Raw genomic sequence first — 113,957 nt, forward strand, 5'->3', positions numbered from 1 at the left:
CAGCATATAGGCGCTGGCTGCTGTCGTTGCCGCCACCACCAGCATCGACAGAATGGCCGCAGCGTAGCCAAATCTATGTGCGTGAAAGGATTCCCGCAAAAGCCTTGCGATAAGGCGCTGGTTTTCCGTCGAACGGAAGAAGCGAAACAAATGGCCGATCCCATGCCTGACTGACGAATTTCGGATTCGCCACCGGGGCGAAAGGCGGCTTATAGAGCGAGTTGTGGCCGGATGGAACCTTTCGCTGTCGCGGAGACAATCGGCTGCGGCACGGTGTCTTTTGCGCCACGATTGCGGCGACTGATCTGCGGGGAGATGACGACAGATGGATTTCGACCTTGTTGTGCGCGGCGGAACGCTGCCCGACGGCACCGTCGCCGACCTGGGCATCATCGGCGAGACGATCGTCGCCATCGAGTCCGAACTGCATGTCAGCGCCGGCACGGCGATCGACGCCCGTGGCAATCTGATCTCGCCGCCCTTCGTCGATCCGCATTTCCATATGGACGCCACGCTGTCCTACGGCATTCCACGCATCAACGCTTCGGGCACGCTGCTGGAAGGCATTTCGCTGTGGGGCGAACTGAAGCCGCTCTTCACCCATGACGCGGTGCGCGAGCGGGCGCTCGCCTATTGCGACTGGGCGGTCTCGATGGGCCTGCTCGCCATCCGCACCCATGTCGATGTCTGCGACGACCGGTTGCTCGCGGTCGAGGCGCTGCTCGACGTCAAGAAGATTGTCGCGCCCTATATCGATCTGCAACTGGTCGCTTTCCCGCAGGATGGCTTCTACCGTTCGCCGACGGCGCGCCAGAACACGCTGCGCGCGCTCGACATGGGCGTCGACATCGTCGGCGGCATCCCGCATTTCGAACGCACCATGGCCGACGGCACGCGCTCGGTCACCGAACTTTGCGAAATCGCGGCAGATCGCGGGCTGATGGTCGACCTGCATTGCGACGAGACCGACGATCCGTTGTCGCGCCACATCGAGCAGCTTGCCTATGAGACGCAGCGCCTTGGCCTGCAGGGCAAGGTGGCCGGCTCGCACCTCACCTCGATGCACTCGATGGACAATTATTACGTCTCCAAGCTGCTGCCGCTGATCGCCGAGGCCGGTGTCTCGGCGATCCCCAATCCGCTGATCAACATCATGCTGCAGGGCCGCCACGACACGTTTCCCAAACGCCGCGGCATGACCCGGGTGAAGGAGATGCAGGCGCTCGGCATCCGCGTCGGCTGGGGCCAGGATTGCGTTCTCGACCCCTGGTATTCGCTCGGCACCGCCGACATGCTCGACGTCGCCTTCATGGGCCTCCACGTCGCTCAGATGTCGAGCCCTGCCGACATGGCGCGCTGCTTCGACATGGTCACCAATGTCAACGCCGCCATCATGGGCCTCGATCATCTCGGCCTTGCCGTGGGCAAGCGCGCCAGCTTCGTCATTCTCGATGCCGGCAACCCGATCGAGGCCTTGAGGCTGCGTGCCGAACGGCTGTGCGTCGTCGCCAGGGGCAAGGTGGTGGCCGAGCGCACGAAGCAGGAGACACGGCTGTCGATCGCCGGCCGTCCCGGACAGGTGAACCGGCGGCACAAAACTGCGTAGAAACAGCCGATTTCCGCCGCTGGTCTTGCCGATTTGCCTCGTCAAAGCGGCCGCTTGCAGCTAGGGAGCCGCATGGCCCAGTCGCTCGTCCGCACCTTTACCATCAGGAACGCGCTTCTGGCCGGCATCCTCTTGATGCTGGCCGGCGACTTCATGTTCGCGCTGAACGACGCGATGGGCAAATGGCTGGTCGCCAGCTTCTCGGTCGGCCAGGTGGTGCTGATCCGATCGATCGGGGCCTTCATCGTGCTCGGCCCGATGATCGCCAACCAGGGCGCCGGCAGACTGTTCCAGATGGAGCGGCCGGTCCTCCAGATTCTGCGCGTGCTGGCGACCACGGTGGATACAGCCTTGTTTTACGCGGCCGTCGTCTATCTGCCGCTGGCCGATGTGATGAGCTTCTACATGGCCGGGCCGATCTATGTGGCGGCGCTGTCGCATTTCCTGCTCGGTGAAAAGGTCGGCTGGCGCCGCTGGGCCGCCATCATGGTCGGCTTCTGCGGCGTGCTGATCATCTTGAAGCCGTCTTCGGCGGCGTTCTCGCAGTCCTCGCTGTTCGCACTGGTCGGCAGCATTGCCTTCGCCTTCGCCATCATCCTCAGCCGCCGCCTGCGCGGCACCAGCGACACAACGCTGGTCACCTGGCAGACTATCGGCACGCTGCTGGTCGGCGGCGTGATGACCATCGGCGCCTGGCAGACGCCCTCGGCACTCGATTTCGGCGCCATGCTCCTGCTCGGCATCGTCTCCTGCAGCGCGCATCTGATGATTACCAGGGCGCTGAAACTGGCCCCTGCCTCGACGCTGGCGCCGCTGCACTACAGCCTGCTTCTATGGGCGGTGATCTTCGGCCTGGCCTTCTTCGGCGACGTGCCGGGACCGCGCATCCTGATCGGCGCGGCCATCGTCGTGCTCGCCGGCCTGTTCATCTTCCACCGCCAGAAGGTGGTCGAAATAGTCGTGCCGCCGGAGAACGTGCCGAAAGGCGTGAATTGACCTAACCTTGGCGCACCGCCGCCAGATGCCGTGAAAACTCAGGCGTTTCCATCAGCGCCTTGCAACGGGCGAAGCGGCCGTCGGCATAGGCGCGGAAATCCTCGACCGGGTTGTTGTTGGCAAGCTGGATAAGGCCCCAGAGCGTCCACAACAGGTCGCACATCGCCTTGTAGGTGACGACGCGGCCGCGCTCGGCCGGTTTTGCCTCGCCGCCGAAATAGGCGCGCATCATCTCTTCCTCCTGCGCGGTGTCGAACCGGCCTTCGACCGAGAGGTCGCCGAGGTCCCAGAGCGGGTCGTTCATCCCCGAATATTCCCAGTCGACGATCCACATCCGCTCGCCCGTATCGAGAAAATTCTCGCACAGTGGATCGCAATGGCAGGCGGCAATCGGCAGTCTATGCGCGGCAAGGGACGCACGCACGGTGTCGGATTCGCGCACCACGTCATGGTAGCCCGGCGGCAAGGCGACTTCCTTGGTCGATAAGACCTTGAGATAGTCGTCGATCATCGCAAACAGCTCGAAGCGGAACGGAAATACCGCACCGGACGTGTGCAGCTTGCGGAAGGCTTCGCCGGCGCGGGCCGGGCTGCCGGCGCGCAGCTTGAACTTTTCCGGCGACATCGTCACGGCGCCGGCAACGAAGCGGCTCGCCAGCACGCCTGTCGCGGGGTCGACATGCAGCACTTCGGGGCTGACGCCCGCTTTGGCCGCCTCACGCGCCGCCACCGCTTCATTGGCGCGGTTGATATACTCCTCGGTGCCTTTGCCGGGGATACGCAGGCAGATATCGCCGGCCCGAAAGACGAGATTGGTCATCCCGCCCAGCCGCTCAAGCGGTCCGTCATAGCCCGCAAATGCCGGAATTGCCGCAAGTGTTGCGCGTGCCTCGTCCGTCCCCATGCCTGTTGCCCTTGGCCGTGTATTTCTTGCGACAACGGTTCCACAGTTTTCGCCGTTTGGCTATCATCCGATCGAGGGTGAGCAGCGAGCTGGCGGAGAAACAGCCATGGCGGGCAACAAGGATCATGGCGGGCTTGGCGCCGCCTATGCGGCGCAACGGCCCGAGGACGTCGCCGCGATCTATGACAGTTGGTCGGAAACCTACGATGCCGACATGTCGGCCGCCGGCTACCGCCATCCGACGATCTGCCTGGCCCTGCTGGCCCGCCATCTGCCGCGCGGCGCCGCACCGCTTCTCGACGCCGGCGCCGGCACCGGGCTGATCGGCGAGTGGCTGGCCATCACCGGCTATCCCCAGGTCGAAGCGCTCGATATTTCGCAAGGCATGCTGTCTAAAGCGGCGGCAAAGGGCGTCTATTCGGCGCTGCATTGCCTGGCGCTCGGCGGGCCACTGCCCTTTGCCGACAATGCCTATGCCGGCATCGTCTCGGCCGGCGTTTTCACCTCCGGCCATGTCGGCGCCGAGGGGCTGGACGAACTGATCCGCGTCTGCCGTCCCGGTGGCGTCATCGTGCTGACCATCAAGAACACGCTGTGGAACGCCGGCTTCGCCGAACGCATCGCTGTACTCGAAGCTGAGGGCAGGGTTGTCCGCGCCGAGGAGACTGCGCCTTATGTTTCGATGCCGGGCGAGGCTGACACCGTGCCCAGCCGCGGCCTTGTGCTCCGTGTGAGCTAATCCAGGTTTCGTCTACGCCTTGATCCTGCTCATTGTAGGATCATACATCGGTTCGAGATGGATTTTGGCCGGCGTCCGCTCCATGGCGACCACCAGCTCATAGTCGCCAAAGCCGAGGAAATCGTCGCCGACGCCATCGGCATTGCGGACATAACCGTAACCGATGTTCTTGGCCAGCGTGTAGCCATAGCCGCCGCTGGTGAGATAGCCGACCGGTTCGCCATTGCGCAAAATCGTCTCGCGCCCGACCAGCACGATATCGGAATCGTCGACCGTGAAGCCGGCAAAGCGTTTCTTCAGATCGGCGCCGCTGATCTTTTCGAGCGCCCGCCGGCCGACGAAATCGGTGTTCTTCCTCAGCTTCACCGCCCAGCCGAGGCCGGCCTCCTGAGGCGTGTCGTTGGGGGTGATGTCGGAGCCCCAGGCGCGGTAGCCTTTCTCCAGCCGAAGTGATTCCAGCGCCCGATAGCCTATCGGCCGGATGCCGTGCGGCTTGCCGGCGGCCATCAATGCGTCGAAGATTTCGCCGGTGGCGGCGATCGGCACATGCAATTCCCAGCCGAGCTCGCCGACATAGGTGACGCGCAGCGCCCGAACCGTATGACCGGCAATGGCGATCTCGCTGACATGGCCGAACGGGAAGGCGGCATTCGAGACATCCGCGTCGGTGACGGCCGAAAGCACATCGCGGGCGCGCGGCCCCATCAGCGACAGCGTGCCGAAATCCTCGGTGACATCTTTCAACGTCACGTCGAGGCCCTTGCCGACATGGTCGCCGATCCAGGAGAGATCATGCGAGCGGAAGCCGGTGCCGGTGACGATGTAGAATTTCTCCTCGGCGAGCCTGCCCACAGTCAGGTCGGCCTCGATGCCGCCGCGCGTGTTGAGCAGCTGCGTGTACGTCAGCCGTCCCACCGGCTTGGCGACATCGTTGGCGCAGATCCAGTCCAGCGCCTTGGCCGCATCCGAACCCGTCATTTCGTATTTGGCGAAGGACGACTGGTCGAAGATGCCGACTTTCTCGCGCACATGGCGATGCTCCTCGCCGACCGGGCCAAACCAGTTCTGCCGGCCCATGGAATAAATGTCTTCGGATGTGGCGCCCTGCGGCGCGAACCAGTTCGGCCGTTCCCAGCCGAGCTTGGAGCCGAACACCGCGCGGTGCGCTTTCAGCCGCTCGTAGAGCGGCGAGACGATGCGCGGCCGGCCCGACAAATACTCCTCATGCGGAAAGCCGATCGTGTAATGCTTGCCATAGGCCTCCTGCGTGCGGTCGCTGACCCATTGCCGGTCGCGGTGCAGGCCGGAAAAGCGCCTGATGTCGACCACCCAAAGGTCGAGCGGCGCCTCGCCGTCGACAACCCATTGCGCCAGCACCCAGCCGGCGCCGCCGCCGGAGGCGATGCCGAAGGCGTTGAAGCCGGCGCCGACGAACATGTTGGCGCATTCGGGCGCGACACCGAGGATGAAATTGCCGTCCGGCGTAAAACTCTCCGGCCCGTTGATCATCTGCTTGACGCCGACCGTCTCCAGCGCCGGCACGCGCGCGATCGCCTGGCTCATATGCTGTTCGAAATGATCGTAGTCGTCGTCGAACAGGCGGAACTCCCAGTCATCGGGGACATCGCCGCCGGGCAGGCCGGTCGCCCAGGCCTGCGGGTTCGGCTCATAGCCGCCCATCACCAGCCCGCCGACCTCTTCCTTGAAATAGGTGCGGCGGTCGGGATCGCGGATTGTCGGCGCGTCGGTCGCCAGCCCGTCGATCTTCTCGGTGATGATGTACTGGTGCTTGACCGGTTGCAGCGGCACGCAAATGCCGGCCATCGCGCCGACCTGGCGTGCCCATTGCCCGGCGCAGTTCACCACCTTGTCGCAAGCAATGTCGCCCTTGTTGGTCTTCACCGCGGTGATGTGCCCGTCCGTCATGTCAAAGCCGGTAACGCGGACGTCCTCGAACAGCTTGGCGCCATGCATGCGCGCGCCCTTGGCCAGCGACTGCGTGATGTCGGAGGGGCTGGCCTGCCCATCGGTCGGCAGCCAGGAGGCGCCGACGAGGTCGCTGGTCTCCAGCAGCGGCCACATCTTTTTGACCTCCCCCGGCGACAGCAACTGCATGTCCATGCCGAAGCTCCTGGCCGTCGTCGCCAGCCGTTTATATTCGGTCCAGCGGTCGGCATTGGTCGCAAGCCTGAGGCACCCGGTCATCTTCCAGCCGGTAGCGAGCCCGGTCTCAGTCTCCAGTCCCTTGTAGAGCTCGACCGAATATTTGAGCACGCGGGTGATCGAGGCCGACGAGCGCAACTGGCCGACCAGCCCGGCCGCATGCCAGGTCGAGCCCGAGGTCAGCTTGCCCTGTTCCAGCAGCACGACATCGGCCTTGTGGTCGCGCGCCAGGTGGTAGGCCGTCGAACAGCCGATAATGCCGCCGCCGATGACGACGATATCGGCATGCGTGGGCAAGCTCATGACTGTGTCCCGTATTTCGTGCGGTAATTGTCCAGCGCCGCGTCAAGCCGCGTCAGGTTCTCCGCGGTGTAGGCGACGTAGTCGATGCCGGGCGCGTCGAGGTAAAGTTCGGAAACCATGCTCCACATCGCCTCGCGCAGCAGCGAGGCGCATTGCATGGCGGCGTGCGAGCGGCGGATCGCCTCATCCGGCTCGCGCATGAAATACGCCGTGAGGAAAGTGAAGGACTCCGCGTCGCTCATCTCGGCGTTGGAGGCAACGCCGGCAAGATCGAACATCGCGGTGTTGAAACCTGCATATTCGAAATCGATGAGCCACAACCTGTCGCCATCGTCGAGGATATTTGCCGGCAGAAGATCGTTGTGGCCGAATACGATCGGCAGCAGCTTCTGCGCCCGCTCCAGTTCGTCGGCCAGCGCCAGCAGCCTGGGCAGGTCGTCGCGCTTGCGGCTGCCGCCTTCGCTCAGCGTTCGCGCATAGTCGCGGATGACGTGGAAGACCCAGAACATGAAGCCGGCGCCGGAGATGTGATTGGGCATCTCGCGATGGAATCCGCGCATAAGGGCTGCGACGCGACCAATATTGGCGCGCACGTCCTCGGCAACATAGGTTTTCGCGCCGAGAAATTCCGTGACCATGATGCCGGGTTCGGAATGGTGGACCGCCGGCGCGAAGCCAGCGGCGTGCGCCGCGCGGGCCGTCATCACTTCACGGTCGCGAAAGACATGGTGGAACGGATAGTCCTGGCCGAAGCGCACGACATGCCGCCCGGCCGCGTCCTTGACCAGATAGTTGGCGTTGCTGAGGCCGCCCGGCAGCGGCGCAATGTCGATGCTGCCATTCCAGCAAGGCAAGGCCCGGATGCGGTCTTCAGCAGTCACGGGGCCATCCCTGACTTTTGCGGAGCTTTCTTGGGCGCCATGCGCCGCGCAACGAGCGTTGGGAAACGCAAAAAATCTCGTCGGTGCGGGACGCAGGAACTCCTATCCCGCGCCGCACCGACGAGCCCCTCTGGCCAGGTTTTGATACCCGGTCTCCGCCCCCGCGGATTTGAGAAACTTTTGTGCCAGTTCAAACCCAGACGGTCTGGCCAAACGGTCCGGTCCGTGAATTGCGGCTCTGCCATCACCCTCCCGTGGCAGTTCCGAAGCTGTCACGCCGTCAATGTCACGCCAGTGCTGCCTAGCTGTCAATGAAATGTTGTGACTTTTTTTGGGTGTTTTGCCCGAAACCACGAGCAATTCCTTTAAAAACGGCGGCATTGCCCTAAAACCGGGCAGGCCGCAAATTGAGGAAGCCAGATGATCCATTCGAAACGGCATGGCGAAATCCTCCGCCTCCTCAAGGAAGAGGGCACCGTCACCATTGCCAGCCTCGCCGACCGGCTGGGGGTTTCGCTTGAAACGGTGCGCCGGGATGTCAAGCCACTGACCGGCAATGGCTCGGTGCTCAAGATGCATGGCGCCATCGGCCTGCCGTCGATGGCCGGCGAAGCGCCCTTCGAGCGGCGCATGCGCGACAATGCGGAGGCCAAGCGGCTGATCGCCCGCATGGTCGCTGCCACCATTCGCGACGGTGAATCGGTCATGCTGGACACCGGCACCACGACCTCGTTCCTGGCCCGCGAACTGCTCGGCCACCGGCGGCTGACCGTGGTCACCAATTCATCCGACATCGCCCGCACGCTGGCCACCGTCAACGGCAACAAGGTCTATATGGCCGGCGGCGAATTGCGCAGCGATTCCGGAGCCGCCTTCGGCGCCTCGGCGATCGATTTCGTCAGCCGCTTCTCGGTCAGCCATGCGGTGATTTCGATCGGCGCCGTCGATGCCGCCGCAGGCCTTGCCGACTACGATCTGGAAGAGGCGGAGTTCGCCCGCATGGTGCTGTCGCGCGGCCAGCGCTCGCTGGTCATCACCGACCACACCAAGTTCGGTCGCCAGGGTCTGGTCCAGGTCTGCGGCTTCGACGGTTTTTCCGAACTCGCCACCGACCAGCCGCCGCCGCGCGACATTGCCTCGGCACTTGCCGAGGCTGGAGCGCGCCTCAGCATCGCTGCGGCCTAGCCAAACACCAGCGACTGGCGCGCCGCGATCCCGGCCCATGCCGCTACCCGATACCACGAAGGCGATGTTGTGCATCATGCGTCCGCGTCGCCGGCCGCATAAGATGTCGTTCTGGTGAAAAATTGTTTTTTAATCATCCGGCTCTTCGCAATGTCCATGCAACTTGGCAGCCGCAAACAGCGCCTCGTCGAAATGCGGGCCGGGCGAATTGCCCGCATCAGCAATGAGGTCACCATGCTGCAAACGATGCCTTGTCTTTCCTCATGGCCTGGACGCTTGCGCGCTCCGACCTGGAAGCGGACCCGGCTTGGCCGGACATTCCGCAACTTTCCGCCGGCGACGGTGTATGACGGTGTATAAGGTGTCCAGGATCAAGAACCTCAAAACCTATGACTGGCGCTTCGCATGACTGATCCACTGTCGGCGATCCTGGGCTTCGGCCTGCTCGGCGTCGCCTGCCTCGCCTTCACAGAAAAGATCCTGCCGCTGCCGCCCTCGCATGTGCTGCTGCTGTTCCTCGGCATGACGGCAGCCTCCGATCTCCTGGCGCTGGCGATTCTGCTCCTGGTGACGACGCTGTCCGCCATCACAGGCTGCCTTGTCTGGTATAGTGTGGGCCGTAGGATTGGATTGGATCGTGCCGACAGGCTGGTCGAGCGTTTCGGCAAATATGTCTGCTTGCGCTATGCGACCTACAGCAAGCTTGGTCAGGCCTATCGCCGCCATCATGTCCGGGTCTCCTTGCTGGCGCAGTTCATCCCGACGGTTCGCAACTATCTGCCGATCGCGGCCGGCGCGCTCCGTCTGCCACTCTTGCCCTTCGCGGCGGCGACGCTGCTCGGCGCCACGCTATGGAACACCGGCTTCCTCGTCACCGGCTACCTTATGCGCGGCAGCGGCCGGGATTCCTATGCCATCGGCTTTCGCATCATCGTCATCGTTTTGGCGCTGGAGACGGCTTTTATGCTCGCGCTTCGCTACGGTCCTGCCTGCCGGCGGCGCCTCGGCTTCGGCTGACAGGAGGCGCCTCAAGCCCTACGGGTAAAAGGCCCGCCTTCGGCTTTCCTTCTCCGTCGCGCCGGTGTTTAGTCCGGCCATGGCTTTCACCATCCGTCAGCTGCAGTTCTTCATTGCCGTCGCCGAGCAAGGCACGGTGTCGGGCGCCGCACAAAACCTCTCCATCTCGCAATCCTCGGTCACCGAGGCGATCAAGGAGCTGGAGAGCGATCTCGGCGTCGAATTGTTCGAGCGCCACCCACGTGGCCTCAACATTACTCACAAAGGCCACCAGTTCCTGCGCCATGCGACCAAGATCCTGGCCGACGTCTCCGATGCGCGCCGCGCTTTCTCCGACGACCAGGTGGTGGCCGGCGGGCGCCTGCAGCTCGGCGTCACCTCGCTGGTCGCGGGCTATGTGCTGTCCGATCTGCTGGCGCGCTACCGCCGCGCCTATCCCGGCGTCGATGTCTCGGCCATCGAGGACAATGGCGACTATCTCGAACATCTGCTGATCGGCGGCAAGCTCGACATTGCCGTCATGGTCACCTCCAATTTGCGCGACCGCACCGCGCTGCAGTCGGAAATCCTCGAGGTCTCGGCCTACCGGCTGTGGGTCCCGCTCGGCCACAAGCTGGCCAGCGCCGACATTATCGGCATAGGCGACATTGCCGGCGAGCCGCTGATCATGCTGACCGTCGACGAGATCGAGGAGAACACCGGCAAGCTTCTGGCGGCGATCGGCGCCAGGCCGCATGTCGCCTTTCGCACCCGCTCGGTCGAAGCCGTTCGCAGCCTCGTCGCCACAGGTGCGGGCGTGGCGTTGCTGCCCGACCTAGTCTACCGGCCGTGGTCGCTGGAAGGCGACCGCATCGAATCGCGCGACATTTCGGGTTCCCTGCCGGTCGTCCAGGTCGGCATGGTCTGGCGCCGCGGCTCCGGTCTGCCGCAGGCGTCGCGCGACTTCATCGGCCTTGCCCAGTCGCAGCGTATGGTACGCCAGCAGCGTTGATAGGGTGCGTGGTTATCTATCGGAAAAACCGATATCGCGTTTCTGATAAATGAATTTGCGAAACCGGAATTTTCCGAGCACTTTTCATGTCAGGGACGAAAGCCGCCATCAGAGCGGCAACGTGCCATCGGATGAACTGACGCTTTTCAGCCTGCGGCTGACCGCGGCGGCGACTCGCTTCGCAGTCAGGCGCCAAAATGGGAGATTGACGATGAATTCATTCCTGAAGACGTGCACCGCCTTGACGGTCGCGCTGACCTTTTCCGGTCAGGCCGTCGCCCAGGTCAAGGAACTTGGCAAGGGCGAAGGGGAGGTCAGCATCGTTGCCTGGCCGGGGTACATCGAGCGCGGCGAAACCGACAAGGGCTATGACTGGGTGACCTCCTTCGAGAAGGAGAGCGGCTGCAAGGTCAACGTCAAGACCGCGAACACCTCCGACGAGATGGTCTCGCTGATGAATGAGGGTGGGTTCGATCTAGTCACCGCTTCGGGTGACGCATCGCTGCGCCTCGTTGCCGGCAAGCGCGTGCAGCCGATCAACACCGATCTCATCCCGAGCTGGAAGGCGGTAGACGACCGTCTGAAGGATGCGCCCTGGTTCACCGTCGACAAGGTGCATTACGGCGTTCCCTATCAGTGGGGCCCGAACATCCTGATGTACAACACCGATGTCTTCAAGGAAGCGCCCAAGAGCTGGAACGTCGTCTTCGAGGAAATGAACCTGCCGGACGGCAAGTCCAACAAGGGCCGCGTCCAGGCCTATGACGGGCCGATCCACATCGCCGACGCCGCCAACTATTTGATGTTCCACAAGCCGGAACTCGGCATCAAGGACCCGTACGAACTGAACGAAGACCAGTACAAGGCAGCGCTCGAGCTGCTGCGTGTTCAGCGGACGCTGGTCGGCCGCTACTGGCATGACGCCGCCATCCAGGTCGACGACTTCCAGAACGAAGGCGTCGTCGCTTCCGGTTCGTGGCCTTACCAGGTCAACACGCTGGTTGCCGCCAAGAAGCCGGTCGCCTCGACCGTGCCGGAAGAAGGCGTCACCGGCTGGGCCGACACCACCATGATGGAGGCCGACGCCGCGCATCCCAACTGCGCCTATATGTGGCTTGAGCATTCGCTGTCGCCCAAGGTCCAGGGCGACGTCTCGGCCTGGTTCGGCTCGCTCCCGGTCGTGCCCGCTGCCTGCAAGGGCAACGAGCTGCTCGGCGAGGAAGGCTGCAAGACCAACGGCTACGAGAACTTCGACAAGATCAAGTTCTGGAAGACGCCGGTCTCGAAGTGCGCCACCCAGAACGACCAGTGCGTGCCTTACTACCGCTGGGTGTCCGACTATATCGGCGTCATCGGCGGGCGGTGAGCTCCCTTAACCCTCCCCCCTTGTGGGGAGGGTCGAGCGCAGCGTCGGGGTGGGGGCAGCGCTGACGTCCGGTGCTAGTCACCCCCACCCGCGGCTTCGCCGCGACCTCCCCCATCGAGGGGGAGGTGAAGTGCCGTGCCCGCTGGCCTGATTGGTGGCGGCAAGAGCTATTTCGACGAACCACAAACCGGCAACAGACGGACAGCCCATGACATCGGCCGTTTCCTTCCAGAAAGTCTCTCGCCATTTCGGCAGCGTGCGCGCCGTCGATGCGGTCGATCTCGACATCGTGCCCGGCGAGTTCTTCGCCATGCTCGGTCCGTCGGGGTCAGGCAAGACGACCTGCCTGCGCCTCATCGCCGGCTTCGAGCAGCCGACATCGGGCTCGATCTCGATCTTCGGCGAACGCGCCGAGGGCGTGCCGCCCTATCGCCGCAACGTCAACACCGTGTTCCAGGACTACGCGCTGTTTCCGCATTTGAACGTGCTCGACAATGTCGGCTACGGGCTGATGGTCAAGGGCATCGCCAAGCCGCAACGACAGAAGGCGGCGGAAGAAGCGCTGTCGCTGGTGCGCCTGCCGGGCTATGGCGCCCGCCGTCCCGGCCAGCTCTCCGGCGGCCAACGCCAGCGCGTCGCGCTGGCCCGTGCGCTGGTCAACCAGCCCAAGGTGCTTTTGCTCGACGAGCCGCTCGGCGCGCTCGACCTCAAGCTGCGCGAGAACATGCAGGAAGAGCTGAAGTCGCTGCAGAAGGCGCTCGGCATCACCTTCGTCTTCGTCACCCATGATCAGGGCGAAGCGCTGTCGATGGCCGACCGCGTTGCCGTCTTCAATGACGGCAAGATCATGCAGATCGGCACGCCGGAAGACATCTACCAGCGGCCGAAGACCCGCTTCGTCGCCGATTTCGTCGGCTCCTCCAACGTACTGCCGCCGGACTTCGTCCAGCGCTATTCCGGCCAGCACCGCTGGGGCAGCCTGCGTCCCGAATCCATCCGCATCGGCCGCGCCGCCAAAGGCGAGGGCGTCGCCGCGCGCCTGGTCGGAACCAACTATCTCGGCGCTACGACCAAGCTGGCGCTCGACGCCGACGGGTTGAGGCTGCACGCCATCGTGCCGGCCGGGACAAAGCTGCCGGCGGAAGGCGAAGCGGTGGTGCTGATGTTCAACCGCGAGCATTTGCATTTGATGGACGAGCCGGCATGATTGAGGTTTGCGCCAAGCACCCCCCTCTGTCCTGCCGGACATCTCCCCCTCAAGCGGGGAGATTGGCTGTTCTTCCCGGTTTCGCCAATCTTCAACGTTGGGGATTTGGCGAGGCAGCGAAACTGCTGATCTCCCCCCTTGAGGGGGAGATGTCCGGCAGGACAGAGGGGGGTGTGAAGGAACGCGGCTTCTCAGGGTTCCTTCAGCACGCGGTCGCCCCATGACCATCGCCGCGCTCAACTCAACCTCCGCCCCCGCCATCCTGCCCGGCAGCGGTGGCATGCGCGGCGCACTGTCGGACCTTTTCTGGCGCAAGCCGCAACTGCTGCTGTTCCTCATGCTGCTGCCGCCGGTTCTATGGCTCGGCGTTGTCTATATCGGCTCGTTGTTCGCACTTCTGGCGCAGAGCTTTTTTTCGATCGACGAGTTCTCCGGCCTCATCAACCACGAATTCACGCTGAAGACCTATGGCGACCTGTTCCAGCCCGCCAATCTCGACATCATACTGCGCACGGTGACGATGGCGGTTCTGGTCACGCTGGCCTCCGCCGTCATCGCCTTCCCCATTGCCTATTACGCGGCGCGCTATGCCCGCGGCCGGTGGAAGGCGCTGTTTTATCTCGGAATCATGCTGCCGCTATGGTCGAGTTACCTCGTCAAGATCTACGCCTGGAAGCTGATCCTCGCCAAGGAAGGCATTTTGACCTGGCTGCTCGCCAAATTGCATCTGCTCTGGGTGCTCGATGGCTGGCTGTCGCTGCCGGTCGTCGGCGGCAACTCTTTGTCGGTCTCCGCCACCGGCACCTTCATCGCTTTCGTCTATGTCTGGCTGCCGTTCATGATCCTGCCGGTGCAGGCGGCATTGGAGCGCGTGCCCGGCAATCTGGTCGAGGCGTCCTCCGATCTCGGCGCATCGCCGGGCCAGACCTTCCGCAACGTGCTGTTCCCGCTGGCGCTGCCCGGCATCGTCGCCGGCTCGATCTTCACCTTCTCGCTGACGCTGGGCGACTACATCATCCCACAGATCATCGGCACATCGCGGCTGTTCATCGGGCAGGCCGTCTATTCGCAGCAAGGCACAGCCGGCAACATCCCGCTCGCCGCAGCCTTCACCGTCGTGCCCATCGTCATCATGGGTTTCTATCTCTGGGGCGCCAAGCGCATGGGGGCCTTCGATGCGCTCTGACGGTTCGCAATCCGCTCCGCTCGGCCTCAAGATCGCTGCCGCCTGCGGCCTGCTGTTCCTGCATCTGCCGATCTTGTTGATCTTCGTCTACGCCTTCACCACGGAAGAGAAGAGCTTCGTCTGGCCGCCGCCGGGGCTGACCACACAATGGTTCGCCGTCACCTGGAACCGGCCGGATGTCTGGCAGGCGCTGTCGCTTTCGGTCCGTGTCGCCGCCATCTCGACCGCGATTGCCTTGATACTGGGCACGCTGTGCGCCGCCGCCGTGTCACGGACGAAATTCTTCGGCCGCGAGACGATCTCGCTGCTCGTCATCCTGCCGATCGCGCTGCCCGGCATCATCACCGGCATCGCGTTGCGCTCGGCCTTCTCGCTAGCCGACATCCCGTTCTCGTTCTGGACGATCGTGCTCGGCCACGCCACCTTCTGCGTTGTCGTCGTCTACAACAATGCGGTCGCCCGTTTCCGCCGCACTTCCGGCTCAATGATCGAGGCCTCGATGGATCTCGGCGCCGACGGCTTCCAGACCTTCCGGCACGTCGTGCTGCCCAACATCGCCACCGCTCTGCTTGCCGGGGGGATGCTCGCCTTCGCGCTCTCCTTCGACGAGGTCATCGTCACCACCTTCACCGCCGGCCAGCAGCAGACCGTGCCGATCTGGATGCTGGAAGAGCTGATCCGCCCACGCCAGCGTCCGGTCACCAATGTCGTCGCCATGGTCGTGGTGCTGGTGACGCTGCTGCCCATCCTTGCCGCCTATTACCTGACCCGCGACGGCGACCAGATCGCCGGTTCGGGCAAATGAAGAACAGCGAATAGGGAGTAGCGAATAGCGAATAGGGAGATTGCACGACCAGCCCTATTCGCTACTCGCTATTCGCTACTCGCTCCTGACCAAGGAGAACCCGCATGGACACCCAGATGCTGATCGGCTCGAAGTTCGAGAACGGCACCGACACCGAGGAGCCGATTCTGAATCCAAAGACCGGGGCGACCATTCTCAACCTGCCTGAAGCCAGCCAGGCGCAGATCGAGGCGGCTGTTACTGCCGCCGGGCGAGCGTTCGTCTTGTGGTCACGCACAACGCCGGCGCAGCGCTCCGGCTATCTCCTCAAGATCGCCGACCGCATCGAGGCCAACGCGCGGGAGTTCGCGGCGCTCGAGGCGCTGAATTGCGGCAAGCCGATCAACGCCGTGCTCAATGACGAAATCCCGGCGATCGTCGACTGCTATCGCTTCTTTGCCGGCGCGGTACGTTCGATGCCGGGCGTGGTCGCCGGCGAATATCTGCCCGGCCACACCTCGATGGTGCGGCGCGACCCGATCGGCATCGTCGCTTCCATCGCGCCGTGGAACTATCCACTGATGATGATGGCCTGGAAGCTGGCGCCGGCCATTGCCGGCGGCAACACCGTCGTCTTCAAGCCGTCGGAGCAGACGCCGCTGACGGCGCTGAAGCTGGCCAGGATCCTGGCCGAGGTTCTGCCCGAGGGCGTCGTCAATGTCGTGCTCGGCCGCGGCGACAGCGTCGGCAACACGCTGATCAATCACGCCAAGGTCAACATGATTTCGATCACCGGCGACGTCGCCACAGGCAAGAAGGTGCTGCAGGCCGCCGCCAAGTCGGTCAAGCGCACGCATCTGGAACTCGGCGGCAAGGCGCCGGTCATCGTTTTCGACGACGCCGACCTCGGCGCCGTGGTAAACGGCCTGCGCGCTTTCGGCTACTACAATGCCGGGCAGGATTGTACAGCCGCCTGCCGCATCTATGCCGGCAAGAAGATCTACGACAAGCTCGTCGCCGATCTCTCATCTGCCGTCTCGACCATCAAATACAACCAGCCCGATGACACCAAAAACGAGATCGGGCCGCTGATCTCGCGCCGCCAGCGCGATCGCGTCTCGAGCTTCGTCGAGCGCGCTTCGGAACTGAAGCACGTCGAGATCACCACCGGCGGCAAGCCCGGCGAAGGCTCCGGCTTCTATTACCAGCCGACGGTGGTTGCCGGCGCGCTGCAGGAAGACGAGATCGTGCGCCGCGAAGTGTTCGGTCCGGTCGTCTCCATCACCCGCTTCTCCGAAGTCGATGAAGCCGTGAACTGGGCCAATGACAGCGACTACGGCCTGGCATCCTCGGTGTGGACCAAGAACGTCTCGCGCGCCATGGCGACGGCCGCCCGTCTGCAATATGGCTGCACCTGGATCAACACCCATTTCATGCTGACCAACGAGATGCCGCATGGCGGGCTGAAGCAGTCCGGCTACGGCAAGGACATGTCTCTCTATGCGCTGGAGGATTATACCGCCGTTCGTCATGTGATGGTGGCGCATGGGTAGAGGCCGCCACTATCTCTAAAATATTCGCCACCGCGTTTTCTGTATATTAAGCGTGAGTTACCTTTGCGGTACGGCGGGAGTTCACGATTTACTGAATATTCAACCTGAACGAGCAGCCTCTTGCCGGGAAACCGCGCGGCGAGGGGTTTGCGCATGAACACGACCAAGATCAAGCTGGTACTCATTGGCGGCTTCTGTCTGCTGATCGCTGTGTTCGGCGGCAAGGACATGATCAAGAAGAGCGGCTGGCCCGAGGCGCCTGCTGAAATCCTCGCGGTCAATGTCGAATGCGACATGGAATCGACCGCCCACAAGATTGTCTACAAGACCGTCAGCACCGCCACGATCCCGTGCGAACTGGTTGATGCGTTCAAGACGGTTCATGCTGACAAAGAGTGGAAGGTGACCCAGAAATTCACCGGCACCTTGCGCGTCGGCACCGACGCCGATGCCGTCGAGGCCACGATGGAGCTGAACAAGAACGGTGCCCGCGAACCGCAGGTCGGCGACAAGCTCACCGTCGTCCAGAACCCCGCCAACCCCACCCAGATCGAACGCACCGGCATGACCGGCACGCGTTTGACGATCGTCATTGGGGCTGGACTGCTCGGCGCGTTGCTTCTCTATCTTGCTTTCAAACCCCGCCGGCGGATGTCGACCTCCGCCGTGGCGGGCAACCCTGCCGGAAATGCCGGCGCGGACCAGCGCGCGCGCCAGGCCGACGCCTTGATAGCGGCGGCCCTGGCCAAGCAGGCCACATTGCCCAATCACCCGGCACGTGTCGCGGCTGCCGGATCGGCCAGGGAAGGGCGGTTTTCCGGGCAGCGGACGAGTTTCGGCCGCCGCAACTGATGGCCGAAAACTGCTGCACCTGCCACGGCTACTCCACGATGCGGTAGATGTTCCAAAGGCTGGTGCCTGAAACGACGTAGGGCTCCATCTCCTTGCCCCATTTGGCGTGCGCGTCGATCTTGCCAATCCTGGCGAAGAATCCCTCCAGCTGGGCAAGGCTTTCGACCTGATGATGCGATTCGACCGTCGCTTCCCGAGCTCCGACCGAACCGGTCATGATCTGGAACTCGAGATCGGCAATGCCGACCTGAGAGCCGATCTCGCGTTCCCATTTCTTCAACAGGTCGAGCACGGTCTGCTTGTGCCCGAACTTGGCGTCGATCTGCCATCTGGCGCTGAACATTTTTGTCTCCTCCAGTTTTGCGGCCCAAACCGCGGTTGATCTTTCCGCGGTGGAACTACTCGTCCCAGGCCTGCACGACGGTCTGTCGTGCAATCCGCCCATTCTTCAGCTCCAGCATCGCCGCGCAGAACACTTTCGTTCCGTCCGGATAGGCGCAGGCCTGGGTGAAGGCGAGATTGTCGCCATCGGCGATGGTGGTGTCGACCTTGTGGGTCATCGCCCGGCTGCAGATGTCGTCCCAGAAGGTGCTGATCGCCGCCCGGCCGCGGATCTCGCGCGGCTTGCTCGGTGGATTGTTGCGGTCGATCACCCGCACCAGTGCGTCGTCGGCATAGAAGCTAGCGAGCATCCTGCCGTCCCGTCCTTCGATCGCTTTCTTGATCGCCGCGCCGTCCACGCTCTGCGTCTTGGTCAGCATCTTCTCCTCCATGGCCCGTTGATCGGGCGGTTGAATGATCACAAGCAATGCCCGGCGCACCGCCCGGCATTTTCTTTCACTGCGACTTGGCTTTGACGGCTGCGAACACGCCGTCGGTCTGTTGTTTGAAGGTCGCGAAATCGACCTGGCTGCCGTTGAGCATCGTCGACCAGTGGCGCACGATCGCCGCCATCGCGATCGCCTCCTTGATCTCCTCATCGGTCGCGCCATTGAGCTTGGCGGCCTCGGTGTGGAAATAGATGCAGTACTGGCAGGGGATCTGCGAGGCGACGGCCAGCCCCAGCAGTTCCTTGGTCTTGCCGTCGAGCGCGGTCTTGGGGTTGAGCTGCACGCCCTTGATCTCGGCCCAGGCGCCGGCAACCGCGACATCGGGCAGCGTCTTGAACATGTCCGGCACTGAGCCGAGCGTCGCCTCGATGTCCTTGTAGGCGGCGGCCGCCGAGGCATCCTCGGCTCTGGCGGGAGCGATCGTGAACAACGCGCCAACGCCTGCCGCTATCACCAGCGATTTGATCGACCTGTTTGACTTCAGCATTGCATCCTCCATCCGCAGTGCCTTTCCCGGCGACATCCGCCTGGCCTGCATGGAGAGAATTGGTACGCCTCGACCCCACCTGGCCGCTTCGCCCGAAAGCGCCATGGTCCCTATGGCCCGTCCGGGCCAGCCTGCCTGGCGGAAAATGCCGCTGCCGCCGCCCGTGACGGCAAATCGAGCTTCAGCAATATGTTGGCGACATGACGCTTGACCGTATGCTCGCTGAGCCTCAGCTCGGCGGCGATCGCGGCATTGCTCTTGCCGTCGGCGATCAGGATCACCACCTCGCTTTCGCGCGCCGTCAGTTGAGCCGGCTCGGCGGGTTTCGCCTTGGGGCGGCAGGCCGGCTCCAGGTGCTGTTCCGACGTTGCCTGGACCAGCGCCAGCGGCTCGTCCAGCTCATCCACCGTGACACGCCCGGCATCGATGAAATGCAGGCCGGACCCCGCCGCCAGATCGGCGGCCAGCCGCGACGCCAGAATATCGCCGCGCCCGGCATGGGCGGCGATCTGCATCGTCACCCGTGCCATCAGCCCCACCGGCGGCCCGCGCATTTCGACCTCACCGACATGGGCGCCCTGGGCGCTTGCAATGCCCATATGTTGCGCCGCATCGCGCAGTGCCGCCGCGCAGCGTATGGCCCGCGCCGGCCCGTCGAAGCGCGAGATCATCAATTCGCCATGGATGCCGGCGACGCGTCCGCCATGACGGCCGACCAGCTGCTGCCAGCTCTCCTGGAAGCGCTCGCTACGTTCGCTCCACATGCGGTCGCCAACCCGCGCCGTGTCGTAGATGCGTGTCGCCAGAAGAGCGGCAAGCACGCGCTCCGCTTCGACCACGGCACGCTCGCCGGTCAGGAATTCCTCGATCAGGTCGGCCACCCGGTCGACATCGCCGGTCCAGATCGGGTGGTCGCGCCCGGGGACCTCGACCAATCGCGCATTGGCGATCTCTTTCGCCAGGAAGCGGCTGGCGTCCGGGTCGACCCGCGCGTCGTTGCGGCGATGAATGAGCAGTGTCGGTGCGCCGATCGCCGAAAGCACGCCGCGCACATCGATTCCGGCATTCATCCGGGCAAGGGCTGCCGCTGCCGTCGGACTGGCCGACAGCCGCTCGAAGCGGGCCCACCACTGGGTGAAATGCGCATCATCTACCCGGCCGGGAGCGAAGTTGGGCAGTGTGGCGCCCGTGCCCCATTCCGTGCCGGCCGTCGCGATGAAGGCCTCGAGGCGCTCCGGCGACATCACCCATTTGTGGAAATGCGCATAACCGCCATAGAGCGCCAGCGCTCGTGTCCGTTCCGGATAGGTGGCGGCAAACAACATTGCCATCGGCGCGCCTTCCGAAGCGCCGAGCAAGGCCGCGCGGCCGCTGCCGGTGGCATCCATCACCGCGCGCACATCGTCCATGCGGGTTTCGAGGCTGGGCAGGTGGCGTGGGTCGACGCGGTCGGACAGGCCGGTGCCGCGCTTGTCGAACAGGATAAGCCGCGAGAACGCCGAGAGCCGTTTCAAGAGCCTGGCGTAGCCCTCGTCTTCCCAATGCAGGTCGAGATTGGAGATGAAGCCGGGCACGAAAACCAGGTCGAACGATCCCTGGCCGACCACCTGATAGGCGATCCGCACGTCGCCGCTGAGGGCATATCGCGTCTCGATCGGCCTCACGTTGCTATCCCGCCCGGCCAGACGATTTCTGATCGCCGACCATAGCAGACGCCCGGCGGATGCGGCAGCCAAACTTTAGAAGACAGGAATATAGCCCGCGGCGAGCCGTGTTCGCCCGCCATTTCTGGGGGAGGCTATTTCTGGGGAGCGGCGCTCTCTGCACCCGTGGGTTGGACGTAGCCGATGCTCACATCGGCCTGCTCCTCGGTCTTCGGCCGCTTGATCCTGGCCGAGGCCACGACGACGAGTTCGTCAAAACCTTCGCCGCCGCTGTCCAGCATCTCGAAGAACTGCCGGCGCATCCTGGGCTCCCAGAACTTGTTGATGTGCTCGGCCACGCCCGCCACACCTTCCTCGCGGGGCCTTGAATGGAAGAAGGCGGCGATCTGGTTGGCCATGCGCACCAGCTTTTCCCCGGTGCTCGTGATGTGTTCTTCGTTATGCGACATGCTGGGCAACTCCCAAGACCACCCGTTCCGGGTGGGTGAAAACATCGAAATCATCGCCGCGCACCAGCGCTACCAGTGTCATGCCGGCCTCATCAGCGGTGCGGATGGCGAGCGCTGTCGGCGCCGACACGGCGATGATGAAGGCGGAGCCGATCGTCGCCGTTTTCTGCACCATCTCCACCGAGACGCGTGATGTCACCACCACCGCGCCCGATGCACCGTCAATGCCGGCCTTGGCCAGCGCGCCGGCCAGTTTGTCCAGCGCATTGTGCCGGCCGACATCCTCGCGCGCCATGACGATGCCTTTGCCGGGAATGTAGAAGCCCGCTGCATGCACGGCGCCGGTTTCTGAATGCAGAGGCTGCACCTTGGACAAAAGCTTTACCGAACGGGTGATATCGTCGGCTTCAAGCGTAAGCTTGGACGCACCAACCTTGTCGACCGAGCGCATCGCTTCCTCGATCGATTCGATGCCGCATAGCCCACAGCCGACCGGACCGGCCAATCGCCTGCGTCGCGCCTCGAAGCGCGTATTGGCCTGGTCCTTCAACCGGATCTGGATATCGATCCCGGCGCCATGGTCCTCGACCTCGATCGCCTCTATCTCGTCAGGCAACGCGATGATGCCTTCGGTCAGCGAGAAGCCGAGCGCGAAATCCTCGAAATCGGCCGGGCTCGCCATCATCACCGCATGGGTGGTGCCGGCAAAGGAGAACGCCACCGGCGTCTCCTCCGGCACCATGCGGTTGGCCGATGTCGTGCCGCTGGCGCGGTGGGCAAGGCGAGAGATTTGGGTGGTGGCTTGGCGTTTGCGGGTCACGAGGCGCGCCCCTCTGCCCTGTTCGTCCTTAGCAGTAGCTGTGGAGGCTCGCGCCTTTCCTCTCCCCCGTCGACCGGGGGAGAGGTGTCAAGCGAAGCTTGACGGAGTGGGGGTCGACTGCTCGCCAGATAGGCCGGTTTGCCTGCTCTTTGGGTTGTGCGCGACTTTCGACGGCTGCGTGTTGCGGGGCCGGCTTCCCCCACTCCGTCGCCGCTTCGCGGCGCCACCTCTCCCCCCTCCGGAGGGAGAAGAAAGGCGCCAGGCGGCATAAGCTCGCGTCCTTCCTGACGGAGTAGGGGTCGACCAACCGTCAAGATTGAAGCTCTTATTGTCGAACGCCGTGGCAAGACTACTCCGCCGCTTCCAGCTTTGCGATGCGGCGGCTCTGCTCGGCCTGCTCGTTATAATCGCGCTGCCAGTCCGAAGGCCCGTTGGAGGCGCCGACCTGCACCGCGGTCACCTTGTACTCCGGGCAGTTGGTCGCCCAGTCCGAGAAGTCGGTGGTGATGACGTTGGCCTGCGTGTCGGGATGGTGGAACGTTGTGTAGACCACACCTGGCGACACCCGGTCGGTGATCAGCGCACGCAGCGTCGTCTCACCCGAACGGCTGGTCAGCCGCACCCAGTCGCCATCGCGCAGGCCGCGGTTCTCGGCATCGTGCGGATGGATCTCCAGCCGGTCCTCCGAGTGCCACATGACGTTTTCGGTGCGCCTTGTCTGTGCACCGACATTGTACTGGCTGAGGATGCGACCGGTGGTCAGCAGCAACGGGAAACGCGGCCCGGTCCGCTCGTCGGTCGCCACATATTCTGTGCGGATGAACTTGCCCTTGCCGCGCACGAAGCCGTCGATATGCATGATCGGCGTGCCGAGCGGCGCCTTCTCGTTGCAGGGCCATTGCACCGATCCGACACGGTCGAGCAGATCGAAAGAGACGCCGGCGAAGCTTGGCGTCGTTTTGGCGATCTCGTCCATGATTTCGGAGGGATGCTGGTAGTTCCAATCCAGCCCGATCGCGCGGGCAAGCTCCTGTGTCGCTTCCCAGTCGGCATAGCGCGCCTTCGGCTCCAGCACCTTGCGCACCATGTTGATGCGGCGCTCGGCATTGGTGAAGGTGCCGTCCTTTTCCAGGAAGGTCGAGCCCGGCAGGAAGACATGCGCGTAGTTAGCTGTCTCGTTGAGGAACAGGTCGTGCACGACGACGCATTCCATCGCCGCCAGGCCGGCCGCGACATGCTTGGTATCAGGGTCGGATTGCAGGATGTCCTCGCCCTGGATGTAGATGCCCTTGAAGGATCCGTCGACGGCGGCATCCAGCATGTTGGGGATGCGCAGGCCCGGTTCGTCGTCGAGCTTCACCCCCCACAACGTCTCATAGATGTCGCGCACCGCCTCGCCGGAGATGTGGCGGTAGCCCGGCAGTTCATGCGGGAACGAGCCCATGTCGCAGGAACCCTGCACGTTGTTCTGGCCGCGCAGCGGATTCACCCCGACGCCCGGGCGGCCGATATTGCCGGTCGCCATGGCAAGGTTGGCGATAGCCATAACCGTGGTCGAACCCTGGCTGTGTTCGGTCACGCCGAGGCCGTAATAAATCGCGCCATTGCCGCCCTTGGCATAGAGCCGTGCAGCACCTCGGATCAGTTCGGGATCGACGCCGGACAGCTTGCCCACGATTTCGGGGCTGTTTTCCGGCAAGGCGACGAAAGAAGCCCAATCCTGGAACTCCGCCCAGTCGCAGCGATCGCGGATGAAGGCTTCGTCGAAAAGCCCTTCGGTAACGATGACATGCGCCAGCGCCGTCAGCACCGCCACGTTGGTGCCGGGCTTCAGCGGCAGGTGATAGTCGGCCTCGATATGCGCCGACTTGACCATTTCGGTGCGGCGCGGATCGAGCACGATCAGCTTGGCGCCCTGGCGCAGCCGCTTTTTCAGCCGCGAGGCGAACACCGGGTGCGCGGAAGCCGGATTGGCGCCGATGATGACGGCGACATCGGTGAAATCGACGGAATCGAAATCCTGCGTGCCGGCCGAGGTGCCATAGGTCTGGCCGAGGCCGTAGCCGGTCGGCGAGTGGCAGACGCGCGCGCAAGTGTCGACATTGTTGTTGCGGAAGCCTTGGCGCACCAGCTTCTGGACGAGATAGGTCTCTTCATTCGTGCAGCGCGAGGACGTGATACCGCCGATCGAGGTGCGGCCGTATTGATACTGGATACGGCGGAATTCCTTGGCCGTATGGGCGATGGCCTCTTCCCAACTCACCTCGCGCCAGGGATCGCTGACCTTTTCCCGGATCATAGGCGACAGGATGCGGTCCTTGTGGGTGGCATAGCCATAGGCGAAACGGCCCTTCACGCAGGAGTGGCCGTGGTTCGCCTTGCCGTCCTTGTAGGGCATCATGCGAATGACTTCGTCGTCCTTCACTTCGGCCTTGAACGAGCAGCCGACGCCGCAATAGGCGCAGGTGGTGACAGCGGAACGCTCGGGCATGCCTTTCTCAAGCACGGTCTTTTCACGCAGCGCATCGGTCGGACAGGCCTGCACGCAGGCGCCGCAGGACACGCATTCGGAGGCGATGAAATCCTCGTGCATGCCGGCGACCATGCGCGATTCGAAACCGCGGCCCTCGATCGTCAGCGCGAAGGTGCCCTGCACCTCCTCGCAGGCCCGCACGCAGCGCGAGCAGACGATACATTGCGCCGGATCATAGGTGAAATAGGGGTTGGACTCGTCGCGGGCGATGTAGTCGACCGCCAGCGAGCCATGGCCGGGCGCGACGCCGTTTTCCTGCTTGACGTGGTTGCGGCCCTCAATGCCGAAGCGGTTCTCGGTCAGGCCGACCGATTTCGCCACAACGTCGAACTCGCTGGCGCCGGTGCCGGCCTTCTCGTTCCAGCCGGTCGGGTGGTCGGAGACGTAAAGCTCCATGACACCGCGGCGGATGGCGTCGAGCCGCTCGGATTGCGTGCGCACCACCATGCCTTCGCCGACGGGGGTCGTGCAGGATGCCGGCGTGCCGCCGCGCCCGTCGATCTCGACCAGGCAGACGCGGCAGGAGCCGAACGAGTCCAGCATGTCCGTGGCGCAGAGTTTTGGGATCTCGACCCCGCCTTCCATCGCCGCGCGCATGATCGACGTACCCTCCGGCACGCTGATGCTGCGGCCGTCGACGATCAGCGTAACCTGCTTTTGCGCCTTCGATTCCGGGGTTCCGTAATCGAGTTCTTCGATGAGTGTCGGGAAGTCGGCCTTGATATTCATCTGCCAGCTCCTATTCAGCAGCCACGCGCGCCGGCGCGGGCTTGAAATCTTCGGGGAAATGGGTGATCGAGCTCATCACCGGATAGGGCGTGAAGCCGCCCAGCGCGCAGAGCGATCCGAACTTCATCGTGTTGCAGAGATCGGTGACCAGTGCCAGGTTCTTCTCCGGCTCGATGCCGGCGGCAAGCCGGTCGATGGTCTCCACCCCGCGTATCGAGCCGATGCGGCAGGGCGTGCACTTGCCGCAGCTTTCGATGGCGCAGAACTCCATGGCAAAGCGCGCCTGCTTCAGCATGTCGGCCGTGTCGTCGAACACGGTGATGCCGGCATGGCCGATCAGTCCGTCGCGCTTCGCGAACTCTTCGTAGTCGAACGGCGTGTCGAACAGGCCGCGCGGGAAATAGGCGCCGAGCGGGCCGCCGACCTGCACCGCCTTCACCGGGCGACCAGTGGCCGTACCGCCGCCGATATCGTCGACGATCTCGCCCAGCGTCATGCCGAACGCCGCCTCGAACAGGCCGCCGAACTTGACGTTGCCGGCGATCTGTATCGGGATCGTGCCGCGCGAGCGGCCCATGCCGAAATCCTTGTAGAAGGCAGCACCCTTGTCCATGATGATGGGCACGGAGGCCAGGCTGATGACGTTGTTGATCACCGTCGGCTTGCCGAACAGACCCTGGATTGCCGGCAGCGGTGGCTTGGCTCGCACCACGCCGCGCTTGCCTTCAAGGCTGTTCAGCAGCGAAGTTTCCTCGCCGCAGACATAGGCGCCGGCGCCGACGCGGATTTCCATGTCGAAGGCGTTGGGCGAACCCAGCACGCTGACGCCGAGCACGCCTGCCTTGCGGGCGACCTCGACAGCCTTGTTCATGACAGCCACCGCATGCGGATATTCCGAGCGGATATAGACGAACCCCTTGGTCGCGCCGGTGGCGATGCCGGCAATCGTCATGCCTTCGATGAGCACGAAGGGGTCGCCCTCCATAATCATGCGGTCGGCAAAGGTGGCGCTGTCGCCCTCGTCGGCATTGCAGACGATGTATTTGCGGTCAGATGTCGTATCGAGCACCGTCTTCCACTTGATGCCGGTCGGGAAGCCGGCGCCGCCTCGGCCGCGCAAGCCCGATTCCGTGACCTGTTTGACGATGTCGAGCGGCGCCATGGCCACCGCGTTCTGCAGGCCCTTGAGCCCGCCCAGTGACTTGTAGGCATCGAGCGATAGCGGGTCGTTGATGCCGCAACGCGCAAAGGTCAGGCGCGTCTGCTTGGCCAGGAACGGGATTTTGTCGGGCGCGCCCAGCCAGCGCTTGTGATGCCCGCCGGTGAGAAAGCCGCTGTCGAACAGGCTCTTGACGTCCGATGGCTTGACCGGCCCGTAAGCGACGCGGCCCTTTTCGGTCGCGACCTCGACCATCGGTTCGAGGAAATAGGCGCCGCGCGAGCCGTTGCGGACGATCTTGGCCTCGACACCCCGTTCGGCCAGTTCCGCACGAACAGCCTTGGCGACTTTTTCGGCGCCGAGCGCCAGCGCGCCGGAGTCACCTGGAATGTAGATGCGCGGGATCATGAGCGTACCTCCGCGACGATCTCTTCGATCTTCTCGTCATCGAGCCGCCCGATCACCTCACCATCCAGCATCGCCGACGGTGAACAGGCGCACAGCCCGAGGCAATAGACAGGCTCAAGCGTAACCGATCCGTCGCGGGTGGTCTCATGGAAATCGATGCCGAGCAACTGCTTGACCTTTGCGGCGATCGCATCCGAACCCATCGACTGGCAGGCTTCCGCCTGGCAAAGCTTGAGCACATGCCGGCCAGCCGGCCGGGCACGGAAATCATGATAGAAGGTCACGACGCCATGCACTTCGGCCCTCGACAGGTTCAGCCCATCGGCGATGACGGGCACGGCGTCCTGCGGCACGTGGCCAAATTCTTCCTGGATCTCGTGCAGGATCGGCAGCAGGGGGCCTTCGAGGCCCTTCAACTCCTGGATGATCGCCGCCGTGCGCGACTGTATCTCGGTACTTGCAGGCTGCATCGTCACGCAGCGCCCTCCCTATCGTAGCGATCGATGCATATAATCGTCCAAAAGCATGAAGCAGTTTTGGAACAACGACATGCCTATGCCGCTTAATCGCTAAGTGCTTAAGAAATCAAAGAAAACCTCTGAAATCAATAAAGCGGTTTCGTTGCACGATAGAAAATTTCTATCGCGCTGATTGACCAGTTATGACTAGCTCAGCGATTGGCGCGGAAATCGTCTGCCAGCGCCATCGCCTCGTCCAGCAGCGCCTGCACCAGCGGCGTGTGCGGTTCGCGCGGCGCGGCGACCAGCCCGACAGTGTGGCTGGCATCCGGTTCGACGATCGGAATGGCCCGGATCGGTTCGGAAAAACCGAATGTTTCCGCCAGGTTGAGCGGCATGATCGACGACCATTTGCCTGTCCGTATGTGGGAGAACAGCACGATCATCGAGTTGGATTCCAGTGTCGGCCGCACCTGCACGCCGGCCTCGGCCAGATGCTGGTCGATGATGCGGCGGTTCTGCATGTCCGGCGTCAACAAGCAGAGCGGCAGCTGGCTGATTTCGGCCCATGTCACTTTGTCGCGATCCGAATAGGGATTTCCGACCGCCGTGATCAGCTGGTAGCGCTCGTCATAGAGCGGCACGCTCGTCACCCGTCCGAGAGGCTCGTTGTCGAGATAGGTGATGCCGGCATCGACGTCGAAATTGCCGAGCAGCGACAACACCTCGATCGAGGTGCGCGACAGGATAGAGAAGGTGACGCCCGGGTGCTTCTCGCGAAATGGCGTCGTCAGCCGCGCCACCATGGCGAGGGCGGTTGGGATGGCGGCAATACGGATACGCCCGGACAGGCCATGTCGCGCCGCCCGCATCTCTTCGCGCATGGTCCTGGAGTCGCCGACGATGCGACGCGCCCACACCAGCACCTGCTTGCCTTCCGGCGTCAGCCCCTGAAAGCGCGAACCGCGATTGACCAGCATGACGCCGAGCTGGCCCTCCAGCTGCTTGATCCCGGCCGACAAGGTCGGCTGCGTGACGCCGCACGCTTCCGCCGCCCGGCCGAAATGCTCCTCCTTGGCCAGCGTGATGAAGAATTCGAGCTTGTCGATCATACCATCCGTCCATTCGTTGCGCGCAAGGTCGGAGAAATTGCCTTTCGCCGCAAGCTCTACCCGCAATTGGCCATGCATCCACATCTTTGGGCCGGCTGGCTGTTTCCCCCGGCCGAACACGGCGCTATGTGGTTGGATGGAATACGAGGAGATCGGACATGCTGGGCTGGTTCCGCAAGCTTTTGCCGCGCGAAGATCGCTTCTTCGACCTCTTTGAACGGCATTCCCGCACCGTGGTCGGCGGCGCCGAGGCGCTGGAGCAGCTTCTGCAGGGCAAGGACATCGATCGCTGGTGCCAGAAGATCATCGATCTCGAGGACGAGGCCGATCATATCACGGCCGAAGTCCTGCTGGCGGTGCGGCGTTCCTTCATCACGCCTTTCGATCGCGGCGACATCAAGGACCTGATCCAGTCAATGGATGACGCCATCGACATGATGCACAAGACCGTCAAGACGGTGAAGCTGTTCGAAAAGAAGGAATTCGACCCGCTGATGCAGGAGATGGGCGGCGTCATCGTTGCCGCCTCCAGGCTGGTTGCCGAAGCGATCCCGCTGCTCAGCAAGGTCGGCACGCACACGGTACGCCTCAACGCCATCGCCGAAGAGGTCATGCGCGTCGAAAGCCGCGCCGACGATCTGCATGAGCAGGGATTGAAGGACCTGTTCAAGCGGCATGGCCGCAGCGATCCGATGGCCTACCTGATCGGCTCGGAGATCTACGGCCAGCTGGAGAAGGTGGTCGACCGCTTTGAGGACGTCGCCAACGAGATCAGCGGCATCGTCATCGAGAACGTTTAGGCAATGGAAGCCACCATCGCCTTTCCCGTGCTGATCGGCCTTGTCGCCGTCGCGCTGTTTTTCGATTTTCTCAACGGCCTGCACGATGCGGCGAACTCCATCGCCACCATCGTCTCCACCCGCGTGCTGAGACCACAATATGCGGTCCTGTGGGCGGCTTTCTTCAATTTCATCGCCTTCATGTTCTTCGGCCTTCACGTGGCTGAAACCGTGGGAAAAGGTATCGTCGACGTCAGCATCGTCACGCCGGCGGTGATCTTCTCGGCGCTCGTCGGCGCCATCGTCTGGAACATCGTCACCTGGATTGCCGGCATCCCGTCCAGCAGTTCGCATGCCCTGATCGGCGGGCTCGTCGGCGCCGGCGTTGCAAAGGCTGGGTCCGGCGCCATCGTCTGGACCGGGCTTGGCAAGACGGTCGCCGCAATCGTCGTGTCGCCGGCGACAGGGTTTGTTCTGGCGCTGGTCCTGATCCTGGCCGTTTCCTGGCTGTTCGTGCGCCAGACACCGTTCGCCGTCGACAGCACCTTCCGCGTCATGCAGTTCTTTTCGGCCTCGCTTTATTCGCTAGGGCACGGCGGCAACGACGCCCAGAAAACCATGGGCATCATCGCCGTGCTGCTCTATTCGCAAGGTATGCTCGGCGGGACGTTCTACGTGCCGCTGTGGGTCGTCCTCACCTGTCAGACAGCACTGGCGCTCGGCACTTTGTTCGGCGGCTGGCGCATCGTCCACACAATGGGCTCGAAGATCACCCGGTTGAACCCGATGCAGGGCTTCTGCGCCGAGACCGGCGGCGCCATCACCCTGTTTGCCGCCACCTGGCTTGGCGTCCCCGTGTCGACCACCCATACGATCACCGGGGCCATCATCGGTGTCGGCGCCGCCCGCCGCGTCTCGGCCGTGCGCTGGGGCATTGCCGGCAACATCGTCATCGCCTGGATCGTCACCTTGCCGGCCACGGCTGCAATTTCGGCGCTCACCTACCTTGCGGTTGGCCTGGCAAGGTGAGGCGGACACCGTGGTGCTTGGAGTCGCTGCCAATCTGCACTATCTGAGCCGCAGCCAAACGCCTTAGGGAATAATGCATGTCCGTCACCAAGGAAATCGTCACCGAGCGTCTAAAGACGGTCAACGGGCCGGACTTCACCGGCAACATCGTCGACCTCGGCATGGTTTCGGAGATTTTCATCGCCGATTCGAAAGTGTTTTTCTCGATCACCGTTCCCGCCGCCCGCGCACAGGAGATGGAGCCGCTGCGCGCTGCAGCCGAGCGTGTCGTCAAGGCGATCCCTGGTGTCGCCGGCGCCGTCGTCGCGCTGACGGCGGAGAAGAAGGGCGGCGGCATGGAGGCTCCGGTTGCGTCGCGCCCCGCGCCCAGGCCGGCACCGACCGCGCCCGCCGCGCCCCGCCCAGCTCCACACTCCCCAGCCCCGCACGCCCCGGCCTCGCAAAGCTCGGGCAAGCGCGGCGTGCCCGGCATCGAGGCGATCATCGCGGTGGCGTCCGGCAAGGGCGGCGTCGGCAAGTCGACCACCGCTGTCAACATCGCGCTTGGCCTCGCCGCCAACGGTTTGCGTGTCGGCGTGCTCGATGCCGATATTTATGGCCCGTCCATGCCCAGGCTGCTCAACATCCATGGCCGGCCGCAGACCGTCGACGGCAAGATCCTGAAACCGATGGAGAATTACGGCCTTAAGGTGATGTCGATGGGCTTCCTCGTCGACGAGGAGACGCCGATGATCTGGCGCGGTCCGATGGTGATGTCGGCGCTGACGCAGATGCTGCGCGAGGTCGAATGGGGCCGCCTCGACGTGCTCGTCGTCGACATGCCGCCCGGCACCGGCGACGCCCAGCTGACCATGGCCCAGCAGGTGCCGCTGGCCGGCGCCGTCATCGTCTCGACGCCGCAGGACCTGGCGCTGATCGACGCCCGCAAAGGATTGAATATGTTCAAGAAGGTCGACGTGCCGCTGCTCGGCATCGTGGAGAACATGAGCTATTTCATAGCCCCCGATACCGGCAAGCGCTACGACATCTTTGGCCATGGCGGGGCGCGGCGCGAGGCCGAGCGACTCGGCGTGACCTTCCTCGGCGAAGTGCCGCTGGAAATGGGCATTCGCGAAAGTTCTGATGAAGGTGCTCCGGTGGTGGCGTCGAAGCCAGACAGCGCCGAGGCGAAGATCTATCGCGGCATTGCTTCGAAGGTCTGGGACCGGGTCAACGAAGAACGCGGCGCGGCCGAAGCGGCGGTGCCGAACATCGTGTTCGAGTAGCTCGGATATCCCTTCCCCTTGAGGGGAGGGTGGCCCGAAGGGCCGGGTGGGGTCCGCGGTGACACGCTCGACGCTATTTCTTTACAAGTCGAGGCAGCTCAACTCACGTTGAGGCAGTTGAGGCGACCCCACCCGCCTCGCTTCACGAGGCACCCTCCCCTAAAGGGGGAGGGGAGCCCACCTTCTCGCCAAAGCTTGAAAAGAACTGCAAGGCCAGCTTCTTCGAAGTCGATTCGATCAGCCGGCTGCCGAGTTGGGCGATCTTGCCGCCGACTTCGGCCTTGGCCGCGTATTTGAGGACCGTCGCATCCGGCCCGTCCGCCGTCAGCGTCACGTCGGCGCCACCCTTCGCGAAGCCGGCAATACCGCCCTTGCCCTCGCCCTGGATGGTGTAGGAGTGCGGCGGCTTCAGGTTCTTCAACGTCACCTCGCCGTTGAATGTCGCCTTGATCGGTCCGATCTTCAACACCACCGTCGCCGCCATTTCGGTCGGCGATTTCATCTCCAGGTGCTGGCAGCCGGGAATGGTCGCCTGCAAAACCTTCGGATCGTTCAGCGCGTCCCACACTTTCTGCAGGGGGGCGGCAATGCGTTCCTCGCCTTCGATCACCAAAGCCATCGACACCTCCCGGACAGACTTCGAAGGCCTAACGCACGGTCTGGTCTGTGTCTATCGCACCAAAGTCCGGTTGCGACGGTGCGCCCTCTTGCCTGCTTCCGCGCGTTGCCATATCGATTTGTCTTACAAATACGGAGACCATGATGGCAGGCGCCCCCACCGGAAAGAAGAAATTTCGCTCGCAGGAGTGGTTCGACAATCCCGACAATCCAGGCATGACCGCGCTCTACCTCGAGCGCTACCTGAACTACGGCCTGACGCGGGCCGAGTTGATGTCGGGCAAGCCGCTGATCGGCATCGCCCAGACCGGCTCGGATCTGTCGCCGTGCAACCGCCACCATATCGAACTGGCCAAGCGCGTGCGCGAAGGCATCGTCTCGATGGGCGGCATCCCCTTCGAATTCCCGTGCCATCCGATCCAGGAGACCGGCAAGCGCCCGACCGCGGCACTCGACCGCAACCTTGCCTATCTCGGCCTGGTCGAAGTGCTTTACGGCTATCCGCTCGACGGCGTCGTGCTGACCATCGGCTGCGACAAAACCACGCCGGCGCTGCTGATGGCGGCGGCCACCGTCAATATTCCGGCCATAGCACTTTCGGTCGGACCGATGCTCAATGGCTGGCACAAAGGCAAGCGCACGGGATCCGGCACCATCGTCTGGGAATCGCGCCAGCGCCTCTCGGCCGGCGAGATCGACTATGACGAGTTCATGGACATCGTCGCCTCATCGGCGCCGTCGACCGGCTATTGCAACACCATGGGCACCGCCACCACGATGAACTCGCTGGCCGAGGCGCTCGGCATGCAATTGCCGGGCTCGGCTGCCATTCCGGCACCCTACCGCGAGCGCGGCCAGATCTCCTATGAGACGGGCAAGCGCATCGTCGAGATGGTGCATGAGGATCTGAAGCCATCCGACATCATGACGCGCAAGGCGTTCGAGAACGCCATTGTCGTCAATTCGGCGATTGGCGGCTCGACCAACGCGCCGATCCACCTCAACGCGATTGCCCGCCATCTCGGCGTGCCGCTCACCAATGACGACTGGCAGACGGTCGGCCTCCATGTGCCGCTCATCGTTAATCTGCAGCCATCGGGCGAATATCTCGGCGAAGACTATCACCATGCCGGCGGCGTGCCGGCTGTGGTGGCCGAGTTGATGAAGGCCAAGCTGCTGCCTTATCCCGAAGCGATGACCGTCAATGGCAAGACTATCGGTGACAATTGCAAGGGTGTCGCCAACGAGAACACCGACGTCATCCGCGCCGTCGCCGAGCCGCTGAAGGCCAATGCCGGCTTCATCAATCTCAGCGGCAATCTGTTCGATTCCGCAATCATGAAGATGAGCGGCATCTCGCCGGAATTCCGCGAGCGCTATCTCTCCAACCCGAACGACCCGGAAGCCTTCGAAGGCAACGCCATGGTCTTTGACGGTCCGGAGGACTACCACGCCCGCATCGACGATCCGGCGCAAGGCATCGACGAGCACACCATCCTGTTCATGCGCGGGGCCGGCCCGATCGGCTATCCCGGCGGCGCCGAGGTGGTCAACATGCAGCCGCCCGCCTATCTCATCAAGAAGGGCATTCACGCGCTGGCCTGCATCGGCGATGGCCGCCAGTCGGGCACATCGGGCTCGCCCTCTATCCTCAACGCTTCGCCGGAAGCCGCCATTGGCGGCGGCCTGGCGCTGCTCAAGACCGGCGACCGTGTGCGCATCGATTTACGGAAAGGCACTGCCAACATCCTCGTCACCGACGAGGAAATCACGCGCCGCCGTGCCGAACTGCAGGTCGATGGCGGCTATCATTATCCCAAGCATCAGACGCCATGGCAGGAGATCCAGCGCTCCATGGTCGACCAGTTCTCGGAGGGCATGGTGCTGAAGCCGGCGGTGAAATACCAGGATGTCGCCCATACCAGCGGCGTGCCGAGGGACAACCACTGAGCACCCGCTTGATATGAAAATGCCGGCCTGATCGGGCCGGCATGAAAGCCTTGGCGTAAGCTTGTTTGGATGGCGGCCTCAGGGTGGAGGCGGGCCGGACGAAGCGGCGATGGCTGTGATGCCGGAGAGTCGTCCTGCCTTGCGGATGACTGGTGTGTGATACTGTTTCTTCATAGGACCCGTTGCCCGTTTTAGATCACTGCTCGCACGCCAACTGATCCCACCTGTCAGTATGACATTGCAGTCCTCGTCAGTTTCGGGTTTTTTGACACGAAATCAAGAGGGGTCCAGAGCGTCGTCCATGATGATGGTTTTCCGCCACGGGCGTATCCTTGCCGCCTAGCCCGATCGACATTGCCCCGGTCGACATTGCTATTGTCGGCGCGGGCATGGCCGGTCTCTTCCTGGCGTGGCGCTTGTCCCAAAGTGAAAAGCCCGCAAGGATCGCAGTTTTCGAATCCGCCGGTCGCGTCGGCGGTCGGGCCTCCACGGTCTCATTTCCCGGAGAGCCGAACTTCGGCATCGATCTCGGCGCGATGATGCTGATGCCACAACATCGGCTGCTCAAAAAACTCATGGCGACGCTGGATGTAAAGCTGTCGGGTATGGACGTCGTCACCGGCGCCAACCGGCTCCATCTGCGCGGTAGGAGCCTGCCCTACGCCGCTATATCGCGCTTTGCGCCGCGCCGCCTGTTTGCCTATGACGTGACGCGTCGGCTGCAGGAAAAAGGCCCGTCCCGCCTGCTGCGAAAGGCGGCAGCACTGATCCTGCCGGGTTCGGAGGCCTTCGGCAGCGCCGAATGGAACGGCGCCGCAGGCTTCGTTTATCGCGGCCGCAAGCTGGCGGATTGGGCGACTTGGGATGTGCTGGCGACGGTCTTGACCCCGGAGGAAATGGCTTTTGCCGAGGACGCGGTGGGCTATTCGTTGCTCCTGCGCGGACCCAACGCCGCCGAGACGTTCAGGCTTGCGCTCGGCGAGCTGAGCGGCGGCCGCTCCTATTGTTCCCCCGATGGTGGGTTCCAGCCGGTTGCGGAGCGAATGGCCGGGCGGATCGCTGTCAGCGGCGGCGCCGTCCATCTCGATCACACCGTGACCGCCATCGCCCGCTCGGCGCAAGGGATGGTCTTGTCTGTCGAGGGGCAGGGCGGGACGGTCGAGGCGCGCAAGGTCGTGCTGGCGTTACCGGTCCGCCCCCTGCGGACCCTGCTGGAAAAGTCCGGCATCGAGCAGCCCAGCGATCTGCCGGCACCGGAACCCTGGCCGATGCTCACGCTGGCCGCCTGCTATGCCAGCCCATGGTGGGCTCGAAACGGCATCGCGGCCGGCCACAGCGTGACCGATCTGCCGGCTCGCCAGATATGGCAGTTCACAAAAGCGGACGCGCGCGACGCGACGATTCGGCGGAGCGTCGCCATGGCCTATTGCGATGGCAGGCACATGGTATTCTGGCGCTCACTGCTGCCTGAGCTCGCTCGGCGCCACGGTTTTGCGGTTTTGGCCGAGGGACATTCCGCGCTGGAGGCCTTTCACGGCCAGATGGTCGAAGTCCATGGCAAACACGGCGCCATCTCGAAACCCATCGGCGGGTTTGCGCAGGATTGGGGTGCGCCGGCCTATGGCGGCGCGTCGCATGTCTGGGACCGTGGCATAGATATCTCCGGTATAAAACTGGCGAGCCATACGCTTGCTCCGGGCATTCATGTCTGTGGCGAAGCGTGGTCCAACAATCACGGCTGGATCGAGGGCGCGCTGGAAAGTGCGGAAGACCTGTTGCAGCGGGAATTCGGGCTCGACGCCTGGCTTGCCTGAGACTCCGCAAGGGCGATGAAAAACGATCCTACATTCCCATATGAGTGGTCGGCTATCGGACGGAAAGTATCAACGTGACTAAACGGCGCTCTTCAATCGGTTTCCTCGGCATGTTCGGTCGCTCCGGCGATTTGCGGGAACTCGACACCGCGCTGCGCGGCGCCGATCTGCATCCGGCGCTTGTCCCTGAGGGGGTAAAGCTCACCATCGTCAATTTGATGAAGGATCATTGGCCGGACGAGCCGCCGCCCGACGCCTACCGGTCCGTGGCGCTGCTGTTCGGCTTTTGCATCGCGGGCCCACAAACCTTCGAGCAGGCCAATGGGCCGGAGCGGCGGCTGGAGGCTGAGCGCCGCATCGAGGCTGCGCTTAAAACCGGCGACAGCCTGGATGCCCAGATCGTGTTGATGGCGCTGCATGGCAAGCTGATCAGCGCCGAAGTCGTCGAGCGCTTTGGGCTAAGCGCGGACTGACCTTCGTAAGGTGAAGCTTACCCGCCCATGCCGCTGCGTGGCAGCTTGATCATCTCGCCGAAGCGGGCACGCAATTTGTCGTCGAGCAGCTTCGGCACATGGCGCGGGAAGCGCTCGGCCAGCACGCGCTTCTTTTCGATGATCGCCCGCTGCAAGATGTCGGGCCGGCCCTTCTCGTTCCATTCCTTGGGCGAAAAGCGGTCGCCGACGGCAGGATAGAAATACTCCGTCTGCATTAGGCGCAGCGTCTGCTCATTGCCGAGATAGTGGCCTGGGCCATTCATGCAGACTTCGGTGATGGTGTCGATCGACAGCGCTTCGTCGGTCACTTCGATGCCGCGCACGCAGCGCAGGCAGTGGCCCAGCATGTCATTGTCGATGATCAGGCTCTCCAGGCAAAAGCCGAGCAGCGAGGCATGCATACCCGCCGATTCATAGACCAAGTTGAGGCCGGCAAGACCGGCCATCACATCGGTGATGCCCTTTTCATAGCCGGACTGGATGTCGGGCAGTTTCGAATCCGTCATGCCGGCGGCCGAACCGCCCGGCAGATCGTAGAACTGCGCCATCTGCGCACAGGCCGAAGTCAACACTGCCTGCTCGGCCGAGCCGCCCGACATGGCGCCGGTCCTGAGGTCGGATACGAACGGCCAGGTGCCGAAGATCGCCGGATGCCCGGGCTTGATGGCGTTGACGTATATGAGGCCGACCAGCACTTCGGCCACCGCTTGCACCACAGCGCCGGCAATTGCCGCCGGAGCGGTGGCGCCGGCCTGGCCGGCCGATAGAAGCAGGATCGGAATGCCGCCTTCGACGCAGGCTTCGAGCACGCCGCAGGCGTCCTCAGCGAATTTCATCGGCGGCACGACGAAGCAGTTGGAATTGGATACGAACGGCCGGGCGCGAAAGTTCTCCTCGCCGCCGGCGATCGCATAAAGCATTTCCAGCGCCGGCTGCACGTTCTCGCGCACCGTGAACGAGGTGCCGACATGCTTAGACGTGCCCATCACGCAGGCGTAGAGCGTGTTGAAATCCATTTCGAGCGGATCGGGAATGTCGCGCGGCACCATCGGCCGCTGGAAGAAATGGATGTTGTCGAGCCCTTCGACGAGACGAGCGGCATCATAAATGTCCTGCACCAGCGACTCGCGGTATTCGCGCTTTTCGACATCGACCAGATGCACCGCCGCACCCGCCGTGCCGTAATGCACGCGCTTGCCCTGGATCAGCATGTCATGCCTGGGGTCCTGGCCGTGCAGCGTAAAATTCCTCGCCGCTTTCTTGATCGTGTCCATCACAAGCCCACGTGGGAAACGGATGCGGCCGTCATCGCCATAGACGGCGCCGACCCCGGTCAGCGCCTCGATGCAGGAGGGAATGGCATTGGCGAAGCCGACGGTCTCCAGCAGCGTCAGCACCGCTTCATGGATGCGCTCCTGGTCGTTCTGGTTGAGCGGCCCGTAGCTGCCGCCTTCGAGGCCGGCGCGCACCGGCCGGATATCGTCGGCAAGCGGTGCGGCGCGCATGGCGCGGCGCGCTTCGCGCCCGCCGGATCGTCGCGAACGCTGGTCGGCTGATGTATCTTTAGGAGCCGCATCCTTAAGAGCCGCATCCTGCTGCTCAGCAGCCACTGACATGGGGGGCACTCCACCTTTAGCTTGCGAAACACGGCGCGGTGATTGGTCCACCGTCGGCTTGCTTCGTCCCTCTGTCAGCCGACTATGCCGTTGCCATTGGCCCAGCCTATGGGCCAGTCAACGCAGCCGAGTATGCCAGAGAGCTAATGCAGAATGTTGGTGATCATGCCAAGGGCCGGGGCTGTTCAAAGCTCCGGCACAGGCAAATCAGGCTGCCGCGGGCCTGCGTCCGGCCGCAGTCGCGAGCTCGCGAATACCCGGCTCGATGTGCTGCAGCGCGATCGAGGAAATGCCCAAGCGCATGAAACGCGACGGCTTTTCGGTGCGATCGAAGAAGCGATCGCCCGGCTCGATGATGACGCTGCGCGAGGCCGCGGCCTCGGCCAGTCCACGTGAATCGGTGCCGCGCGGGCCTTCCAGCCAGAGCGATGTGCCGCCGGCGGAATCGGTCGAGCGCCATTCCGGCAGGAATGCGGAAATCGCATGGACCAGACGCTTGCGCCGCTCGTCGAAGGCCGACGACAGCCGCCGCACCAGCGCCTCGTGATGGCCGAGCGACAGGAACAGCGCGACCGCGCGCTGGTTGTTGGCCGGCGGGTGCCTGAGCATGAAGCGGCGCAGCGCCCTAAGCTCGGAGATTAGTCCAGCCGAAGCGACGATGTAGCCAAGCCGCAGACCCGGAGCCAGCGTCTTCGACATCGAGCCGACATAGACGACGCGACCCGAGCGATCGAGGCTCTTCAGCGCCTGCTGCGGCGCCTCGTCGAGAAGCTGGCTGTCATAGCCGTCCTCGATGATGATCTGGTTGTGGCGGTTGGCGCGCGCCAGAAGGTCCTGCCGCCGCTCTGCCGCCAGCGGCACCATGGTCGGGCAATGGTGGCTGGGGGTGACGAAGACAAAGCCGGAATCGTTGGGGATGGACGAGGTGACGATGCCGGACTGATCGACCGGAACCGGCTGGATTTCGGCGCCTGCCAGGCGGAAGATCGAGCGCGCGTCGGGGTATCCCGGGTCTTCCATCGCGACCTTGGAGCCCTTTGTCATCAGCAGTGTCGCCAGCATATAGAGCGCGTTCTGGGCGCCGAGCGTGACGATGATCTCGTCCGGATTGGCGAAGATGCCGCGCCGCGGCAACAGCCGCGCCTGGATCTGCTCGATCAAGAGCGGATCGTCGCGATCGACCATGTCGGAGGCCCAGTTGCGGATTTCGAGCACGGCCAGCGCCATGCGGTTGCACTCACGCCATTCGGCTGTCGGGAACAGCGCCGGGTCGAACTGGCCGTAGACGAAGGGGTAGGACGACTTGATCCAGTTGTCGTGCTTGGCCGGTGGCGGCATATCGCTGGCGGCGATCTGCCGGCGTGCCTTCCAGTCGATCTCGTTCTGCTGGTCGGGCGCCTTCTGGTGCGGCTTGGCGGGGGTGGCCAGCACATCCGGATTGACGAAATGGCCGCGCCGTTCGCGCGCCACCAGGAATCCCTGATCGACCAATTGCTGGAACGCCAGCACCACAGTGCCGCGCGCGACGCCGAGTTTTTCAGCCAGGATGCGGCAGGACGGAAGCGGCATCGAAGCGGCGATCTGCCGGTCGAGAATGGCGGCGACGATCGCCTGACGGATCTGCGCCTGCAGGGTCTGGCCCGATTCCGCCGAAATCCGGAACAGGCCGGACCATATGGCCGTGTCGTTACGCTGTGGCATGGAAGGTGTTCCTCGATGGCCAGTCTTTTTTGCTTGGCTGGACCAGCGGAAGGTAACCGTGGCACAAGGGGTTGCGCCAATCAATTTTTCTGATCGCTGGGATTTATGCCAGTGATCTATGCGCGACGCGCAGCGTCGTCGCATCCCCGGGTGACGCTTTCGTCCTCCCGCAGCGCGGACGCCCGCGCGATGCGAAGCGTCGTCGCGCCTCATTATCCCAAGCGCGACGCGTAGCGTCGTCGCTACTCCCATCACATCATCCAGCGCGACGCGCAGCGTCGTAGCTCCATCAGATCGCACTATGCTGCACTGCGTCATCCCCACGCATTGAAACATGGGGAATTCGGCTCGATAACATCACCCCGACGACACGCGCCGGAAACATCCGGTCTGATAAGATGTCGTGAAAAACGATCAGGAGCCGGCATTGGATCATTCCTCCTTCGACAAACAGCTTGTCGCCTTGCGTGCTGCGCGCGCGGCGGCATCGGGCACGATGCGCGAGGCTTTTGCCGCCGACCCCAAGCGCTTCGAGACGTTTTCGGCCAGCGACGGCGACCTTTTGCTCGACTGGTCGAAATGCGCGGTCGACCAGCGCACGATGGAACTGCTCGAGAAGCTCGCCGCCGCCGCCGATCTCGAAGGTCGCCGGGCCGCAATGTTTTCCGGCAAGAAGATCAACATCACCGAGGACCGCGCCGTGCTGCACACGGCGCTTCGCAACCTCTCGGGCAAGGGCGTCACGGTCGATGGCCAGGACGTCAAGGCGGATGTGCTGTCCGTGCTCGACGCCATGGGCGCTTTTGCCGATGCCATTCGTTCCGGCAAGGCCGCCGGCGCCACCGGCAAGAAGATTACCGACATCGTCAATATCGGCATTGGCGGCTCCGATCTCGGCCCGGCCATGGCGACGCTGGCGCTGGCGCCCTATCACGACGGCCCGCGCGCGCACTACGTCTCCAACATCGACGGCGCCCATATCCACGACACGCTGAAGGGCCTGTCGGCCGAAACCACCTTGTTCATCATCGCCTCGAAGACCTTCACCACGGTCGAGACGATGACCAATGCCGAGACGGCGCGCGAATGGGTGCAGAAGGCGCTCGGCAAGGAAGCTGTCGGCAAGCATTTCGCCGCCGTCTCGACCGCGCTCGACCTGGTTTCCAAGTTCGGCATCGAAGCGGATCGCGTGTTCGGCTTCTGGGACTGGGTCGGCGGCCGCTATTCGCTGTGGGGCGCCATCGGCCTGCCGGTGATGATCGCCATCGGTCCGCGCAATTTCCGCGCCTTCCTCGACGGCGCGCATGAGATGGACGAGCACTTCCGCACCGCACCCCTGCAGAAGAACCTGCCGGCGCTGCTGGGGCTGGTCGGCTGGTGGCATCGCGTGATCTGCGCTTATCCGGCGCGTGCGGTCATCCCTTATGACCAGCGCCTTTCCAGGCTGCCGGCCTATCTGCAGCAGCTCGACATGGAATCGAACGGCAAGGGCGTCACCCTCGACGGCACGCCGGTGACGACGCCGACCGGACCGCTGGTCTGGGGCGAGCCCGGCACCAATGGCCAGCACGCCTTCTTCCAGCTGCTGCACCAGGGTACCGATTTCATCCCGGTCGAGTTCCTTGCCGCTGCCGTCGGCCATGAGCCTGATCTCAAGCACCAGCACGATCTACTGCTTGCCAATTGCCTGGCGCAGTCGGAAGCGTTGATGAAGGGCCGCACGCTGGACGAGGCGCGCGCGCAGATGCTGGCCAAGGGCATGAAGCCGGCCGATGTCGACAGAATAGCCCCGCACCGTGTCTTCTCCGGCAACCGCCCCTCGGTGACGATCCTCTACCGTAAGCTCGACCCGCGCACCTTCGGCCGGCTGATCGCGCTTTACGAGCACCGCGTCTTCGTCGAAGGCACTCTGTTCAACATCAATTCCTTCGACCAATGGGGCGTCGAGCTCGGCAAGGAGCTGGCGACCGGCCTGTTGCCAGTCGTGGAAGGCAAGGAGAGCGCCGACAAGCGCGACGCATCGACCGCCGGGCTGGTGGCGCGCATCCAGCAACTGCGGGGGGCTCAATGAAAAATCCGGCCGACATCAAGGGCATCTTGTTCGACAAGGACGGCACGCTTGTCGATTTCAACGCGACCTGGCTCAGCATTGCCGATTTCATGGCCATGGACGCCGCCGAGGGCGATCGCTGGAAAGCCGACAGGCTGCTTTCAGCGGCGGGCTTCGATTTTGTCGCCAAGCGCTTCAAGCCGGATTCCATCTTCGCCTCGGGCACCAATATGGATGTCGTCGAACTGTGGTTCCCGCGCCTGTCCGACGAGGACCAGATGCTGGCCGTCGCCCGCTTCAACGAGATCACCTCGGTGCAAGGCTCATCGATGGCGGTGGCCTTGCCCGGCATCGTCGTGGCGCTGACGGCTTTGCACAAGCGATCCTACCGGCTCGGCGTCGCCACCAACGATTCGACTGCCGGTGCGGAAAAGACCATGGTCACGCTTGGCGTCGCGCAGCTGTTCACCGCCGCCTATGGCTATGACGCGGTCGCCAATCCGAAACCGGCGCCGGACACGATCGTCGCCTTTTGCGACCTGACCGGGTTGAAGGCGTCCGAGATCGCCATGGTCGGCGACAACCGCCACGACCTGGAGATGGCGCGTGCCGGCGGCTGCGGCCTGGCGGTCGGCGTGCTCTCCGGCACCGGCACGCGTGAATCGCTGTCGGCGATCGCCGACGTCGTTCTCGATTCTGTTGCCGACCTGCCGGACTTTCTGTCGGCGCGGGTCAAGGAGACGGTTTGACGGGGAGTGCCTGGGGTGAAGCGCGAAGTACCGAACGTCCGTTCTTAGGCCGCAGTCCGACTGCAGCTTTAAGGCCTGAATCCTCAAAAGCGGACGTTCAGCGTGCGCGGATTCCGTTGGCCAGGATCACGCCTGCTATGACTTCATCTCGACGCGGATACCGTGCAGGGTCTTGCTCGAAGCGTTGAGCACGCGACCCGCTGGTTGGGGGGCCATATGCACCACAAGACACCCTTGACCGTCCCATGCCTGAACCGCTTGGACGACATCTCGATTGGGCGGCATCATGGTTCCATCCGGCGCGAAGTCGTGGATAGGGCCTTCCACCTCATCGAACACGAATACTGAAGGCCAGCGGTGGTGATGTGTCGGCTCTTCCTCGTCGGGCTTGAGGATTACCTCAAGCACACGTAGCCGGTCATTCTCAAACAACACCTTATGGTTTCCGGGAGCCGCGATAACGGCGTCAAGCTTTGGATCCCACTGTGTAGGGTCGGTCTGGTCGATCACCTTGGTGGTCATGGCGTAATTCTCCTCTCAGATAGACAGGCGGCCCTCACGCCGTCGTCACTGGTTGAATTGTGCCTTGCGCGCAGAACTGCTGCCCGTCCGCCAGTCGCGCATAGTTATGAACGATCTGGTTCTCGTGATCTTGAACCTGCACGACGAAGTTGCCGCCTTGCTCGGTCCAACTCATGATGACAAGTCCGGGTCGAACGCCGGTCAGACTGCTCTGAACCACCTCGTCGATCTTTGTAGCGCCGATCGTCGCCTGCACCCGCAATTCGGTCGGCGACAGGACCGTCAACCTCGGTACAAATTGTCCGAACAAGCAATCAAAAGTCTTTCCGACGAGTGAGGTCGGAGCACCATTGGTCGTAGCCATCCTAGTCCTCCTTAATGATTTGCGAAATCAGGCACGCTTGGCCGATGTCCGGCACAGAGACCGGAAATCTGCAATTTTTTAGTTTTTGGAGCGCTCCAAGTGCAAATTCCATCATTTGACGCTTGGCGTCAAGAAAAAACTTGGAGCGTTCCAAAAAATTGTCTAACTGAGGGAAATGAACGCTTCTAAAATGCCTACGCTCGCCGATGTCGGCCGGGTCGCGGGAGTCTCCCGCGGTACTGTCTCCAACGTTTTCAACCATCCGGACCTGGTGCGGTCCGATCTGCGCCGGCGCGTCGAGGCCGCGGCTCGCCAGCTCGGTTATGATGGCCCCGATCCGAGAGGACGCGTGCTGCGCGACGGGAGGTTTAACGCCCTTGGCCTTATCCCTCCAGGTGCATATGCCATTGCCGACATGATCAGGAGCCCATATCTGCGTGAGCTGGTGCTTGGCGTTTCGCTTGCTTGTGACGAGGCTGGAGCGACATTGAGTTTGGTCAATGGTACGGACGAAACACGCACCTCCACCATTCGAGAGGCCTTGGTTGACGGCTTCATTCTGGGCCACAGCGCGGACATCGAGTTGATCGCGTCTTTACGTCGCCGGCGGCTGCCCTTCGTCATCCTCGAGAGCGATGCCGGTCCGGACGTCAATTCTATCCGGATAGACGGCAGGAGCGGGGCGCTGGCGGCCATCAGGCATCTGGCTGCTCTTGGACATCGGCGTTTTGCAATCCTGTCCATTCGGCGCACATCGGGGTCACCCATCGTCCATTTGCCTGGCAATTCCCCGCGCGCTATCTCTGCCGGTTTTCAACTCGATCAGGAGAGACTTTTCGGCTTCGCCCAAGGGTTGGCTGAGTTCGGTCTGTCAATCGACAATGTCCCGATCATCGAGACGACTCCAGGTGATCCTTCGGCCGGAGAGGTCGTATTCGACCAGGTTCCGCAGGCAACGGCGATCCTGACTATGTCGGACTGGCAGGCGATCACCGTCCTGGACGAAGCGCGTCGGCGCAATATCAATGTACCCGAGCACGTGTCGGTCGTCGGCTTCGATGGTACCGCAGAGTCTTCGCGCACCACGCCTCCACTCACGACAGTGGCTCAAGACATTGTCGGGAAGGGGAGACTTGCCGCCACGACGGTGTTTGCAAACGGCGCCCCGAGCCAAGTGATCATACCGGTCGAACTGTTGGTCCGCGGCTCGACCGCCCGACCACGCGGTTAGGCCGGGCCACCCTTACCGGGTATTCAACGGTGGGCGTTGCCGCTTCAGCGCTCATCGGCTTCAAACGAAAACACTCCGCTCGGCCTGGTCGAAGCACCCTTCGCGTCGCCAAAATCCGGCACCTGATATTCGGCGAGCAATCGTAGCCGCGACAGCGGCAGATCGGCGCGGCGGGGATCGCCGACCAGCACCTCGATGCCGGCTGCCAGGCAGCGGTCGAGGAACGGGATCATCCGCAGAGCAACCTCGCGGCCGTAGAACACGTCGCCGGCAAGCACGAGGTCGACCGCTGGCGGCGGGCCCGTCGTGATATCCTGGTCGACAATGGTGATCTCGACGCCGTTGGCCAACGCGTTGAGGCCGATCGCGGCGACGCCGTTGCGATCGATCTCCGCCGCGATCACCGCGCTGGCGCCGGCCTTGGCGGCGGCGATGCCGACGAGGCCCGAGCCGGCGCCGAGGTCGAGCACGCGGCTACCGGCCACGCTTTGCGGATGGTCGAGTATATAGCGCGCAAGCACGGCGCCGCCGGCCCAGGCATAGGCCCAGTAGGGCGGCTGCGGCTCAGCTTCGTGCTGCTCGGTTTGGCTGCCGTCTTCCGGTCCATAAGCTCGCCACTCGACAAGCCGCCTCAGGCCGCTGCCGGGATGAGCCGTATAGAGCTGGATTTCACGAAGGGCGGGAACGGGCGCAAGCCGCAGGTTCGCCTTGATGAACACTACTGCATCGGGACGCCGACTATCGTCCGCCATCCCGCCGTCGCTTGGCTCGCCGTTCAAACTATTCCCGCAGCGCCCGGCGCAAAATCTTGCCCACCGGCGTCTTCGGCAGTTCGGTCCTGAACTCGATGTATTTCGGCCGCTTGTAGCCGGTCAGGTTTTCGCGACAATACGCAGTGATTGCCTCAACGGTCAGCGCCGGATCCTTCTTGACGATGAACAGCTTCGGCACTTCGCCCGAATGCTCGTCCGGCACGCCGACCGCCGCCACTTCGAGCACGCCCGGATGCTGGGCGACGACTTCCTCGAGTTCGTTGGGATAGACGTTGAAGCCGGAGACCAGGATCATGTCCTTCTTGCGGTCGACGATCTTGGTGTAGCCGCGCTCGTCCATGAAGCCCATGTCGCCGGATTTGAAGAAGCCGTCCTTGGTCATCACCTTGGCGGTCTCGTCCGGCCGGTTCCAGTAACCGGCCATGACTTGTGGCCCGCGGATGCAGATCTCGCCGACTTCGCCCAGCGGCAGGTTGTTGCCGTCATCGTCGCGGATGACGATCTCGGTCGACGGCAGCGGTAGGCCGATCGTGCCGGTGAAATTGCTGTCGCTGAACTTGTTGGCGGTGGCCACCGGCGAGGTCTCCGACAGCCCGTAGCCCTCGGTGATCGAATTGCCGGTCAGCGCCTTCCAGCGCTCGGCCACCCCCTTCTGCACCGCCATGCCGCCACCCAGCGTCATGATCAGCGGCTTGAAGTCGAGCTTGCGGAAATCCTCGTTGTTGAGCAGCGCGTTGAACAGCGTGTTGAGGCCGGGGAAAATGTGCATCGGGTATTTCTGCAGCTCCTTGACGAAGCCGGGAATGTCGCGCGGGTTGGGAACGAGCACGTTCTGGGCGCCCTGCTGCATGCCCATCAGCGCGTTCACCGTCAGCGCGAAGATATGGTAGAGCGGCAGTGCGCAAATGAAGTTGAGATGCGCCGGTTTCGGCTTGATCGCATAGGCGTCCTGCAGCCACAGCGTGTTCTGCGCGACATTGGACAGCACATTGGAGTGCAGCAGCACAGCACCTTTGGAAATCCCCGTGGTGCCGCCTGTATATTGCAGGAAGGCGACGTCGCTGGCTTCCATCTTGGCCGGCTTGAAGGCGATGCCGGCGCCGGCCTTCACCGCCGCATTGAACTTGACATGGCCGGGCAGCGACCAGGCCGGCACCATCTTTTTCACCCGGCGCACGACCAGGTTGACGATCGTGCCCTTGAGGCCGCCGAGCATGTCGCCCATCGCCGCGACCACCACATGCTTCACCGCCGTCCTGGCAATCACCGCGTCCAGGGTGCTGGCGAAATTCTCCAGAATGACGATCGCCTGCGCGCCGGAATCCTTGAGCTGATGTTCGAGCTCGCGCGGCGTGTAGAGCGGATTGATGTTCACCACGACATAGCCGGCGCGAAGCACGGCCATCATCGCCACCGGATATTGCAGCACATTCGGCATCATCAGCGCCACGCGTGCGCCTTTCTGCAGGCCCTTCGATTGCAGATAAGCGCCGAAGGCGGCCGATTGCCGCTCGAGTTCGGCATAGGAGATCGACTTGCCCATGCAGACGTATGCCGGCTGGCCGGAAAACTGCTTGCAGGCGCCGACGAGGAAGTCGCCGATCGAACTGTAGGGCAGGGCGCCGATCTCCGCCGGCACGACTTTCGAATAGCTTTTTAGCCATGGCTTTTCCGGCAAGCCCGCGGCAAGCGCCGTCAGCGTATTCGGCAGTTTTTTGGCCGCGCCCGGCGACGGCTTCGAGGCGGGCTTCGCCGCGGCTGTCTTCGCGGCTGGCGGCTGGGCGGGCTTTGCAGCGGGTGTTGTCTTCGCCGCGCGCTTGACCGCAGGTTTCGCTGCCGGGTTGGCGCTTGCCTTCGCCGGCGTCGAGGTTGCCGTTGGCTTGACGGCGGGAGTGGCTTTGGCCGGTGGCGCTTTCGACTTGGCGGCAGCGGCGGCCGGTTTTGAAGCTTTCGCCGCTTTTGCTTTCGCCGGGGCCGTTGTCTTTGTTGCTTTCGCCACCTCTAGCCTCCCTCGGTCGTTCTGTTGCCTGCTCCTGCTGCGCCGCCTCGATGTGGTGAGGCGTCCTCCGCTGCATCGATGTCGCGGATTCCCGGAAAATCCAGCGTGTCATCTATCTATTGCGACTATCGGCGGCCGTGCAAGTCTTGCCCCAGCGGCAGGACGGCAAAGATTTGCCGTCGAAATCCTTCCCGCGATGCCAGCTCAGGCAATGCCGTCCGGTCATCTCGGTGGCGAAACCCAGGCTTGTGGATTTTTGGCTTACGATTGCTGCGATCAATGAAAAAATGCGGTCGTTAACAATCCCGTGATTAGCAGATTTTGCTATTTGTTTCTGCAGCTCGTCAAAGACCGAGAAATATTTTCTGCTTACGGAGGGGTAGGCAAACAGGGTGTTCCAAAGCCGGAAAAACGGTGCTTATATGCGCGCTTCGCGAGCCTATAGAGGGGCTTGGAAGAACATCAGGGAGTGCTCAATGAAAAAGAAACTGACTTTTGCAGCCGCGTTGCTGGCTGCAAGCGTCCTCGGCGGTGTGGCCAATGCCAAGACGCTGGTCTATTGCTCGGAGGCCTCGCCGGCCAACTTCGACCCGGGTACCACGACGGGCGGCAACGACTTCGACGCCTCGTCGCGCACCGTCTATTCGCGCCTGGTCGAGTTCAAGCATGGCGGCACCGAAGTTGTGCCCGGTCTCGCCGACAAATGGGAGATTTCGGACGACGGTCTGGTCTATACTTTCCACCTGCATCCGGGCGTGAAGTTCCAGACGACGGATTTCTTCAAGCCGACGCGTGATTTCAATGCCGACGACGTCGTCTTTTCGTTCGATCGCCAGTTCAACAAGGAAAACCCCTGGAACGGCGAGAAGTACCTGCCGAACCTGACCTGGGACTACTACACCGGCATGGACATGCCGAAATACGTCGCCAAGTGGGAAAAGGTCGATGACCTGACCGTGAAGCTGACGCTGACCGAGCCGAACGCGCCGATGCTGGCCAATCTCGGCATGGACTTCGCCTCGATCGTGTCGAAGGAATATGCCGACCAGCTGGAAAAAGACGGCAAGATGGCCGACTTCTCGACCAAGCCGGTCGGTACAGGTCCGTTCCAGTTCGTCGACTACCAGCTGGATTCGGTCATCCGCTATGCGGCCAACCCGGACTACTTCAAGGGCAAGGAGAAGATCGACGATCTCGTCTTCGCGATCACGCCTGACGCCACCGCCCGCATCCAGAAGGTGCTCGCCGGCGAATGCGATATCGCGCCCTATCCGAATCCTGCCGACATCGGCACGATCAAGGCCAACGCCGACGTGACCCTGATGGATCAGGCTGGCCTCAACATCGGCTATATGAGCTACAACACCACCATCCCGCCGCTCGACAAGCCTGAAGTGCGCCATGCGCTCAACCAGGCGATCGATCGGGAATCGCTCATCAAGTCGCTGTTCCAGGACGCCGGTGCCACGCCGGCCGTAAACCTGATCCCGCCGACCATGTGGTCGTGGAACAAGGACGTGAAGTCCGACGCCTATGATCCGGAAGCAGCCAAGAAGGTGCTGGCCGATGCCGGATTGAAGGAGATCCAGCTTTGGGCCTCCGACCGCGTCCGTCCCTACAACCCGAACTTCCAGCGCGCCGCCGAACTGATCCAGGCTGACTGGGCGAAGGTCGGCGTCAAGGCGGAAATCGTCAGCTACGAGTGGACGAAGTACCGCGAGGAAGGCAAGAAGAAGGAACGGCCGGGCGCCTTCCAGATCGGCTGGACCGGTGACAATGGCGATCCGGACAATTTCTTCGCCACGCTGTTCGCCTGCTCGGCCATCGGCGTGTCGAACTACTCCAGCTGGTGCGACAAGGACTTCGAGGATCTGATCCAGAAGGCCAAGAAGACCAGCGACCAGGCCGAACGCACCAAGCTCTATGAAGAGGCGCAGGTTGTCTTCCAGAAGCAGGCTCCGGCCTTCCTCATGGCACACAGCCAGGTCTACGCAGTCGTGCGCAAGAATGTCAGCGGCTTCATGATGGACCCGCTCGGCATTCATCGCTTCGACGGCGTCGACAAGGCCGAATAGAACTGTTAGGCGGGCGGCGCGCAATCAGGCGCCGCCCGCTTTTCAAGATGCTCCGATATCTCCTAAACAAAATCGTCTTGGTGCTGCCGACGCTGATCGGCATCACCATCTGCGCCTTCGCTTTTGTCAGGCTGCTGCCCGGCGATCCCATTCTTGCCATGGCCGGCGAGCATGGCGTGTCGCCCGAGCGTTACGCGGAACTGAAGGAACAGTTCGGCTACAATTTGCCGATCTGGCAGCAATACGCGCATTATGTCCGCGATGCCGCGACCGGCAATTTCGGCGTGTCGATTTCGTCCAAGCGGCCGGTCATCGAAGATTTCATGACGCTCTTCCCGGCAACCATCGAGCTCTCAGTCTTCGCCATGATCTTCGCCATGGTGCTGGCCATCCCGGCCGGCATCATTGCTGCGGTCAAACGCGGCTCCTGGTTCGACCAGGGGCTGATGGGCACCGCCCTCGTCGGCTATTCCATGCCGATTTTCTGGTGGGGTCTGCTGCTGATCATCTTTTTCTCCGGCTATCTCGGCTGGACCCCGGTTTCAGGACGCATCGGCCTTCAGTTCTTTATCAAGCCGATCACCGGCTTCTTGACCCTCGACAGCCTGCTCTACGGCAAGTGGGATGCTTTCCGCTCGGCATTGAGTCACCTGGTGCTGCCGACAATTGTGCTCGGCACCATCCCGCTGGCGGTGATCGCGCGCCAGACGCGCTCGGCCATGCTCGAAGTGCTGGGCGAAGACTATGTGCGGACCGCCCGCGCCAAGGGCCTGTCGTCGTCCCGCGTCATCGGCGTGCATGCGCTACGCAATGCGCTGATCCCGGTGGTCACCACCATCGGCCTGCAGGTCAGTACCCTGCTCGCCGGCGCCATTCTCACAGAAACCATCTTCGCCTGGCCGGGCATCGGCAAGTGGATGGTCGAATCCATATCCAAGCGCGACTATGTCGTCGTGCAGTCAGGCTTGCTGCTGATCGCCCTTATCGTCATGGCGGTGAACCTGATCGTCGACGTGCTTTATGCCGTCATCAACCCGCGCATCAGGGCGGCGTGATGAGCCAGTCGACCGAAATCGCCCCGATGGCCGCCGGCAACCCTGACCGACTGACCGGCTTCAGGACTTTCTGGCACTATTTCTCGGTAAACCGCGGCGCCGTCATCGGCCTGTTCGTCTTCATCCTTTTGGTGCTGGCCGCGCTCTTTGCACCGCTGCTCGCGCCCTATGCGCCCGACATCCAGGACAAGACCGCTTTCTTGCGTCCGCCGGCCTGGCAGGCAGGCGGCAGCATGGAATATCTGCTTGGCACCGACGCGGTCGGCCGCGACATGCTCTCGCGCCTGCTCTATGGCGCGCGTTTCTCGCTGCTCATCGGCGCCGTCGTGGTCACGCTGGCGCTTGTCGGCGGCATCACGCTCGGCCTTTTGGCCGGCTATTTCCGGGGCTGGGTCGACGTGGCGATCATGCGGGTCATGGATCTGATCCTGTCCTTCCCGTCGCTGCTCTTGGCGCTGGTTCTGGTCACCATCCTCGGCCCCGGCCTGTTCAACGCCATGCTGGCCATCGCGCTTGTCCTGCAACCCCACTTTGCCCGTCTGGTGCGCGCTGCCGTCATGGCCGAAAAGAGCCGCGAATATGTGGTCGCCGCCAAGGTCGCCGGCGCCGGCCATATAAGGCTTATGCTGCGCACCATCCTGCCCAATTGCCTGGCGCCGCTGATCGTCCAGGGCACGCTGTCCTTCTCCAACGCCATCCTGGAGGCGGCCGCTCTCGGCTTTCTCGGCCTTGGCGCCCAGCCGCCGACACCGGAATGGGGAACCATGCTCGCCTCGGCGCGTGAATTCATCCTGCGCGCCTGGTGGGTGGTGACCTTCCCCGGTCTGGCCATCCTCATCACCGTGCTTGCCATCAACCTGATCGGCGACGGTCTGCGCGATGCGCTCGATCCGAAGCTGAGGAGGTCGTAATGGCGCTGCTCGACATCCGCAATCTCGTCGTTGAGTTCCAGACCGCATCCGGCCCGTTCCGCGCGGTCGATGGCGTCTCGCTCCATGTGAACGAACGTGAAGTGCTGGCCATCGTCGGCGAATCCGGCTCCGGCAAGTCGGTGTCGATGTTGGCTGTGATGGGGCTGTTGCCGTGGACGGCGACGGTCACTGCCGACGAGATGAGCTTCAACGGCCGCGATCTCCTGAAGATGAGCCCGGCCGACCGGCGCAAGATCGTCGGCAAGGACATGTCGATGATCTTCCAGGAGCCGATGGCCAGTCTCAATCCGTGCTTCACCGTCGGCTTTCAGATCGAGGAGGTGCTGCGCTTCCATATGGGCATGGACAAGGCCCAGCGTCGCGAGCGCGCCATCGAATTGCTGACGCAGGTCGGCATTGCCGAGCCGGCCGAACGGCTGAACTCGTTTCCGCACCAGATGTCGGGCGGCCAGTGCCAGCGCGTGATGATCGCCATCGCCATCGCCTGCAATCCGAAGCTTCTGATCGCCGACGAGCCGACCACCGCGCTCGACGTCACCATCCAGAAGCAGATCCTCGACCTGCTCGTGTCGCTGCAGGTCAAATACGGCATGGGCCTGATCATGATTACCCACAATATGGGCGTCGTGGCCGAGACGGCCGACCGCGTCATCGTCCAGTACAAGGGGCGCAAGATGGAAGAGGCCGACGTGCTGTCGCTGTTTGAATCGCCGAAGAGCAATTACACCCGCGCGCTGTTGTCGGCGCTGCCGGAAAATGCCGTCGGCGACCGGCTGCCGACCGTCTCGGACATGCTGTTCGAACCGGCTGCCGGGGGCGTCTGATGAGCATCAAGGTCGTCGAAGGCAAGGACATCGTGCGCGACTATCACGTCGGCGGCGGCCTGTTTCGCGGCGCGCGCACCGTGCATGCGGTCAAGGGCGTCTCGTTCAGCGTCGACAAGGGCAAGACGCTGGCCATCGTCGGTGAATCGGGCTGCGGCAAGTCAACGCTGGCGCGCATCATCACGCTGATCGATCCGGCAACGTCGGGCGAACTGTTCATCGACGGCAACAAGGTCGACATCGCAAGGAACGGCCTGACCAGGGAGATGCGCCGCAAGGTGCAGATCGTCTTCCAGAACCCTTACGGATCGCTCAATCCGCGCCAAAAGATCGGAGATGTGCTGGGCGAGCCGCTGCTCATCAACACCGACAAGCCGGCCGAAGAGCGGCGCGACCTCGCCATGAGGATGCTGAAGAAAGTCGGCCTCGGAACCGAGCACTACAATCGCTATCCTCACATGTTCTCGGGCGGCCAGCGCCAGCGCATCGCCATTGCCCGCGCGCTGATGCTGAACCCGAGCCTGCTGGTGCTTGACGAACCGGTCTCCGCGCTCGATCTTTCGGTGCAGGCGCAGGTGCTCAACCTGCTCGCCGATCTGCAGGACGAATTCCAGCTGACCTATGTCTTCATCAGCCACGATCTGTCGGTCGTGCGCTACATCGCCGACGATGTGATGGTGATGTATTTCGGCGAAGCCGTCGAATACGGCTCGCGCGAGGAGGTCTTCGCCGACCCCAAGCACAACTACACCAGGACGCTGTTCGCCGCGACGCCGCGCGCCGACGTCGCCTCGATCAAGGCGCGGCTGGCGAAGAAGAAGGCCGCCTGACCTCCCACCGAGAATTGTTTTTGAACAATCGGAAATGCGTCGCGGCGGTGGTTTGCCGGCAGGATTGATCGCGATCTGCGAGCTGCCGGGCGCAAGCCGCGTCGCAGGTTGGGGTGCGCCCCATCACTCACCCGCTCCGTGCTGGTAAAGCTCGTCCATGCTGAGCATTGCCAGGGTTGCGAAGGGGGCCTGTTTTTTCACCCGACCGCGGCTCAAGATCACCACGTCGTCGCAGAACGATATGGTGCTGTAATGATGACTGATGACAATGGTGGTGCGGCGGCCGGCCCGCGATTTCAGCGTCTCGACAATAGCGGCTTCTGACAACCCATCCACCGCACTGGTGGCTTCGTCGAGGATGAGAATATCGGGATCGCGCACCAGCGCCCGCGCCAGGGCGATCCTTTGCCTTTGTCCGGCTGACAGGTTGATGCCCCGGTATCCGACCAGTGTCGCGTAGCCCTGCGGCAGGTGCTCGATGAATTGATGTGCCTCGGCCAGCCTTGCGGCGCGCATGGCGTCGCTGGCCGACGCCGTGTCGTAGCCGTAGATAATGTTTTCAAAAATGGTGCCATCGACCAGTTCCAGCTCCTGACTGGCCAGGGCAATGTTCCGCCGCCACTGGCTTGGGTCCACTTCATCGAGCGGTGCCCCATCGACGAGGATCCTGCCGCTGTCGGGTTTGACGAAGCGGCACAGGAGATTGACGATCGTCGTCTTGCCGGCGCCCGAGCGGCCGATCAGCGCCGTCGAGCGGCCGCTGCGGATATCGAACACCGCCTTATGCAGCACCGCCTCGCGCGCGTCGGGGCCAGACAGGGGACCGGAATAGGCGAAGCTCACATCATCGAAGCTGATCCCTTGGCGCAAGCCGTCGAACGGCAGGCTGCCCTGCGGCGCCTCGGGCTTGTCGGAAGGATCGAGCAGCCATTGTACCTCCTCCAGCGAGCCGCTCATGCCTTGCAACTGACTCCAGGACATCTGCAAGGCCCGCATATGCGGCTGCAGTCGGTAGAGCAGGATGAGGAAGGCGACGGTCAGCGGGAAGCTTACATTCGCCAGCCAGGCTCCGATCACCACCGCCAGGAACAGCATCGCGTGCAAAACCTCGGTCAGTGGCGGCAAGACGCCCTGGCGGATTGAAAGCACGAAAGCCGCCCGCCGCACCCCGTCGGACGCTTTGGCGAAGACCGCCTTTTCGCGGTTCTCCTGCCCGAAGATGCGAATTAGGCGCCCGGCATGCACCAGATGCAGCATCTGCGACGCCAGTGCGCTGTTGCGCGAGACGACGCTGCGGCTCGGCGCCTTCAGATTGGACGACAAAACCCCGTGCGCCAGTTGGACGAGCGCCAGCCCTAGCGTCACCAGCAGCGTCATCTGCCAAGAGAGGAGCAGGAGGAAGGCGAGCAGGATGACGGCGGCCGAGGCACTGACGATCGCGCCGAGCAGGGCCTGGATAGCGTCGGATGCTCGCCAGGATTCGTTGGAGATGATGTTGAGCAGCCGCCCGGGGCTTTGCTGCAGGAAAAAGGGGTAGCCGACCCTGAGCAACTGCTCCGACAGTGCGCTACGGATCGAATAACCTGCCTTGCCGTAGATGTAGCTGGTCAGCAGCGTGTTGGCGAAGGCAAAGACATTTTTCAGTACGATCGAACCGAGGATCGCGGCCGAAATGGCGATCAGCCGCTGGCGCTCGCCGAGGGCCGCTCCAACCTGCTGGAGGAGGGCGGAGAAACCGGCCATGCCTGATGTTTCGCCACGTCCCATAATGATGCCAAGCAGCGGAATGATGAGACCGATGCCGAGGCCTTCCAGCGCGGCGCCCGCAAGCCCGAGCCCCACCACGACGGGAACGAGCCGCAACAGCCTGCCACCAAGCGCGCGGCGCAGCATTGGCAGGGCTGACGGAATCAGTGACATTATCGCGCTCTGGCCTCCGCATTGGCTTCGCTGGCTTCTCGGTCGTGGCGCAGCGGCAGCCGTTTTGGCCATCCCATCATGACGAGCAGCGCAAATCTGGCGGCACCTGCCAGATTCATAACGACAATAGGCCAGTGCGACAGATCGAGGTCGCGGTCAAAGCGAGGACGGCCCGCCAGTTCCCTGAACGCGGCCCGCGCGGACCAATAGACATGGCGAAGCAGCCAAGGGGCGTGGCGGACATGTTTCAGGCACAGCGCACCATTACCGAGGCTATAGTCGCGGTGCAGCCTGTCGATCGATTTGCGGTCTCGCCGGCCGTGATGATGCAAGACCGTCATGTCGGGCACATACTCGACCGGCATGCCGAGCAGCATCGCCCGCACGAGATAATCAGTATCTTCAGCCGAGCGTAGCGGGCCGCCAGCGCCGAAGCGTTCGTCGAACGACCCGATGCGGGCCGCGACGTCGCGGTGCATGGTCATGTTGCAGCCGAGCACGAAGCCGCCGGGGTGGACCGCCGGGGTCAGCCGCTCGCTTGCCTCGCAGAGCTTTATGGTGAAGGGCAGGTCCCGGGCATCACCGAGCTCGACCCGGCCGCCGCGGATCAGCCACTTCTCGCCACTCCGGTAGTGCCGCTCCAGGTCGCGGAGATAGTCGCGGTCGAGCTTGCAGTCGTCGTCGACGAAGACCAGCACGCGGCCTCGCGCTCGCGCCAATCCGGCATTGCGGGCAGCGGCTAGTCCGGGGCGAGTCTCCGAGACGGCTGTGACTGGGATGTCGGAAGTTTCGGCGATAGCGGCCAGCCGCTTTGACGTGCCGTCCCGTGAACCATTATCGACCACCACCAACTCTGCCGCGAAGGTGGCGTGCACCCGGCATGCCGCCTGGATCGAGGCTATGCAAGCCTCCAGCACAGCGGCGCGGTCGCGCGTGCAGACGATGAAACTGACCTCGAGCGACGGCCGCTCCGATCGGGGAGATGTCGGGACAGGCGCACTCGCAAACTGGTGATCGCGCAGGAGCGGGTGGGGCCTGTCGGTCATACCAGTCCCCGCTGATAACGCGCAAGCACCGCTTCGGCCGGCGTGGTTTTGAAGAAGTAGGCCACCGCGTCCGCCCGCTTTCCGGCCCTTATCGAGAGCAGGCTGAGCCAAGGCGCCCAGACGCCGGGACGCAGCGCATATTGTTCGCGGCGCCGGATGAAATTCCATCTCGCCGTCCGCGTGAGCAATTCGTGGGTCAGCGGCGGTTCTCCTTCGTCGCCGACGAGTTGGTAGAGGAAATAGAACAGGTTCAGCGCGCCTGCCTCGAAGCTTGGCCGTGTGTCGGTCGGCAGCTCGGAAATCCGCTCTTCAAGCGCACGGATGAAATCGGCTGCGCGCGAAACCGTGTCGAAAGAGACGGCCTCGCCGATGTCGCGCAGATCCGCTGTGGTTTCCGCAAGCCCCTCACGCTCGAGATTTTCGGCCACGATCCGCAAATGCGTCCTGCGCATTTCCTTGGCATGCCGCATGGTCACGCTTCCCGCATGGATGCGATAGACGAGCAGGCTATCGGGCAATATGGTCGCCGGGAAACGGCCGGCAAGCCGTCTGAAGAGATCAAAATCCTCGGCATGCCTATATTTTGGATCGTAATAGAGATCGTTGTTCCCAATAACCTTCCTGTTATAGATCACCGTCGGATGTAAGAATATCGTAAAGAACATCGACAATATGTCGAGCCGGCCGAGCCGGAACACCGGATCTAGCCTGCCTTTGGCGATACGGCCGTGAAGCAAGGTATCGACGCAGGCGCCGCAGAAGCCGAGATCGGGCCGCCGCTCGAACAGTGCGACCTGGCGCGAGAGGCGCCGGGGATAGGCGACATCGTCCGCATCCATTCGCGCAACAAGCTCGCCCTGGGCCAGCCGTAGCCCTTCATTGAGGGTGGCGACGAGGCCGCGGTTCTCACGCGAGATGACAGAAACGCGATTGTCTGCCCGGCGGTATCGTTCGAGAATCTCGAGCGAGTTGTCAGTCGATCCGTCATCGATAGCGATGACCTCCAGGCGATCGTAGTCTTGCCGCAGAATGCTCTCCAGCGCAGCGGTGAGATAAGGCCCGGCATTGTAGACCGGCAGCAGGACGGAGACGAGCGGCGCGGTGGTCATCTCTGCGCATCCGTTCGCCGGAGTTCGAGTGCGGCGCGGCCATCGGGGGATCCGCCGGGATAGGCGTCCGCCGCCCTGCCGAGCCAGCCGGGATCGCCAGCGCGTGCCTGGGAGCGGCGGCGCGCTACATAGGGGAAGCGGCGCTTTAGGCCGTTGAGCGGCTTTTCGAAAGCCGTCCACGAGATCGAAGCGACGGCGATCGTGGCGGCGCTCGCGACCAGGAAACGCCCTGGCCCCTGCTCCGAGACGTTGAGCGGGATCCAGGGCTGTGACTTGACGGCGAGCGACAGAAGGATCGGATGGTAAAGATAGACGCCGTAGCTGATGCGGCCCAGTGACAGCAGCGGTGGCAGTTCGAAAACCCTGCCGAGGACGCCGCCAAGGCCGGCTGAACAGGCGGCCACAACGGCCACCAGCGGCACTAGGGGCAGGATCTGCAGCAACGCCCAGCGGGCCCATTCCAGCATAGGATCGGCCGGCGCAGGGATAAGCCACTCAATCGCCAGGAAGACAGCCGCAAGGGCTGGCCAGCCTAGCCGCATCCATTGCGGCAGGCCGGCGCCTCTGGTCCGCCGGCAGGCAAGCAAAGCACCAAACGCCAGCGCGTCCATCGATGCTGGCGGCAGCAGGTCGCGCGCTAGCGCCGGGGTGGCGGTGATCGGCCAGTAGAAGCGATAGGCCAGCGACAACAGGATGACGCCGATAGTGATCGCTTCCACCCGCCGGCGGGGTGCGAGAAGCACGACCAGCGGCCAGGCGATATAGAACTGCTCCTCGATGCTCAGGCTCCAGAAATGGCAGAGTAGCCAGGGCGTCCATTCGTTGCGCAGCGCGTACCAAAAATTCGACAGGTAAAGCGCATGCCAGACGAGCGATCCACTGGACTGCTCCAGATCGGTCAGCCAGACGAACCCAAGCACGGCGAAATAGGGCGGGAATATGCGCAGCGCGCGCCTGATGTAGAAGGAACTCAATGCAGGGCCGGCTTTGAATTCGGCCGCGGCGCGCGCTTCGAGCAGCAGTCGTGTGATCAGGAAGCCGCTCAGCACAAAAAAAAGCCGCACCCCGATGTGGCCCCAAAAGGAGGACCCGTTGGGTGCAAGGAAATGGGAATAGAGAACCATCGTGACAGCGATGGCGCGCAGAGCGTCCAACTGATTGTCACGCGCGACCGCCATCAGCCATTTCCGCCGGTCTGAAATCTCCGATGAAGCCAGCGGCCCTGCATTCCGGGCCTCAGGTCGAGGCCTGCCAGCGTCGAGAGTGCGCCGACAACATCAAACCCGCGCCTTGTGCGCGGGGCAGCCTCGAAATCGGTGCTGGCCAGCGAAAAATTCAAGCTGATCAACTTGGCGGAATCCTCCACGGCGCACTTCCCAGTACCAAATCCCCCAAGAAATGGTGCAACCGGGCAATGGTGCAGTGCAACACAAAATATCTATCGAGCTGTAATATTTGTGTGAGTTAGTGCTAAAAATGGGTATGATTTGCGAGTGCGTTGCGTCGCTGAGGGTTTTTCACGTCCGCAATGCTGCATGAGCAGTAGTACCATGTCAGAAAAGGCACGGTTTAATTACACAGCTATAATCCGGAGCGTCTGATATAGGTCAAAATTGACGAATATTATTCTAAGATAGTGGTTTTGTATCTTATAAATTATGCTTGTATTGTCGGGTTCTCTAGGCTGTCATTCTTGCGCGATGCAGCATAGTCGATGGTCAAGCGTCTGACGACGCAATCCTGTGGCGGCGGCCATATGGCGCATGTCGACGAGGCAGACAGGAAGTGCCGGTGTTGGCGTAGGGAGTGACGTGCATTAGCCTTGCACCTGCCGTCACGCTTGCGTCGGATGGAGAACTGGTGCCGCTTAGGTGACTCGAACACCTGACCCCATCATTACGAATGATGTGCTCTACCAACTGAGCTAAAGCGGCCCGGGAAGCGCGAGGTTCCAGGATCGGCTGGGTGATAGACTCAACCGGCCGCTAATTCAAGATGGGCAACCGCGATTTCGAGCCGGCATCCGGCAATTCGTCCCGGCATTTTCCATTGGCGCGCAATGAGCCACCGCCTCATTTGCTTTTTCGGCTACGCGGAGACGTCGCGGTGGACTGCGCACAAACTGCCCGGCAAGGCGGCAAAACCGACTGATTTTATTGCCAAAACGCATCGAAATGGGCCTTGAACAGGCCTGTAAGGCAGAATGCGGGCGCTCGCCCGTTGATTGATTGGTCTCCTGCGGCTAACGATCATGGCAATGTAAGCGAACGGACAGGGGAAATTCGCTTGGACGCGATCGAAAAAGCGATCCGCAACGCCTTCGAGAAAGGCAACGCCGAGGACCGGGCATTTCGCGAGAGGGTCTATCGGTCGGCTTTCGCGGCGCTCGACCGCGTGCTCCAGGCCAATCCCGGCGTGACGGTGGAAGCCGCCATCAAGCGCCGCAAGGCGGTCCAGGAAAAGATCGCCGAGATCGAATCCGAATTCCTGCCCGCGGTCCCCGATGTCGCCGCGCCGACGCAGAGCGCCGCGCCGACGCAGAGCGCTGCGCAGACACAAGATACCGCGCTGACGCAACGCGTTGCGCAGCCGCAAGACGCCGTACAGGGCGCCGCCGAAGCGCCCGCGGTCGATGCCCCGACAGGTGTCGCGGCCGGACCGTCGCCGGCGATCGTCGTTGATGAACCGGTTCAGCCCGAGGCATCCGACGCGCCGCGTTCGCGCGTGCTGCCGGTCGTCCCCGACATCATGCCTGACGCCACGCTGCCCGGCGCCCCGGCGATCGATATGGCCGATTCCGCGCCGGCCGAGGCCGCGGCGGAAGTGGCGCCTGATCGCGATGAAAGGCGGATAAGGGGCCGCCGCCTGCCGCTGACGGCGATCTTCTTTGGCGTGACGTTGCTCGCCGCCGCCGGCATCGGCCTCTATTTCGCCGTGCAGACCGGGGTGTTCAAGACGCCGGCGCAGCTCGACACGGCGCCGCCCGAAGCGCCGCCGACCGTCGACGATGACGACTTCACGCCGCCTGCCGGTACAACTGAGCCGCAGCAGCCTGGCGCGCCGCAGCAGCCTGGTGTCGCCGAACAGACGCGCGACTGGATCAACGTGTTTACACCCACCGATCCAACGCATGTGGCGACCCCGTCCGACGCCAAGGCCGATGTCGTGCAGGACGACACCGGCTCCTTCCTGCGCATCCGCTCCGGTGCTTCCGGCTCGGCCATCAGCTTCGATGTCGGGCAGGGCGTGCTGGAGAAGCTTGCCGGCAAACATGCCGTGTTCGACATCGTCGCCCGCGCCGAGGACGGCAAGGACACGCAGATCTCCGTCGACTGCAATTTCGGCGATCTCGGCGATTGCGGCCGCAAGCGCTATGCGGTCGGCCAGCAGCGTAACGAATATCTGTTCGACGTGAAATTCCCCGACAAGCCCCCGGGCGCCGCCGGCAGCATCGCCATCAACTCCGACTTCGACAAGCAGGGCAAGGCGGTCGACATCTACGAGATCCGCGTCTCGATCGAACCGTGAGCGCTGCCTAGCGATCCAGCAGCGCCTGCAGCGTCTCGATGCGGTCGGCTTCGGCGGTCGGCTTGTCCCAGCGCAGCCGTGAGATGCGGGGAAATCGCATCGCAACGCCGGATTTGTGGCGAGTCGAACGGTTGAGACCTTCGAACGCCACCTCCAGCACCAGGCCTTGGCTGCGGTCGGCGCGCACCGAGCGCACCGGGCCGAAACGCTCGACCGTGTTGTCGCGGACAAATTTGTCGATCTGCTTCAGCTCCTCGTCGGTGAAGCCGAAATAGGCCTTGCCGACCGGCACCAGTTCCTCTGCGCCTTCCGGCCCCGACCAGACGCCGAACGTATAGTCGGAATAAAAGCTTGACCGCTTGCCATGGCCGCGCTGCGCATACATCAGCACAGCATCGACCGTGTGCGGATCGCGCTTCCACTTGAACCACGGGCCTTTCGGCCGTCCCGCGAGATAGGGCGAATCCCAGCGCTTCAGCATCACGCCTTCGATGATCGGGTGCGGCGGCGCGCGGCGCAGTTCCTCCAGCGTTTGCCAATCCGGGAATTCGACGAATGGCGACAGATCGAAACGGTGCGGGTCCAGCGTTGTGATGAAGGCCTCAAGACGGGCCCGCCGCTCGCGGAAAGGTAGCGCGCGCAAATCTTCGCCGTTGATCTGCAGCGCATCGTAGCAGCGCATAAACGCCGGGTATTGCTGCTGTATCTTCGGGGCCACGCTCTTGCGATTGAGCCGCTGTTGCAGGTCCGAAAAGGTGCCGGTCGCCATCGGCTCGCCGACCAGCAATTCACCATCGAGCGCGGCGGAAAAATCCATTGCCTGGGCGAGATCGGGAAATGCGCCGGACACATCGTCGCCGGTGCGCGAATAGAGCCGGCGCACGCCGCCCTCGCACACCGCCTGAACGCGGATGCCGTCCCATTTCCATTCCGCGGCATAGTCGGCCGGATCGAGCTTTTCGAGGTCGCCGTCGCCGACCGGGTTCGACAGCATCACCGGACTGAACAGGGCAAATGCGGTCCGCTTCGGCTTCTCGGCCTTGCCTTCCAGCCACGCGAACAGCGAGATATAGGGCGGCGTCAGCCCGTGCCACAGCTCCTCGATCTCGGCGACATCGACCTTGCCGAAATCGGCCAGCGCCTGTTTGGCCAGCCGCGCCGAAACGCCGATGCGCAAGCCGCCGGTGACCAGCTTGATGATGGCAAAGCGCGCCGAAATGCCGGCGCTGTCGAGCAGCCCGGCCAGCACCTTGGGTCCGTCCGAGCGGCTCGCCGCCTGCAGCTTCGTCACGACGTCGCCAAGCGTCGGCTCCCGGTTGGGGATATGTCCCGGCGTTTGCGGCCAGACCAGCGACACGGTTTCAGCGAGGTCGCCGACATAGTCGTAGGAATAGCCGAACAGCACCGGATCCATGCGCCCGGTGACCAGCGTGCGCAGCATCGCCGGCTTGACCGCCGCAATGTTGAGGTCGCCGGTGATCGCCGCCAGCGCCAGCCCGCGGTCGGGGTCCTCGACGCTGCGGAAATAGTCGACGAGCAGCGTCAGCTTGCCATTGCGCGACGGCGTCAGCACCAGGCGGTCGAGGAGTTCGGCGAAACGGTTCATGCGTCGCCCCACGCCAATGGTGAAAACCGGCGCGAGGCACCCCCCTCTGGCCTGCCGGCCATCTCCCCCTCAAGGAGGATGATCGGATGTCGCGCCGGCCTTGGCCAATCTCCGATATTGGCGGAGATGAGCCGGCATTGGAGCTGCCAATATGCCCCCTTGACGGGGAGATGTCCGGCAGGACAGAGGGGGGCGCAACGGGTCGCGGCGCTGGTGATCACCATCAATCGCCCTCGTCCTCATATCCCACCAGGTGCAGTGGCCTGGCGGCGATGCCTTCCAGCTCGCACCAGCGCACCAGCGCTTCCTCGCGGCCATGCGTCACCCAGATTTCGCCGGCGCCCGTCTCCTTGACGGTGGCGGTCAGTTCGTCCCAGTCGGCGTGGTCGGAAATGATCAGCGGCAGTTCGACGCCGCCTTGCTTGGCGCGCTGGCGGATGCGCATCCAGCCCGAGGCGAAGCACGAGATCGGGTCGGGAAAGCGGCGCGCCCAGCGGTCGGCGAAGGCCGATGGCGGGCCGACAACGATGGCCCCGGTGAAATCCTGCTTGCCGCCGCTGTCGACGGTTGCCGGCTCCAGCGTGCCGAGGTCGATGCCCTGGCTCTGGTAATAGTCGCTGAGCTTGGCCAGCGCGCCGTGGATATAGATCGGTCTGTCATAACCGGCATCGCGCAGCAGCCGCATCACCCGCTGTGCCTTGCCCAGCGCATAGGCGCCGACCAGATGCGATCGCTCGGGAAACTGCGCCGCCGATTTGAGCAGCCGGGCGATCTCCTCCGTGTCGGGCGGATGGTGAAACACCGGCAGGCCGAAGGTCGCCTCGGTGATGAACACATCGCATCGGACCGGTTCGAACGGTGCGCAGGTCGCGTCCTTCTGGCGCTTGTAGTCGCCGGAGGCGACGATGCGCCTGCCCTTGTGCTCGACCGCGATCTGCGCCGAGCCCAGCACATGGCCGGCCGGATGGAAGGTGACGCTGACATCGTTCAGCGCCATAGCTTCGCCAAGCACGGCCGCTTGCGTTGTCCCGGCAAAATCCTCGCCATAACGCAACCCCATAATGTCGAGCGTCTGCTGCGTCGCCAGCACCGAACGATGGCCGGATCGGGCATGGTCGGAATGGCCATGCGTGATCAACGCCCGGTTGACTGGCCGCACCGGGTCGATGAAGAAATCGCCGCATGGGCAATAAAGGCCTTCAGGCCGGGGATGGAGCAGGTCGCTGGCGCGCATCCAGTCAAGATAGTGGCTAATTCCAGCGCGGGAAGCCTGTTGCAAGAGACTGCTGACTCGGCCTACAGCCAGCCACCGGCCGCATCAGCCGGCGGGGCCATCGCCATGCAACCGCTGAAAATCTCGTCCGGCGACCTGACCGCCGACCGTCGCGCCGACTATGCCGAGATGCTTTTCGGGTCGGGCGAGCACGCGGCAGCGACGGAGCTGCTGCTCGGCGCGCTGGAACTGGCGCCGCAATGGGCGGCGGGCTGGTTCCGCCTGGGCGAGATGCAGGAGGCAACGGGGCTGCTCGACCTGGCGACGCAGGCCTGGGCGACGGTGCTGAAACTGGACCCGGCGGATCGCCTGGGTGCTGCGCTGAAGCTGCAGCTGATCGGCAAGGCGCCGGCTGCCGCAGCGCCACCCAGCGCCTTCGTCGAGACGCTGTTCGACCACTATGCCGAGACTTTCGAGGACTCGCTGGTCGACAAGCTCGGCTACCGGCTGCCGGAGTTTCTCGATCGCGCCATTCGCGCGGCAAGACCGGGCCGCTTTTCGCTGGCGCTCGATCTCGGTTGCGGCACCGGTCTGATGGGCGAGAAACTGCGGCCGGTCGCCGAACGGCTGGAGGGCTACGACATCTCCGCCGCCATGCTGAAAAAGGCCCGCGCCAAGGGCGTCTACGACCTGCTCGCCAAGGCCGATCTGCAGCATTTCGCCTATGCCGGGCCGAAAGCCGATCTGGTGGCGGCGGCCGACGTGTTCATCTATGTCGGCGCGCTCGATCGCGTGGTGAAGACCGTCGCCGGCATTCTGGCCACCAATGGCCTGTTTGCCTTTTCCGTCGAAACGCCAGCCAAGGGCGGGGCGGGCGGCGACGCCGGTTTTGCGCTGCAGCCGTCTCGTCGCTACGCCCATTCTCAAGCCTATGTCGAGCGGGTGCTTGCCGCAAACGGCCTGTCGGTGCTGTCGATGCAGCCGACCGTCATCCGCTGGGATCGCCGCCAGCCGGTCGGCGGGCTTGCCGCGCTGGCGGTGCCCTCGTCCAAGGGTTGATGTCTCGTCTTGTTCGAAAACGTGAATAGGATTTTTGCGGCTGGCGCGGCATCAGGTAGGATACAAGCCGAGAAAAGCCCTCGGCAGGCATTGAGGAGGAACACATGCGCTGGAACATGATGGTCTTGGTGTCTTGCCTGGCAATGACCGGCTGCATGGGCAGTTCGATGTCGGAGCGGCAGGACCAGGACGTGCAATCGTCGCTGCAATATGACAACGTGGCTTGCGACCAGTTGCTGGCGCAGCGCAACGAACTGGCGCAGCAATACCATCTGTCGACGGACGCCAAGCCGAGCTTCTCCAATCCGGCGATGGGCTTCGGCCCGTTCACGCCGGATATGCGCTCCAAAAGCAAGCGCGATACTGATCTGGCAAGTGGCAAGATCGACGCCATGAACCGCTCGATCGTCCGCCGCGACTGCGGCACGCCCAACAAGCAGAAGAAGTTCAGTCTGCCGAGCTGAACCTGGACTTCCTCAGTACCCCGCCTTGCGGTCGACCACGTTATCAAGCTTTTCGCCGCGCTCGAAGGCATCCATCTGCCGCAACATGCTCGGCGCCAGGTGGACAGGGTCGGAGGTCGCCGCCGCGTGCGGCGTCACGAACACTTTCGGGTGACTCCATAGCGGACTGGTCTTCGGCAGCGGCTCGACCTCGAACACGTCGAGGCTCGCCTCCTTCAGCGTGCCGTCGCCCAGCGCGCGCAATATGTCGGCGTCCTTCTGCAGCCGGCCGCGCCCGGCATTGATCAGCACCGAGCCGCCGAGGCCGTTGCGCTTGCGCAATTCCTTCAGCACGCCGTAATTGATGATGCCGTGCGTATCCGGCGTCAGCGGCAGCAGCACCACCAGTATGTCGGTGGCGTTGAGGAAGGGGATCAGCCCGGCCTCTCCGGCATAGGTCGCAACGCCTTTCATGGCCTTGTCGCTGCGCGACCAGCCATTGACGGCAAAGCCGAGCGACAACAGCACCGACGCCGCGGCGCGGCCGAGATTGCCGAGCCCCATAATGCCGACCGAGATGTCGCCGGCCGGCCGCTGCGGCGGTTCGTGCCAGGTCTTCTTCGGCTGCTGGGCACGATAGAGCATGCCCTGGCGATGATGGTCGAGCACCCGCCAGACGACATATTCGGTCATGTATTGGGTGAGGTTGTCGGCTACCACTTTGACGATCGGCACATCGGGCAGGCCGGGATCGGCGAAGATATGGTCGACGCCGGCGCCGATCGAGAAGATTGCGCGTAGATTGGGCAGCGATTTCAAGAGGTTCGGCTTCTGCTTCCACACCACCGCATAGGTGATCGACGGATCCGAAGCGCCGTCCGGCTCCAGCACCACTTCGCGCTCGGCCGACAGCAGCTCGCGCCAGCGCTGCGGATGAAAGCCGGTGACGGCAAGCAGGATTTTGCCTTTTTCCATTTGCGGATTGTATTCCCTGTTATTCGCTGACGATACCGACCGGCGCCGTCTCGATCTTGAACGCGGCCGAGATCAGCGCCTTCGTATAGTCGGTCTGCGGCCGCTCGAAAATCTGTTCGGAAGGGCCGGCTTCGACGATCTTGCCATTGCGCATGACGATGACGTCATTGGCAAGGGCGCGAATGACTTTCAGATCGTGGCTGATGAACAGATAGGCAAGGTCGTGCCTGGCCTGCAGATTGCGTAAGAGGTCGACCACTTGCGCCTGCACGCTCATGTCGAGCGCCGAGGTCGGTTCGTCCAGCATGACGAAGCGTGGATTGAGCACCATGGCGCGCGCAATGGCGACGCGCTGGCGCTGACCGCCGGAGAATTCATGCGGATAGCGGTTCCTGGTCGCCGGATCGAGCCCGACCTCCTTCAGCACGGCGACGACCTTGTCGTCGCGTTGGTCGGGCGACAGCTTCGGCTCGTGGATCTTCAAGCCTTCCTCGATGATCTCCGAGACCGACATGCGCGGGCTGAGCGACCCGAACGGGTCCTGGAAAACGATCTGCAACTCGCGGCGCAGCGGCCGCATGGCGTTGAAGGAAAGCTGGTTGATGTCGCTGCCATTGAACTGGATGGTGCCGGTCGATGAGATCATCCGCGCCAGCGCCAGGCCGAGCGTCGTCTTGCCGGAGCCGGATTCGCCGACGACGCCGAGCGTCTGGCCGGCGCGTACGGTGACGTCGATTCCGTCAACTGCCTTCACATTGTCGACGGTGGTGCGAAAGAAACCCTTCTTGATCGGGAACCAAACCTTGATGTCCTTGCCGGTCATCACAGGCTTGGCGGCGTCGTTGGCGGCCGGCGGCTTGCCTTTCGGCTCGGCGGCCAACAGGTGCTTGGTATAGGCGTGTTGCGGGTTGGCGAAGATGTCCCTGGTCGGCCCGGTCTCGACGATCTTGCCTTTGGTCATCACGCAGACGCGGTCGGCGATCTTTCTGACAATGCCGAGATCATGGGTGATGAACAGCATTGACATGCCCTTGCGGCTCTTCAGCCCCGCCAGCAATTCGAGGATCTGCGCCTGCACGGTGACGTCGAGCGCCGTCGTCGGTTCGTCGGCGATCAGCAGTTCCGGTTCGTTGGCCAGCGCCATGGCGATCATGACGCGCTGCCGCTGGCCGCCGGACAATTGGTGCGGATAGGCGTCGAGCCGCTTTTCCGGTTCGCGAATGCCGACCTCGTTGAGCAGCGCCAGCGTGCGCGCCTTGGCCTGGCGGTCGCCCATGCCCTGATGCAGCGCCAGGATCTCGACGATCTGCTGCTCGATCGTGTGCAGAGGATTGAGCGAGGTCATCGGCTCCTGGAAGATCATGGTGATCTTGTTGCCGCGCACGCTGCGCAACTGCTTTTCGTTCATCGCCAAAAGGTCGGCGCCCTGGAACAGGATCTTGCCCGAGGGATGGCTGGCCGTCGGGTAGGGCAGCAGCTTCAGAACCGACAGCGCCGAGACCGATTTGCCGGAACCGGATTCGCCCACAAGCGCCACCGTCTCGCCCTTGGCGAGATCGAAGGAGATGTGGTCGACGGCTATCGACTGGTTGCCGCCTTGCGTGAAGGCAACGCTGAGATCGCGGACCGAGAGCAGGGGCTCGCTCATCGGAACGCCTTGCGCGGATCGAACGCATCGCGCGTCGCCTCGCCGATGAACACCAGCAGCGACAGCATCAGCGAGATGACGATGAAGCCCGATATACCGAGCCAGGGGGCATTGAGGTTACTCTGCGCCTGTTTTAGCAGTTCACCGAGCGACGCGGTGCCGGGCGGCAGGCCGAAGCCGAGATAGTCGAGCGAGGTCAGTGTCGAGATCGAGGCGCTGACCAGGAAAGGCATGAAGGTCAGCGTCGCCACCATGGCATTAGGCAGAAGATGGCGCAGCATGATGGTGCGGTTGGACACACCAAGCGCGCGGGCCGCGTTGACATATTCGAAGTTGCGTGCGCGCAGGAATTCGGCGCGCACCACGCTGACAAGCGACGTCCAGGAGAACAGCAGCATCAGCCCGAGCAGGATGAAGAAGCCCGGCGGCAGGATGGCGGCGACGATCAGCAGCAGATACAGCAGCGGTATCGCCGACCAGATTTCTATGAAGCGTTGAAAGAGAAGGTCGGTCCAGCCGCCGAAATACCCTTGCAGCGCGCCGGCGGCGACGCCGATAACCGACGAACCCGCAGTCAGGATCAACCCGAACAGCACGGAAATCCTAAACCCGTAGATGATGCGCGCCAGCACGTCGCGCGCCTGGTCATCGGTACCCAGCCAGTTCCAGTTGCCGACAATGCAGTCAGGATCGGCAGCGCCTTGCGGATATTGGCTGCATCGCCTCTGCGCGTCGTATTCCCATGACGGTTTTGCGGGAGCGGCGTCGGGGATCGCATTGTTGACGGTGCGGTAGGAATAGCGGATTGGCGGCCAGATCATCCAGCCATTGGCGTTGATCTCGTCGCGGATGACCGGGTCGCGATAGTCGGTGACGGCGTAGAAGCCGCCGAATTTTTCCTCGGGGTAGGCGACCGCCACCGGGAACAGGATCTCGCCTTTGTAGTAGGCGACGATCGGCCTGTCGTTGGCGATCAGTTCGGCAAACAGCGACAGCACGAACAGAGCGAGGAATATCCACAACGACCAGTAGCCGCGCCGGTTGGCCTTGAAGTTCTGCCAGCGCCGCTTGTTGAGCGGCGACAGCCAGGGGCGGGCGATCCTTGTCGGTGTGATCTCGGCTGCAGCCTGCGTCATCAGACGTCTCTCCGCTCGAAATCGATGCGCGGATCGACCCATGTGTAGATCAGGTCGGACAACAGCGTCACGAACAAACCAAGCAGCGAAAATATATAGAGGTTGGCGAACACGACCGGATAGTCGCGCGCCAACACGGACCTGAAACCGAGCAGCCCGAGACCGTCGAGGGAAAAGATGTTCTCGATCAAAAGCGAGCCGGTGAAGAAGGCCGAGATGAAGGCCGCTGGAAAGCCGGCAATGACGATCAGCATTGCGTTGCGGAACACATGTCCGTAAAGCACCCGCCGCTCCGACAGGCCCTTGGCACGGGCCGTCACCACATACTGTTTGCGTATCTCTTCCAGGAAGGAGTTCTTGGTCAGCAGCGTCGTCGTCGCGAAGGCCGACAGCACCAGCGCCGTCAGCGGCAAGGTCATGTGCCAGAAATAATCGACGATCTTGTCGGGCCACGACAATTGGTCCCAATTGTCGGAGACGATGCCGCGCAGTGGGAACCAGTCCCAGAAGGAGCCGCCCGCGAACAGCACCATCAGCAATATGCCGAACAGGAAGGCCGGTATGGCATAGCCGACGATGATCACGCCGCTGGTCCAGACGTCGAAGGCGGAGCCGTCCTTGACCGCTTTGCGGATGCCAAGGGGGATCGAGATCAGATAGGACAACAGCGTGATCCACAGCCCAAGCGAGATCGACACCGGCATCTTCTCCAGGATCAGGTCAAGAACCGAGATGTCACGGAAATAGCTGTCGCCGAAATCGAAGCGGGCATAGTTCCACAGCATCATGCCGAAGCGTTCGAGCGGTGGTTTGTCGAAGCCGAATTGCTTTTCCAGCTTCTTGATGAATTCCGGATCGAGCCCTTGCGCGCCGCGATACTTCGAGCCGACGTCACCGGCCACATCGAAATTGCCGCCGCCTCCTGCATCGCCGCCGCCGCTGCCGAGGCGGTCGCTGCCGCCCTGGTTGGTCAGGCTGGCGATGACCTGCTCGACCGGTCCACCCGGTGCGAATTGAGTGACGACGAAAGCAACCGCCATGATGCCGAACAGGGTCGGTATCATCAGCAGGATACGGCGCAGTATGTAGGCGCCCATCAGCTTTCACCCTCCCCCTTGTGGGGAGGGTCGATCCGCGAAGCGGAGCGGGGTGGGGGTAGTCTCGATCCGGCGTACGCCGTCACACCCCCACCCCGGTTCGCCATTCGCGCTGCGCACGAAGTGCTCACCGACCCTCCCCACGAGGGGGAGGGTAAAGTGCCGCGCAACAGCCTACCCTTTGCCAATTTTTGCCGCCTTGCCCTTGTCGACCCACCACAGCGCTTCGACCGGGAAGTCGAAATCGGGTTTCCGCTCGGGAAAACCGAACATGTCCCAATAGGCGCTTCGATGATTCGCCAGGAACCAACTTGGAATCCAATCCCTCCGTGCACGCAAGACCCGGTCGAGCGCGCGCATGGCAATTGTCAGGCTTTCGCGACCCTCGGCGGCACCTGCGGCGTCAACCAGGGCGTCGATGGCCGGGCTCGACGTTCCCGGCAGATTGCGAGAGCCCGATACGGTAGCTGCTCGCGAATGGAAAATGGTTTCGAGGTCGTCACGGGTTGGCGTCGCCGGAAACGAGGCCGCGACCGAGACGAGGTCGTAGTCGAACGAATTCTGCCGCAGCTGATATTGCGCGGCATCCACCAGCCGGATCGAGGCATCGATGCCGACCGCCTTCATGTTTTCGACCCAGGGCGAGTAGACCTGTTCGAAGACTTCGTCGTCGACAAGAAACTCTGCGGACAACCGACCACCCTTGTCGTTCACGACGAAATTGCCGGACCGTTTCCAGCCGGCCTCGGCCAGAAGCTTGGCCGCCTTGCCAAGCAACTGCCGGTCGCGGCCGGAGCCGTTCGACGCGTCCTGGATCACGGCTTCGCCAAAAGCCTCGGCGGGAATCTGCTCACGCAGCGGCTCAAGAAGAGCCAATTCTTGTGGCGACGGTCTGCCCTCGGCGCGAAATTCGGATTTCTCGAAGCAGGATTGCGAGCGCTCATAGGAACCGTAGAAGAAATTGCGCCGCGTCCATTCGAAGTCGAAGCAGAGCCCGATCGCCTGCCGCACGCGCGAGTCGCGAAACTGCTCGCGCCGCTGGTTGACGGCGGTGCCCTGCATCGAAGGCACCGTTTCGGCCGGGAATTCGTGCTTCACCACCTTGCCGGCAGTGAACGCTGGGAAGTCGTAGCCGGTCGCCCAGACGCGCGAGGTGAATTCCTCCCTGTAGAGGATTTCTCCCTTCTTGAACGCTTCGAAGGCAACGCTACGGTCCTGATAGAACTCAACGCGGATCCGCTGAAAATTGTTCTGGCCGCGATTGACCGGCAGGTCGTTGCCCCAATAATCAGCCACACGCTCATATTCGATCCAGGCCCCTGCCGACCAGCGACCGACCTTGTAGGCGGCTGACCCCAACGGCGGGTTCATCTGCGAGGAATCGAACGGGTTGGCCGTGTAGAACGCCTTCGACAGGACCGGGAACTCGACGACGTTGAGGATGGTGCGGCTTGTCTGCTTGCCGGAAAACCTAAGCTGCAGCGTGTGGGCATCCACGGCAATCGCGTCATCCAGATGCGTTAGCGGCAGGGAATAGTACGGGTGCCCCTTGTCCTTGAGCAGCTTGAAGGTGAAGGCGGCATCCTCTGCCGTCAATGGCGTGCTGTCATGGAAGCGGGCCTGCGGGCGCAGCGAGAAGGTGAAGTCGTTGCGGTCGTCGGAAATCGTCACGCTGTCAGCGATCAGCCCGTAAACGGCGTCAGGTTCGTCGTACGCTCTCACCATCAGTGAATCGAAGCACATCTCCGTGCGCTGGGGCGAATCGCCTTTGGGAACGAACGAATTCAGCGTGTTGAAGGTCAGCGGCGTCTGGTTGGCAAGCCAGTTGCGCGGCAGGAAGTTGAAGACGCCACCTTGCGGCGCATCGACATTGACATAGTCGAAATGAGTGAAGTCCGGCTTGTATTTGAGGTCGCCGAAAGCCGACAGTCCATGCAGTTTCACGCCGGTTGGGCTGGCGGCGAAAGCCTTGCCCGGCAGCAGCGCAGCAACGGCCGCGGCGCCACTGAGGGCCAGGAAATCGCGGCGAGGGAGCCCCGCCATCAATTGCTGCCCTTGTACTTGGCGGCCAGGGCCTTTTCCTTGTCCGCATCGATCCACCAGGAATCGATATCGGCGCCACGGTAGCCGGGCTGCTTTTCCGGGATGCCGAACTTGTTCCAGTAAGCCAGCCACACAACGGCGCGATAGTATTGCGGCACCACATAGTAATTCCACAGCAGCACGCGATCGAGCGCATGGGTGGTGGCGACGAGGTCATCGCGATCCGTGGCAAAAATGATGCGGTCGACAAGGGCGTCAACGACCGGGTTCTTGATGCCGGAATAATTGCGCGATGCCGGTGTGTCGGCGGCCTTGGAGCTCCAGAAATCGCGCTGCTCGTTGCCGGGCGATTCCGACTGTTGGAGCTGTCCTGTGATGACGTCGTAATCGAAGTTTCTGACGCGGTTGGTGTACTGGCTCGGGTCGACGATGCGCAGTGTTGCATCGACGCCGATCTTGCGCAGATTGGCGATCCAGGGGCTGGAAATGACCTGGTCGGTTTCATTCGAGCCTAGGATTTCAAACTTGAATGGCTCGCCGGTCTTGGCGTTGACCATCTTGCCGCCCTTGATCACCCAGCCGGCCTGGGCGAACAGGTCGACCGCCTGCTTCAGATATTTGCGCTCCGCCTGCGGCGAATCGTAGACCGGCAACTTGAATTCCTGGGTGAATACTTCCGGCGGCAGCTTGTCGCGGTACTTCTCCAGGATCTCCAATTCCTTGCCTTGCGGCAAGCCGCTGGAGGCTAGGTCCGTGCCCTGGAAATAGCTGTGGGTGCGAGTGTTGAAACCGAAGAACAGCGTGCGGTTCATCGATTCGAAATCGAACGGGTAGGTGAGCGCGGCCCTGACCAGACGATCGGCAAACAACCTATGTCTCTGGTTGAGCATGAAAGCCTGCATCGGCTCGGGCGAGGTGGTCTTGAACTCCTGCTTGATCACATCGCCGGCCTTGATCGCCGCGAAATCATAAAATGTCGCCCAGCGCTTCGAGCTGTTTTCCGGCTTGATATCGTCGAGGCCACCTTTCTTGAACGCCTCCCAGGAGGCGTTGTCGTCAAGAATGTAGGTGAAGTGCTGCGTGTCGAAATTCTCCCGGCCGATCTTCACAGCCAGCTTGGCGCCCCAATAGTCGGGGACGCGCTGCCAGACGATTTCCGACCCCGCCTTGAAGCTGGCGATCTTGTATGCAGCCGAGCCCAGCGGCGGCTCCAGCGTCCCCTTGGTGATGTCGCGCTTCTTGCCATTGTCGTCGGTGCCTTCCCACCAATGCTTGGGCAGCACGACAAGGTCGCCGAGGATCTTGGGCAGTTCGCGATTGCCCTTCTGGTCGAAGTGGAACTCGACCTCACGGTCCGAGACAGCGACGGCGTCGGTGACGTTTTCGAAATAGCGGCTGTACATCGGGCTGTTGGCCTTCAGCACCTGGAACGACCAGATCACGTCGTCAGTGGTGATCGGCTGTCCGTCATGCCATTTCGCCCGTGGGTCGAGCCGGTAGGTGGCCGAGGAATAGTCGGTAGGGTACTTGTAGGCATCGGCGATGAGCGGGTGGCTGACGCTGCCTTCGTCAGTCGCTTGATCCATGAGCGTGTCGTAGAGCAGGCCGCCGCCAAATGGCTGCAGGCCGGCCGCCGGCGAGCCCTGCACGACGTAGGGATTGAAGCTGTCGAACGTGCCGGAAACGACCGAATTGTAGGTACCGCCCTTCGGTGCATCCGGATTCACATAATCGTAGCGCTGGAAGTTCTCGCCATATTTGGAGGGGCCGATCAGCGAAGAGGTGGTGTGCCATTCCTGGGGGAAGGATGCCTGCAGGCCGCCTGCGAGGGCGCCCACAACCAGAAAGGACCTCAGAAGCGTTCGGCCAACCGTCATGCGTTCTCCTCGTCGCGATGCCCGGCAATCCTAAATGATTTGACGCCGGTGAAAACCGCCATGCGGCGGCTTTGTCGCCGCATATGCGATTTTCCTAACAAAAAGCCGGGCTGAACCCGGCTTTTTTGAGGTCATGGAGATGACAATTCGGTTATTTGGCGGGCGCCGGTGCCGGCGTCGCAGGGGCTGGAGCTGCACCTTCAGCCGGCTTGGCCGGAGCGGCACCCTCGGCCGGCTTGGCCGGCGCCGTTGCATCGGCGGCGGCACCTGGCGTCGGCAGCGGCTTCGGGCTATCCGACAGCGTGCGCAGATAGGCAATGACGTTGGCGCGGTCCTCGTCCTTCGGCAGGCCGGCAAAGCCCATCGCCGTGCCCTTCACGAATTTCTTCGGCGAGGTGATGAAGTGGTTGAGATTGTCATAGGTCCACTTCTCGGCGCCGCCCTTGGAAAACTCCTTCATGCCGGCCGAATAGGCAAAGCCCTCATGCTCGGCGACGGGGCGGTCGACGATGTCCCAGAGATCCGGGCCGACCTTGTTGGGGCCGCCTTTTTCGCCGGAATGGCAGGCCTGGCATTTCTTAAAGACGGCCGCACCTTGCTCGACATTGGCGGTGGCCAAAAGGTCGGCGATCGGCTTCGCCTCTGCTGCGGGTCCGGCGGCGCCGCCTTCGGCAGGCTCCGTCGCCTCGATGGCAAAGCCGGGTTTTTCCGGCGCCGGCGAGGCAAACAGGGCGTCGGACACCAAACCGACCGAGAAGACGACGAAACAGGTTCCAAGCAACCCGGCGAGCAGTTTGTTGACTTCGTTGGAATCCATACGCCCCAGGGCTCCCTTTTCCGGCGGACCTCTCCGTCCACTCCGTCCGTCGGTATCGTGACCCACCCCGTCGAGCCGGTCAAATCGGGCGGAAACTAGGTCTTTTGCTTGGGCGTTGCAACACCTATAAGGGCGCTTCCAGTGAGACCTTTTGCCACTTTCCCCATCCTCTTTCGAACGCCTTGCAACCTCGATGTCCACGCTCATCCTGATCCCGGCCCGCATGGCCTCGACGCGCCTGCCGGGCAAGCCGCTGGCCGACATAGCCGGCGCGCCGATGATCGTCCATGTCGCCCGCCGCGCCGCTGAGGCTGGGCTTGGCCGGGTAGTGGTGGCAACCGACACGCGCAACGTGGCCGAAGCGGTGCGCGCGCACGGTTTCGAGGCGGTGATGACGCGCACCGACCACGAATCCGGTTCCGACCGTATCTTCGAGGCGCTGACCGCCCTCGACCCCGATCGCAAGGTCGAAACCATCGTCAATGTGCAGGGCGACCTGCCGACCATCGATCCCAAGATCATCGGTGCGGCGCTGAAACCGTTCGAGGACGCTGCGGTCGACATCGCCACGCTCGGCGTCGAGATCGTCCGCGACGAGGAAAAGGCCAACCCCAACGTCGTCAAGATCGTCGGTTCGCCGTTGTCGGCGACGCGGCTGAAGGCGCTCTATTTCACCCGCGCCACCGCGCCCTGGGGCGAGGGGCCGCTCTATCACCATGTCGGCCTCTACGCCTATCGGCGCTCAGCCCTCGAACGCTTCGTCGCGCTAAAACCTTCGCCGCTCGAACGGCGCGAGCGGCTGGAGCAGTTGCGGGCGGTGGAGGCCGGTATGCGCATCGATGCCGAGATCGTGCAATCGCTGCCGCTGGGCGTCGACACGCCGGAAGACCTCGAACGCGCCCGACAAATTCTTTCCTGAGACCTTCAACCTGAGATATCGGCATGCCTGACAAGACCAACAGAATAGCCTTCCAAGGCGAACCGGGCGCCAATTCCGACACCGCCAGCCGCAACATGTTCCCTTCGATGGAGCCGTTGCCGTGCCCCACCTTCGAGGATGCCTTCAACGCGGTCGAGACCAACAAGGCCGACCTCGCCATGATCCCGATCGAAAACACCATCGCCGGCCGCGTCGCCGACATTCATCATCTCTTGCCGGAATCGAAACTCCACATCGTCGGCGAGTATTTTCTGCCGATCCACTTCCAGCTGATGGTGCTGCCAGGCGTCAAACGCGAAGAGATCAAGACCGTGCACAGCCATATCCATGCGCTGGGACAGTGCCGCAAATACATCCGCAAGAACGGTTGGAAGCCGGTGATCGCCGGCGACACGGCGGGCTCTGCGAAGCTGGTCTCGGAGCTCAAGGACCGCACCATGGCCTCGCTCGCCCCGGCGCTAGCCGCAGAACTCTACGGCCTCGACATCATCGAGAAGAACGTCGAGGACACGGATTCGAATGTCACCCGCTTTGTCGTGCTGACCAAGGACAAGCGATTGGCCGAACGGCCCTCGGCCGACACCAAGATGATGACGACCTTCATGTTCCGTGTCCGCAACGTGCCGGCTGCGCTCTACAAGGCAATGGGCGGTTTCGCCACCAACGGCGTCAACATGACGAAGCTGGAGAGCTATCAGTTGGGCGCCTTCACCGCGACGCTGTTCTACGCCGATATCGAGGGCCATCCCGACGATCCACTGGTCAAGCTGGCGCTGGACGAACTGCGCTTCTTCTCGCGCGAAGTGCGCATTTTGGGTGTCTATCCCGCCAGCGAGTCGCGCGAGCAGTGGAAGGTCGCGGACTAAGGTTCCCTAAACCAGCAGGGTCAGCGGCACATAGTCGATTTCCATGAAGGTTTCGACTTCCGGGATCCAGCGGTCGCGCACGAAGGCAACGTGGTCGGGATGCTCGTTATATCTGGTGTAGGCGGCCTGATCGACGAACTCCATCGAGAAGCCGAAGTGATAGTCGTTTTTCGGGCTGACTTGCCGCAGCGGCTCGAAATGGGTGACGCCCTTGATTGCGCTGAGAATGCGCTTGGCATCGGAGAGGAACCGCTTTTCCTCCAGCGAGTACTGCGGGTGCTTCAGGGTGAAAACCACGGTGTGACGGATCATTTTTTGCTCCCGTTAAGCAATTCCAGGAAAAGTGTGAAGCGGTTTTCCGTCCGGAATTGCGTAAAATAACAAGTCTTATTCGCTGTCGACCCAGGCGCGGATCAGATGATGCGCGATCGCGCCTTTCGGCGGCGTGACCAGATTGTCCTTGTGCGTCCTCTCCAGCATGGAACGCACCTCGTCGCGAAAAAACCAGCGGCAATCTTCCAACTCGTTGAGATCGGCCTGGATGTCGTCATTGAGCGGTTCGCCGAAACAGCCGATCATCAGCGAATAGGGGAACGGCCAGGGTTGGCTGGCATGGTAGACGACGCGGCCGAGCCGGATGCCGGCTTCCTCCAGCGTTTCGCGGCGCACCGCCGCCTCGATCGTCTCGCCCGGCTCGATGAAGCCGGCAAGCGCCGAGTACATGCCGGGCCCGAAATGCCGGCCGCGGCCGAGCAGGCATTTTTCCCGCGTCGCCGTCAGCATAATCGCCACCGGATCGGTGCGTGGAAAGTGCTCGGTGCCGCAATTTGGGCAATGGCGCTTGTAGCCGCCGGCCCGCATATGCGATTCATGGCCGCATTTGCTGCAGAAGCGATGGGTGGCATGCCAGGCAAGCAGGGCGGCGCCTTGCGCCAGCGCGCCCGCTGCCGCCTCGTCGATCAGCCCCTGCATATAGACCGAGCGATAATCGATCGCCTTCATGGTCTCCGGTAGCTGTTCGGGATCGAGGCCGACCGGCACGGCAAGGACCGGGCCGCTCTCGGCAAAGCCAAGCAGCACGCCTTGTGCGAGTGATGGCTGCAGCTTCTGGCTCTCAGCCAGATCGAACCAAGGGTCGAAGCTGCCATCGTGCAATTTCAGATACAGCCGTCCGCCATGCATCGGCAGAAGACGTGCCGAGGGATCGGCCAACGCCCTTTCGACGGAATCGTCGGCGCGGTTCTCGGATTGCCGATCAATCGTGTTTCCGGCGAAGCCGACGAACTGGCTCGGTTCGCGCAAGGGCGCGTCAAAAAGGCGAAAGGTCATGGAAGCTCGAACGTCTAGGGATGGACACAGGCGGCTTATAGCGCCGCCTTGATCTGCTGCGCAAATTGGCGGATGCCTGAACGCTCATAGGGCTCGCGCATGCCGTGCCCCCACACCGGCCCCGGCCAGCCCGGATCGCCTTCCGAGCGGGCGATGACGTGGACATGCAATTGCCGAACGATGTTGCCGAGCGCGCCGGTGTTGATCTTGGTGCAGCCCGTGGTTCTTTTCAGCGCCTGCGCCACCATGTTGGTTTCGAAGGTCAACATCGCCTGGTCGAGCGGCGTCATGTCGTGGATTTCTTCGGCCCCCGGCCGCTGCGGCACCAGGACCAGCCATGGCCAGCGGCTATCGTTCATCACCCTGAGCTCGCACAGGCCGAGCCACATCAGCTGCTCGCTATCCGCCTCCAGCCTGGAGTCGAGCGTGAATCCGGCCTTGAGGCCCGGTAGCATTGGCGTTTCCCTTGCGCTTCTCGCATTATTCCCAAACTCATGACGCTAGAGCGGCTGCACGGGGGCTGCAAGCGATTCATTGAGCGGCGGAGTTCAAGGGCATCCGATTCTCAATGCACCCTTGCATTTGATCGCTGAATTGCCGATATGGAACGCGGGAGGTTGGTGGTGGACGATCCACTCGCCAACCGGGTCAGGTCCGGAAGGAAGCAGCCCTAACGAGCCCGGAACGGGTCATTGTTCCAGCCTCCCACCTCATCGGCCCCTCTCGCGACATTGACGACGCATTGCAGCGCGGGCGAGACTATTGGAGCAATTCCAGGGAAAGTGTGAGCGGTTTCCCGTCCGGAATTGCGTTAAAGCAAAGGGTAGAGCGGTTTGCCGTTTCAGAAAACGGTGAAACGATCTAGCAGGAATCGGCTACGCTGAGACGCGGCCTTTTGGAGCTTTACGGGCGAATGAGCGAAGCCGGAAATTCGGACCCCGAAAACCTGGAGAAGCAAAAGGCCGTCGCCTATCGCGTGCTGGCGCGCAAATATCGTCCGTCGAATTTCTCGGAACTGATCGGCCAGGAGCCGATGGTCCGCACTTTGACCAACGCTTTCTCCACAGGCCGCATCGCCCAGGCCTGGATGCTGACCGGCGTGCGCGGCGTCGGTAAGACCACGACGGCGCGCATCCTGGCGCGGGCGCTCAACTACAAGACGCCGACGGTCGACCATCCCTCGGTCGACCTCGCCCTCCTGGGCGAGCACTGCCAGGCGATCATGGAAGGCCGCCATGTCGACGTCATCGAGATGGACGCCGCGTCGCATACCGGCATCGACGACATCAGGGACATTATCGAGCGCGTGCGCTATGCCCCGGTGTCGGCGCGCTACAAAGTCTACATCATCGACGAAGTGCACATGCTCTCCACCCAGGCCTTCAACGGCCTGTTGAAGACGCTGGAAGAGCCGCCGCCGCACGTCAAATTCATCTTTGCCACCACCGAAATCCGCAAAGTGCCGATCACCGTGCTGTCGCGCTGCCAGCGTTTCGACCTGAGACGCATCGATGCCGGCGCACTGGTCGCGCACCTCTCCTCGATTGCCGGCAAGGAAGGCATATCGGTCGACGACGACGCGCTGGCGATGATCGCGCGCGCCGCCGAAGGCTCGGCCCGCGATTCGCTCTCCATCCTCGACCAGGCGATCGCCCATGGCGGCGGCGCCGTCAGCGCCGAAGCGGTGCGCGCCATGCTGGGTCTCGCCGACCGCGCCCGCATCATCGACCTGTTCGAACATGTCATGAAGGGCGATGTGGCGGCCGCCCTTGCCGAATTCCGCAACCAGTACGACACCGGCGCCGATCCGACTGCCGTGCTGACCGATCTGGCCGAATTCAACCACCTCGTCACCCGGCTGCGCTTCGTGCCGACGGCTGCCGACGACGCTTCCCTGTCCGAGGATGAGCGCCGCCGCGGCGCCGACTTCGCCAGCACGCTGTCGGTCAAGGTTCTGTCGCGAACCTGGCAGATGCTCTTGAAAGGCATTCCCGAGGTGCAGTCATCCAACCGACCGGTCAGCGCCGGCGAGATGGTGCTGATCCGGCTGGCGCATGCCGCCGACCTGCCGACGCTGGACGAGGCGCTGAAATCTCTAGAGAGCGGCGCTCCGGCGTCCGGTGGTGTTTCACGCCCGAATGGTGCGCCGGTAAATGCCGGCAATGGCGGCGGCGCCAGCGCGGTAGCGCAGACCCGGATGCCGTCCGGGCCAGCCGGTGCGCAAACCATGCGATTGGTCGACGCGCCCCCGGTCGCCTTTGTCGCGCCTCCGCAGCCGGTCGTCGAGCCGCAATCGCCGCCGCTGAAATCGCTGGCCGATATTGTCGCTCTTGCCGACGCGCAGCGTGACATCGCCTTCAAGGTGCTGGTCAAGAGCTGTATTCGCCTGGTGCGCATCGAGCCTGGCCGTATCGACGTCGGCCTGACCGCCGATGCGCCCAAGATGCTGCTCAACGACTTGACGACGAAGCTGCGGGCCTGGACCGGCCGCAACTGGCTGGTGTCATTGTCGAAGGAAGAGGGCGGCCAGACGTTAGCCGAGATGGAATCGACCAGGCGCGAGACCGCTTTCTCCGACGCGAAAAGCGATCCGGCGGTGGCCGCCATCCTCGCGCGCTTTCCCGGCGCCAAGATCATCGACGTGCGCATTCCCGACGCGCCGGAAGTCGACACCGACAAGGCCGAAGCGCCGGTCGAGCCGCCGTCCGACGACGACGAAACCTGACCATAGCCACGAATCCGCAAAGGACCCGACCATGAAAGATCTTCTCAGCCTGATGGGCAAGGCGAAGGAAATGCAGGCCAAGTTCCAGGCCATGCAGGACGAGATCGCGACGATTGAAGCAAGCGGGCAGGCGGGCGGCGGGCTGGTCAATGTCACGCTGACCGGCAAGTTCGAAATGAAGTCGCTGAAGATCGATCCGTCGCTGTTCAAGGAGGACGAGGTCGAGATTCTCGAAGACCTGCTGCTGGCCGCTCACAATGACGCCAAAAATAAGGTCGAGCAGATTATGCAGGAGAAGACCAAGGCGCTGACGGCAGGCTTGCCGATCCCGCCCGGAATGAAATTGCCGTTCTGAGCCGGCTCCAACCAGTTAATTGATTATGAAGGGAAATCGGCTGCGGAGGCTGTTGTTAAGACTTTCTCCGGCTTTGCTCACGCGGACATATCCGGGCATTTATAAAGTTTTACCTATGCTGCACGAAAGCTAATCCTTTAGCCATCTTTTTGCCTTTAAGAGTCTCATTCTTGCCACATCTCGGGGCGGGCTGGCATCTGGACAATGAGGCATTTTTGTTGATCGCGACGCGATGGAAGACGCCGCTTCTGCTCGGCATCATCTTCTCCCCTATGTTCCTGGCCGGTTGCAGCCAGACCACGTCTTCGCACGGCCTGTCGGTCGCCAGCCTGACCGACGCCATCACGCCCAGCTTCCTTTCGACGCGCGCCTACCGCAACACGCCGAAGGAGAAGGAATGCCTGGAGCGGGCGATGTTCTTCGAGTCCAACCGCTCGAGCCGTGACGGCATGATCGCCGTCGGCACGGTGGTGATGAACCGGCTGCGCTCCGGCAATCATGGCAGCACCATTTGCCAAGTGGTTGGCGAACCGGGCCAGTTCGCGCCCGGCGTGATGACGCGGGCGATGAATTCGAAAGCGATGCCCGATGTCGAGGAGGCCGCCGATGCGGTGCTCAAGGGCGAGCGCAAGGCCAAGCTGAAGAACACGATGTACTTCCACACCGCCGGCCTGAGGTTCCCCTACAAGAACATGCATTACACCATGGTTGCCGGCGGCAACGCCTTCTACGAGAAGCGCGGCCGCAACTGGCAGCCGCTGCCGGATGAATCCACGACCATGGTTGCCTCGGCGCAGCCGCGCGCTCCTGTGCCTGAAGCGCCGGTGCAGGTTGCCTCCGCCGAGCCGGTGGTGAAGACCGTTGTCCGTCCAGATCCTGCCAAGCAGGCCGCGGCGGTTCGCGCAGCCAAGGCGACACGTGCCCCGGCCGAGCAGACCTATGTGACGGCTTCCGCGGCGCCCGCTATGAGCGCCCGCGTCGCCGCCAAGCAGACGGAGGTGGCGATGCAGGAGCCGATGGCCGAGCCGGATGCCTCGCGTTTCGGCGGCACGCTGAACGCCCGCTACGTCACCTTGGTGCCATCGGCGACGCAGGAAGCGTCGATGGGCTTCCAGTCGACGCCTGAGAACACCGACGATATCGGCGCAATGATCGTCGATCAAACCCGGCCGCTCTCAGCCTACTGACGCCCAGAACATTTCCGAGCCCGCCATGGCAGCATGGCGGGCTCGGTGCGTATGCGCATGTTTCAAAGCGCGCGGAAAAATCCTAGATCAGTGCGATGTCAAAGCGAATCGCCGGTCCCGAGATCGAACGCCTGATCCAGCTCCTGGCCAAGGTGCCGGGGCTAGGGCCTCGTTCGGCCAGGCGTGCGGCACTGCACCTGATCAAGAAGAAGGAGCAGCTTTTGTCACCGCTCGCCGCCGCCATGGCTGAAGCCGCCGACAAGGTGCGCATCTGCACGACCTGCGGCAATGTCGATACCTCCGACCCTTGCATGATCTGCACCGATCCGCGCCGCGATGCCTCGACGCTGATCGTCGTCGAGGATGTCTCCGATCTCTGGGCGCTGGAGCGGGCGGCGGCCATGAATGTGCGCTACCACGTGCTCGGCGGCACGCTGTCGCCGCTCGACGGCATCGGTCCCGAACAGCTCAACGTGCGCTCGCTGGTCGACCGCGTTGCCGGCGGTGAGGTGAAGGAGGTGATCCTTGCCGTCAATGCCACCGTCGAGGGCCAGACGACGGCGCATTATCTCACCGACCAGCTCTCGGGTTTCGAGATCAAGGTCACCAGGCTTGCGCATGGCGTGCCGGTCGGCGGCGAACTCGACTATCTGGATGAGGGGACGCTGGCGGCGGCCTTGCGCTCGCGGACGGCGTTTTGACGCAATTGGCGGGCAGGATGTGCGACATGAAAGCTTCGCATTCTTCGAGGTTTGCGCCAAACACCCCCCTCTGTCCTGCCGGACATCTCCCCCTCAAGGGGGGAGATTGGCTGTCGCTTCGGTTTTCGCCTACCACCTGCGTTGAAAGAAGAATGCCGTCCAAGAAGCTGCTGATCTCCCCCCTTGAGGGGGAGATGTCCGGCAGGACAGAGGGGGGTGTGAAGGAACGCAAGCCTCCAAGGCTGCTACTATTTTCATTCCTTGCAGCCCTGCTCGCCCTCTTCCTCATCTCCCCAGCCTCCGCGGCCAAAATCGACGACCAGTTCCGCGCCTGGCTGCAAACCGATCTCTGGCCGGAAGCCCAGAACAAAGGCATCTCCAAATCCACCTTCGACGCCGCTTTCGACGGCGTGAAGCCGAACCTCAAACTGCCCGACCTCGTTCTGCCCGGCGAAAAGCCCAACACGCCGCAGAAGCAGCATCAGGCGGAGTTCGGTTCGCCCGGCGCCTATTTCGCCGAAAGACGGTGCGCGCCGTCACGTCAGGTGGGCGCACGCGCGAGGCGGCCAACGCCAAGACGCTGGCTGCGATCGAAAAGCGCTACGGTGTCCCGGGCGAGATACTGTTGGCGATCTGGGGCCGCGAGACCGGCTTCGGCGCGGCGAAAATGCCCTACGACGCCTTCGAGGTTCTCGGCACCAAGGCGTTCATGTCGACCAAGAAGGACTTCTTCCGCACCGAGGTGCTGGCGGCGCTCGAGATCGTCGAGCATGGGTTGGCGCCGGTCGGCGCCATGAAATCGTCCTGGGCCGGCGCGCTCGGCCAGCCGCAATTCATGCCGACCTCGTTCCTGAAGCACGCAGTCGACTATGACGGTGATGGGCACCCGGACATCTGGAATTCGACGCCGGACGTGCTGGCCTCGATCGCCAACTATCTCGTCCACTATGGCTGGGTGAAGGGGCGTGGCTGGGGTTTCGAGGTGACGGTGCCGGAAAGCGTTTCCTGCTCGCTCGAAGGTCCCGACCAAGGCAAGAAGATCTCAACCTGGGCGGCGATGGGAATCAGCCGCGTCGGCGGCAAAGCCTTTCCGGCAAACGAACTGAAGGCGGAAGGGCTCCTTTTGATGCCGGCCGGACGCAGCGGCCCGGCCTTTATCGCCACGCCCAATTTCTACGTGCTGAAACAGTACAACACCAGCGACCTCTACGCCCTGTTCATCGGCCATGGCGCTGACCGCATCGCCCATGGCGATGCTGATTTTGTCCGCAGCTGGGGTGCGGTCGGCGGCCTGCATCGTTCCGACATCGCCGCGCTGCAACGGGCGCTGGAGGCCAAGGGCTACGATGTCGGCAGCGCCGATGGTCTGCCCGGCTTCAAGACCCGCCGCTCGATCGGCTCCTGGCAGGAAAAGAACGGCCGCCCCGCCACCTGCTTCCCCGACGCCGATCTGGTTGCTGCCATCAAGTAGCACCGAAAAGAGCAGATTTTTCCCCATCGGCGGCTGCAATTGGCTCGCCCATGCTTCGACGCGCACAGCGTATTCCGGTCCAGTATGCCGGCTCGCAAAATGCCCGTTGCCGGTTGGAGGGCCGCCGGATAGGGTGTTGACCAACTGGAAAAAAATCAACACGGTATGGGGTCTAACGGTCGTCCTCCGGCCGCGAAAAAGATTACTGCAGCCCTGAGCCGGGAACTCGGGGTCAACAATCAACAAAACAGGGAACAATCATCATGATGATGGAAAAGTTTGCTCTACGTTCGCGCGTCTGGCTCGCAGGTGCTGCCATGTCCGCTCTGCTCATTGGCGTCGCGCCGGCCTTTGCCGTGACCCCCGCCGACACGCTGGTCGAAGGTTTTGCCATCGACGACATCATCTCCATGGATCCGGGGGAGGCGTTCGAACTGTCGACCGCAGAGGTCACCGGCAACACCTATGATCTGCTGGTCCGCCTCGACCTCAGCGACACCTCCAAGGTCAAGGGCGACCTTGCCGAGAGCTGGACCGTCTCCGACGACGGCCTGGTCTATACGTTCAAGCTCAAGCCCGGCCTAAAGTTCGCTTCGGGCAATCCACTGACGGCCGCCGATGTCGCCTATTCCTTCGAGCGCGCCATCAAGCTGGATAAGCCGCCGGCATTCATCATCAACCAGTTCGGCATCAGCGGCGACAATGTTGCCGACAAGGCCAAGGCCGTCGACGATACCACCTTCCAGTTCACCGTCGACAAGGCCTATGCGCCGAGCTTCGTGTTAAACTGCCTGTCGGCAACGGTCGCTTCGGTCGTCGACGCAAAGCTGGTCAAGGAACATGTCGCCGCGGTGACGCCGAGTGCCGACTACAAATGGGACAACGATTTCGGCAACGCCTTCCTGAAGACCGGTTATGCCGGCTCCGGCGCCTACAAGCTGCGCGAATGGCGGGCCAATGAGGTCGTCGTGCTGGAGCGCAACGACAATTACAATGGCGAGAAGGCCAAGCTCGCCCGCGTCATCTACCGCAACATGAAGGAAAGCTCGGCACAGCGCCTGGCGCTCGAAGCAGGCGACATCGACGTTGCCCGCAACCTCGAGCCGAACGATCTCGACGCCATCGCCAAGAATGCCGATCTCACCACGACCAGCGCGCCGAAGGGCACGGTCTTTTACATCAGTCTCAACCAGAAGAATCCGAACCTCGCCAAGCCCGAGGTTCGCCAGGCGTTCAAATATCTGGTCGACTACGATGCGCTGAGCACGACCATCCTCAAGGGCATTGGCGAGATTCACCAGACCTTCCTGCCCAAGGGCGTGCTGGGCGAACTGGACGAAAATCCGTTCAAGTTCGACGTCGCCAAAGCCAAGGAACTGCTGACCAAGGCCGGCCTGGCCGACGGCTTCAGCGTAACCATGGACGTACGCACGGGACAGCCGACAACGGGCATGGCGGAATCGATCCAGCAGACGCTTGGCCAGGCCGGCATCAAGCTGGAAATTATCCCGGGCGACGGCAAGCAGACGCTGACCAAATACCGCGCCCGCAATCATGACATCTATATCGGCCAGTGGGGCCAGGACTATTTCGATCCGAACTCCAACGCCCAGACCTTTGCCTCAAACCCGGACAATTCTGATGAAGGCAAGACCAAGACGCTGGCCTGGCGCAATGCCTGGGACATCCCGGACCTGACAAAGCAGACCGAAGCAGCCTTGCTGGAGAAGGATGCCGGCAAGCGCGCCGATATGTACAAGAGCCTTGAAAAGACGATCCTCGACACCAGCCCCTTCGTAATCATCCACCAGCAATTGGAAGTGGCAGGCCTGCGCAAAAACCTGAAAGGCTTTGCGCTCGGTCCGAGCTTCGACACCAACTTCGTCGGCCCGGTCTCCAAGGAATAGCGCCGGCGGACGCGCCCTGATGAGCGCGATTGAAAACCAGGCGACGGCGGGGCAGGGAAGCGCCCGCGCCGTCGCTATCTTGTTGGCGATCGGCCGCTTCCTGGTCATCGCCGTCACCACCTATCTCGGCCTGCTCGCGGTGACCTTTTTCATCGGCCGCATCATTCCGATCGATCCGGTGCTGGCGGTGCTCGGCGACCGCGCACCGGCCAATGTCGTCGAGCGCACCCGCCGCGAGATGGGGCTCGACCTGCCGTTGATCGAGCAATTCTATATCTATCTCAAGCATGCGCTGAACGGTGATTTCGGCACCTCTGTGCTGACCACCAATCCTGTGATGACCGACATCCGCCGTGCCTTTCCGGCAACGATCGAACTCGCGACTTTGGGCACTCTGATAGGCTCGTTGATCGGCGTGCCGCTCGGCGTGCTGGCAGCGGTAAAACGCGGCAGTCTCATCGACCAGATCGTTCGCATTGTCGGCCTGATCGGCTATTCCGTGCCTATCTTCTGGATCGGGCTTTTGGGGCTTGTCCTGTTCTACGCCAAGCTCCAATGGGTGGCTTTTCCCGGCCGCCTCGACATCGTCTACGAGTACACATTCACACCGATCACCGGCTTCTACCTGCTCGACGCCGCGCTGCAGGGCCAGTGGGATGTCTTCTACGACGCTTACCGCCACATCATCCTGCCGGCAGGGCTGCTGGGCTATTTCTCGCTCGCCTATATCAGCCGGATGACGCGCTCCTTCATGCTGAACGAGCTGTCGCAGGAATACATCGTCGCCGCGCGCGCCAAGGGCCTGTCTGAAACGCGAATCATCTGGGGCCATGCGCTGCGCAACGCCGCGGTGCCGATGGTCACGGTGATCGCGCTGTCCTATGCCGGGCTGCTCGAAGGTTCGGTGCTGACCGAGACGGTGTTCTCCTGGCCCGGCATCGGCCTCTACATCACCAATTCGCTGCAGAACGCCGACATGAACGCCGTGCTCGGCGGCACCATCGTCATCGGTTCGGTGTTCATCGGCATCAATCTCCTGTCCGATGTTCTCTACAAGGTGCTCGATCCGAGGACGAAGACAGGATGAGCGCCGAAGCAATCCAAACGCGCCGCGATTGGCTGCTCAGCGATCGGCCGGCCTCGCGCATGCAGGCACGGCTCGGCCGCGCCTACGTCGCTTGGCGGCGCTTTTCCGCCAACCGGCTGGCGTTTCTCGGCCTGCTCATCATCATCGCGCTGCTGCTGGTCGCAGCCTTTGCCGATGTGCTGGCGCCCTATTCGCCGACCATCGGCGATCTCAAGAATGCCCGGCTTTTGGCGCCGAGTGCGGCGCATTGGTTCGGCACCGACGATCTCGGCCGCGATATCTATTCGCGCATTCTTTTTGGCTCGCGCTGGACCCTCTATGTCGTCATTCTTGTCGCTGTCATCGCAGCCCCCATCGGCCTTTTGGTCGGCACCGTCGCCGGCTATGCCGGCGGCTGGACCGATGCCATTCTGATGCGCATTACCGACATCTTCCTCGCCTTCCCCAAGCTGATCCTGGCACTGGCCTTTGTCGCGGCCCTTGGCCCCGGCATCGAAAACGCGGTGCTGGCCATCGCCATCACCTCGTGGCCGCCTTACGCCCGAATTGCGCGGGCCGAGACGATGACCGTGCGCAATTCGGATTACATCAAGGCGGTGCAATTGATGGGCGCCTCTCCGTTCCGCATCGTGCTGCGCCACATCATGCCGCTCTGCATCTCTTCGCTCATCATCCGGGTGACGCTCGATATGGCCGGCATCATCCTCACCGCCGCCGGCCTCGGCTTCCTCGGCCTGGGCGCCCAGCCGCCGCTGCCGGAATGGGGCACGATGATCGCGTCCGGCCGCCGCTTCGTGCTCGACCAATGGTGGGTGGCCGGCGCGCCGGGCTTCGCCATCCTCATCGTCAGCCTCGGCTTTAACCTGCTTGGCGACGGCCTGCGCGATGCGCTCGATCCCCGGAGTGGCGACCAATGAGTGGTGACCAATGAGCGGTGCACTTCTCGATGTCGACGACCTGCGCGTCACCTTCCCGACTCGGACCGGCCTCATCCAGGCGGTGCGCGGCGTCACTTTTTCGCTTGGCCGAGAGCGGCTGGGCATTGTCGGTGAAAGCGGCTCCGGCAAGTCGCAGACCGGCCGCGCCATCATGGGCCTGACGCCGCCGCAGGCTCTGGTGTCGGCCAAGAAGCTCGCCCTCGACGGCATCGACCTTCTGGCCATACCGGCCCGTCAGCGCCGGGCGCTGCGCGGCAAACGCATCGCCATGATCCTGCAGGATCCGAAATATTCGCTCGACCCCGTGATGAGCATCGGCCGCCAGATCGTCGAGACGCTGCGCACGCATGAAAAGGTCTCCAAGGCCGAAGCGCGCGAGCGGGCGCTGGCCATGCTGGAAGCTGTGCAGATCCGCGATCCCTCGCGTGTCTTCGACCTGCATCCGCACGAGGTGTCCGGCGGGATGGGCCAGCGCGCCATGATCGCAATGATGCTGATCGCCGGACCGGAACTGATGATCGCCGACGAGCCGACCTCGGCGCTCGACGTCACCGTGCAGCTCGATGTGCTCGGCATCCTCGACCGCTTGGTCAGTGAGCGCGGCATGGGCCTGATCTTCATCTCGCACGACCTGCGGCTGGTCGCCTCCTTCTGCGACCGCGTCATCGTCATGTATGCCGGCAAGGTGGTCGAGCAGCTCAAGGCGTCGGAGCTGCGCGACGCCCAGCATCCCTACACGCGCGGCCTGCTCAACTGCATGCCCAGGATCGGTTACGAACGCCACCCGCTGCCGGTGCTCGACCGCAAGCCGGAGTGGGCGGCATGACGCCAGCCATTTCGATTGAAGGGCTGGAGGTGGTGTTCGACCGTTTTCGCGCGCTGAAAGGGGCGAACCTCGAGGTGAAGTCCGGCGAATCCTTCGGCCTGGTCGGCGAGAGCGGTTCCGGCAAGTCGACGCTGCTCAAAGCCATTGCCGGCCTGGTGCCTGTCGCATCCGGTACTATCACGGTCAATGGCAAGACGCTGGGAGCGCGCCGCGACAAGGCTTTTTATCGCGAAGTGCAGATGGTCTTCCAGGACCCCTATGGTTCGCTGCACCCGCGTCAGACCGTCGACCGCCTGCTACAGGAACCGCTCGCCATTCACGGCTTTGCCGATGGCGAGCAACGCATCCAGCGCGCCCTCGACGAGGTCGGATTAGGCAACGGTTTCCGTTTCCGCTACGCGCACCAGCTCTCCGGCGGTCAGCGTCAGCGCGTGGCGATCGCGCGCGCGCTCATCCTCGAACCGTCGATCCTGCTGCTCGACGAACCAACCTCGGCGCTCGACGCTTCGGTGCAGGCCGAAGTGCTCAACCTGCTGGAAGAGGTTCGCCGTCGGCGCAAGCTGACCTTCCTGATGGTCAGCCACGACCTCGCCATCATCACCCATATGTGCGAGCGCCTGATGGTGATGCAGAACGGCGAAGCGGTGGAAAATCTCACCGCGAGCCAGCTGATCGGGCATCGCGTAGAGAAGGATTATACGCGCAATCTGTTGAGGGCGAGCGAGGGGTTTGTGCGGACCGCTTGAATCTGGGGTTTCCTATGGCGGAATGGACGTTCGAAGACCCACCCAATGTCGCGGTGTTGTCGGACAGAAGCATATTTAAACGTGGTGACTGGATCGCATACGTTGTGCACGAAGCTGATGACGACGATAACCACAACGATGAGGGTGGCAGTTGGCAATTTCATAGCAACGACAAGCAAAATCGAGATGAACCCGAGCTAATGCTCGTCAGCCTCCAGAATGTGGTTCAGCGGGATGAGAGCATCCTGGAATTGGCCGATTTGCCAAAAGGCTGGCATGCTTGGCGCAGTTCAAAATTGTCGCCTTGGCAGCGCGCTAAATCACTCCCTGTACCCTCCAACGACAACGAGTGATGCAGGAGGGCTAAGTCGAGCTTTGCGCCAGTTCGCCGTTCTCTGGAACAGATGGTTCGTCCCCCTGCTTAGGCTCCTTGATCCTGAACCACGTCACATAAAGCGCCGGCAGGAACAGCAGCGTGATCGCCGGCGATGATGCCGCCCATCATGGCGTATGCCATCGGGCCCCGGAACACTTCGCGCGCGATCGGGATCAGCGCCAGGCTGGCGGCCGCGGCCGTCAGCGCGATCGGCCGCATGCGGTGCTCGGTCGCTTCGATACGGCTTCCCAGCGGTCTTGGCCCTCGGCCACCAGATCCTCGATCTGCACGATCAGGATCATCGAGTTGCGGATCAGGATGCCGATCAGCGCCAGGACGCCCAGAATGGCGACGAAGCCGAGCGGTGCGCCGCTCGGCACCAGGGCCGCGACCACGCCGATCAGGCCGAGCGGCGCCACCGCCACCACCAGGAACAGGCGCTGAAAACTTTGCAACTGGATCATCAGGATGGTCGCCATCACGAACAGCATCAGCGGCACCACCGCTGCGGCTTTTTGCGCTTTCTTCGACCGAGCCGGCGGTTGCAACGGAATAGCGGGCGGTAGTTTGGCGATGAAGGCGTCGACCGACGGCTTCAATTCGTTCACGACGGTGGCCGGCAGCACGTCGCCAACGAGGCCTGCGCGAACGGTGATCATCGGGATGCGGTTGCGCCGCCACACCGTCGGCTGTTCGAGGTCGTAGCGGAAGTTCGCCACCGCGGCGAGCGGGATCGCTTCGCCGTTCCCGGTGACGGGTGAGCTGTCACGGACTGCCCCGTACGTGTATCGGTCGGCTGGTTAAGACCGGTCTGTCGAAGTGGCCCGCATCGACGACAGGCCCAATCGCCCGGCGGCGGTGCCAACTTGAGGAAAACGTGAAATAAGGTCAGAAGAGGCCTTGGCATTCATCTAACGAGAACGGGCGTCGGCCCGATGAGGGACGAAATGAAGAACGCAGCCATTTCTGAGCGCAAGAACCAGTCGATCTCGCGCGGCGTCGGCATGACGACGCAGATCTATGCCGACCGCGCCGAGAATTCGGAGATCTGGGATGTAGAAGGCCGCCGATACATCGATTTCTCCTCCGGTATCGCCGTCGTCAACACCGGCCACCGCCATCCCAGGGTGATCGAGGCGGTCAAGGCACAGCTCGACCGCTTCACCCATACCTGCCACCAGGTCGTGCCCTATGAGAGCTATGTCAGGCTGGCCGAACGGCTGAACGGCATGCTGCCCGGCAAGTTCGAGAAGAAGACCATCTTCGTCACTACGGGTGCTGAAGCCGTCGAGAACGCCATCAAGATCGCCCGCAACGCCACTGGCCGCCAAGCCGTCATCGCCTTTGCCGGCGGCTTCCACGGCCGCACCTTCATGGGCATGGCGCTGACCGGCAAGGTCGTGCCCTACAAGGTCGGCTTCGGCGCCATGCCGGGCGACGTCTACCACGCGCCGTTTCCGGTGCCGCTGCACGGCGTGTCTACAGCCGATTCGCTGGCCGCACTCGACAAACTGTTCAAGGCCGATGTCGATCCGGCTCGCGTTGCCGCCATCATCATCGAGCCGGTCCAGGGCGAGGGCGGCTTCTACGACGCGCCGCGCGAATTCCTGACGGCGCTGCGCAAGCTCTGCGACCAGCACGGCATGCTGCTGATCGCCGATGAGGTGCAGACCGGCTTTGCCCGCACCGGCAAGATGTTCGCCATGGATCATCATGAGGTCGCGGCCGACATTACCACCATGGCGAAAAGCCTGGCCGGCGGCTTCCCGCTGGCGGCGGTCACCGGCCGCGCCGAGATCATGGATGCGCCCGGTCCTGGCGGGCTCGGCGGCACCTATGGCGGCAGCCCGATCGGTGTCGCCGCAGCACACGCCGTGCTCGACGTAATCGAGGACGAAAAGCTGTGCGACCGCGCCAATACGCTGGGCGCCCGGCTGAAACAGCGGCTGCAGTCGATCCGCGACGATGTGCCCGAGATTGTCGACATCAGGGGTCTCGGCTTCATGAACGCGGTCGAGTTCAACGACGTCAAGAAGGGCCTGCCGTCGGCCGAGATCGCCAATGCGATCCGGCTGAAGGCGCTCGACAAGGGGCTGATCCTGCTGACCTGCGGCGTCTACGGCAACGTCATCCGTTTCCTGGCTCCGATCACCATCCAGGACAATGTCATGAACGAGGCGCTCGACATTCTGGAAAGCTCGATCCGCGAAGTCTGCGCTGCCTAGCGCAAACCCTACCTCCCCCTTGTGGGGAGGTCGGACCGCAGGTCCGGGTGGGGGGCCTCGCGCCGACCCCAACCCCGCTGCTTCGCAGCGACCCTCCCCACAAGGGGGAGGGTAAGTGCGTCTAGCCCGCAGCCCGTGCCGGCTCATCCTGCTGGAACGCTGCCAGTGCAGCCTTCAGCCCGTCAGGTCCCTCAGCAATCGTCTGCGCCATCGGCGAAAACCCGGCCCCGAGCATCTTGCGGCCCAGCATATGGTCGCCCGGCCTGTTGACGGATTCGATGCCGAGCAGCCGGCTTCCAGCATAGTGGTAGATCGAGAACTTGTTCTCAGCGAGGTCGCCCAGCACGACATGGCTGTCGCCGCCCGAGGTCAGCCCGACCATCTGCAGTTTCATGTCGCCGATGTCAGACCAGAACCACGGCACCGCCGCATACGCGTCCGTATGGCCGGTGATCGTGCGTGCGGCAAGCCGCGCCTGGTCGGTGGCGTTCTGCACCGATTCCAGCCGCACGTCGCCGCCGGTCGACCAGTGGCGGTAGGAAGCGGCGTCGCCGATGGCCAGAATATCAGGCACTGAGGTGCGCATCTGTTGGTCGACGCGGATGCCATTGGCGACAGTCAGTCCGGCAGCCTGCGCAAGTTCGACATTCGGCACGGCGCCGATGCCGACGATGACCATGCGCGCGGGCAGCCTTTCGCCGGTGGAGGTGATGGCAGCGCAGACATGGCCGTTTTCCCCTTCCAGCCCGGCAATGGTGGTGCCGGTGAGGATACGCACGCCGATCGCCTCCAGCCGTTGGCGGACATGGCTCGCCACCACCGGCGCCACGGCGCGGCCAAGCAGCCGGTCGACAGCCTCGACCAGGGTGACGTTGCGGCCGGCGGCCCTCAGCGTTGCCGCGATCTCCAGCCCGATGAAGCCGCCGCCGAGGATGACCACGTCTTCGCTTTGGGCGCTGAGCGCGCGGATCAGCCGCGCATCGGCGATCGAGCGCAGCGACACCACGCCCGAGAGGTCGGCGCCCGGCAGCGGCAGAAGCCGCGGCCGCGAACCGGTGGCCAGGATGAGCCGGTCGAACGGCAGCACGCCGCCGCCCGCTACCTCCAGCTTGCAGCCTGCCGTATCGAGGCTGTCTATTCGGATGCCCGGCCTGAAGTCGATGGCGCTGCCGGTGTAAAAGGCCTCGCCGCGCAAGGGTTGCGGCTTGGCATCGGCGTCCTTGATGAAGGTCTTCGACAGCGGCGGCTTGTGATAGGGCAGATCGGTTTCGTCGCCGATCAGTATGACAGGCCCGTCATAGCCTTCCTCGCGCAGGCTGGCGGCCGCTTGCACGCCCGCATGACCCGCACCGACAATGACGACCCCGTTCTTCATCGCAACCCGAATTCCTGTTTCAAATCTGGAGCATGATGCCGAAAAGTGTGAAGCGGTTTTCGGACGACATCATGCTTTGATTGTGAGCCGTTCCGCCAGATGGCGATTGTCTGCCGCCGTCGCAAGAGCCCCGGTCCGGGTCGCACCCGGAACGGTCGCTTGTCAATCGCGGCGTCTCTCACCTTGGCTGCTGGCTACGATTTAAAGTTGATAGTGCTAGTTTAGAATAATTCTAAACTGTTGTTTCAATTGAATTTTCTAGGGTTCACCAGTTGACTTGCGGCCTCGCCATCGTTTTATGGAGGCTCGCGCGTCAGCGCATCCCTTTGATGTTTGGGCCTTGAACCCGTTCGATTGGAGGCATTTGGTGTCTTTCTCCCGTGAGCCGCAGAGCGGCGCGGCATCTGTGGTGTCCTACGGCATGCCTATGTCCCGGCACCGTTTGGCACGCGCGCCTTTTACCGAATCCCCTTTGGACTGGAGACTGATGATGACAGCGCGATATGGCGGCAGACTGGCTGCGATCGGTGCCACGGCTATGTTGACGGCGGCGGTTTTCATCCTGCCGGCCAAGGCGGCGGAGATCGATGCCAAGGCGGTCATCAAGACCTATTCCGACATCGCGCTGGCCAAGTACGAGGATTCGCTGACCACGGCGCAGGCGCTCGACAAGGCTGTCGACGCGCTGCTTGCCAACCCGTCGGCGGACACGCTGAATGCCGCCCGCGATGCCTGGAAGGCGTCGCGCGTGCCCTACCAGCAGACCGAGGTCTACCGCTTCGGCAACAAGATCGTCGACGACTGGGAAGGCAAGGTGAACTCCTGGCCGCTCGACGAAGGCCTGATCGACTACGTCGCCAAGAGCTACGGCACCGAGTCCGACGCCAACGCGCTCTACACCGCCAATGTCATCGCCAACAAGGACATCGAGATCGACGGCAAGAAGGTCGACGCCTCGAAGCTTTCGCCGGAGTTCCTCGCCGGCACGCTGCAGGAGGCCGGCGGCATCGAGGCCAATGTCGCCACCGGTTATCACGCCATCGAATTCCTGCTCTGGGGCCAGGATTTGCACGGCACCGGCCCGGGCGCCGGCGAGCGTCCGTTCACCGACTACGACCTCAAGAACTGCACCGGCGGCAATTGCGATCGCCGGGCCGAGTATCTGAAGTCGGCCAGCGATCTTCTGGTCTCCGACCTGCAGGAGATGGTCGGCAACTGGAAGGAAGACGGCGCCGCCCGCAAGAACCTCGTCGATGGCCAGCCGAACACCGCTATCTCGGTGATCTTCACCGGCATGGGCTCGCTGTCCTACGGCGAACTGGCCGGGGAGCGCATGAAACTCGGCCTGCTGCTGCACGATCCCGAAGAGGAGCACGACTGCTTCTCGGATAATACCTACAACTCGCATCTCTATGACGCCATCGGCATCCGCGCCGCCTATCTCGCCAGCTACACGCGCATCGACGGCACCGTCGTTTCAGGCCCGTCGGTGCACGATATGGTCAAGGCGGCCGATCCGGCGATCGACAAGGAACTGTCCGACAAGCTCGATGTCTCGGTCGCCAAGATGGAGGCGATCAAGGCGCGGGAAGTGGCCGGCGAGGCCTACGACCAGCAGATCGCCGAGGGCAACACCGAAGGCAATGCTACCGTGCAGGCGGCAATCGACGCGCTGGTCGACCAGACCAAGTCGATCGAACGCGCCGTCGGCGCGCTGAAGCTGAACAACATAGCCTTCGAGGGGTCCGACAGCCTCGACGCACCGGACAAGGTGTTCAAGTAGCACCCCAACCAACTACCAGCCAAACGGCGCGGAGGGGCGCCGTCAGCCAGAGCCAATCCATGCTGATCTGCCATTGCAACATCATCACCGAAAAGGAGATTGAGCAGACGATCGTCGATCTGCTGGATCAGGACCCCTGGCAACTGATCGTGCCGGCGAAGGTCTATCACACGATGCAAAAGCGCGGTCGCTGTTGCGGCTGCTTCCCAAATGTGGTCGAAACGATCATTCGGGTCACCGAAAATTACCACACCCGTTCGGAGGCGAGCGGCGTGGACATCGTTTCACACCTGGATCGCGTCAGAGGCCTGCGCGTCCAATATGGGAGCAGAATCCATGAAAGGCGAACCGCAGATCATCGAGCGGCTTAACGAGGCTCTGTTCCTGGAGCTTGGCGCCGTCAATCAATACTGGGTGCATTTCCGCCTGCTCGAAGATTGGGGATATGCCAAGCTGGCAAAGAAGGAACGCGCCGAATCGATCGAGGAGATGCACCATGCCGACCGGCTGGTGGCCCGTATCATCTTCCTCGAAGGGCATCCCAATTTGCAGTCCGTGGCGCCGTTGCGCATCGGCCAGAACGTCAAGGAAGTGCTCGAATCCGATCTCGCCGGCGAATATGACGCACGCACCGCCTACAAGCGTTCGCGCGAGATCTGCAACGAAGCCGGCGACTACGTGACGATGAAGCTGTTCGAGGAATTGCTGGCGGATGAGGAAGGTCACATCGACTTCCTCGAGACGCAGCTCGACCTCCTTGCCTCGATCGGCGAGGAAAAATACGGCCAGCTCAACGCCGCATCGGCGGACGAGGCGGAATAGGACCATGCAGGAATGCGGCGCCCCATAGATATTCTGCGCCGCTTGCGGCGGGCCGCCGGCCCGCTGCTCCTCAAAAACCCGCGATATCAGGCCTTTCGCGGGCTTTCGGTTGTAACCCTGGCGGCAATTTTGGCCCCGGCCCTGGCCGGATCGTCGGAACCGGTCGGCCTCGCCACGAGCCGCACCGACCTGACGCCGAAGGACCAGGCCCGCGTCCTTGCAGTTACCAGGCCAACCCAGGATTTCTCCAAGCCCGAATCCTTCGAAACGATGCAAGGCGGCGCCGGCACGTCGCGCAAGCAGGTCGACCGCGACGCCTTCTCGCAACCCTCTGAAAACATTACCTTCGAGGAACAGGGCAATTTCAAGCTCGGCAATGCGCTTTTCCGCAAGAACTGGGTGTCGTCGCCATCCTCGACCCAGGCCTCGGACGGTCTCGGACCCCTGTTCAACGAGCGCGCCTGCCAGAATTGCCATTTGAAGGATGGCCGCGGCCGCCCGCCGGCCGCCGACAGCCGCACCACGTCGATGTTCCTGCGGCTAGCGCGCGATGCGAGCACGGCCGAGGAAAAGACCGAGATCGCCGCGCACAAGGTGCTGAACTTCCCCGATCTGGTCTACGGCGCGCAGTTGCAGGGACTGGCGGTGCCCGGCCTCAAGGGCGAAGGCCGCATGTATGTCGACTATCGCGAGGAAAAGGTCACGCTCGGCGACGGCAGCCTGGTTTGGCTGCGCAAGCCGAGCTATTCGGTCGACGGGCTTGGCTACGGCCCGCTTGACCCGCGCACCACGCTGTCGCCGCGCCTGACGCCGCCAATGATCGGCCTTGGCCTGATCGAGCAGATCGCGCCGGCCGACCTCCTTGCCCATGCCGATCCCGACGACCGCGACGGCATTTCCGGCAAGCCCAACATGGTGCGTGACCTCAGCAGTGGGCAACTGACGCTTGGCCGCTTCGGTTGGAAGGCCCAGACCGCGTCGATCCGCCAGCAGGCGGCGGACGCCTTTGCCGGCGACATCGGCATTTCGACGCCGGAAGAGCCCAGTCACTGGGGCGATTGCACCGCAGCCGAAGAGGCCTGTTTGGCCATGCCCAATGGCGTGCAGAAGCGGCTCGGCCCGGTCGAGGCGCCACCACCGGTGATGGACCTCGTCACCTTCTATTCGCAGAACCTTGCGGTGCCGGCGCGGCGCGATGTCGGCGCACCCGCCGTGCTCGCCGGCAAGAAGCTGTTCTACGAGATGGGCTGCATTGCCTGTCATACGCCGAAATTCGTCACCATGCGCGGGAACAAGGCGCAGGCGTTCCAACTGATCTGGCCCTATTCCGACTTTCTGCTGCACGACATGGGGCCTGGCCTTGCCGACGGCCAGGCGGTGGGCGATGCCACGGGCAGTGAATGGCGCACCCCGCCGCTATGGGGCATCGGCCTGACAAAGACCGTCAACGGCAACGCTTTCTTCCTGCATGACGGGCGTGCGCGCACGCTTGCCGAAGCGATCCTGTGGCATGGTGGCGAGGGGCAGAAAGCGCGCGATCGCTTCGCCGCCGCCAATACGGCCGACCGCGATGCTCTCATCAAATTCCTGGAGTCATTCTGATGCTCAAGCGGGTTTTGCCTGTTCTACTCCTCCCATTGGCTCTGTTCGGTGCGTCCCCGGCATCGGCCTCGGTGAAAGCCTCCGACGTGATCCAAAGAGCGATCGACGGCTTTGTCCGCCCCGCCTATGCCAGCCTGCATGGCCATGCCGGCACCTTGGCGAAGGCCATGGACGCGCTCTGCCAGGCGCCGTCGCAGGGTAACCTCGATGCCGCGCATGCCGGATTCTCGGCCACGGTCGCAGCCTGGTCGTCGGCTGAAATCATCGGCTTCGGGCCAATCAAGGAGAACAACCGGCTGGAGCGCATGCTCTACTGGCCGGACCGAAAGAGCATCGGCCTGAAGCAGGTGCAGGCGGCGCTGGCCGGCAAGGATCCGACCGCCACCGATCCGGCGCAGCTGGCGGGCAAGAGTGTCGCGATGCAGGGATTAGGGGCGCTTGAGTTCGTGCTTTACGGCGACGGCGCCGAGACGCTCGTCGGCAAGGACGAGCCCTATCGCTGCGCCTATGGCGCGGCGATCGCCAAGAATATCGAGACCATGGCGGCCGATGTCGACGCCGCCTGGAAAAAACCGGACGGTTTTGCAGGCCTGTGGGCCAATCCCGGACCCGACAATGCGCTTTACCGCGACGGCACTGAAGCGGTGACCGAATTGGTCGGCGTGTTCATCAATGAACTCGAAATGGTGCGCGACGTGCGCCTCAAAGGTTTTCTCGGCGCCAAACCGCAGGGTGACAAGCCGAGGCAAGCGATCTACTGGCGCTCGCAAAACACCGGCCTTTCATTAGCCGGCAACCTCTCCGGCATTGATGCGCTGTTCCAGGCCTCGAAGCTCGGCGACGCGCTGCCCGAGGATAGCAGATGGATGGCGGAATCCATCCATATCCAGCTCATCAATGGCGTTGCCACTGCCAAATCCATCCAGGGTCGGATCGACAAGACGCTCGCCGATCCCGCGGAGCGCGGAAAACTCGAACATTTCGCGCTGATCACCTCCAGCCTGTCGGGCTTGATCGGCACCCGGCTAACCGCCGAGTTCGGCCTGACCGCCGGCTTTTCGTCACTGGACGGGGACTGACCAATGGTTGCGACACGCACGCCGCTGATGGACCGCCGCGATTTTCTCAGAGCTGCCGGCGCCGGCTTCGTCGCGTCAATGGCGCCGCGGGCCTGGGCGGACACGCTTGCCGCCGATGCCGTCTTTGCCACCGCCTTCGTCAAGCGCGACGGCAGCTTTGGCGCCGCTGTGTTGTCGGAAGCCGGAAAAGTATTGCATGCGATCGACCTGCCCGACCGTGGCCACGACGTCACCTTCGATCCGGTCTCGAAGCGCTCCGTGGTCTTCGCCCGGCAACCCGGCACCTTCGCCGTGGTCTTCGACCATGCCGGCCGCGAGCCGCCGCTGACCATCGCCAGCATCACCGGTCGGCATTTCTTCGGCCACGGTGTGTTTTCCACCGACGGCGCGCTGCTTTACGTCACCGAAAACAATTTCGACAATGCCGCCGGCGTCGTCGGGATCTACGACGCACGGGCCAAGTTCAGCCGCATCGGCGAGTTTCCGACCTATGGCATGGGGCCGCATGAGCTATTGCTGCTCGGAGACGGCCGGACGATCGCCATCGCCAATGGCGGCATCGAGACCCATCCCGACTATGGCCGCGCCGAGCTCAACATCGCCACCATGAAGCCGTCCTATGTGCTGGTCGATCGCACAACCGGCGATCTCATCGAAAAGCACGAACTGCCGCCGGCTCTGCACCAGCTGTCGATTCGCCACATGGATGCCGACCCCACAGGCACCATCTGGTTCGGCTGCCAGTACCGCGGGCCGGGCACCGAGCGGCCACCGCTGGTCGGCCGCGCCACGCGCGGCAAGGGGCTGCAGCTGCTCGACATGCCGCAGGACGTGCTATCCGGCTTCCGGAATTACATCGGCTCGGTCGCCGCCAACCCGATTGCCGGCACGGTCGCGGTGTCTTCGCCGGAAGGCAATTCGCTGGCCGTCATCGACGCCGCCAGCGGCAAGATCGTCGCCACCAAGGCGCTGGTCGAGGTCTGCGGCCTGGCGCCCGACGGCCCGGGCTTCATGGCAACCACGGGTGCCGGCGAAATCATCGAAGGCAGCGGCGCGACGCGCTCCGAGCCCGACTATGTCTGGGACAACCACATGCTGCGCATCGCGCCGGCGGCGTAAGCCGTCCGGCCTGCACCGAAGCGAAGCCGCTTAACAATTTACGCGCTGGCTCTTGCGGCGGCGCGCCGTGGCGGGCAGAGGGAGACTGTTTTTCGAACCGGTCGCCCATGAAACTGCTCGCCATCGACTGTGCCGCCAATCTCTGCGCCGCTTGCGTCTATGACGCATCGGGCGGCAGAGAGCTCGGCCGCTCGGTACTCGATCTCGGCAAAGGCCACGCCGAACACCTGATGGCTGTCATTGACGAAGCGTTGAAAGCGGACGGCACCGATTATGCCGGCCTTGGCGCCGTTGCGGTCTCCATCGGTCCGGGTTCCTTCACCGGCCTGCGGGTGGGCGTCTCGGCGGCGCGCGGCCTGGCGCTGGCGCTGAAGATCCCGGCGATCGGGGTAACGACACTGGAGGCGCTGGCGGCCGAGGCGAGGGCGGCATTTCCCGGCCGCCCGATCCTGGCGGCTCTCGATGCAGGCCGCGAGGAGATCCATGCCGCGTTTTACGATGCGGAAGCGATTTTGCGCTATGGTCCGGCTGTGACCACACTTGCCCAAGCCGCGGGAATGGCGGCGGACAATCGTCCGGTGCTTGCCGGCACGGCCGCCGTGCAGATCGCAGCCGCGGCCGGTCGCGATTTCGATATCGGCCCGACGGCTGCCACCGCCGACATTGCCGTCTACGCCCGGCTCGCCGCTGCAAAAGGTGAGGGCGACAAGCCGAAGCCACTCTATCTGCGCGGCGCCGATGCCAAGGCGCAGGCCGGGTTCATCCTGTTGAGGCAGGAAAAGTGATGCGCATCCCTTTCCTCCAGCCGCGCCGCAGGGACTATGCGCTCGAGCCGCTGACCATCGCCGACAGCCCGGCAGCGTCGGTGCTGCATCGCGAGGATTTCGTCCGGCCCTGGACCGATGGCGAGTTCGCCGCGTTGCTCGAACAGGAAACCGTGTTCGGCTATGCCGCGCGCGAAATCGGCCAGGGCGCCAAGCCGCCGGTCGGCTTCGTGCTGGCCAGGCTTGCAGCCGGCGAGGGCGAGATTCTGACCGTGGCGGTGGCGCGCTCGCATCGCCGCCAGGGGCTCGGCTGGCAATTGATGGACGCCGTGCTGCGCGAATTGCATGCGCAGCGCGCCGAGGCGCTGTTCCTTGAGGTCGACGAGACCAATGTCGCTGCCATCGCCCTCTACCGGCGGCTCGGCTTCCGCCAGGTGGGCCACCGCGCCAATTATTACCGCTCGACCGAACATGGTCCTACCGGCGCGCTTGTCATGCGCCGCGATCTTCGCTAGCCAAAGTTTTGGGGCAGGGCCAAGCTGCATGATCGGAAAAATCAGGATTTTCCTGGCGCTGAGCCTCGTTGTCGTCGGTTCGCTGGTCCTTGTGCCTTTGCAGCTGCTGTCGATGAAGACCGGAATTTGGCGCGAGACGGTCATTCTGAAGGTCTGGCACAGCCTCATCGTCCGGACGCTCGGCCTGCGCATCCATGTCAAAGGCGCACTGTCCAGCCAGCGCCCGCTGCTGGTCGCCTCGAACCATATCTCCTGGACCGACATCATGGTGCTCGGCTCCTTTGCCGATGTGACATTCATCGCCCGGGCGGACATGGAGGGATGGCCGCTGATCGGCTGGCTGTCGAAACTGCAGCGTACGGTCTTCATCGAACGCGAGCGCAAGCGGACAGCTGGCGACCAGGCCAGCGAGATCGCCAGCCGCATGGCCAAGGGCGACGCCATGGTGCTGTTTGCCGAGGGCTCTACCGGCGACGGCAACACCATCCTGCCGTTCAAGAGCACCTTGTTCGGCGCCGCCTCGATGGCGATTTCGGAAGGCGCGGCCGAGCAGGTCTTCATCCAGCCGCTGGCGATTGCCTACACGCGGGTGCACGGCGTGCCTCTCGGCCGTCGCCACCGGCCGCTCGCTGCCTGGATCGGCGATCAGGACCTGATGCCGCATCTCAAGGTGCTGATGGCCGAAGGCGCCATTGACGTCGAGGTGCATTTCGGCGAGCCCATCGCCTTTTCCAAGGGCTCGAACCGCAAGGAAACGTCGAGGATGATGGAAAGCCAGGTGCGCGCCATGATGCAGGCCGCGCTCGCCGATCCCCGACCGAGCCGCTAGCGCAGGCCGGGCGCCTACAGGCCGATGCCCGAGAATCGTCTGTTTTTTGTCACGGAAAGGCGTTAGAAGCCGCCGGATGGATTTGAACACGATAGAGCGGAACGACCCCGACAGCGCCTCGCAAAGCGCTGCTGCGGCGTCCGCCCCGGCCAAAAAGGTCTTCGTCAAGACCTATGGCTGCCAGATGAATGTCTATGACTCACAGCGCATGACCGATGCGCTGGCCGCCGACGGCTACACCGCGACCGATGTCATCGCCGACGCCGACCTGGTGCTGCTCAACACCTGCCATATCAGGGAGAAGGCGGCGGAAAAGGTCTATTCCGAGCTCGGCCGCATCCGCGACATGAAGGCTGAACGCGCAGCAGTTGGGCGCGAAATGCTGATCGGCGTCGCCGGTTGCGTCGCGCAGGCCGAAGGCGCGGAAATCATCCGCCGTTCGCCTGCTGTCGATCTGGTCATCGGCCCGCAGACCTATCACCGGCTGCCCGATGTGCTGGCCCGGGTGCGCGGCGGCGAGAAGATCGTCGAGACCGAATACGCCATCGAGGACAAGTTCGAGCATCTGCCGCAGCCGAAGCGTGCCGAAATGATCAAGCGCGGCGTCACCGCCTTCCTCACCGTGCAGGAAGGCTGCGACAAGTTCTGCACCTTCTGCGTCGTGCCCTATACCAGGGGCTCGGAAGTGTCGCGCCCGGTGGCGCAGATCGTCGCCGAAGCCGAGCGGCTGGCGGATGCCGGTGTGCGCGAGGTGACGCTGCTGGGGCAGAACGTCAATGCATGGCACGGCAAGGGTGAGGATGGCATGGAATGGGGGCTTGGCCGTCTGCTGTTCCGGCTAGCCGAAATTCCCGGCCTGGCGCGGCTGCGCTACACCACCAGCCATCCGCGCGACATGGACGACGAATTGATCGCTGCCCATCGCGATCTCCCGGCTTTGATGCCTTATCTGCACCTGCCGGTGCAATCCGGGTCAGACCGCATCCTCAAGGCGATGAACCGCAGGCACACGGCCAAGGACTATCTGGCGCTGCTCGAGCGCATCCGCGCTGCACGCGGCGACATCGCGCTGTCCGGTGACTTCATCGTCGGCTTCCCCGGCGAAACCGAGGCCGATTTCGAGGCGACGATGGATCTGGTGGGCCAGGTGAACTACGCCTCGGCCTTCTCGTTCAAATATTCGCCGCGTCCCGGCACGCCGGGCGCCGATATGCCCGATCACGTGCCGGAAGCGGTCAAGGACGACCGCCTGCAACGCCTGCAGGCGCTGCTGCTGAAACAACAGCAGGATTTCGGCCTGAGCCTGGTCGGCTGCACCATCGACACGCTGATCGAGAAGCCCGGCCGTCAGGCCGGCCAGAAGGTCGGCCGCTCGCCCTGGCTGCAGCCGGTTATTGTTGATGAAAAGGCCGGCGAAATCGGTGACATTATCCGGGTGCGAATCACGAAGACGGGGTACAATAGCCTGTTCGCCGAGTTGGCTTGATGGCCTCGGCAGATGAGGAGAGACGGTTGAGCGCTGCTGAAGTGAAGACTCTGCCCCAGAACCAGACATCCGGGGCCTCTGACATGGCGCACATCGTTCTGACTTTCGACAACAATAAGCTTGCCAGCGCCCTGTACGGCCAGTTCGACGAGAACCTGGCCCGGCTCGAGCAGAAGCTCGGCGTCGACATCCGCTCGCGCGGCAACCAGCTGACCATCAAGGGCTCGGCCTCGGCGGCCGAGCAGGCGCGCCGCGCGCTCGACAATCTCTACGGCATTCTCCAGAAGGGCACCGATATCGGCCAGTCCGACGTCGATGGCGCCGTGCGCATGGCGATTGCCGCCGACGACCAGCTGACGCTGCCGACGCTGGAACGCAAGGGCAAGGTCTCGGCCGCCCAGATCTCCACCCGCAAGAAGACGATCTATGCCCGTTCGCTCAATCAGGACGCCTATATGCGGGCACTGGAGCGTTCGGAACTTGTCTTCGGCATTGGCCCGGCCGGCACCGGCAAGACCTATCTGGCGGTGGCCCATGCGGCGATGCTGCTCGAACGCGGCATGGTCGAGCGCATCATCCTGTCACGGCCGGCGGTCGAGGCCGGCGAGCGGCTGGGTTTTCTGCCCGGCGATATGAAGGAAAAGGTCGATCCGTACCTGCGGCCGCTCTATGACGCGCTTTACGACATGATGCCGGCCGACAAGGTCGAGCGCGCCATTGCCGCCGAGGTCATCGAGATCGCGCCGCTGGCCTTCATGCGCGGCCGCACGCTGGCGCATGCCGCCGTCATCCTCGACGAGGCGCAGAACACCACGCCGATGCAGATGAAGATGTTTTTGACCCGCCTCGGCGAGAATTCGCGCATGATCGTCACCGGCGATCCGACGCAGATCGATCTGCCTCCAAGCACCAAGTCGGGCCTCGTCGAAGCCTTGCGTGTCCTTGACGGCGTGGCCGGCGCGGTAACCGTGCGCTTCAACGATGTCGACGTTGTGCGCCACCCGCTGGTGGCCGAAATCGTCAGGGCCTATGACCGCGACGCCAAGCTGGCGCGCGGCCTCGGCGCCGAGAGCTGATGTGACGATGCGGGCTCATGCCTGAAGACATAAGACCTGGCGGCGGGGATAGTTCGGTTCCCGTCGAGATCGATATGTCGGTCGAGGCCGGCGACTGGCCCGATGAGGCGGCGCTGACGCGTCTGGTCGATCGCGCCGTGTCGGCTGCCTTTGCCGAAACCGCTGCTGCCGGTCCTTCCGAAGTCAGCATCGTCTTTTCCGACGATGCCCATATCCGTACCCTCAATGCCGGCTGGCGCGGCAAGGACAAGGCGACCAACGTCTTGTCTTTCCCGGCTTTTCCGTTCCCCAGGGGTGGCAAGCTGCCGCCGATGCTGGGTGACATCGTGCTCGCCGCCGAGACGGTGGCGCGCGAAGCAGCCCTGGAAGACAAGCCCTTCGAGAACCATATCACCCATCTCGTCATCCACGGCCTGCTGCATTTACTGGGCTACGATCACGAGACCGATGCAGAGGCCGAGGAGATGGAAGCCATCGAGCGCTCAACGCTCGCAAGGCTTGCCATTCCCGATCCCTACACGTAATGACAAAAGACCAATTGACCGGACGACGATGAACGACAAACCAGAAACTGCCGCCCGCCCCGAGGCTGGCAGTGCGACAAAGCCTTCCGATACGACGGAAGAGGGATCGAGTCCGAGTCCCAGTTCCGGCAGCCCCGCTTCTGGTAGTATTGCCAGCGAGCCATCGCCTGCCGGTCCGTCCTTGTTCGACCGCGTCTTGGGCCTTTTCAGGCAGCGGAACGGCACCAGCCTGCGCGAGGAAATCGCCGGCGCGCTTGCCGAAACGACCAGCGATGCCGGGTCTTTCTCGCCCGGCGAACGCGCCATGCTCAACAACATATTGCGCCTGCGCGAGGTACGCGTCGAGGACGTCATGGTGCCGCGCGCCGATATTGAGGCCGTCGAGATCACCACGACGTTGGGCGATCTGCTCGGTCTGTTCGAGCAGTCCGGCCATTCCCGCATGCCGGTCTATTCCGAGACGCTCGACGATCCGCGCGGCATGGTTCACATCCGCGACGTGCTGGCCCACATCACCAAGGTCGCCCGGGTCAAGAAGGGCAGAACATCCAGGAAGACGCCGGCAACGACGCTTCTCGACCTCGCCCAGGTCGATCTCGGCCGCACCATCGGCGACCTCAATCTGATCCGCCCGGTGCTGTTCGTGCCGCCCTCGATGCTTGCCTCCGACCTGATGGGCCATATGCAGACGACGCGAACCCAGATGGCGCTGGTCATCGACGAATATGGCGGCACCGATGGTCTCGCCTCGCTGGAAGACATCGTCGAGATGGTCGTCGGCGATATCGAGGACGAGCATGACGAGGACGAGCCGCTGATCACCCAGACCGGCGAGGGCGTGTTCGTCGTCGACGGCAAGGCCGAGATCGACGAGGTCGCCAAGATGATCGGCGAGGACTTTACCGCCGGTGAGCATGGTGAATATGTCGACACGATCGGCGGCATGATTTTCAACACGCTCGGTCGCGTGCCCGCGCGTGGTGAGGTTGTGCAAGCCATTCCCGGCTTCGAATTCCACGTGCTCGACGCCGATCCGCGCCGCGTCAAGCGGGTGCGCATCGTCCAGAACCAGAAGGGCGAGCGTCGCCGCCGCGTGACCGCCCCCCGCACCGAGCAGGCCTAGGACAGAACGTTGCCCGGCCGATGACGATCGACGATCCCTTCAAGCACTCAACCTTTGGCTCGGGTGTCTTCTACAAGGACCCGCGAGCCGCATTGAAATGGCTCGAAACGGCCTTCGGCTTCGAGCCGAGCATGGTGGTCAGCGATGCCGACGGACGGCTGGTCCATGCCGAAATGCGCTTTGGCGACGGCTACATCATCGTCGATTCCGAATGGGCCGATCATATTGCCAGTCCGGTAAGCGTCGGCGGCAAGAACACTCAGTCGGTCTGTGTGCGTCTGAAAGACGGCCTGGACGTGCATTGTGGGCGGGCAATGGCGGCTGGAGCCCAAATCGTCGAGGAGCCTGCCGACCATTTCTACGGCGAACGGCAGTATCGGGCGCGCGACCCCGAAGGCCATGTCTGGACCTTCACCCAGACCGTGCGCACGGTGCCGCGCGAGGAGGCCGAGCACCTGAGCGGGCTCACCATCGAGGGATGGCACCGATAGCGCAGCGATCGGCCGGTTCGCGTTTCAATAAATCTGATAAATCTTGGCTCCTGATTCGCGCGACCTGGGAAGTCTGTATGGAGCGCCTTGCCGGCCGGATAATTCTGCTTTGGGGCTGGCGGCGCGCGCTGGTGGCGTTTCTTGCCGGGGCGCTGGCGGTGCTCGCCCAGGCGCCTTACGATTTCTTCGCCGTCTGTTTCGTCTCGTTTCCACTGCTGGTCTGGCTGCTCGACGGCGCCACCGGCGAGGCTTCCGACGGCTGGCTCAGGCGCCTGCGGCCGGCTTTTGCCATCGGCTGGTGGTTCGGCTTCGGCTATTTCCTCGCCGGCCTGTGGTGGATCGGCGAGGCGCTTCTGGTCGAGGCCGACAGTTTCGCCTGGGCCTTACCCTTCGCGGTCGCAGGCATTCCTTTGGCGCTGGCATTTTTCTACGGCTTCGCCACCGTCGTCGCGCGGCTGTTATGGACCAACGATATTGGCCGCGTTGCCGCCCTTGCCTTTGCTTTTGGCCTGACGGAATGGCTGCGCGGCTTCCTGTTCACCGGCTTTCCCTGGAATGCCGTCGGCTATGCGGCGATGCCCGTGCCGCTGTTGATGCAAAGCGTGTCGGTGACCGGCATGGTCGGCATGAACGCGCTGGCGGTCTTTGTCTTCGCCATGCCGGCCTTGCTTGCAGCACGCCGGCATGTCCGTCTCGGTGTGGTCCTGCTTGCCATTCTCGTCGCCGCCCATGCCGGCTTCGGCTATGTCAGGCTCGCGACCCCCGACAAGCCGGCAACCCGCACTCTCGATGTCCGTATCGTGCAACCGGATGTCGACCTCAGCGAAAAATGGGACACTTCGGTGCGCGACCGCATCTTCGCCACGATGATGGGCCTGTCGGCCGCAGCGCCCGATCCCGGCCATAACAAACCGCAGTTGATCCTGTGGCCGGAGACCTCGGTACCCTTCCTGTTCACCGAGCGTCCGGACGCGCTGACCGCGGTCGGCGACATGCTGCAGCCTGGTCAGATGCTGATTGCCGGCGTCGTGCGCGAGGAGCGCGGATCCGGGGCGGATGCCGACAGCCGCTACTACAATTCGGTGGTGGCGATCGATGACAAGGGCGAAATCGCTGATGCCGTCGACAAGGTCCATCTGGTCCCGTTCGGCGAGTATCTGCCGTTTTCCGGTCTGCTCAGCCGCTTCGGCATCGGACAGCTCGTCGCCGGGCCGATGAATTTCGCCGCCGGCAACGAGCGCCATCCGATCGCTTTGCCCGGCGGCATCAGCGCCTTGCCGTTTATTTGCTACGAGGTGATCTTTCCTGATCTTGTGGCTGTTGACGCAACGTCATCCCAGCTTATTGTGAACGTCACCAACGACGCATGGTTCGGCGACACGCCCGGGCCGTACCAGCATTTCAGGCAGGCTCAGATTCGCGCGGTGGAAAACGGATTGCCGCTGTTGCGCGCCGCCAACAACGGCATTTCCGCCGTTGTCGATACGCGCGGACGCATCGTCGACGCATTGGCGGTCGATGCACGTGGCGCCATCGACGTGCGGGTGCCGATCTCCGGCCAAGCCTTCATCTCCGCCGCGCGGCGGCGCATTAACGGAATGCTGATCATGTTGGTGTTTGCCGCAATCGCCCTCAGCTTGAACGTAAGGCAACGGCTACGGGTGAATTGACAGTCGACACATTAGAAACTCATACTGTTACCGCCTAATTTTCTCGAAGTCGGTTGGTGTTTCTGTTGGGGCAGTTGGCTCCGGCTTCGTTGGGCGAGAAAAATAGAAAAGGCCGGAAAAATTCGGCGAGGAAAAAATGACAGAAGAAAACAAGAAGAAACCGAATCCGATCGACATCCATGTCGGAAGTCGCGTCCGCCTTCGGCGCAATATGCTTGGAATGAGCCAGGAAAAGCTTGGTGAAAATCTCGGTATTACGTTTCAGCAGATCCAAAAATATGAAAAAGGAACGAACCGCGTCGGCGCCAGCCGTCTGCAGGCAATAGCCTCGATACTCAGCGTGCCTGTCGCCTTCTTTTTCGAGGATGCGCCAGGGCAGGAGCCGGTGGGTAATAGAGGATTTGCCGAGGACACTTCGATGGCTTTCGCCGTCGAATTCTGCGGCAGTCCGGAAGGGCTTCAGCTCAACCGCGCGTTCGTCAAGATCGCGGATGTGAAGGTGCGCCGCCGGATTATCGACCTTGTGAAGTCCCTTTCTGCCGAAGATGCCGAGTGATTCGGTGGGTCGATTGACCCATTGGGCCCCAGTAATCCCCTGGGTCCGAGTAGCCCAGAGGCTCGACTGCCGGCGGCGCCAAGCCGCCGGTGGTACAAGATATATTGCTGCGGCACTCATGCCAGAACCGCGGCACCGCTTGACGAGCGGCGCCCGGCACCGTTAACACGTGGCGCGCCAAAATCGGCAGCCCTGCCGATCGTTTTTTCAAGAGGGGACACCCGTGACGCGGCAGAACTACTTCTTCACCTCGGAATCCGTGGCCGAGGGTCATCCCGATAAAGTCTGTGACCGCATCTCGGACGAGATCGTCGATCTGGTCTATCGCGAGGCCAAGAAGACCGGCATGGACCCATGGAAAGTCCGCGTCGCCTGCGAGACGCTCGCAACCACCAACCGCGTCGTCATCGCCGGCGAAGTAAGGGTTCCCGATACTCTGCTGAAGCGGGACAAAGCCGGCAACATCCTCAAGGACGCCGCCGGGCATTCGGTCGTCAACCCGGCCAAGTTCAAGTCGGTCGCCCGCAAGGCGATCCGCGAAATCGGCTACGAGCAGGCCGGCTTCCACTGGAAGACGGCAAAGATCGAGGTTCTGCTGCACGGCCAGTCGCCCGACATCGGCCAGGGAGTCGACAACGCCGCCGACCGCCAGGGCGAAGAGGGTGCCGGCGACCAGGGCATCATGTTCGGCTATGCCTGCCGCGAGACCCCGGACCTGATGCCGGCGCCGATCTATTACAGCCACAAGATTCTCGAACTGCTCGCCGCTGCCCGTCACGAAAACAACGGCGAAGCCGGCAAGCTCGGACCCGACGCCAAGAGCCAGGTCACCGTTCGCTATGTCGATGGCAAAGCCGCCGAAGCGACGCAGATCGTGCTGTCGACGCAGCATCTCGACGCGACCTGGGATTCCAAGAAGGTCCGCAAGGTCGTTGAGCCTTACATCCGTGAGGCGCTCGGCGACCTCAAGATCGCCGACGATTGCATGTGGTACATCAACCCGACGGGCAAGTTCGTCATCGGTGGACCGGACGGCGACGCCGGCCTGACCGGCCGCAAGATCATCGTCGACACCTACGGTGGTGCTGCCCCGCACGGCGGCGGCGCCTTCTCCGGCAAGGACACCACCAAGGTCGACCGCTCTGCCGCCTATGCGGCGCGCTATCTCGCCAAAAATGTAGTGGCGGCCAAGCTCGCCGACCGCTGCACCATCCAGCTGTCCTACGCCATCGGCGTTGCCCAGCCGCTGTCGGTCTATGTCGACCTGCACGGCACCGGCAAGGTCGACGAGGCCAAGCTCGAGGAAGCGCTGCGCACGGTGATGGATTTGTCGCCATCCGGCATCCGCAGGCATCTCGACCTCAACAAGCCGATCTACGCAAAGACCTCGTCCTACGGCCATTTCGGCCGCAAGGCCGGCCGAGACGGGTCCTTCTCCTGGGAAAAGACCGATCTGGCCAAGGCGCTCAAGGACGCGATCGCTGCTTAGGCATGATTCCAAAAAGTGGGTACCGGTTTTTTGGAAAAGATCATGCTCCAACAAAGGATTAGATTGAGATGAGATTTCAGCCAAATCTCATCTCAATCCCAAATCTCATCTCAATCTAAGCGCGGCGCGCGACCAGGCCATGGATCCACAGGACAGGCGGAGCCGGGCGACCGAAGGGTTCTTCGGCCGCCGGCACGGCAAGACCATTCGCCCGCAGCAGGCGGCGGCGCTGGAAAGCGGTCTTGGGGCCTATGGCCTCGACCTCTCCGTCCAGGCACCGGCAGAATTGCGCGCGCTATTCTCAGCGGATGTTTCAACGGTTCGGCTGGAAATCGGCTTCGGCGGCGGTGAGCATCTGCTGCACCGTGCCACGGAGGCACCGGCGACCGGCTTCATCGGTGTCGAGCCGTTCGTCAACGGCATGGCCAAGCTGATGATGGCGGTGCGGGAAAAGCCGCTTGCCAATCTTCGCGTTTATGACGACGACGCCACGCGCCTGCTCGATTGGTTGCCGCAGGCGTCGCTCGACGGCATCGATCTGCTCTACCCCGATCCCTGGCCGAAGAAAAAGCACTGGAAGCGGCGTTTTGTCAGCCCGCTCAACCTCGATCGGTTCGCGCGCGTGCTGAAGCCGGGCGGAAAATTCCGCTTCGCATCCGACATCGACACCTATGTGAACTGGACCTTGTTGCACTGTCGGGCGCATGGCGGGCTCCTCTGGCAGGTGCAAGATGGGGCCGACTGGCATCGGCCCTATGAAGGCTGGCCGGGCACACGCTACGAGGCAAAAGCCATTCGCGAGGGCCGACGGCCGGTCTATCTCACCTTCATCAGAAAATAGTTCGATGCGGGAAAGTGTCCCGCATCGACAGCCGGTCTGGCTTCAGAAACGGCCGATCTTGCCGAAAGCGGTCGGGTCCATGCCGAGCCGGCGCAGATCGTTGGCGCGCGGCTTGCGGCCGGCTTCGACGGCCCGCGAGGCGGCAACGGCGCTGCCGAACAGGGCAAAGGCGTCGCCTATGGCGGAAAACACGGTACGGTTGCTCATTGTCTTGACCTTTCGCGCGCCACCGCGCGCTCATCTTTGATTTGTGCAGTGCAACATAGATAGGGATGTGAAATCCGGGATCACAGGGCCGTTACCGCATAGCCGGCATGCGCCGCGCGCAATCCTGCCAGCCGTCCCCGGCTGCACTCTGCCCGGCCCGTCAACAGACTTGAAACACCGGCCGGGATCGTCTATATCAGCCTCAAATTCTTGGTCGGTATGACGAAGAGTGGGTCCACCCGGTCCCGCTCTTTTTTATTACCTGCCGGTCAGCCATCAGCAAAGAGATGGTTCGGGACGACGATCATCCTGATCCAGAGAACGACAGGAACCGCATGACTGCAACGGCAAGCGAAGCCGACGACCGCATCATCCGCGAAAGCGGTATCGATGCGCGCATCGCGCTGATCGTTCAGCCGGTGTTGCGAGGCATTGGCTTCCGCCTCGTGCGGGTGCATCTGTCGGGCCAGAACGGCCTGACGCTGCAGATCATGGCCGAACGCGAGGACGGCACCATGACCGTCGAGGATTGCGAAGAGGTCAGCCGCGCTGTGTCGCCGGCGCTCGACGTCGATGACCCGATCGAGAAGGCCTATCATCTCGAAGTGTCGTCGCCGGGCATCGACCGGCCGCTGGTACGCAAGTCGGATTTCGTCACCTGGACCGGCCATCTGGTGAAGATGGAAACCTCGGTGCCGGTCGCCGACCGCAAGCGCTTCAAGGGCAAGATCGCCGAAGCCGGCGAAGACGACATGCTGCTCGAGCGCGACAAGGCCGCCTACGGCGAAGAGCCGACGGTTCGCATTCCTTATGACGCGATCGCCGATGTGCGGCTGATCCTCACCGACGACCTTATTCGCGATGCCCTTTCGAAGGACAACCGGGAACGCAAGGAAGCCAAGAAACGCCGCGGCGAAGCTGATGATGCACCCGAAGGTGCTGAAGGCGGCGCGGAAGACGAAATCGAACAGGAACTATGATGAGCGGCCGGGCCTAAAAGCTCGGCAACAAGCTCGGGAGAAATAAGATGGTTGTAAGCGCCAACAGACTTGAACTGCTGCAGATCGCCGACGCGGTGGCGCGTGAAAAGTCGATCGACAAGTCGATCGTCATTGCCGCCATGGCTGATGCGATCCAGAAGGCCGCGCGCTCGCGCTACGGCCAGGAAACCAACATCCGCGCCGACATCAACGCCAACACCGGCGAGATGAAGCTGCAGCGGCTGATGGAAGTGGTCGAGAAGGTCGACGACTACGCCACCCAGATCGCCATTTCCTCGGCCCGCGAGCGCAATCCGGACGCCCAGCTTGGCGACTTCATCGCCGAACAGCTGCCGCCAATGGATTTCGGCCGCATCGCCGCCCAGTCAGCCAAGCAGGTCATCGTGCAGAAAGTGCGCGAGGCCGAGCGCGACCGCCAGTATGACGAATACAAGGACCGCATCGGCGAGATCGTCAACGGCACCGTCAAGCGCGTCGAATATGGCAACGTCATCGTCGATCTCGGCCGTGGCGAGGCGATTATCCGCCGCGACGAGCTGATCCCGCGTGAAAACTACAAGTACGGCGACCGCGTCCGCGCCTATGTCTACGACGTGCGCCGCGAACAGCGCGGCCCGCAGATATTCCTGTCGCGCACCCATCCGCAGTTCATGGCCAAGCTCTTCACCATGGAAGTGCCGGAAATCTATGACGGCATCATCGAGATCAAGTCGGTCGCCCGCGACCCAGGCTCGCGCGCTAAGATCGCCGTCATTTCGCGTGACTCGTCGATCGATCCGGTCGGCGCCTGCGTCGGTATGCGCGGCAGCCGCGTCCAGGCCGTGGTCGGCGAATTGCAGGGCGAAAAGATCGACATCATTCCGTGGTCGCCTTCGGCCGCCTCCTTCATCGTCAACGCGCTGCAGCCGGCGGAAGTCGCCAAGGTGGTGCTCGACGAGGATGCCGAGCGCATCGAAGTGGTGGTTCCCGACGACCAGCTGTCGCTGGCCATCGGCCGTCGCGGCCAGAACGTGCGTCTTGCCTCGCAGCTCACCGGCTGGGACATCGACATCCTGACCGAGGCCGAGGAGTCTGAGCGCCGCCAGAAGGAATTCGTCGAACGCTCGTCGCTGTTCATGGAAGCCCTTGATGTCGACGAGATGGTCGGCCAGGTGTTGGCCTCCGAAGGCTTCACCAGCGTCGAGGAAGTTGCCTACGTCGATTCGGGCGAGATCGCCTCGATCGACGGTTTCGACGAAGACACCGCTTCGGAGATCCAGACCCGCGCCCGCGAATATCTGGAGAAGATCGAAGCCGAGCATGACGACAAGCGCAAGGCGCTGGGCGTCACCGACGAACTGCGCGAGATCCCTGGCGT

Annotated in this window: 103 protein-coding genes, 1 tRNA gene, 1 other RNA gene and 2 pseudogenes (2 of these 107 running past the window's edge); 64 read left to right on the forward strand and 43 right to left on the reverse strand. The window is 63.1% G+C overall.

The window, feature by feature from the left end:
* A protein-coding gene (locus NKK52_RS28235; RefSeq protein WP_023685110.1) for an ABC transporter ATP-binding protein crosses the window boundary here: on the reverse strand, window positions 1-150 show its beginning. It extends 1,608 nt beyond the left edge of the window; only the first 150 of its 1,758 coding nucleotides appear in the window; its start codon is at window positions 148-150; the stop codon falls past the left edge of the window.
* 175 nt (window positions 151-325) lie between these two features.
* Between NKK52_RS28235 and NKK52_RS28240 the strand changes: the two genes are divergently transcribed.
* Window positions 326-1,606 (forward strand): amidohydrolase family protein, encoded by a 1,281-nt coding sequence (locus NKK52_RS28240; RefSeq protein WP_023685109.1) that lies wholly within the window; start codon window positions 326-328, stop codon window positions 1,604-1,606.
* 72 nt (window positions 1,607-1,678) lie between these two features.
* Window positions 1,679-2,602: a DMT family transporter gene (locus tag NKK52_RS28245; RefSeq protein ID WP_023685108.1), complete on the forward strand. Its 924-nt coding sequence runs from the start codon at window positions 1,679-1,681 to the stop codon at window positions 2,600-2,602.
* Window position 2,603: 1 nt separating this feature from the next.
* Here NKK52_RS28245 and NKK52_RS28250 read toward each other — a convergent pair whose 3' ends face one another.
* Entirely contained in the window at window positions 2,604-3,506 is a 903-nt protein-coding gene (locus tag NKK52_RS28250; protein ID WP_023685107.1) for a phosphotransferase family protein, read from the reverse strand.
* Window positions 3,507-3,612: 106 nt separating this feature from the next.
* On the opposite strand from NKK52_RS28250, the gene NKK52_RS28255 reads away from it, so the two are divergent.
* Window positions 3,613-4,245 carry a class I SAM-dependent DNA methyltransferase gene (locus NKK52_RS28255; RefSeq protein ID WP_031204315.1) on the forward strand — a complete coding sequence of 211 codons (633 nt, stop codon included), beginning with the start codon at window positions 3,613-3,615 and terminating at the stop codon, window positions 4,243-4,245.
* 12 nt (window positions 4,246-4,257) lie between these two features.
* On the opposite strand, the gene NKK52_RS28260 is transcribed toward NKK52_RS28255, so the two are convergent.
* On the reverse strand, window positions 4,258-6,711 hold the full coding sequence (locus tag NKK52_RS28260; RefSeq protein WP_023685105.1) for a GcvT family protein: 2,454 nt from the start codon (window positions 6,709-6,711) through the stop codon (window positions 4,258-4,260).
* Window positions 6,708-7,592 (reverse strand): phosphotransferase family protein, encoded by an 885-nt coding sequence (locus NKK52_RS28265; protein ID WP_031204313.1) that lies wholly within the window; start codon window positions 7,590-7,592, stop codon window positions 6,708-6,710. Before NKK52_RS28265 ends, NKK52_RS28260 begins: the two co-directional genes overlap by 4 nt.
* A 420-nt stretch (window positions 7,593-8,012) precedes the next feature.
* Between NKK52_RS28265 and NKK52_RS28270 the strand changes: the two genes are divergently transcribed.
* From NKK52_RS28270 to NKK52_RS28310, 9 genes are all read left to right on the forward strand, one after another.
* Window positions 8,013-8,777: a DeoR/GlpR family DNA-binding transcription regulator gene (locus NKK52_RS28270; protein ID WP_023685103.1), complete on the forward strand. Its 765-nt coding sequence runs from the start codon at window positions 8,013-8,015 to the stop codon at window positions 8,775-8,777.
* A gap of 405 nt (window positions 8,778-9,182) precedes the next feature.
* Entirely contained in the window at window positions 9,183-9,794 is a 612-nt protein-coding gene (locus tag NKK52_RS28275) for a DedA family protein (RefSeq protein ID WP_023685101.1), read from the forward strand.
* Window positions 9,795-9,873: 79 nt separating this feature from the next.
* Complete coding sequence (locus NKK52_RS28280) at window positions 9,874-10,785, forward strand: LysR family transcriptional regulator (protein WP_023673412.1); 912 nt, start codon at window positions 9,874-9,876, stop codon at window positions 10,783-10,785.
* Window positions 10,786-10,996: 211 nt separating this feature from the next.
* Complete coding sequence (locus NKK52_RS28285) at window positions 10,997-12,151, forward strand: ABC transporter substrate-binding protein (protein ID WP_023692632.1); 1,155 nt, start codon at window positions 10,997-10,999, stop codon at window positions 12,149-12,151.
* Between the two features lie 208 nt (window positions 12,152-12,359).
* Window positions 12,360-13,358, forward strand: a complete 999-nt coding sequence (locus NKK52_RS28290; protein ID WP_023685100.1) for an ABC transporter ATP-binding protein — start codon at window positions 12,360-12,362, stop codon at window positions 13,356-13,358.
* Between the two features lie 220 nt (window positions 13,359-13,578).
* Entirely contained in the window at window positions 13,579-14,544 is a 966-nt protein-coding gene (locus NKK52_RS28295) for an ABC transporter permease (RefSeq protein ID WP_023685099.1), read from the forward strand.
* The gene (locus NKK52_RS28300; protein ID WP_023673416.1) at window positions 14,534-15,349 is read left to right on the forward strand and encodes an ABC transporter permease; all 816 of its coding nucleotides are present in this window, start codon (window positions 14,534-14,536) and stop codon (window positions 15,347-15,349) included. The genes NKK52_RS28295 and NKK52_RS28300 overlap by 11 nt, the downstream gene beginning before the upstream one ends.
* A 104-nt stretch (window positions 15,350-15,453) precedes the next feature.
* Window positions 15,454-16,881 (forward strand): gamma-aminobutyraldehyde dehydrogenase, encoded by a 1,428-nt coding sequence (locus NKK52_RS28305; RefSeq protein ID WP_023685098.1) that lies wholly within the window; start codon window positions 15,454-15,456, stop codon window positions 16,879-16,881.
* Window positions 16,882-17,109: 228 nt separating this feature from the next.
* Window positions 17,110-17,733 carry a hypothetical protein gene (locus tag NKK52_RS28310; protein WP_156939296.1) on the forward strand — a complete coding sequence of 208 codons (624 nt, stop codon included), beginning with the start codon at window positions 17,110-17,112 and terminating at the stop codon, window positions 17,731-17,733.
* A gap of 28 nt (window positions 17,734-17,761) precedes the next feature.
* Here the strand turns inward: NKK52_RS28310 and NKK52_RS28315 are convergent, their stop codons facing one another.
* The 10 genes from NKK52_RS28315 to NKK52_RS28360 form a co-directional block, all read right to left on the reverse strand.
* On the reverse strand, window positions 17,762-18,076 hold the full coding sequence (locus tag NKK52_RS28315; protein WP_023738143.1) for a hypothetical protein: 315 nt from the start codon (window positions 18,074-18,076) through the stop codon (window positions 17,762-17,764).
* 55 nt (window positions 18,077-18,131) lie between these two features.
* Window positions 18,132-18,494, reverse strand: coding sequence for a nuclear transport factor 2 family protein (locus NKK52_RS28320; protein WP_023688799.1), 363 nt, complete (start codon window positions 18,492-18,494; stop codon window positions 18,132-18,134).
* Between the two features lie 76 nt (window positions 18,495-18,570).
* Window positions 18,571-19,050, reverse strand: a complete 480-nt coding sequence (locus NKK52_RS28325) for a carboxymuconolactone decarboxylase family protein (RefSeq protein ID WP_023688798.1) — start codon at window positions 19,048-19,050, stop codon at window positions 18,571-18,573.
* Between the two features lie 110 nt (window positions 19,051-19,160).
* Window positions 19,161-20,714, reverse strand: a complete 1,554-nt coding sequence (locus NKK52_RS28330) for an alpha/beta fold hydrolase (protein ID WP_023685093.1) — start codon at window positions 20,712-20,714, stop codon at window positions 19,161-19,163.
* Between the two features lie 134 nt (window positions 20,715-20,848).
* Window positions 20,849-21,163, reverse strand: coding sequence for a formate dehydrogenase subunit delta (locus tag NKK52_RS28335; protein ID WP_023673423.1), 315 nt, complete (start codon window positions 21,161-21,163; stop codon window positions 20,849-20,851).
* Window positions 21,153-21,983, reverse strand: coding sequence for a formate dehydrogenase accessory sulfurtransferase FdhD (fdhD, locus tag NKK52_RS28340; RefSeq protein WP_031204309.1), 831 nt, complete (start codon window positions 21,981-21,983; stop codon window positions 21,153-21,155). Before fdhD ends, NKK52_RS28335 begins: the two co-directional genes overlap by 11 nt.
* Before the next feature lie 349 nt (window positions 21,984-22,332).
* On the reverse strand, window positions 22,333-25,245 hold the full coding sequence (gene fdhF / locus NKK52_RS28345) for a formate dehydrogenase subunit alpha (RefSeq protein WP_023673425.1): 2,913 nt from the start codon (window positions 25,243-25,245) through the stop codon (window positions 22,333-22,335).
* Between the two features lie 10 nt (window positions 25,246-25,255).
* Entirely contained in the window at window positions 25,256-26,812 is a 1,557-nt protein-coding gene (locus tag NKK52_RS28350; RefSeq protein ID WP_023673426.1) for a formate dehydrogenase beta subunit, read from the reverse strand.
* On the reverse strand, window positions 26,809-27,288 hold the full coding sequence (locus NKK52_RS28355) for a formate dehydrogenase subunit gamma (RefSeq protein ID WP_023738147.1): 480 nt from the start codon (window positions 27,286-27,288) through the stop codon (window positions 26,809-26,811). Before NKK52_RS28355 ends, NKK52_RS28350 begins: the two co-directional genes overlap by 4 nt.
* Window positions 27,289-27,482: 194 nt before the next feature.
* On the reverse strand, window positions 27,483-28,382 hold the full coding sequence (locus NKK52_RS28360; protein ID WP_031204308.1) for a LysR family transcriptional regulator: 900 nt from the start codon (window positions 28,380-28,382) through the stop codon (window positions 27,483-27,485).
* A gap of 158 nt (window positions 28,383-28,540) precedes the next feature.
* On the opposite strand from NKK52_RS28360, the gene NKK52_RS28365 reads away from it, so the two are divergent.
* The 3 genes from NKK52_RS28365 (at window position 28,541) to NKK52_RS28375 (ending at window position 31,455) form a co-directional block, all read left to right on the forward strand.
* Complete coding sequence (locus NKK52_RS28365; protein WP_023673429.1) at window positions 28,541-29,182, forward strand: DUF47 domain-containing protein; 642 nt, start codon at window positions 28,541-28,543, stop codon at window positions 29,180-29,182.
* A gap of 3 nt (window positions 29,183-29,185) precedes the next feature.
* A complete protein-coding gene (locus tag NKK52_RS28370; RefSeq protein WP_023685089.1) occupies window positions 29,186-30,190 on the forward strand; it encodes an inorganic phosphate transporter in 1,005 nt (334 codons plus the stop codon).
* A 77-nt stretch (window positions 30,191-30,267) separates the two neighbouring features.
* Window positions 30,268-31,455 carry an Mrp/NBP35 family ATP-binding protein gene (locus NKK52_RS28375; protein WP_352630353.1) on the forward strand — a complete coding sequence of 396 codons (1,188 nt, stop codon included), beginning with the start codon at window positions 30,268-30,270 and terminating at the stop codon, window positions 31,453-31,455.
* Between the two features lie 142 nt (window positions 31,456-31,597).
* On the opposite strand, the gene NKK52_RS28380 is transcribed toward NKK52_RS28375, so the two are convergent.
* Window positions 31,598-32,074, reverse strand: a complete 477-nt coding sequence (locus NKK52_RS28380; RefSeq protein ID WP_023682064.1) for an SRPBCC family protein — start codon at window positions 32,072-32,074, stop codon at window positions 31,598-31,600.
* A 143-nt stretch (window positions 32,075-32,217) separates the two neighbouring features.
* Between NKK52_RS28380 and NKK52_RS28385 the strand changes: the two genes are divergently transcribed.
* The 3 genes from NKK52_RS28385 to NKK52_RS28395 all read left to right on the forward strand — a co-directional run bounded on the left by NKK52_RS28385 (window position 32,218) and on the right by NKK52_RS28395 (window position 36,310).
* Entirely contained in the window at window positions 32,218-34,023 is a 1,806-nt protein-coding gene (locus tag NKK52_RS28385; RefSeq protein ID WP_023682063.1) for an IlvD/Edd family dehydratase, read from the forward strand.
* 332 nt (window positions 34,024-34,355) lie between these two features.
* Window positions 34,356-35,837: a flavin monoamine oxidase family protein gene (locus NKK52_RS28390; protein WP_023682062.1), complete on the forward strand. Its 1,482-nt coding sequence runs from the start codon at window positions 34,356-34,358 to the stop codon at window positions 35,835-35,837.
* Window positions 35,838-35,911: 74 nt separating this feature from the next.
* Window positions 35,912-36,310, forward strand: coding sequence for a hypothetical protein (locus NKK52_RS28395; protein ID WP_031198172.1), 399 nt, complete (start codon window positions 35,912-35,914; stop codon window positions 36,308-36,310).
* A gap of 17 nt (window positions 36,311-36,327) precedes the next feature.
* On the opposite strand, the gene NKK52_RS28400 is transcribed toward NKK52_RS28395, so the two are convergent.
* Window positions 36,328-37,947, reverse strand: a complete 1,620-nt coding sequence (locus NKK52_RS28400; RefSeq protein WP_023682060.1) for a trimethylamine methyltransferase family protein — start codon at window positions 37,945-37,947, stop codon at window positions 36,328-36,330.
* A 207-nt stretch (window positions 37,948-38,154) separates the two neighbouring features.
* Window positions 38,155-39,648: a MocR-like pyridoxine biosynthesis transcription factor PdxR gene (pdxR, locus tag NKK52_RS28405; RefSeq protein ID WP_023682059.1), complete on the reverse strand. Its 1,494-nt coding sequence runs from the start codon at window positions 39,646-39,648 to the stop codon at window positions 38,155-38,157.
* Between the two features lie 427 nt (window positions 39,649-40,075).
* Here pdxR and pgi point away from each other — a divergent pair, with 427 nt between their 5' ends.
* Together pgi and NKK52_RS28415 are read left to right on the forward strand one after the other, a co-directional pair.
* Entirely contained in the window at window positions 40,076-41,719 is a 1,644-nt protein-coding gene (pgi, locus tag NKK52_RS28410) for a glucose-6-phosphate isomerase (RefSeq protein WP_023682058.1), read from the forward strand.
* Entirely contained in the window at window positions 41,716-42,447 is a 732-nt protein-coding gene (locus NKK52_RS28415; RefSeq protein WP_023682057.1) for an HAD family hydrolase, read from the forward strand. The genes pgi and NKK52_RS28415 overlap by 4 nt, the downstream gene beginning before the upstream one ends.
* A 135-nt stretch (window positions 42,448-42,582) precedes the next feature.
* On the opposite strand, the gene NKK52_RS28420 is transcribed toward NKK52_RS28415, so the two are convergent.
* Window positions 42,583-42,969, reverse strand: a complete 387-nt coding sequence (locus tag NKK52_RS28420; protein ID WP_023740788.1) for a hypothetical protein — start codon at window positions 42,967-42,969, stop codon at window positions 42,583-42,585.
* A gap of 34 nt (window positions 42,970-43,003) precedes the next feature.
* Window positions 43,004-43,333, reverse strand: coding sequence for a MoaF-related domain-containing protein (locus NKK52_RS28425; protein ID WP_023682056.1), 330 nt, complete (start codon window positions 43,331-43,333; stop codon window positions 43,004-43,006).
* 190 nt (window positions 43,334-43,523) lie between these two features.
* On the opposite strand from NKK52_RS28425, the gene NKK52_RS28430 reads away from it, so the two are divergent.
* On the forward strand, window positions 43,524-44,564 hold the full coding sequence (locus NKK52_RS28430) for a LacI family DNA-binding transcriptional regulator (RefSeq protein ID WP_198024921.1): 1,041 nt from the start codon (window positions 43,524-43,526) through the stop codon (window positions 44,562-44,564).
* Between the two features lie 44 nt (window positions 44,565-44,608).
* On the opposite strand, the gene NKK52_RS28435 is transcribed toward NKK52_RS28430, so the two are convergent.
* Window positions 44,609-45,316 carry a class I SAM-dependent methyltransferase gene (locus NKK52_RS28435; protein ID WP_031203730.1) on the reverse strand — a complete coding sequence of 236 codons (708 nt, stop codon included), beginning with the start codon at window positions 45,314-45,316 and terminating at the stop codon, window positions 44,609-44,611.
* Between the two features lie 28 nt (window positions 45,317-45,344).
* On the reverse strand, window positions 45,345-47,336 hold the full coding sequence (locus tag NKK52_RS28440) for a long-chain fatty acid--CoA ligase (RefSeq protein ID WP_023682052.1): 1,992 nt from the start codon (window positions 47,334-47,336) through the stop codon (window positions 45,345-45,347).
* A 476-nt stretch (window positions 47,337-47,812) separates the two neighbouring features.
* Between NKK52_RS28440 and NKK52_RS28445 the strand changes: the two genes are divergently transcribed.
* From NKK52_RS28445 to NKK52_RS28465, 5 genes are read left to right on the forward strand one after another with little or no spacing between them, the layout of a single operon-like run.
* On the forward strand, window positions 47,813-49,411 hold the full coding sequence (locus NKK52_RS28445; protein ID WP_023669491.1) for an ABC transporter substrate-binding protein: 1,599 nt from the start codon (window positions 47,813-47,815) through the stop codon (window positions 49,409-49,411).
* A gap of 47 nt (window positions 49,412-49,458) precedes the next feature.
* On the forward strand, window positions 49,459-50,466 hold the full coding sequence (locus tag NKK52_RS28450) for an ABC transporter permease subunit (protein ID WP_023669492.1): 1,008 nt from the start codon (window positions 49,459-49,461) through the stop codon (window positions 50,464-50,466).
* A gap of 26 nt (window positions 50,467-50,492) precedes the next feature.
* Entirely contained in the window at window positions 50,493-51,377 is an 885-nt protein-coding gene (locus NKK52_RS28455; protein ID WP_050485757.1) for an ABC transporter permease subunit, read from the forward strand.
* Window positions 51,377-52,222 (forward strand): ABC transporter ATP-binding protein, encoded by an 846-nt coding sequence (locus tag NKK52_RS28460; protein ID WP_023682051.1) that lies wholly within the window; start codon window positions 51,377-51,379, stop codon window positions 52,220-52,222. Before NKK52_RS28455 ends, NKK52_RS28460 begins: the two co-directional genes overlap by 1 nt.
* Window positions 52,222-53,052, forward strand: coding sequence for a dipeptide ABC transporter ATP-binding protein (locus NKK52_RS28465; protein ID WP_023682050.1), 831 nt, complete (start codon window positions 52,222-52,224; stop codon window positions 53,050-53,052). The genes NKK52_RS28460 and NKK52_RS28465 overlap by 1 nt, the downstream gene beginning before the upstream one ends.
* A gap of 123 nt (window positions 53,053-53,175) precedes the next feature.
* Here NKK52_RS28465 and NKK52_RS28470 read toward each other — a convergent pair whose 3' ends face one another.
* The 6 genes from NKK52_RS28470 to NKK52_RS28495 all read right to left on the reverse strand — a co-directional run bounded on the left by NKK52_RS28470 (window position 53,176) and on the right by NKK52_RS28495 (window position 59,061).
* Window positions 53,176-54,972, reverse strand: a complete 1,797-nt coding sequence (locus tag NKK52_RS28470) for an ABC transporter ATP-binding protein (RefSeq protein WP_031198176.1) — start codon at window positions 54,970-54,972, stop codon at window positions 53,176-53,178.
* Window positions 54,972-56,018, reverse strand: a complete 1,047-nt coding sequence (locus tag NKK52_RS28475; protein ID WP_023682048.1) for a glycosyltransferase family 2 protein — start codon at window positions 56,016-56,018, stop codon at window positions 54,972-54,974. Before NKK52_RS28475 ends, NKK52_RS28470 begins: the two co-directional genes overlap by 1 nt.
* Window positions 56,015-57,127 carry a glycosyltransferase family 2 protein gene (locus NKK52_RS28480; protein WP_023682047.1) on the reverse strand — a complete coding sequence of 371 codons (1,113 nt, stop codon included), beginning with the start codon at window positions 57,125-57,127 and terminating at the stop codon, window positions 56,015-56,017. The genes NKK52_RS28475 and NKK52_RS28480 overlap by 4 nt, the downstream gene beginning before the upstream one ends.
* Window positions 57,124-58,305 carry an acyltransferase family protein gene (locus NKK52_RS28485; protein WP_023682046.1) on the reverse strand — a complete coding sequence of 394 codons (1,182 nt, stop codon included), beginning with the start codon at window positions 58,303-58,305 and terminating at the stop codon, window positions 57,124-57,126. The genes NKK52_RS28480 and NKK52_RS28485 overlap by 4 nt, the downstream gene beginning before the upstream one ends.
* On the reverse strand, window positions 58,305-58,493 hold the full coding sequence (locus NKK52_RS28490; RefSeq protein ID WP_023682045.1) for a hypothetical protein: 189 nt from the start codon (window positions 58,491-58,493) through the stop codon (window positions 58,305-58,307). The genes NKK52_RS28485 and NKK52_RS28490 overlap by 1 nt, the downstream gene beginning before the upstream one ends.
* Before the next feature lie 492 nt (window positions 58,494-58,985).
* A tRNA-Thr gene (locus tag NKK52_RS28495) sits at window positions 58,986-59,061 on the reverse strand.
* A gap of 352 nt (window positions 59,062-59,413) precedes the next feature.
* On the opposite strand from NKK52_RS28495, the gene NKK52_RS28500 reads away from it, so the two are divergent.
* Complete coding sequence (locus tag NKK52_RS28500) at window positions 59,414-60,655, forward strand: hypothetical protein (RefSeq protein WP_023682044.1); 1,242 nt, start codon at window positions 59,414-59,416, stop codon at window positions 60,653-60,655.
* A gap of 7 nt (window positions 60,656-60,662) precedes the next feature.
* Here NKK52_RS28500 and NKK52_RS28505 read toward each other — a convergent pair whose 3' ends face one another.
* Both NKK52_RS28505 and NKK52_RS28510 read right to left on the reverse strand, forming a co-directional pair.
* Window positions 60,663-62,261, reverse strand: a complete 1,599-nt coding sequence (locus NKK52_RS28505) for a cisplatin damage response ATP-dependent DNA ligase (RefSeq protein ID WP_023682043.1) — start codon at window positions 62,259-62,261, stop codon at window positions 60,663-60,665.
* A gap of 223 nt (window positions 62,262-62,484) precedes the next feature.
* Window positions 62,485-63,495 (reverse strand): ligase-associated DNA damage response exonuclease, encoded by a 1,011-nt coding sequence (locus tag NKK52_RS28510; RefSeq protein WP_023682042.1) that lies wholly within the window; start codon window positions 63,493-63,495, stop codon window positions 62,485-62,487.
* Window positions 63,496-63,600: 105 nt separating this feature from the next.
* Between NKK52_RS28510 and NKK52_RS28515 the strand changes: the two genes are divergently transcribed.
* Both NKK52_RS28515 and NKK52_RS28520 read left to right on the forward strand, forming a co-directional pair.
* Complete coding sequence (locus NKK52_RS28515) at window positions 63,601-64,533, forward strand: methyltransferase domain-containing protein (protein WP_023682041.1); 933 nt, start codon at window positions 63,601-63,603, stop codon at window positions 64,531-64,533.
* A gap of 104 nt (window positions 64,534-64,637) precedes the next feature.
* The gene (locus NKK52_RS28520; RefSeq protein WP_023682040.1) at window positions 64,638-64,997 is read left to right on the forward strand and encodes a hypothetical protein; all 360 of its coding nucleotides are present in this window, start codon (window positions 64,638-64,640) and stop codon (window positions 64,995-64,997) included.
* Window positions 64,998-65,009: 12 nt separating this feature from the next.
* Here NKK52_RS28520 and NKK52_RS28525 read toward each other — a convergent pair whose 3' ends face one another.
* The 7 genes from NKK52_RS28525 to NKK52_RS28555 form a co-directional block, all read right to left on the reverse strand.
* Window positions 65,010-65,951: a 2-hydroxyacid dehydrogenase gene (locus tag NKK52_RS28525; protein ID WP_023682039.1), complete on the reverse strand. Its 942-nt coding sequence runs from the start codon at window positions 65,949-65,951 to the stop codon at window positions 65,010-65,012.
* A gap of 19 nt (window positions 65,952-65,970) precedes the next feature.
* A complete protein-coding gene (locus tag NKK52_RS28530) occupies window positions 65,971-67,599 on the reverse strand; it encodes an ABC transporter ATP-binding protein (RefSeq protein ID WP_023682038.1) in 1,629 nt (542 codons plus the stop codon).
* Window positions 67,596-68,735 carry an ABC transporter permease gene (locus NKK52_RS28535; RefSeq protein WP_023682037.1) on the reverse strand — a complete coding sequence of 380 codons (1,140 nt, stop codon included), beginning with the start codon at window positions 68,733-68,735 and terminating at the stop codon, window positions 67,596-67,598. The genes NKK52_RS28530 and NKK52_RS28535 overlap by 4 nt, the downstream gene beginning before the upstream one ends.
* Entirely contained in the window at window positions 68,735-69,832 is a 1,098-nt protein-coding gene (locus NKK52_RS28540; protein ID WP_023669509.1) for a microcin C ABC transporter permease YejB, read from the reverse strand. Before NKK52_RS28540 ends, NKK52_RS28535 begins: the two co-directional genes overlap by 1 nt.
* Window positions 69,833-70,006: 174 nt before the next feature.
* The gene (locus tag NKK52_RS28545; protein ID WP_023682036.1) at window positions 70,007-71,875 is read right to left on the reverse strand and encodes an extracellular solute-binding protein; all 1,869 of its coding nucleotides are present in this window, start codon (window positions 71,873-71,875) and stop codon (window positions 70,007-70,009) included.
* Entirely contained in the window at window positions 71,875-73,752 is a 1,878-nt protein-coding gene (locus NKK52_RS28550) for an extracellular solute-binding protein (protein WP_023682035.1), read from the reverse strand. The genes NKK52_RS28545 and NKK52_RS28550 overlap by 1 nt, the downstream gene beginning before the upstream one ends.
* Window positions 73,753-73,903: 151 nt before the next feature.
* On the reverse strand, window positions 73,904-74,569 hold the full coding sequence (locus NKK52_RS28555; protein ID WP_023669512.1) for a c-type cytochrome: 666 nt from the start codon (window positions 74,567-74,569) through the stop codon (window positions 73,904-73,906).
* A 193-nt stretch (window positions 74,570-74,762) separates the two neighbouring features.
* Between NKK52_RS28555 and NKK52_RS28560 the strand changes: the two genes are divergently transcribed.
* A complete protein-coding gene (locus NKK52_RS28560) occupies window positions 74,763-75,488 on the forward strand; it encodes a 3-deoxy-manno-octulosonate cytidylyltransferase (RefSeq protein ID WP_023669513.1) in 726 nt (241 codons plus the stop codon).
* A 23-nt stretch (window positions 75,489-75,511) separates the two neighbouring features.
* On the forward strand, window positions 75,512-76,375 hold the full coding sequence (locus tag NKK52_RS28565; RefSeq protein WP_023682034.1) for a prephenate dehydratase: 864 nt from the start codon (window positions 75,512-75,514) through the stop codon (window positions 76,373-76,375).
* 6 nt (window positions 76,376-76,381) lie between these two features.
* On the opposite strand, the gene NKK52_RS28570 is transcribed toward NKK52_RS28565, so the two are convergent.
* The 3 genes from NKK52_RS28570 to NKK52_RS28580 form a co-directional block, all read right to left on the reverse strand.
* Window positions 76,382-76,687, reverse strand: a complete 306-nt coding sequence (locus NKK52_RS28570) for a Dabb family protein (protein WP_023669515.1) — start codon at window positions 76,685-76,687, stop codon at window positions 76,382-76,384.
* Between the two features lie 75 nt (window positions 76,688-76,762).
* On the reverse strand, window positions 76,763-77,704 hold the full coding sequence (nudC, locus tag NKK52_RS28575) for an NAD(+) diphosphatase (RefSeq protein WP_023682033.1): 942 nt from the start codon (window positions 77,702-77,704) through the stop codon (window positions 76,763-76,765).
* A gap of 35 nt (window positions 77,705-77,739) precedes the next feature.
* On the reverse strand, window positions 77,740-78,159 hold the full coding sequence (locus tag NKK52_RS28580) for an HIT domain-containing protein (RefSeq protein WP_023682032.1): 420 nt from the start codon (window positions 78,157-78,159) through the stop codon (window positions 77,740-77,742).
* Between the two features lie 157 nt (window positions 78,160-78,316).
* Between NKK52_RS28580 and ffs the strand changes: the two genes are divergently transcribed.
* The 12 genes and pseudogenes from ffs to NKK52_RS28640 all read left to right on the forward strand — a co-directional run bounded on the left by ffs (window position 78,317) and on the right by NKK52_RS28640 (window position 90,000).
* Window positions 78,317-78,413, forward strand: an RNA gene (gene ffs / locus NKK52_RS28585) — signal recognition particle sRNA small type.
* Window positions 78,414-78,617: 204 nt separating this feature from the next.
* The gene (locus NKK52_RS28590; protein WP_023682031.1) at window positions 78,618-80,429 is read left to right on the forward strand and encodes a DNA polymerase III subunit gamma/tau; all 1,812 of its coding nucleotides are present in this window, start codon (window positions 78,618-78,620) and stop codon (window positions 80,427-80,429) included.
* A 31-nt stretch (window positions 80,430-80,460) separates the two neighbouring features.
* Window positions 80,461-80,784, forward strand: coding sequence for a YbaB/EbfC family nucleoid-associated protein (locus NKK52_RS28595; RefSeq protein WP_023682030.1), 324 nt, complete (start codon window positions 80,461-80,463; stop codon window positions 80,782-80,784).
* Between the two features lie 218 nt (window positions 80,785-81,002).
* On the forward strand, window positions 81,003-81,971 hold the full coding sequence (locus NKK52_RS28600; protein ID WP_023682029.1) for a cell wall hydrolase: 969 nt from the start codon (window positions 81,003-81,005) through the stop codon (window positions 81,969-81,971).
* A gap of 95 nt (window positions 81,972-82,066) precedes the next feature.
* Complete coding sequence (gene recR / locus NKK52_RS28605; protein ID WP_023682028.1) at window positions 82,067-82,672, forward strand: recombination mediator RecR; 606 nt, start codon at window positions 82,067-82,069, stop codon at window positions 82,670-82,672.
* A 194-nt stretch (window positions 82,673-82,866) separates the two neighbouring features.
* Window positions 82,867-84,143: pseudogene (locus NKK52_RS28610) on the forward strand (lytic murein transglycosylase).
* Between the two features lie 263 nt (window positions 84,144-84,406).
* Window positions 84,407-86,050, forward strand: a complete 1,644-nt coding sequence (locus NKK52_RS28615; RefSeq protein ID WP_023682026.1) for an ABC transporter substrate-binding protein — start codon at window positions 84,407-84,409, stop codon at window positions 86,048-86,050.
* Between the two features lie 19 nt (window positions 86,051-86,069).
* Window positions 86,070-87,137 carry an ABC transporter permease gene (locus NKK52_RS28620; RefSeq protein ID WP_023682025.1) on the forward strand — a complete coding sequence of 356 codons (1,068 nt, stop codon included), beginning with the start codon at window positions 86,070-86,072 and terminating at the stop codon, window positions 87,135-87,137.
* The gene (gene nikC / locus NKK52_RS28625) at window positions 87,134-88,054 is read left to right on the forward strand and encodes a nickel transporter permease (RefSeq protein ID WP_023682024.1); all 921 of its coding nucleotides are present in this window, start codon (window positions 87,134-87,136) and stop codon (window positions 88,052-88,054) included. Before NKK52_RS28620 ends, nikC begins: the two co-directional genes overlap by 4 nt.
* A 10-nt stretch (window positions 88,055-88,064) precedes the next feature.
* Window positions 88,065-88,901, forward strand: a complete 837-nt coding sequence (locus tag NKK52_RS28630) for an ABC transporter ATP-binding protein (RefSeq protein ID WP_023682023.1) — start codon at window positions 88,065-88,067, stop codon at window positions 88,899-88,901.
* Entirely contained in the window at window positions 88,898-89,647 is a 750-nt protein-coding gene (locus NKK52_RS28635; RefSeq protein ID WP_023682022.1) for an ABC transporter ATP-binding protein, read from the forward strand. Before NKK52_RS28630 ends, NKK52_RS28635 begins: the two co-directional genes overlap by 4 nt.
* Window positions 89,648-89,661: 14 nt before the next feature.
* On the forward strand, window positions 89,662-90,000 hold the full coding sequence (locus NKK52_RS28640; RefSeq protein ID WP_023682021.1) for a hypothetical protein: 339 nt from the start codon (window positions 89,662-89,664) through the stop codon (window positions 89,998-90,000).
* 68 nt (window positions 90,001-90,068) lie between these two features.
* Here NKK52_RS28640 and NKK52_RS28645 read toward each other — a convergent pair whose 3' ends face one another.
* Both NKK52_RS28645 and NKK52_RS28650 read right to left on the reverse strand, forming a co-directional pair.
* A complete protein-coding gene (locus NKK52_RS28645; RefSeq protein ID WP_023682020.1) occupies window positions 90,069-90,242 on the reverse strand; it encodes a hypothetical protein in 174 nt (57 codons plus the stop codon).
* Window positions 90,224-90,760 (reverse strand): annotated as a pseudogene (locus NKK52_RS28650) (efflux RND transporter permease subunit); the annotation flags it as partial. The gene NKK52_RS28645 and the pseudogene NKK52_RS28650, both read right to left, overlap by 19 nt.
* Before the next feature lie 210 nt (window positions 90,761-90,970).
* Here NKK52_RS28650 and NKK52_RS28655 point away from each other — a divergent pair.
* Window positions 90,971-92,248, forward strand: coding sequence for a 4-aminobutyrate--2-oxoglutarate transaminase (locus tag NKK52_RS28655; RefSeq protein WP_023669533.1), 1,278 nt, complete (start codon window positions 90,971-90,973; stop codon window positions 92,246-92,248).
* A 121-nt stretch (window positions 92,249-92,369) separates the two neighbouring features.
* On the opposite strand, the gene NKK52_RS28660 is transcribed toward NKK52_RS28655, so the two are convergent.
* Window positions 92,370-93,623 (reverse strand): NAD(P)/FAD-dependent oxidoreductase, encoded by a 1,254-nt coding sequence (locus NKK52_RS28660; RefSeq protein ID WP_023669534.1) that lies wholly within the window; start codon window positions 93,621-93,623, stop codon window positions 92,370-92,372.
* A gap of 490 nt (window positions 93,624-94,113) precedes the next feature.
* Between NKK52_RS28660 and NKK52_RS28665 the strand changes: the two genes are divergently transcribed.
* The 18 genes from NKK52_RS28665 to trmB all read left to right on the forward strand — a co-directional run bounded on the left by NKK52_RS28665 (window position 94,114) and on the right by trmB (window position 111,392).
* Window positions 94,114-95,406, forward strand: coding sequence for an imelysin family protein (locus NKK52_RS28665; protein ID WP_023682018.1), 1,293 nt, complete (start codon window positions 94,114-94,116; stop codon window positions 95,404-95,406).
* Between the two features lie 59 nt (window positions 95,407-95,465).
* The gene (locus NKK52_RS28670; RefSeq protein ID WP_023669536.1) at window positions 95,466-95,777 is read left to right on the forward strand and encodes a (2Fe-2S)-binding protein; all 312 of its coding nucleotides are present in this window, start codon (window positions 95,466-95,468) and stop codon (window positions 95,775-95,777) included.
* Window positions 95,743-96,228, forward strand: coding sequence for a bacterioferritin (gene bfr / locus NKK52_RS28675; protein ID WP_023669537.1), 486 nt, complete (start codon window positions 95,743-95,745; stop codon window positions 96,226-96,228). The genes NKK52_RS28670 and bfr overlap by 35 nt, the downstream gene beginning before the upstream one ends.
* Before the next feature lie 12 nt (window positions 96,229-96,240).
* Window positions 96,241-97,830 carry a di-heme oxidoreductase family protein gene (locus tag NKK52_RS28680; RefSeq protein WP_023682017.1) on the forward strand — a complete coding sequence of 530 codons (1,590 nt, stop codon included), beginning with the start codon at window positions 96,241-96,243 and terminating at the stop codon, window positions 97,828-97,830.
* Window positions 97,830-98,909, forward strand: coding sequence for an imelysin family protein (locus NKK52_RS28685; RefSeq protein ID WP_023682016.1), 1,080 nt, complete (start codon window positions 97,830-97,832; stop codon window positions 98,907-98,909). The genes NKK52_RS28680 and NKK52_RS28685 overlap by 1 nt, the downstream gene beginning before the upstream one ends.
* Before the next feature lie 3 nt (window positions 98,910-98,912).
* Window positions 98,913-100,028: a DUF1513 domain-containing protein gene (locus tag NKK52_RS28690; protein ID WP_023669540.1), complete on the forward strand. Its 1,116-nt coding sequence runs from the start codon at window positions 98,913-98,915 to the stop codon at window positions 100,026-100,028.
* 107 nt (window positions 100,029-100,135) lie between these two features.
* On the forward strand, window positions 100,136-100,813 hold the full coding sequence (gene tsaB, locus NKK52_RS28695) for a tRNA (adenosine(37)-N6)-threonylcarbamoyltransferase complex dimerization subunit type 1 TsaB (RefSeq protein ID WP_023682015.1): 678 nt from the start codon (window positions 100,136-100,138) through the stop codon (window positions 100,811-100,813).
* Window positions 100,813-101,307 carry a ribosomal protein S18-alanine N-acetyltransferase gene (rimI, locus tag NKK52_RS28700; RefSeq protein ID WP_023669542.1) on the forward strand — a complete coding sequence of 165 codons (495 nt, stop codon included), beginning with the start codon at window positions 100,813-100,815 and terminating at the stop codon, window positions 101,305-101,307. The genes tsaB and rimI overlap by 1 nt, the downstream gene beginning before the upstream one ends.
* A 28-nt stretch (window positions 101,308-101,335) precedes the next feature.
* Window positions 101,336-102,136, forward strand: coding sequence for a lyso-ornithine lipid O-acyltransferase (gene olsA, locus NKK52_RS28705; RefSeq protein ID WP_023682014.1), 801 nt, complete (start codon window positions 101,336-101,338; stop codon window positions 102,134-102,136).
* A 76-nt stretch (window positions 102,137-102,212) separates the two neighbouring features.
* On the forward strand, window positions 102,213-103,622 hold the full coding sequence (gene miaB, locus NKK52_RS28710; RefSeq protein WP_023682013.1) for a tRNA (N6-isopentenyl adenosine(37)-C2)-methylthiotransferase MiaB: 1,410 nt from the start codon (window positions 102,213-102,215) through the stop codon (window positions 103,620-103,622).
* 83 nt (window positions 103,623-103,705) lie between these two features.
* Window positions 103,706-104,698, forward strand: coding sequence for a PhoH family protein (locus NKK52_RS28715; RefSeq protein WP_027049340.1), 993 nt, complete (start codon window positions 103,706-103,708; stop codon window positions 104,696-104,698).
* Between the two features lie 17 nt (window positions 104,699-104,715).
* Complete coding sequence (gene ybeY / locus NKK52_RS28720) at window positions 104,716-105,222, forward strand: rRNA maturation RNase YbeY (protein WP_023682012.1); 507 nt, start codon at window positions 104,716-104,718, stop codon at window positions 105,220-105,222.
* Between the two features lie 28 nt (window positions 105,223-105,250).
* A complete protein-coding gene (locus NKK52_RS28725) occupies window positions 105,251-106,345 on the forward strand; it encodes a hemolysin family protein (RefSeq protein WP_023682011.1) in 1,095 nt (364 codons plus the stop codon).
* A gap of 20 nt (window positions 106,346-106,365) precedes the next feature.
* Window positions 106,366-106,836: a VOC family protein gene (locus NKK52_RS28730; protein ID WP_023682010.1), complete on the forward strand. Its 471-nt coding sequence runs from the start codon at window positions 106,366-106,368 to the stop codon at window positions 106,834-106,836.
* 77 nt (window positions 106,837-106,913) lie between these two features.
* Window positions 106,914-108,506 (forward strand): apolipoprotein N-acyltransferase, encoded by a 1,593-nt coding sequence (lnt, locus tag NKK52_RS28735; RefSeq protein WP_023682009.1) that lies wholly within the window; start codon window positions 106,914-106,916, stop codon window positions 108,504-108,506.
* Window positions 108,507-108,642: 136 nt separating this feature from the next.
* Window positions 108,643-109,062 carry a helix-turn-helix domain-containing protein gene (locus tag NKK52_RS28740; RefSeq protein WP_023669550.1) on the forward strand — a complete coding sequence of 140 codons (420 nt, stop codon included), beginning with the start codon at window positions 108,643-108,645 and terminating at the stop codon, window positions 109,060-109,062.
* 223 nt (window positions 109,063-109,285) lie between these two features.
* Window positions 109,286-110,551 (forward strand): methionine adenosyltransferase, encoded by a 1,266-nt coding sequence (metK, locus tag NKK52_RS28745; RefSeq protein ID WP_023669551.1) that lies wholly within the window; start codon window positions 109,286-109,288, stop codon window positions 110,549-110,551.
* Window positions 110,552-110,690: 139 nt separating this feature from the next.
* Complete coding sequence (trmB, locus tag NKK52_RS28750) at window positions 110,691-111,392, forward strand: tRNA (guanine(46)-N(7))-methyltransferase TrmB (RefSeq protein ID WP_023682008.1); 702 nt, start codon at window positions 110,691-110,693, stop codon at window positions 111,390-111,392.
* Between the two features lie 42 nt (window positions 111,393-111,434).
* Here the strand turns inward: trmB and NKK52_RS28755 are convergent, their stop codons facing one another.
* Window positions 111,435-111,599 carry a hypothetical protein gene (locus NKK52_RS28755; RefSeq protein WP_023669553.1) on the reverse strand — a complete coding sequence of 55 codons (165 nt, stop codon included), beginning with the start codon at window positions 111,597-111,599 and terminating at the stop codon, window positions 111,435-111,437.
* A 335-nt stretch (window positions 111,600-111,934) separates the two neighbouring features.
* On the opposite strand from NKK52_RS28755, the gene rimP reads away from it, so the two are divergent.
* Together rimP and nusA are read left to right on the forward strand one after the other, a co-directional pair.
* On the forward strand, window positions 111,935-112,579 hold the full coding sequence (rimP, locus tag NKK52_RS28760) for a ribosome maturation factor RimP (RefSeq protein ID WP_023669554.1): 645 nt from the start codon (window positions 111,935-111,937) through the stop codon (window positions 112,577-112,579).
* Between the two features lie 47 nt (window positions 112,580-112,626).
* Window positions 112,627-113,957 carry the 5' portion of a transcription termination factor NusA gene (gene nusA / locus NKK52_RS28765; RefSeq protein WP_023669555.1) on the forward strand. The gene runs 265 nt beyond the window's last position, so the window shows 1,331 of its 1,596 coding nt (coding positions 1-1,331); its start codon is at window positions 112,627-112,629; the stop codon falls past the right edge of the window.

The organism is Mesorhizobium sp. C277A (genome assembly GCF_040324395.1).
GTDB lineage: Bacteria > Pseudomonadota > Alphaproteobacteria > Rhizobiales > Rhizobiaceae > Mesorhizobium.

Coding starts and splice junctions, on each gene's coding strand:
- nudC (WP_023682033.1), bottom strand. CDS start 77,704: ATGACCTTTCGCCTTTTTGACGCGCCCTTGCGCGAACCGAGCCAGTTC.
- NKK52_RS28690 (WP_023669540.1), top strand. CDS start 98,913: ATGGTTGCGACACGCACGCCGCTGATGGACCGCCGCGATTTTCTCAGA.
- NKK52_RS28370 (WP_023685089.1), top strand. CDS start 29,186: ATGGAAGCCACCATCGCCTTTCCCGTGCTGATCGGCCTTGTCGCCGTC.
- NKK52_RS28315 (WP_023738143.1), bottom strand. CDS start 18,076: ATGTTCAGCGCCAGATGGCAGATCGACGCCAAGTTCGGGCACAAGCAG.
- NKK52_RS28400 (WP_023682060.1), bottom strand. CDS start 37,947: ATGTCAGTGGCTGCTGAGCAGCAGGATGCGGCTCTTAAGGATGCGGCT.
- NKK52_RS28310 (WP_156939296.1), top strand. CDS start 17,110: ATGATCAAGAAGAGCGGCTGGCCCGAGGCGCCTGCTGAAATCCTCGCG.
- NKK52_RS28640 (WP_023682021.1), top strand. CDS start 89,662: ATGGCGGAATGGACGTTCGAAGACCCACCCAATGTCGCGGTGTTGTCG.
- NKK52_RS28385 (WP_023682063.1), top strand. CDS start 32,218: ATGGCAGGCGCCCCCACCGGAAAGAAGAAATTTCGCTCGCAGGAGTGG.
- NKK52_RS28550 (WP_023682035.1), bottom strand. CDS start 73,752: ATGACGGTTGGCCGAACGCTTCTGAGGTCCTTTCTGGTTGTGGGCGCC.
- NKK52_RS28570 (WP_023669515.1), bottom strand. CDS start 76,687: ATGATCCGTCACACCGTGGTTTTCACCCTGAAGCACCCGCAGTACTCG.
- NKK52_RS28730 (WP_023682010.1), top strand. CDS start 106,366: ATGACGATCGACGATCCCTTCAAGCACTCAACCTTTGGCTCGGGTGTC.
- NKK52_RS28280 (WP_023673412.1), top strand. CDS start 9,874: ATGGCTTTCACCATCCGTCAGCTGCAGTTCTTCATTGCCGTCGCCGAG.
- NKK52_RS28655 (WP_023669533.1), top strand. CDS start 90,971: ATGAAGAACGCAGCCATTTCTGAGCGCAAGAACCAGTCGATCTCGCGC.
- NKK52_RS28510 (WP_023682042.1), bottom strand. CDS start 63,495: ATGCGCGCCAGCGACCTGCTCCATCCCCGGCCTGAAGGCCTTTATTGC.
- trmB (WP_023682008.1), top strand. CDS start 110,691: ATGGATCCACAGGACAGGCGGAGCCGGGCGACCGAAGGGTTCTTCGGC.
- ybeY (WP_023682012.1), top strand. CDS start 104,716: ATGCCTGAAGACATAAGACCTGGCGGCGGGGATAGTTCGGTTCCCGTC.
- NKK52_RS28590 (WP_023682031.1), top strand. CDS start 78,618: ATGAGCGAAGCCGGAAATTCGGACCCCGAAAACCTGGAGAAGCAAAAG.
- NKK52_RS28540 (WP_023669509.1), bottom strand. CDS start 69,832: ATGGGCGCCTACATACTGCGCCGTATCCTGCTGATGATACCGACCCTG.
- NKK52_RS28275 (WP_023685101.1), top strand. CDS start 9,183: ATGACTGATCCACTGTCGGCGATCCTGGGCTTCGGCCTGCTCGGCGTC.
- NKK52_RS28715 (WP_027049340.1), top strand. CDS start 103,706: ATGGCGCACATCGTTCTGACTTTCGACAACAATAAGCTTGCCAGCGCC.
- fdhF (WP_023673425.1), bottom strand. CDS start 25,245: ATGAATATCAAGGCCGACTTCCCGACACTCATCGAAGAACTCGATTAC.
- NKK52_RS28685 (WP_023682016.1), top strand. CDS start 97,830: ATGCTCAAGCGGGTTTTGCCTGTTCTACTCCTCCCATTGGCTCTGTTC.
- NKK52_RS28615 (WP_023682026.1), top strand. CDS start 84,407: ATGATGATGGAAAAGTTTGCTCTACGTTCGCGCGTCTGGCTCGCAGGT.
- NKK52_RS28470 (WP_031198176.1), bottom strand. CDS start 54,972: ATGTCACTGATTCCGTCAGCCCTGCCAATGCTGCGCCGCGCGCTTGGT.
- NKK52_RS28365 (WP_023673429.1), top strand. CDS start 28,541: ATGCTGGGCTGGTTCCGCAAGCTTTTGCCGCGCGAAGATCGCTTCTTC.
- NKK52_RS28455 (WP_050485757.1), top strand. CDS start 50,493: ATGGCCGCCGGCAACCCTGACCGACTGACCGGCTTCAGGACTTTCTGG.
- NKK52_RS28670 (WP_023669536.1), top strand. CDS start 95,466: ATGCTGATCTGCCATTGCAACATCATCACCGAAAAGGAGATTGAGCAG.
- NKK52_RS28515 (WP_023682041.1), top strand. CDS start 63,601: ATGCAACCGCTGAAAATCTCGTCCGGCGACCTGACCGCCGACCGTCGC.
- NKK52_RS28240 (WP_023685109.1), top strand. CDS start 326: ATGGATTTCGACCTTGTTGTGCGCGGCGGAACGCTGCCCGACGGCACC.
- NKK52_RS28245 (WP_023685108.1), top strand. CDS start 1,679: ATGGCCCAGTCGCTCGTCCGCACCTTTACCATCAGGAACGCGCTTCTG.
- NKK52_RS28740 (WP_023669550.1), top strand. CDS start 108,643: ATGACAGAAGAAAACAAGAAGAAACCGAATCCGATCGACATCCATGTC.
- nikC (WP_023682024.1), top strand. CDS start 87,134: ATGAGCGCCGAAGCAATCCAAACGCGCCGCGATTGGCTGCTCAGCGAT.
- NKK52_RS28350 (WP_023673426.1), bottom strand. CDS start 26,812: ATGATCCCGCGCATCTACATTCCAGGTGACTCCGGCGCGCTGGCGCTC.
- NKK52_RS28480 (WP_023682047.1), bottom strand. CDS start 57,127: ATGACCACCGCGCCGCTCGTCTCCGTCCTGCTGCCGGTCTACAATGCC.
- NKK52_RS28290 (WP_023685100.1), top strand. CDS start 12,360: ATGACATCGGCCGTTTCCTTCCAGAAAGTCTCTCGCCATTTCGGCAGC.
- NKK52_RS28285 (WP_023692632.1), top strand. CDS start 10,997: ATGAATTCATTCCTGAAGACGTGCACCGCCTTGACGGTCGCGCTGACC.
- lnt (WP_023682009.1), top strand. CDS start 106,914: ATGGAGCGCCTTGCCGGCCGGATAATTCTGCTTTGGGGCTGGCGGCGC.
- NKK52_RS28620 (WP_023682025.1), top strand. CDS start 86,070: ATGAGCGCGATTGAAAACCAGGCGACGGCGGGGCAGGGAAGCGCCCGC.
- NKK52_RS28580 (WP_023682032.1), bottom strand. CDS start 78,159: ATGCTACCGGGCCTCAAGGCCGGATTCACGCTCGACTCCAGGCTGGAG.
- NKK52_RS28300 (WP_023673416.1), top strand. CDS start 14,534: ATGCGCTCTGACGGTTCGCAATCCGCTCCGCTCGGCCTCAAGATCGCT.
- NKK52_RS28420 (WP_023740788.1), bottom strand. CDS start 42,969: ATGACCACCAAGGTGATCGACCAGACCGACCCTACACAGTGGGATCCA.
- NKK52_RS28485 (WP_023682046.1), bottom strand. CDS start 58,305: ATGGCGGTCGCGCGTGACAATCAGTTGGACGCTCTGCGCGCCATCGCT.
- miaB (WP_023682013.1), top strand. CDS start 102,213: ATGGATTTGAACACGATAGAGCGGAACGACCCCGACAGCGCCTCGCAA.
- rimI (WP_023669542.1), top strand. CDS start 100,813: ATGCGCATCCCTTTCCTCCAGCCGCGCCGCAGGGACTATGCGCTCGAG.
- NKK52_RS28755 (WP_023669553.1), bottom strand. CDS start 111,599: ATGAGCAACCGTACCGTGTTTTCCGCCATAGGCGACGCCTTTGCCCTG.
- NKK52_RS28565 (WP_023682034.1), top strand. CDS start 75,512: ATGCCTGACAAGACCAACAGAATAGCCTTCCAAGGCGAACCGGGCGCC.
- NKK52_RS28305 (WP_023685098.1), top strand. CDS start 15,454: ATGGACACCCAGATGCTGATCGGCTCGAAGTTCGAGAACGGCACCGAC.
- rimP (WP_023669554.1), top strand. CDS start 111,935: ATGACTGCAACGGCAAGCGAAGCCGACGACCGCATCATCCGCGAAAGC.
- NKK52_RS28525 (WP_023682039.1), bottom strand. CDS start 65,951: ATGGAAAAAGGCAAAATCCTGCTTGCCGTCACCGGCTTTCATCCGCAG.
- NKK52_RS28445 (WP_023669491.1), top strand. CDS start 47,813: ATGAAAAAGAAACTGACTTTTGCAGCCGCGTTGCTGGCTGCAAGCGTC.
- NKK52_RS28270 (WP_023685103.1), top strand. CDS start 8,013: ATGATCCATTCGAAACGGCATGGCGAAATCCTCCGCCTCCTCAAGGAA.
- NKK52_RS28505 (WP_023682043.1), bottom strand. CDS start 62,261: ATGAACCGTTTCGCCGAACTCCTCGACCGCCTGGTGCTGACGCCGTCG.
- tsaB (WP_023682015.1), top strand. CDS start 100,136: ATGAAACTGCTCGCCATCGACTGTGCCGCCAATCTCTGCGCCGCTTGC.
- NKK52_RS28425 (WP_023682056.1), bottom strand. CDS start 43,333: ATGGCTACGACCAATGGTGCTCCGACCTCACTCGTCGGAAAGACTTTT.
- NKK52_RS28535 (WP_023682037.1), bottom strand. CDS start 68,735: ATGACGCAGGCTGCAGCCGAGATCACACCGACAAGGATCGCCCGCCCC.
- NKK52_RS28325 (WP_023688798.1), bottom strand. CDS start 19,050: ATGCTGAAGTCAAACAGGTCGATCAAATCGCTGGTGATAGCGGCAGGC.
- NKK52_RS28295 (WP_023685099.1), top strand. CDS start 13,579: ATGACCATCGCCGCGCTCAACTCAACCTCCGCCCCCGCCATCCTGCCC.
- NKK52_RS28530 (WP_023682038.1), bottom strand. CDS start 67,599: ATGAGCGAGCCCCTGCTCTCGGTCCGCGATCTCAGCGTTGCCTTCACG.
- NKK52_RS28465 (WP_023682050.1), top strand. CDS start 52,222: ATGAGCATCAAGGTCGTCGAAGGCAAGGACATCGTGCGCGACTATCAC.
- NKK52_RS28415 (WP_023682057.1), top strand. CDS start 41,716: ATGAAAAATCCGGCCGACATCAAGGGCATCTTGTTCGACAAGGACGGC.
- NKK52_RS28320 (WP_023688799.1), bottom strand. CDS start 18,494: ATGCTGACCAAGACGCAGAGCGTGGACGGCGCGGCGATCAAGAAAGCG.
- NKK52_RS28255 (WP_031204315.1), top strand. CDS start 3,613: ATGGCGGGCAACAAGGATCATGGCGGGCTTGGCGCCGCCTATGCGGCG.
- NKK52_RS28260 (WP_023685105.1), bottom strand. CDS start 6,711: ATGAGCTTGCCCACGCATGCCGATATCGTCGTCATCGGCGGCGGCATT.
- pdxR (WP_023682059.1), bottom strand. CDS start 39,648: ATGCCACAGCGTAACGACACGGCCATATGGTCCGGCCTGTTCCGGATT.
- NKK52_RS28595 (WP_023682030.1), top strand. CDS start 80,461: ATGAAAGATCTTCTCAGCCTGATGGGCAAGGCGAAGGAAATGCAGGCC.
- NKK52_RS28665 (WP_023682018.1), top strand. CDS start 94,114: ATGACAGCGCGATATGGCGGCAGACTGGCTGCGATCGGTGCCACGGCT.
- NKK52_RS28450 (WP_023669492.1), top strand. CDS start 49,459: ATGCTCCGATATCTCCTAAACAAAATCGTCTTGGTGCTGCCGACGCTG.
- NKK52_RS28635 (WP_023682022.1), top strand. CDS start 88,898: ATGACGCCAGCCATTTCGATTGAAGGGCTGGAGGTGGTGTTCGACCGT.
- NKK52_RS28545 (WP_023682036.1), bottom strand. CDS start 71,875: ATGGCGGGGCTCCCTCGCCGCGATTTCCTGGCCCTCAGTGGCGCCGCG.
- NKK52_RS28360 (WP_031204308.1), bottom strand. CDS start 28,382: ATGATCGACAAGCTCGAATTCTTCATCACGCTGGCCAAGGAGGAGCAT.
- NKK52_RS28475 (WP_023682048.1), bottom strand. CDS start 56,018: ATGACCGACAGGCCCCACCCGCTCCTGCGCGATCACCAGTTTGCGAGT.
- bfr (WP_023669537.1), top strand. CDS start 95,743: ATGAAAGGCGAACCGCAGATCATCGAGCGGCTTAACGAGGCTCTGTTC.
- NKK52_RS28560 (WP_023669513.1), top strand. CDS start 74,763: ATGTCCACGCTCATCCTGATCCCGGCCCGCATGGCCTCGACGCGCCTG.
- NKK52_RS28380 (WP_023682064.1), bottom strand. CDS start 32,074: ATGGCTTTGGTGATCGAAGGCGAGGAACGCATTGCCGCCCCCCTGCAG.
- NKK52_RS28250 (WP_023685107.1), bottom strand. CDS start 3,506: ATGGGGACGGACGAGGCACGCGCAACACTTGCGGCAATTCCGGCATTT.
- olsA (WP_023682014.1), top strand. CDS start 101,336: ATGATCGGAAAAATCAGGATTTTCCTGGCGCTGAGCCTCGTTGTCGTC.
- NKK52_RS28460 (WP_023682051.1), top strand. CDS start 51,377: ATGGCGCTGCTCGACATCCGCAATCTCGTCGTTGAGTTCCAGACCGCA.
- NKK52_RS28660 (WP_023669534.1), bottom strand. CDS start 93,623: ATGAAGAACGGGGTCGTCATTGTCGGTGCGGGTCATGCGGGCGTGCAA.
- NKK52_RS28680 (WP_023682017.1), top strand. CDS start 96,241: ATGCGGCGCCCCATAGATATTCTGCGCCGCTTGCGGCGGGCCGCCGGC.
- NKK52_RS28435 (WP_031203730.1), bottom strand. CDS start 45,316: ATGGCGGACGATAGTCGGCGTCCCGATGCAGTAGTGTTCATCAAGGCG.
- NKK52_RS28430 (WP_198024921.1), top strand. CDS start 43,524: ATGCCTACGCTCGCCGATGTCGGCCGGGTCGCGGGAGTCTCCCGCGGT.
- NKK52_RS28375 (WP_352630353.1), top strand. CDS start 30,268: ATGTCCGTCACCAAGGAAATCGTCACCGAGCGTCTAAAGACGGTCAAC.
- NKK52_RS28335 (WP_023673423.1), bottom strand. CDS start 21,163: ATGTCGCATAACGAAGAACACATCACGAGCACCGGGGAAAAGCTGGTG.
- NKK52_RS28555 (WP_023669512.1), bottom strand. CDS start 74,569: ATGGATTCCAACGAAGTCAACAAACTGCTCGCCGGGTTGCTTGGAACC.
- NKK52_RS28630 (WP_023682023.1), top strand. CDS start 88,065: ATGAGCGGTGCACTTCTCGATGTCGACGACCTGCGCGTCACCTTCCCG.
- NKK52_RS28725 (WP_023682011.1), top strand. CDS start 105,251: ATGAACGACAAACCAGAAACTGCCGCCCGCCCCGAGGCTGGCAGTGCG.
- NKK52_RS28520 (WP_023682040.1), top strand. CDS start 64,638: ATGCGCTGGAACATGATGGTCTTGGTGTCTTGCCTGGCAATGACCGGC.
- recR (WP_023682028.1), top strand. CDS start 82,067: ATGTCAAAGCGAATCGCCGGTCCCGAGATCGAACGCCTGATCCAGCTC.
- NKK52_RS28645 (WP_023682020.1), bottom strand. CDS start 90,242: ATGCGGCCGATCGCGCTGACGGCCGCGGCCGCCAGCCTGGCGCTGATC.